Origin of the sequence: Marinobacter sp. S6332 (assembly GCF_023016045.1) — a bacterium.
Lineage (GTDB): Bacteria > Pseudomonadota > Gammaproteobacteria > Pseudomonadales > Oleiphilaceae > Marinobacter.
This window is the reverse complement of record NZ_JALKAP010000003.1, coordinates 57,672-169,918: the sequence shown is the minus strand read 5'-3', so window position 1 is coordinate 169,918 and position 112,247 is coordinate 57,672. Positions and strand designations below refer to the sequence as shown.

Below are 112,247 nucleotides of genomic sequence, written 5' to 3'. Positions count from 1 at the left end.
GGCCAGAAATGGCTGAGAACAGACGTTGATGTGGCGCTGGTTCACGGGGTGTCAGCCCCTATGGTACAAGCACCTCGGCACCCGCTTTATTGGCGCTGGAAAGATGGCCAGTGGCAGGAGCGTTTGTTTGATCGTTGGCAGCCGTTGAATCCGAATGCCCCAGTAACCCATGTTAGTTATTGGGAGGCAGAAGCCTACTGTCGGTGGGCGGGGCGGCGCCTGCCTACCGAGCAAGAATGGGAGGCCGCAGCGCTTGGGAATTGCGAAGGTGAGCCATTCAGTAAGTACCCTTGGGGCAATAAGCATCCTGATGCCATGCATGCAGATATGAATGCCAGTGGAATGGCGCAGAACCCGGTAACAGACTATCCCGAGGGCGACAGCCCTTTTGGTTGCCGCCAAATGATCGGCACAGTGTGGGAGTGGACCAGTAGCCAGTTTTTGCCTTATGACGGCTTTTGCATCGACATGTATCCGTTCATGTCCACACTGCAGTTCGGGGACCACAAGGTGAGCAAGGGAGGCAGTTGTGCCACTTCATCCAGCTTGATTCGTGGCACCTACCGTCAGGCATACCTGCCCGAGAGAAACGACGTGTACACGGGCTTTCGTACCTGTGCTCTGCCCTGAGGCAGAGCTCAGCTTGCCTGATCTGAAACCGGTGTTTGCGAGGTAACCGGGGCTCTCTCAAGAAGGTGACTAGCCAGAGCTACGCCCGTTTCGCTCATGGTGAGATAGGCGTCGTCTGCACCGGCTTCACGAATGCTCTTTGCCTCGTCTTCGAACATGGTGTGCGCAACAATATAGCCGGTATATCCATGCTTGCGCAGCTTTTGCGCTGCGATAAGTTTCGCCTCTATGTCGCTCATCGCAAGAATGACAGCTTCCAGAGCGGGCATGTGCAGTGCCTCCCAAAAGGTTTTGTCTTCAGCATCGGCGTAAACCACGTTTCGCCCCTGCTTTTGGTGTCGCTCTACCTTTGCGAGGTCTGAATCCAGAGCCATCAATCTTGCTTCAGTGGTTTGTAGCCAATCATAGGCGGCGGTCCCGGTGCGCCCCATGCCCATAACCAGAACCCGTGTGTCACCCAGAGAAACGGGTAGCTCGTCTGGGTGCCGCTTTTGGCTCTCGAAGCCCACAAGGCGATTACCCAAACGGTCGTATAGTGGGTGGGCCAGCCGGTTCAGAGGCGCGGAAATCAGGAACGACAAAGCTACCGTTATTGCCAGAGGCACCAACCATTCCGGCAGTGCAATGCTAGCGACGATAAGCCCAAACTCACTGTAGTTGGTAAGCGCCAGCGCTGTGAGGAAGCCACTACGGGCGCGCAGGCGGAACAACAACATGAGGAAGAAAAAGAGAATGCCCTTGATGGGCAGCACCAGCGCCGCCACCACAGCAAATATAATGGCGTTGGTGTCTGGCTGGCCGCCGATACCGATTTGCAGGAAGAAGCCCACAAGAAATATTTCTTTCACGCTCCACAGAGATTTTGCCAGTTCTTGACTGCGCGGGTGGTTCGCGAGAATAGCACCAAATACTAAGGCGCCTAGCTCTGAACTGAGGCCAACGGCTTCAAAGCCCAGTCCTCCGAGAACCAGCGCCAACAGCATGCCCAAAAGAACCAAAAGCTCATCGTGGCCACTGACATCCAGCAGTTTGTATAACAACGGCCTCAGCAGCGGCAGGCCGAAAACGATCAAGGCCCACTCCGAAGGCGCCTTGCCTGCCGCGAGACTCATAACAAGCAGAGCAATCAAATCCTGCATAATTAGAATGCCAATGGACACCCTGCCATGAAATGCTCGAAGTTCGCGCTTGTTCTCCAGTACCTTTGCCGCCAGCACTGTCGAGGAGAAGGACAGCGCAACGGCTAGCATGAACGCCACGTACCAACTTATATCCATCAGCAGGTAGATACCTGGCGTGAATACAAAGCAAGTGATGGAGAAATGCAGTAGGCTGCCACCAATTACCTCTGGGCTGATAACAGACTTGAACTTTAGCTTGAGCCCTACTGTAAACAGCATTAACAGAACGCCCAGATGTGCTATGTGGGCAAGCACTGCCGTAGGCTCGGCGGAAATATTGGTATGCGGACTGGCGGAAAGGCCGCTCAGTACAAAGCCTGCTGCCAGATAACCTACCAGCGGAGGCAAACCGACGGCTTTGATCAGAAGGCCAAGGCCGAATGCAAAAGAAATCCAGATAGCTTCAGGCATGAGAGGTTCTTTAAGGGGAAAAATTAGCTTCTATGTAAGGCTACCTTGTTTTCCCCGACCGTTGAAGACAATAACGGCAGAACCTCTCGCGCAATTGATTTACCCGGCTGGTGATAGGAGGGGTTTGGCGAACTCAAGGAACAGGCGCGCAGACTCTTCCGGTGCCTCGATCATCGGTGCATGGCCAATGCCTTCCAGTATTTCCAGCTGTGAGCCGGGAATAGTCTGCTGAAACACGGCGCCGTTGCGGTAGTCGAGAATACGGTCTTCTTTGCCCCAGACAATGAGAACGGGGTCTTCTATCTTTGCAATCGCGTTACGGAAATCCGATGTGAAGCCAACTTCCTTGATGGCGGCGAAGATCACTTTGTTCACCTCCTCATTGGCGATGGCCTTTTCTTCCAGAACACCTGGAATCGGCCAGGGAATAAAAGGCTGGTCTGCCATAGCAAAATCCATCAAGCGATCGAAGTCTCCTGGCTTGCTGGGTATGAGTGGATTGTCGCCTGCGAGCACCATGCTGACCATCTCGTTTTCATAATCCAGAATGCCAGCGGGATCGAACAGTACGGCGGTTTTAACTTGCTCCGGGTAGGTCGCGGTGTAAAGTGCTGTAATACCGCCGCCCATGGAGTTGCCCATCATGTGCATCTCGTTGATGCCCAAGGCCTCCAGAATGCTGGCAAGGTGGGCAACCTGTTGCTCAAAACGGTATCCCAGATCCAGTGGCTTGCTGCTTTCGCCGTGGCCGGGAAGGTCGATGGCGTAAACGTTGAAATTGTCTGTGAGCTCTCGGGCCATGCGAGTCCAGTTATCTTTGTTCGCCCCAAAACCGTGCACTAGAACAATGGTGTCGCCATTGTTTGCTTCGGCGTTTCGCAGGTACGCGATCTCTAAATCGCCCACAGTAATATTATCTGCTTCAAGGCCGGCGGCGGAGCGTTCAAAGCCAATGGCAGTTTCATAGATGCTATGGCGCGAGCAAGCACTTACAAGCAACATGGAAAGAAGTAGAAAAATGACAGTGTAGGGAGATTTTTTCTGCATTTGGGCGATTCCAGTTTGTTTGTGTTTTACACCCTTTGGGCGAACTCGTTTACATTAACCCATAAAAAAGCCCGGTCATTGGCCGGGCTTTAGCAGACTGAGCGTCGTTACGATTTTTCTCTGGCAATGGCGCGATACGCAATGTCGCTGCGATAAAACGCACCATCCCAGCTGATGGCTTTAGCGAGAGTGTAAGCTCGGCTCTGGGCTTCTGTTACCGTATTGCCCAATGCCGTTGCGCACAGTACCCGGCCGCCACTAGTTACCACCTGACCATCTTTCAGGGCTGTTCCTGCGTGGAATGCCTTCTCGCCTTCGGTTTCTGTTTCCGGTAGGCCCGAAATAGCATCGCCTTTATTGTAGCTGCCGGGGTAGCCTCCGGCTGCTAGAACAATACCTACGGCGGCGCGTTCATCCCAATCAGAGCTGCACTGGTCCAGCTTACCGTCGATGGCTGCCTGACAGAGCGCGACGATATCCGACTTCATGCGCAGCAGAATGGGCTGGGTTTCCGGGTCGCCAAAGCGGCAGTTGAACTCGATGACTTTCGGCGCGCCCTTGGGGTCGATCATCAGGCCAGCGTAAAGAAAGCCCTTGTAAGGGTGACCTTCGGCTGCCATTCCGCGCACGGTAGGGTAGATTACCTCGTCCATAATACGCTGATGTACGTCAGGGGTTACGACAGGAGCTGGGGAGTAGGCGCCCATGCCGCCGGTATTCGGGCCGGTATCGCCATCGCCAACGCGTTTGTGATCCTGTGAGGTGGCCATAGGCAGAACATTCTCGCCATCCACCATTACAATAAAACTGGCTTCTTCGCCGTCGAGGAATTCCTCAACCACAACACGGCTGCCTGCTTCGCCAAAGGCGTTGCCTGCCAGCATATCGCGGATAGCGTTTTCGGCTTCTTCCAGAGTCATAGCGACGATGACGCCTTTGCCTGCCGCGAGGCCGTCGGCCTTGACCACGATAGGGGCGCCCTGTTCACGCACGTAGGCCAGAGCCTCGTCTACGTCGGTGAAGTTGCCGTAGCCAGCGGTAGGGATGTTCTGGCGTGCGAGGAAATCCTTGGTAAATGCTTTTGAGCCTTCGAGTTGTGCTGCATCGGCACTTGGGCCAAATATGCGTAAACCGCGCTCTTCAAAGAGATCTACAACGCCCGCCACTAAAGGTGCTTCTGGACCAACGATGGTAAGGCCAACGCTGTTCTCGACCGCAAATTTTGCAAGGCCTTCAATATCCAGAACGTCGATGTTGACGTTCTCTACGCCCGGTTCGTGGGCGGTGCCCGCATTCCCGGGTGTTACGAAAACCGTGTTCACGCCCGGAGACTGGGCCGCCTTCCAGGCGAGGGCATGTTCCCGTCCGCCACTGCCGATTACCAGAATATTCATATGTTATTGCCCCGAATGTTTAAAAAGAGCTTTTACAAAGCGCTGTCGTCAGTGCCGGAAATGGCGCATGCCTGTGAAGACCATAGCGATGCCGTGTTCGTTGGCGGCGTCGATGACTTCCTGATCCCGCATGGAACCACCGGGTTGAATCACGGCAGTAATACCGGCTTCGGCGGCGGCATCAATGCCATCCCGGAATGGGAAGAACGCATCAGATGCCATAACCGAGCCTTTCACTTCCAGATTTTCATCGGCGGCTTTGATGCCGGCAATGCGGGCGCTGTACACGCGGCTCATCTGGCCTGCGCCCACACCAATGGTGCGGCCCGAGCGGGCATACACGATGGCATTGGACTTAACGTACTTAGCCACTTCCCAGGCAAATAGCAGGTCGTTTAGTTCGTGTTCGGTTGGCTGGCGGGTAGTTACGACTTTTACGTCGGCCATAGCCACCATGCCCAGGTCACGATCCTGTACCAGAAGGCCACCGGTTACCCGCTTGTAGTCCATAGACTGGGCGCGTTCACCGTTGAGTTCGCCACAGGCCAGCAGCCGGACGTTCTTCTTGGCGGCAACCAGTTCGACTGCTTCCGGTGCGATAGTTGGCGCAATAATCACTTCAACAAACTGGCGATCAATAATCGCCTTGGCGGTGTCTGCATCCAGTTCCCGGTTAAAGGCGATGATGCCGCCGAACGCCGAGGTAGGGTCTGTAGCAAAGGCCAGGTCATAGGCCTGGAGAATATCCGCACCGATTGCAACGCCGCAGGGGTTGGCGTGTTTGACGATCACACAGGCCGGGTCTGCGAACGGTTTTACGCATTCCAGAGCCGCGTCTGTATCAGCAACGTTGTTGTAGGACAGCTCTTTACCTTGAAGCTGTTTTGCAGTGGCAACACTGGCTTCCTTCGGGTTGCGTTCGGCATAGAAGGCCGCTCGCTGGTGTGGGTTTTCGCCGTAGCGCATGTCCTGCACTTTTACATACTGGGCATTAAACGTGCGGGGGAAGTCAGCATTGTCGTTGTCTGCGGTGCGGCCGCCCAAGTAGTTGGCGATGGCGCCGTCGTAGCCTGCAGTGTGTTCGAAGGCTTTAACGGCCAGATCAAAGCGCGTGGTGTGGGTGAGCTGACCATCGTTCTCATCCAGTTCTTTAACGACGCGGCTGTAATCCGATGCATTGACCACAATAGCGACATCGTTATGGTTCTTGGCAGCAGCGCGAACCATGGTTGGGCCACCGATGTCGATGTTTTCAATGGCGGTCGCAAGGTCGCAATCCGGATCGGCAACGGTGGACTCGAAGGGGTAAAGATTTACCACAACCATATCAATCGGATTGATACCGTGCTCGCCCATGATGGCGTCGTCTGTGCCCCGACGACCAAGAATGCCACCGTGGATTTTCGGATGCAGGGTTTTTACCCGGCCGTCCATCATCTCGGGAAACCCGGTGTAGTCAGAGACCTCGGTAACGGGAACCTTATTTTCCTTCAGGAGGCGGAAGGTGCCTCCGGTGGAAAGTAGTTCGATACCGCGGTCGGTGAGGGCGCGTCCGAACTCGACGATGCCGGATTTATCACTAACGCTGATCAGTGCGCGACGGACGGGGGTATTAGCCTGGTTTGCCATGGGGTCACATTCTTCACTTGGGGTGAACGAACAAGGGCCTCGCGAAGGGTATCCGGGAGGCCCTCTTCAAGTCAGGGTTTCTCGATTATAGCAGCCCGTACTGCTTGAGCTTTTTACGCAAGGTTCCGCGGTTCAGGCCGAGCATGGTTGATGCCTTGGTCTGGTTGTTGCGGGTGTACTTCATCACCTGCTCCAGCAAAGGTGCTTCCACTTCAGAGAGTACCAGTTGGTACACCTCTGTAACGGGGGCTCCATCAAGCTGGGCGAAGTAGTTTTTCAGGGCCACTTCAACGTTATCACGCAGGGTAACGGTGTTGCCGCTGCTGTTCACCGTTTGCAGTTGGTGAATATCATCGTTGGCCGGGGCGTTCAGGGTGTTATTTGCCAAAGTCTCAGCGGTCATGCTGCGAATACCTCTCCATTTCGTAAGCCTGAAAAATACTGTTGAATACTGTTTTTTTGCTCTAGTGCATCGTCGAGTGCATTGAAGCAGTTTCGAAACTGTTTGCCGGGGTCGTGTGACTGCAAGTACCAGCCCACGTGTTTTCTGGCAATACGCACGCCCATGAGCTCGCCATAGAAGCTGTGTAGGGCGTTTAGGTGTTCGCTTAAAATCTGTTCCACTTCGCTCAGTGGCGGTGCCGGAAGGTGTTGCCCGGTTTCAAGGAAATGCAGTATTTCCCGGAAGATCCATGGGCTGCCTTGAGCGGCGCGGCCAATGAGCAGGCCGTCTGCGCCGGTATACTCCAAAACGGTGCGGGCTTTCTCCGGCGATGTAATGTCGCCATTGGCAAACACCGGAATGCCAACTCTGGCTTTGATTTCGGCAATGGTGTCGTACTCAGCATCGCCGTTGTATTTATCGGCTCGGGTGCGGCCATGTACGGCCAGCGCCTGAATACCGATGTCTTCAGCCATGCGGGCGATGGTTGGAGCGTTACGGTCGTTTTGATCCCAGCCGGTACGCATTTTCAACGTGACGGGGATATCCACTGCGCTGACGACCGCTTCCAAAATGTCCCGCACCAGTCGCTCGTCTTTCATCAGCGCTGAACCAGCCGCTTTGTTGCAGACTTTTTTGGCCGGGCAACCCATATTAATGTCAATAATTTGGGCGCCTGATTCGGCATTAAGCCGGGCCGCATTCGCGAGCATGTCAGGGTCACCCCCGGCGATCTGCACCGATCTTGGTTCCGGCTCACCGGCATGATCCATGCGGGTTCGGGATTTGCGCGTATGCCAAAGCTTGCTGTCTGCTATAACCATTTCCGAGACAGCCAGACCCGCACCCATTCTGCGGCAGAGCAGCCGAAAAGGGCGATCTGTTACACCTGCCATGGGTGCAACAATCAGCGGATTGGGCAGGGTGTACGGCCCGATTTTTGCCGTCGGCAACATGGTTTGAATCCGTATCACAGCAGAGTAAGCAAAAGTCGGAGCTGTTCGATTGATTAATAAATAACCGATGGCAGTTCCGAAGGGCGCTAATGATACCGCTGGGGGCACTATGATTGAAGGGGCAAGGGCGCGAAAAAACTGATTATTTTTCGCTCTTTCTGGTTGACTTTTGTTCTACGAGATGGGGGCTGGGGTGTCGGGGTGGTTGTCTCCGGTAGGAAGATTTAAGGCGTGTAAGGTTGGAATATTATGTTGTAGTTAACTGCGTCCCGACCAGGGTCGCGAATACTAATGGCGATGCGCACAGGGGTTTCCACGGGCATACTTTTGAGCGTTTCGGCTTCGCCAGTAAGATATTCGTCAGGTGTGAAAATACTCTGGGCGACAACATCTCCGTTCAGATTGGAGAAAGTAAGCGCGATGGCCGGAAAAGGTTGCTGGAAATCCGCACGGTTGATGATGACGGCATCCACCACTAACTGATTGCGGTTTTCTGGATCGGTACGAACCACAAGTTTGCGGCTTTGAATGGCGTCGACGTTGATTAAAGGCTTCAACTCACAGCCTGCTAGTTCGCAGCCCCTTTCATAAAACGGTCGCAATTCGGGTATCGCGGACAGTCGGTCAAACTGGAACCAGGTGATTTGCGCGATCAAAACACCGATAAGGCCAAGCACAATGACCGACCAAACCGCAGTGCGCAGCCAACCTCTGTTGTTGCTGCCTAGGGATACCGGTTCGTGTCTAAGGTCGCCGAAAGGTGCTCCAGCTGATAAGCGCTCATCTTTGACTGGGCGCTCTAGCTCTGTGTCCTGTTGTTGGTCAAAAGACTCAAGTGCTAGGCTGGATTGATCATCATCGAAAAAGTCCGATGTGTTTTTTTGCTCTTTGCTATCCGGGCTTTGCGCGGGTGTCTCTGGGACCGGCGCAGGTTCAGGAGATGGCTGCAACTCAAATTCCAGCTCCCGATCTGCTTGCTCCTCCGATACTGCCTTTACCGGCGGTTTGTCCGAATCTGGAGTTTCATCCGCAGTTTTTTCCGGTGCATTGTCCTCTCGAAGAATGGCTTCAGCCCAGCTCTCATCGACACCTTCTGAGATATCGTCGTCGACGCTATCATCTTGTGTGGAGGGAGCACGGTCGTCGAAGCTCCGAAAACTGTCACTCAGTTCGTCATCCGAAAATGTTAGCTTGGTGCCTGCATAGCGACCTTCTTCGGCATCTTCTTCGGGGTTGTCTGCGAAGACGAAGTTGTCTTCGGTTGTGTCGCTGGCAAAGCCGCTGGTAGGCTGACTCGGTTGCGTGCCCTCTGAGGGCTTTTTGCTGCTTGTATCAGAGGGAGCTTTCGGAGTGGCAACGGTTGCGCTTGTTACCTTGTGCTCAATCGCATTAAAGACATCCATGCAGTGGCCACAACGCACCTTACCCTTGGCAATGCCAAGCTGCTCATCGGTCACCCTAAAACGGGTAAGACATTTTGGGCACTGGGTTTGCAGGCTACTTTGGGTCATGCTTCGTTCCTGAAAGCGACTGGGCTACGAACTGAACTAAGAGCTGGGAGTTTAGTCTTTAAGACGGCCTTCGTCACCTGTCGTTGCGCCGTCCGGTTAGGCGTACCCATTCTTCGCGCTGCGCCGGTTCGTCCATAATGAACCAGGGCTCATAGGCCGCCATGACTTCGCGAGCCTGATTCGAGAGTATTCCCGAAAGCACTAGATCGCCTCCTTGCTTGGTTAACGCGGCCAGATGCGGCGCCAGACCTATCAATGGTTGTGCGAGTATGTTCGCTAACATGACATCCGCTTTGGTGTCCGGCTCATTTTCCGGCAGGTAGAGGTCCAGTTTGGGTTCGTCTACGCGGTTGCGACGAGCGTTCTCGCGGCTTGCTTCCAGCGCCTGAGGGTCGGTATCCACGCCCACAACGTGGTGTGCACCCAAAAGCAGTGCCGCTAGGCCAAGTATGCCGGAGCCGCAGCCGTAATCAGTAACCTGTTTGCCACTCACATCCATGCCATCTAGCCATTCCAGACAGAGTGCGGTGGTGGGGTGCGTGCCTGTGCCAAAGGCCAACCCGGGGTCCAGCATTAGATTAGCGGCATCCGGGTCTGGTGCCTCATGCCAGCTTGGTACTATCCAGAGGCGCTCGCCAAACTGTAGTGGATGAAAATCATCCATCCAGGCTCGCTCCCAGTCTTTGTCTTCGACCAGAGTAACATCGATTTCTGAGAGGGATTGCTGGGTTTGCTGGTGCCAAGCGTTGCGCACGTCTGCACATAATTGGTCTATGTCACGGTCAGACTGGAAAAGCCCGGTTACCGTTGTTTGGCTCCACAAGGGCGTGGTGCCTGGGTCGGGCTCGTATAGGGGTTGGTCTGCAGCATCTTCCATGGAGACGGCGTCAGCGCCCATCTCCATAAGCAGATCTTCAAGCTGATCCGCGGTATCGGGATCAGCAGGGATCTGAAGTTGTATCCAGGGCATAAGTCTTCCCGCATTGAGATGCAGGAGGTTAGTCCCGCATCAGTTTTTCAAGGTAATGAATGGTGAAGTCTACCGTTTTAAAGCCACCATCGCGTATCAGTTTTCTGTGCAGCGGCTGATTGGTTTTAATGCCTTCAACCAAAAGCTCGTCCAGAGCGTTCTTCATTCGTCTCCGGGCGATCTGTCGGTCGTCGCCCCAAGTAATCAGCTTGGCAATCAACGAATCGTAAAACGGAGGTACGGTATAGCCGCTATAAAGGTGTGAGTCTACCCGCACACCATAACCACCGGGGGCATGGAAGTGCTTCACTGTACCCGGGCTGGGCACAAAGGTGGCCGGATCTTCCGCGTTAATGCGGCACTCCATTGCGTGGCCTCTGATGTGAATTTCTTCCTGTTTGTATTGCAGTGGCAAGCCGCTGGCAATCCGCAGCTGTTCACGAACAATATCGACACCCGTTACCATTTCCGAGACTGGATGTTCTACCTGAACACGCGTGTTCATCTCAATAAAGAAAAATTCGCCGTCTTGGTACAGAAATTCAAAAGTGCCAGCGCCGACATAGCCGATTTCCTTGCAGGCTTCCACGCAAGCCTTGAGGGTGCGCTCGCGGGCTTCGGGCTCGATATTCGGGGCTGGAGCCTCTTCGATAACCTTCTGGTTCCGGCGCTGCATGGAGCAGTCCCGATCACCCAGATGAATGCAGTTGCCGTGCATGTCGGCCAGCACTTGAATTTCGACGTGGCGAGGGGCTTCCAGAAACTTTTCCAGATAAACCGTAGGGTCGCCGAAGGCGTTCCGGGCTTCAGACTGGGTGATTTGTACCGCCTTGAGCAGTGCTGCTTCGGAATGCACCACCTGCATGCCGCGACCGCCGCCGCCGGAGGCCGCTTTGATCATTACGGGGTAGCCGATTTTGCGTGCAATCTGCAGGGTGCGGTCGTCGTCATCGGTTAGCGGGCCGTCTGAACCCGGCACCGTAGGAACGCCGGCGCGAATCATCGCGTTGATGGCGGAAACCTTGTTGCCCATAAGGCGAATGGTTTCTGCTCTGGGGCCGATAAAGCGGAAGCCGCTTTTCTCAACCTGCTCGGCAAAGTCGGCGTTCTCCGCCATGAAACCGTAACCCGGGTGTATACCCACAGAATCTGTTACTTCTGCAGCACTGATGATGGCAGGTATGTTGAGGTAACTTTCCAGAGGGCTATTGGGGCCGATACAGACGGATTCATCCGCCAGACGCACGTGCATCAAGTCGCGGTCAACTTGTGAGTGAACCGCTACGGTTTTGATGCCGAGCTCTTTACAGGCACGCAAGATCCGGAGGGCTATTTCACCTCGGTTTGCGATCAGAACTTTTTCTAACATGGCCATGAGTAGCTATCACCGGGTTCAGGAAATGATTAACAGCGGCTGGTCAAACTCTACGGGCTGACCGTTATCAACCAGAATTTCAGTGATTGTGCCGCTCTTGTCGGCTTCAATCTGGTTCATCATTTTCATGGCTTCTACAATGCAGACAACATCGCCAGCTTTAACCTGCTGGCCGATTTCTGCAAAAGAATCCGCAGTGGGAGACGGTGCCCGGTAAAAGGTTCCCACCATCGGGGAGCGCAGGGCATGCCCGTTGTGTACGGTTTGTTGTGAGTTGTCTTCCTGAACAGGGCCCGGAGTTTCCGGAGCAGGAGCGTACTGGGGCTGCTGTGGCGGTGCGTAGTGGCTGATGTACTGGGCGCCTGAGGCCTGCTCACCACGGCGGGAAATGCGAACAGAGTCATCTCCTTCGTGAATCTCAAGCTCTTCTACGTCAGACTCCTCGAGCAGTTCGATCAGTTTCTTGATTTTGCGAATATCCATAGTCAATCCAGTCCCGTGTTATCAGTTCTATCGGTGAATTTGTTGTATGGCTGCCTGGAGCGCTAGCTCGTATCCTTGGCTGCCTAATCCGCAGATAACGCCTTGGGCGATATCAGAAAAATACGAGTGATGGCGAAAAGCTTCTCGCGCATGCACGTTAGAAAGATGTACTTCTATAAACGGAATGCCTGACGCCAATATGGCATCCCGCAGGGCAACACTGGTGTGCGTAAAGGCAGCAGGATTAATAATGATGAAATCTACACCTTCTGCCCGAGCTTCATGGATTCTATCAATCAATTCATATTCAGCGTTTGACTGTAGGTGTAACAAGTGATGGCCGTGCTCTGCAGCTTGTTCGCTTAGTCGCGCATCAATATCTGCCAGTGTTTCGTGGCCATAGACCTCTGGCTCGCGGGTGCCGAGCATGTTCAGGTTGGGGCCGTGGAGCACGAGAATTGTCGACATGATAGCGTTTGCCTTTATGACTGTAATAACAGGATCGCCGAATTTATTGGCATTTTCCACCTATCGTGTGTGCTTTTATCCCTCAGATCAACACTATTTGACAATGTTGTATGTTGCACACAAGTGGCAACAGAGGGCAGAAGAATAGAAATGGGGCCTGCTGATAGCAATCATTGTCGTGAACGGTGGGGGTGACTTCTATACGACGATGGTTTCATATGGCAGCCCGCGCGGGCTGCCGGTCGATTTACTGCTTAGTTATCTGCCAGAGTAACGCAATTCCGGCCGTGCTCCTTGGAGGTATAAAGAGCGCGATCGGCACGCTCGCAAAGAGTTTGCGAGGGCTCGTTGTTCCAAGACGCCACGCCACAGCTGAAGGTAACGTTAAACTCTCGGTCTCCGGCTGGCTGCTGAAGCTCGGAAAAGCGTTCACGGATTTCATTGAGAACGTTGCGGGCGTCACTTGGACGTGTGTTGGGAAGAATAATAGCGAACTCTTCGCCACCGTAGCGGCCAATGTGGTCGGTTTTACGCAGGCGCTGTTTCAAAAACATTGAAAGGCTGCGGAGAACCCGGTCGCCAATTGGGTGCCCGAAGGTATCGTTCACCTTCTTGAAGTAGTCAATATCAATCATCGCAAAGCACAGGGGTTGGTCTTTCTGCTGTGCCCGCACGATCTCCTGATCCAGCAAATACAGTGTATGGGTGTGATTATAGAGGCCGGTTAGGCTATCGCGAATCATTAACGCCAGTAGCGAACGAGCGCGTCGGCCACGATTATGAAGCGTTGCGATAAGGTGTTTCGGGTCAATTGGCTTGGTTAGGAAGTCGTCACCACCCAGGCTCATAGCATGCAGTTGCTTGGTGACGTCATCTTCTGCCGAAAGGTAGATGATGGGAACGCTGTGGAAACGGTCCTGCTGCCGGATTACTCGCGCAACCTCCATTCCGGTGCAGCCGGGCATGTACATATCGAGAATGATGATTTCCGGCGAAAATATATCCAGTGCGTGGATTATCTCCATGGGGTCGGTAATGATGTGGGCTGTCATGCCCGCCTTTCTTAGAACCGTCTCCATGAATTTTGCCTGTGCTCTGGAGTCGTCCAGAACAAGCACCCGGTATGGCTCAACGGTGTTGCCGTGCGTATAGGTTTCTATCTTCTCAATCAGCTGACCAGGATCAACGGCTGGGTAGAAAAATTCTTCGCCGCCACACCGGGACGCCCTAAGGCGGGTTTGAATGGTTCCGTCTTCATCGCTCATAAAGATAATCGGAACCGGCGTGTCGTGTCGTTCCTGAAGACGCTCGATGGTGGCGATGCCCGCATTCTTGCTGCCGCCGAAGTTCACATCCATCAGGATAGTTTCTGGCTTGTGCAGGGCGCAGGCTTCGGCGAGTTCCTCTGCAGAATCAAAAGCCGCAGCACGAAAGCCAAAAAACTCAAGCTGGCGGATCAGCCGAGAGGCCATCTCAACGTTTGCGAGTGCGATGTATACAGGCGTGCGCCGGAACTGGTGGGGAGCTTCTGTATTGGTTTGGTCTGTTCGCCTGAGAGTGCTTCGGGCGAGTGCATCAAAGGCATCTTGAAGTTGCCGTTCGGTGGCATCGTTCAGAGGCGTATCGTCCGGCCAGTTGCGGACAATATCGAGAACTTTATTGCCAGCATCGGCATGGCCCGCCATTTCGAAGCGCTTCGCATAACGTACCAGCTTATCGGAAGCCGACAGCAGTTCTTCGCGGTGCGCGGAAAAGGGTTCGTTATTGGCGTGGACTTTTTGCCAGATGTCTAGAACAACCCGTGCTTGAGTTGTAACGCGGCGTGCAAAGTGCTGCCTGAGTTTTTCTTTCTGGCTTGCGTCGCTCATTATTCTTCGGGCTGCCTCTTCTCATTTTGGGCCGTCCTTTTATTGCTTGGACGTTTTTCCCAACTCTAGTCTGTTTTGGGAGTCTATAGTGTTTAGAGTTGTCGGGGTAAGTTGCACTGTGTAATTGTTTGTGAATTCTGCGGTGTGTATATAGGACGCCCCATAGGTTAGGATCTGTAAGACCGTTTGCACAGTCAATTAACAGACAAGGGGCTCAACGTAATATGCCAGGCAAAATCAAACAGTATTTCAGAGACAAAAAAGAAGACGCTCAGGATTATGCTGGTAACAACGGTATGATCGGCAAGTTTTTAGCCGTTGTCTTGTTCGTATACCTGCTGGTAACAGTGGTGCTGGGCATATACTGGAGTAGTGAGCCGGAGGCCTTCTCCGTACGTGAACATACCCGGGCGGTTGCGAATGAAATGCAGCGAGAGCCCATAACCGGTTTTGCCACAACGGTAACCATGATCCGTATAGCGGAAACGCTTTTAGACAAGCCTGGCGGGTACATTTCAAATGATATCTTCCCCCCGGGGCTTTGGTTGGACAATCAGCCAAACTGGGAGTACGGCGTGCTCGTGCAGTTGCGTGATCTTTCACGGGCCATGCGTAAAGACATTAGCCGGTCACAGAGCCAGTCTGCGGAAGACCCCGATTTGATCATCGCCGAGCCGCAGTTCCACTTTGATAGCGCTAGCTGGGCGATTCCTTCTACAGAGGCTGAGTATCGCCGGGGTATTACCGCATTGAAGCGCTACCTCAACCGTCTTTCGAGCCCCGAGCAGGCCAATGCCCAGTTCTTCGCGCGGGCCGATAACCTGAGTAACTGGCTTGGCGATCTGGAAACCCGCCTGGGTAGTCTTTCCCGTACTTTGGGTGAGAGCGTGGGTAAGGCATCCGTTTCAGAAGCTGTAGCCAATGTGGACTCAGATAATCCGTTGAATGAAGAAACTGGCGGCGGTGATATTAAAACCGATTGGACCAAGATTGACGATGTGTTCTATGAGGCTCGTGGCAGCTCTTGGGCGTTGCTGCACATTTTTCGCGCGATTGAAGTGGACTTCCGCAAGGTGTTGCAGGATAAAAATGCGGTTTCCAGCGTTAAACAGGTGATTATTGAGCTTGAGGGCGCTCAAGGCGAAATGTGGAGCCCGGTTATCCTTAATGGCAGCGGGTTTGGTGTTTTGGCAAATCATTCACTGACCATGGCGGCGTATCTTTCCCGCGCTAATGCGGCGATCAGCGATATGCGGGATCTACTGTCACGGGGCTAATGAGTTTTGTTCAGGCATAAAAAAACCGGGCGTTGCCCGGTTTTTTTATGCCTGAAGATCAGCCTTGGTAAGCTTTGATCGAATCCACAATGGCTTGTTTGGCCGCAGCGGCGTTGTCCCAACCTTTTACTTTGACCCACTTGCCTGGCTCAAGTGTTTTGTAGTTTTCAAAGAAGTGGCGAATCTGATCGCGCAGCAGAACAGGCAGATCGTCGATTTCCTGTACGTCCTGATAGGAGTTGGTCAGCTTGCTGTGTGGCACGGCTACTAGTTTGGCATCGCCACCAGCTTCGTCGTCCATGTTCAGAACGCCTACCGGGCGGCAGCGGATCACTGAGCCAGCCTGAAGTGCGTAAGGGGTAACAACCAGAACGTCCAGCGGGTCGCCGTCTTCACCCAGAGTGTGAGGGATAAAGCCGTAGTTGGCTGGGTAGAACATAGGCGTTGCCATGAAGCGATCGACCAGCAGGGCACCCATGTCTTTGTCGAGTTCGTACTTGACCGGTGAGCTGTTAGCCGGGATTTCAATGGCTACGTAGATGTCTTCTGGTGGGTTTTTGCCCGCTGGGATGTTGTCGAATTGCATGAGAGTTCCTTCCTGATACGTTAGGTTCGTTTAACTGTGCTTGAAAAGTGAGCGCAATTATACGGGACTCTACTGTCATTCGAAACTAAACCTTGGTGGGTGATATCCTCCGCCTTGGTTACTGGTTGCCCTCTGGCGGTGCTGTCTGAAAACGTGGAGCGCCAAGGATGGCGCGACCGAGCCCTACAGGGATGTATTTACGGGCGTTTTTCAGACAGCACCGCCAGAGGGCGAACCCGACTCCGAAGTAGGCGGTGTTGAAAGAATGCATCAAACTTAAAGTTTAATCTGCTTCGCAATCAGTTCTTTCATGATTTCGGTAGTTCCGCCGCCAATCGACAGGATTTTTGCATCCCGGTACAAGCGATCAACCACCGATTCCCTCATGTATCCCATGCCCCCAAACAGTTGCACGGCTTCGCGGGTGACTTTTTCGCAAACATCCACAGAAAAGTTCTTAGCCATGGCCACTTGCTTGATCGGGTTTTTGCCAGCCTGCATCAGTGCTGCGCAACGGTAGGTGTATTCGCGGGCCACGTCGATTTGGGTGGCCATATCTACCAGTTTGTGGCGAGTAACTTGAAAGCCCGAAACCGGGCGGCCGAAGGCCTGACGTTGTTTTGTGTATTCCAAGGCTGCTTCATAGGCCAGCTGGGCGGTCATGTAGGCCATGATGGATAGGCTGAGACGTTCCGCCAGAAAGTTGCTCATGATGGCAATAAAGCCCGCGTTCTCTGCGCCAATCAGGCGGTCAGCGGGCACTCGGCAGTCTTCGAAGAACAGTTCAGCGGTATCGCTGGCCCACCAGCCCATCTTCCGAAGCTTTTTACCATTAGAGAAACCGGGAGTGCCGCGGTCGATTAATAGCAGGCTGATGCCTGCGTGGCCCTCGCCGCCGGTTCTTACGGCTACAGTGTAGTGATCGGCTCGAGTGCCGCTGGTGATGAAGGTTTTGCTGCCGTTTACGATGTAGTGATCGCCGTCTTTCACCGCGCGTGTTTTTAAGTTGGCAACGTCTGAACCACCGCCTGGCTCTGTGACTGCAAGGGCAGCGATTTTTTCACCGCGTAGCACGGGCGGCACGACTTCTTCACGGATGTCTTTTTTAGCCCATTTGGCAACGGGCGGTAGGCCGATATCCAGAGAGCCGATGCTGGCGACAAATCCGCCCGAAGTGGAGCGCATGAGCTCTTCAGAAACCGCTACTTTCATGAAGATATCGCCTTCGCCCACGCCACCGAGAGCTTCGGGAAAACCAATGCCGAGAAGACCTGCATCGCCAGCTTTCTTGTATATCTCCCGAGGGAACTCACCAGCTTCTTCCCAATCATCAATATGGGGGGTGACGTGAGTCTCAATGAATTTGCGGGCGGTTAGTCGCACCTGCTCGTGGGTTTCGTTGAAGAAATCGGACACGATAACAAACCTCTATTCGGAATTGATAAGAGCTAGTGTCGCGCAATTTCGAACACCAAGCAAGCGCTTGGTTTGGGTGTGGGTTAGCGTAAAAAAACTGGCTTGAGGTGCCAGTTTTTTATAGATCAATCTAGATTAGGTGTCTTACCGAGCGATGCTCTCGACTCCGCGACTGGTTCCGAGGAGCAGCAGGTCCGCTGGGCGGCGAGCGAACAGACCATTGGTAACAACGCCCACAATGTTGTTCAGCCTTTCTTCGATCTGGATCGGACGGGAAATATCCATGTTGTAGATGTCTAGAATGATATTGCCATTGTCGGTTGTGAAGCCGTCTCGATATACGGGGTCGCCGCCTAGCTTGACGATCTCACGACCAACATGACTGCGTGCCATGGGGATAACCTCTACCGGCAAGGGGAATTCGCCCAATACGCCGACTTTTTTGGATTCGTCTGCTATGCAGATGAACGTCTTGGCAACCTCTGCAACGATTTTCTCGCGAGTCAGTGCTCCACCGCCGCCTTTGATCAGTTCAAGGCGCTCATTGGTTTCGTCGGCACCGTCTACATAAAACTCCAGCTCGCCAGCACTGTTCAGATCATAAACCGGAATGCCGTGGCTTTTTAGTCGCTCGGCGGTTGCTTCCGAGCTGGCCACAGCGCCGTCGAACTCGTTTTTAAGCTCAGCTAGCATGTCGATGAAGAAGTTCGCTGTGCTGCCGGTGCCAACGCCAACAACGCTATCGCGTTCCAAGCGCGGAGCAATGTAGTCCACTGCAGCTTTGGCAACGGCTTTTTTGAGTTCGTCCTGAGTCATTGAGCGCTCCGAGTTCAAATCTTGTGGGTTCAGCGGCCATTATAGCGCTTATGAGTGGCCAGCTTATAGACGGCAGCCGTGCAAAGTTTCTACACTGTAGGTTTTCCCCGACCACTCACCAACAACCGGAACCATCATGCCGCAACGCTACATCAAAAAGATCCTCGATGCGCGCGTCTATGACGTGGCCATCGAAACACCCCTCACTGAAGCCCGCAGCCTATCCAAGCGCTTTGGCAATAATATTATGCTCAAGCGGGAAGACCTTCAGCCGGTGTTTTCTTTTAAGATTCGCGGCGCGTACAACCGGCTTGTCCAGTTGTCGGAAGAGCAGAAATCCAAAGGGGTTATCTGTGCTTCTGCGGGCAATCATGCTCAAGGTGTGGCACTCGCAGCGAAGGAATTGGGTATCAAAGCCGTTATCGTGATGCCGCAAACCACGCCTGAGATCAAAGTGCGCTCAGTGCGGGCTCATGGTGCGCGTGTAGTACTCAAGGGCGATGCCTTTGACGAGGCCGCCGCTCAAGCTAAGGAACTGGTGGAGAAGCACGGGTATACCTACATCCCCCCTTATGACGACCCGGATGTCATCGCAGGGCAGGGCACGGTTGCCATGGAAATGCTGTGGCAGTTCAGCAAACCCATTCACGCAGTGTTTATTTGCGTGGGTGGTGGTGGCTTGATTGCCGGTATGGCTGCCTACATCAAATACCTACGCCCTGAAATCAAGGTGATTGGCGTTGAGCCCGACGATTCCAACTGTCTGCAAGCTGCCATGAAAGCGGGCAAGCGAGTAGTGCTGGACGAAGTGGGCATCTTTGCAGATGGCGTAGCGGTGAAGCAGATCGGTGAATACCCGTGGGAAATCTGCAAAGACCATGTGGATGAGGTGATCACTGTCTCCACCGATGAGATCTGTGCGGCAATTAAAGACATCTTTGAAGACACGCGCTCAATCGCCGAGCCAGCTGGGGCGCTGGGTGTTGCCGGTATCAAAAAGTATATTGAGCGGGAAAACATCGAGAATGAAAACTTGGTGGCTACTTTGAGTGGCGCCAATATGAATTTTGACCGCTTGCGTTACATTTCCGAGCGCACAGAAATCGGTGAGAAGCGAGAGGCGATCCTTGCGGTTACCATTCCAGAAAAGCCCGGTGCCTTTAAGACCTTTATCAACGCTCTGCATAAGCGCAACATCACCGAGTTTAACTATCGCTATGCCGATGCAAGCAAGGCGACCATTTTTGTGGGCGTTCAGGTTCAGGCTGGCGGTTTGGGTAGGGACGAGTTGGTGCAGGATCTTCGCGAAAACGGCTACTCTGTTCTCGATCTCACGGAAAGTGACATGGCCAAGCAGCACATTCGTCACATGGTTGGCGGCCACGCGCCTACAATCGCCAATGAGAAGGTGTTCCAGTTCGAGTTCCCGGAGCGCCCGGGAGCTTTGCTGAAGCTGCTGATGTCGCTAGGCACACGCTGGAATATCTCTATGTTCCATTACCGCAATCACGGTGCCGCATACAGCCGCGTGCTACTAGGCGCACAAGTATATAATGATGAAGTGAAAGACTTCGAAACCATGCTGGGAAAAGTAGGCTTCCGCTATGAAAACATGACGGATAACGAGGCTTACCAGCTGTTTTTAGGTGCTGGCAACGGCAAGGCATCCTAAGCCGCTCAGTTGATCAGCCCGGGCAATAGCGCTGGGCTGGTTCTTCGCAGTTATGACCTTCAGGTATTCCCCGTTAGCCATTGTTTTTCTTACTGAACTTTAATCTGTTAAAAATTGTAAAATTCAAGATGCGTGTTAGTCTTTCGTCTAATTCTTGAAAACAAGAATAGCTAACTGATTTTCCGCAGATTTAATCTTATTTTTGAACAGGGATACGCGTCATGGGTGGCAAGCCAGATATTATCCGGGCTGTTGTGCTGATTTTTGCTGTCGGCCTCGTAATTACCGGATTTACCTCGCTTCAGGCCTCGGAAGAGCGTTCCTCGTCCACCACAAAAAACTCTATCTCAGCCGACTCCGAGTACATGGCCAAAGCGCCGTTAAATCGGTAACAGCGACCTCGCTATTTAACTCGATATACCTGTTTGTCTGTCACCACGCTATGGAGTGGCACATCCCAAGGCTCAACCGGTAACCTTTCCACTTTTTGAAAGTCATGAGCCAAGCCGATCAGCTTTGGTGCCAACCTAGGTCGTAAGCGGCTGAAGGCAAACGTGCGATCATAAAAGCCGCCACCCATTCCCAGCCTTCCACCTTGCTCGTCAAACCCCACCAACGGAAACAGCACGGCGTCTAGCGCCCAAGCAGGCCGCTTAAGCCCTTTGCTAAAGGCCGGTTCGGGTATGCCAAAGCGATTGGCGGTTAGTTCAACGCCATCGTAATAGGGGCTGAAGACCAATCTGCCGGGATGGATGGGGTGCAGAACTGGTAGGTAGAAGTGAATTCCTTTGAGTCGGGCCATGGACATATAGGGGTGTGGATCAATCTCGCCATCGTTAGGCAGGTAGATGGCTATGTGTCTGGCTCTGTACAAATCCGGATTCATGGCCAGATTTAACGCCAGAGAAATTGAGGCTTTTTCCTGCTCTTGGGGCGATAACGAACGTCTCTGCTGACGCAGTTGTTGGCGTAGTTCGCGTCGGGACAAAGCAGAAAAATTTGATTCAGAAAGGTGTGAGTCGGTCGTCTGGCTCAAAATAAAGCTTCCCGAGCTGCCGTTATCGGATGTGGCCCTTGAACCCAAAGTTCAAGGTCGGTGGCCGCTGTGACATATTAGGCTTTCCCCCTGCGGGGACATGCTCACAATGCCCTAGAGTAGCCACCTGGGTAAAGCGCATCGGCTCGAGGACGAATCCGACTTGCGAACAGCCCAGGAAGTGTTCCTATTATAGGGCCAGATCCGGGGCCGATTGCAACACCTATCGGGGAATCCCTAAAAATTCAGTGGTTTGACTGTTCTCCGAGAGCGTTTTCCAGCTTGCTGTCCATGGCTTTAAGCAGAGTGCTGGTAGCATCGGACATGGTGTCCCGCTCTAGCAATTCATGGGTCATATTCAGCGCGGCCATAACGGCGATTCGCTCAGTTCCGAATACTTTGCCACCAGTGCGAATTTCACGCATTTTAGTGTCCAGATGTCTGGCCGCACGTATGAGGGCTTCCTGCTCTTCTTCAGGGCAAGCGACCAGATACTCTTTGTCGAGAATTTTCACCTCAACGGTGGTGGATGGCTTAGACATCAATGGTGCTCCAGCGCTCGAAGGCGGCCGATCATGGCTTCGATCTTGTTTTTGGCAAGATCATTTTTTTGAATAAGCTGGCTCCGTTCCCGGTTCCAGTCATCCTGCAACTGCCTCAAATTAGCATTGTCCCGCTCAAGTTTTTGGCAGTGTTCGATCAGCTTGTCCAGCTTGTCCGCTAATGCTTGTACTTCGGACTGTTCCATGACGTGCCCAGCATAGGTTGAAGTTATTGCGACTAACTATAAGTGTGTGTGCCATACCGGTCAATTTACAGGCATGTCATAAGTTGTGAATTGCTGTTCTTCGTGTTCCGTACAGCAACCTGCAGGTGTCTTGAAAGCGCCTGAATGCTAGGATGGGGCCTTAACTCCACAACACAGGATTGTCTTGGTTCATGTCAGAAACCGACACTGCCAATGCGGCTCATGCCGCTGAGTTTGAGCGCTGGGCGAATGTTTTTACTGCTCATAAGGCGTTTAGTCACCCTTCCGAACTTCATGGCGCGCTTTGCGGCCGGTTAGCTGCTGGCTCCCGCATCGAGGAAGATGAGTGGTTGGCCATGGTATGTGAGCACATGGGGCTTCCGGAAACTGCAGTCGAAGAGAACGAGGACCTGTCAGTCTTCATGAACGAGGCCTACGAACAGGCGCTGGCGTTTTTAAAGTCGGCTGATATGAGCTTTCACCCTTTGCTGCCTGATGATGACTATGCGATCGACCAGCGCCTCGAGGCTCTAGTGGCGTGGGTGCGTGGCTTTCTCGAGGGCATGGCCCTCTCTGCCGGAGAGTCTTTGGGCGAGGCCCCAGAGGAAATTCGCGAGCTTATCGGAGACATGGTCGCGATCAGTCAGGTTTCTGAAGACCAAGAGTCTGATCAAGAAAGCGAGCAGCAATTGGTAGAAATTACGGAGTACATCCGGCTCGGGGCTCTGGCCGTATTCACCGAGTTCAATCCGCCGGAAAAGCCGGCATCACAAGCGCCTACACTGCACTGATTATGCCACACACTGCGGGAGACCCTATGCCGTCCATTATACCCGTCAAGGAATTCGCTGAGCGCCGCCGTAAGTTGATGGAGCGGATGGCGCCAGACAGCATTGCCATTATTCCGGCTGCACCGGAGCGTGTTCGCAACCGCGACGTGTTGCACCCGTTTCGTCAAGACAGCGACTTCCAGTACCTCACTGGTTTCGGGGAGCCTGAGGCGGTTTTGGCGCTGATCCCCGGCCGTGAGCACGGCGAGTCCGTTCTGTTTTGTAAAGAGCGAAATCCTGAGAAAGAGCTATGGGATGGCTTTCTTGTGGGTCCAGAAGGTGCGATAGAGCGCTACGGCTTGGACGATGCTTTCCCGATTTCAGATATCGACGACATTTTGCCCGGTATGATCGAAGGCCGCAGCCGCGTGTATTACCCGTTAGGTAAAGATCAGGGCTTTGATACTCGGGTAATGGATTGGGTTAAGGTGCTTCGCAGCAAGGTTAAAAGTGGTGCGCACCCGCCGGGTGAGTTTGTGTCTCTGGAGCATCTTCTGCACGACCTCCGGCTTTACAAAAGCGCCGCCGAAATCAAGGCCATGGCCAAAGCTGGGCAGATCAGCGCTGAAGCCCATTGCCGTGCTATGAAGCGCGCCCGCAAGGGTGGTTACGAGTACAACCTTGAGGCTGAGCTGATTCATACCTTTATGAATCATGGTGCCCGTTCCACGGCCTACCCTTCTATTGTTGGCGGTGGTGCAAATGGCTGCATTCTGCATTACATCGAAAACACAGCACCTCTTAAAGAAGGCGATCTAGTGCTTATCGATGCAGGTTGTGAGGTGGAGTGTTATGCCTCTGACATTACCCGCACCTTCCCGGTCAGTGGCAAGTTCAGCCCCGAGCAGCGGGCAGTTTACGATGTTGTGCTGGAAGCTCAGTACGCGGCTATTGATGCCGTTCGCCCGGGCAATCACTGGAACCATCCCCATGAAGCAGCGTTGAAAGTGCTCACTAGTGGGTTGATTGAGCTGGGTATATTAGCTGGCTCAGTCGATGATGCCATAGCCAGTGAAGCCTTCAAGCCCTTCTTCATGCATCGCACCGGCCATTGGCTGGGGTTGGATGTACACGATGTGGGCGACTACAAAGTAGGGGATGCATGGCGGCTACTTGAGCCGGGCATGGCCCTTACCGTGGAGCCGGGTTTGTATATCGCACCGGACAATACCGACGTTGATGAAAAATGGCGCGGTATTGGTATTCGTATCGAAGACGACGTGGTGGTTACGAAAGAGGGTTGCCGGGTGTTGACACACGGTGTGCCCAAGACCGTGGACGATATTGAAGCCCTGATGGCGGATTAAGCCTGTGAAACATTCCGATACCGATGTGATCATTGCCGGTGGTGGGCTGGCGGGTGCGACCTTAGCTCTGGCACTTGCCAGAGTTGCACCTGCGTTGAGAGTCACCGTGGTTGAGGCTTTTCCGCTCTCGACGGATGCTTTGCCGGATTCCTATCAGCCCAGTTACGATGCCCGCTCCACCGCATTGGCGTGGGGCTCCCGGCTGATCTTTGAAGAGCTGGGGCTTTGGCATCGGATATCGGAGCACGCGACGCCTATCCAGCACATACACGTATCGGATAGAGGCCGTTTCGGCGCCACTCGTTTAAATGCCAAAGAGTATGAACAGCAAGCTCTGGGCTACGTGGTGGATAACCGCTGGATGGGGCTTTGTTTGATGCGGGAGTTGCTCGAAACAAAGGTTCAATGGCAAGCGCCAGCAGAAGTCACCGACATGACACCCTGCGAGCAAGGTGTGAGCGTTAGCTTGAAAAGTGGCAACGAAACCAGCCGCTTAAAGGCGCAATGTTTGATTGTGGCTGATGGCGGCCGTTCCGGGTTACGAGAAAAGCTAGGCTTCCAGCCAAGCCATCACGGCTACAATCAGAATGCACTCATTGCCAACGTATCCACCAGCGACAGCCATGAATTCACGGCATTTGAGCGTTTTACCGAAGCGGGCCCCATGGCCATGTTGCCCCATGGGTCGCCATCCAGAGCGGGACATGAGTCTGCGCTGGTATGGACCTTGAACGATCAAGAACTCGAGCAGGTTCTGGCGATGTCCGATAGCGACAAATGTTTGCGGCTCCAAGAGCGCTTTGGCTGGCGCTTAGGCCGGTTTACCCGAATAGGTGAGTGCAACCATTACCCGCTGACACTCACGACTGTAGCCGAGCCTGTAAGGCCCGGAGTGGCGCTTGTGGGCAATGCCGCCCACGCTTTGCATCCGGTTGCAGGGCAGGGCTTCAATCTGGCTTTGCGGGGTTTGATGACTCTGGTGGAGCAGTTCCGGTTGGCGGCAGAGCAGGGTCGGTCAGCGGGCGATTTTCAGATATTGCGCCGCTATCACGAGTTGCACAATCCGGATTGGCAGCAAACCGTGCAGTTCTCGGATTCACTGATTCGTATTTTTGGCCACTCACTGGCACCGGTTGCGGCAGCCAGAGATGCCGGGTTAGTGGGCCTAGACTTGTTGCCCGGCGCCAAGCGCCTGTTTGCGCGCAAAGCCATGGGAATAGGCGGGCGCAGAGCGGTTATCAATGGGCCAGCGGCGAGTGATAAACAATGAGTGATGCCAAGGTGTTCGACATCCTCGTGGTTGGCGGTGGTATGACGGGTACCGCGATGGCTCTTGGCTTATCGAAGCAAGGTTGGACGGTTGGCTTGGTGGAGGGCAGTGATCGTGCCGCGCTGCTGAAAACTCCCCAACCCGTTGAAGGCGTAATGGATTTTGAACCTCGTGTTAGCGCCATTTCTGTGGCCAGCCAACAGCTGCTCGAATCTCTGGGCGCTTGGCGCGGTGTAGCGACCGGGCGTCACTGCCCCTATCAAGGTATGACTGTATGGGACGGCGACGGAACCGGCCGAATTCATTTTGACGCTGCCGAATTACAAGCCCGAGCCCTGGGGACGATTGTCGAAAACCGCAGTTTGGTCAGGGCTCTGTTCGAGATTGTAGAAACCAGCGATGTTGACCTGATTGATGGTGTGCAGGTTACCGGTTGCACTCAAGACGGCGACCTGCGCTGCATTGAGCTTGCCGATGGCCGTAAACTCGGCGCACAACTCGTGATTGCGGCTGATGGTGCCAACTCCAGATTACGGCAGTGGGTTGGCTTGCCTACCCGAGAATGGGATTACGACCAGCAGGCGATTGTATGCACCGTGCGCACAGCCCAGAGCCATAGATACACAGCTTGGCAAAGGTTTTCGCAAACCGGACCTCTGGCTTTTTTGCCGCTGGCAGCCGAAAACGGCGATGAGCATTATTGCTCCATCGTTTGGTCACAAGATACCGAAGAAGCCCGCCGCCTTATGGCGCTAGATGATGCAACCTTCACTGCGGAGCTAGAGCGCGCGATCGAAAGAGAACTTGGTACGATTGAATCGGTTTCCAAGCGCTTTGCATTCCCGCTGCGTCAGCGCCACGCTAAAGATTACATTGCGCCCGGCTTCGCCTTAATCGGTGACGCAGGCCACACCATTCACCCCTTAGCTGGTCAGGGTGCCAACCTCGGATACGGTGATGTTCGGGTGATGCTGGAAGAGTTATCCAGCGCCAAAAGGTCTGGTTTAAGCCCGGCGAACGAGCTGGTTCTTGCGCGCTACCAGCGACGTCGAAAAGGCGAGAACCTAACCATGATGATGGCAATGGAAGGTTTCAAGCAGCTATTTGGTCGCGATGAGTTACCTTTCAGGCTTCTCAGAAATACCGGTATGCGCTGGCTTGATGGGCTAGGGCCGGTAAAAAACCGTATTGCAGCAGAGGCCATGGGCCTTAATCTTTAAACCGCCACCACCACACAGGATACTCACTGATGGCAGGAGCCAGTCTACTCACACTTCTTGATGACATTGCAGCCTTGCTCGACGACGTTTCTTTGATGACAAAAGCCGCAACAAAGAAAACAGCGGGTGTGCTGGGGGACGACCTTGCCCTGAACGCACAACAGGTCACCGGTGTAAGACCTGCCCGGGAGCTCCCGGTAGTTTGGGCGGTTGCCAAGGGGTCGATGGTGAACAAGGTGATACTTGTTCCGGCTGCGGTCGCTATCAGCTTCTTTATGCCTTGGCTGGTGACGCCTTTGTTGATGCTTGGCGGTGGCTTCCTATGCTTTGAAGGCGTTGAAAAGCTGGCCCATAAATTTTTGCATGCCAAGGAAGACGAACAGCACAAAAAGGAACGTCGTGAGGCTCTCAAGCAACCGGACGTGGATTTGAGGGTGTTGGAGAGGCAAAAGATAAAAGGTGCCATTCGGACAGACTTCATTCTCTCGGCAGAGATCATAGCAATCACGCTAGGCGTGGTAGCCAGTGTGAGCATCGGTATGCAGTTTGCCGTTCTGTCTGTGGTGGCCGTGGGTGTTACTGTAGTGGTTTACGGGTTGGTGGCAGGGATTGTGAAACTGGACGATGTTGGCCTCTACCTAAGCCAGAGAGACAGTGAGCTGGCGCAAAAGGTCGGTGACGGCATTCTCTGGCTTGCGCCTTACCTTATGAAAACCTTATCGATTGTTGGCACTCTCGCTATGTTTTTGGTGGGAGGTGGCATTCTTGTGCACGGCGTACCGCCCGTTTATAACGCTATTGAACTCTTCGCTGCGGATTATAGCGGTTTGTGGGCCATGCTGATTCCTGTGCTAGCCAATGGCTTGGTCGGAGTTATCGCGGGGGCTGTGCTGGTAGCTGTGATTACCCCCCTTATACGGCTGTGGGAAGCGAGATCAGAGACAACTTGAGATTACAGACAGGCGTCAAATAGCCGGCTGGTAAGAACCGGAACGGCGGTTTCAACTCGTAATATGCGCGGCCCCAAATGAACGCTTTCGCACCCTGCTTCTTCTAGCTTGCCCACTTCATAGGGGGTGAACCCGCCCTCCGGCCCGATACACAGCGCAGCTGGCCTGTTTAAGTGTGTAGGGCAGGGCGTGGGTGTGCCCGGGTGTGCAACTAGTGCTTCTTTGCCTTCTAGCAGGGCGGGTAGTTCATCTTCCACAAAAGGTTTGAACAGCTTGCGAATATGCACGTTTGGCACAGCTGTGTCTTTTGCTTGCTCTAGCCCAAGAGTAAGGTTTTCTCGCAGGTTATCGTCTGATAGCCATGGCGTTTGCCAAAAGCTTTTTTCTACCTTGTAGCTGTTGATCAGCCAAATGTCTTTGATGCCCAGTGTGGCGCTGGTTTGCAGTATGCGACGGAACATTTTAGGCCGGGGCATGGCCAGAATCAGAGTAAGAGGCAAGGGGCGAGGCGGCTGCTGATCCAGCTTAACAACCAATTCAGCTTCGGAGTTTGTGAGCGCTATCACTTCTCCCAGCCCCATCAGACCATTCACTCGACCAACGGGCAGTCGATCACCAATAGCGGCACCGAGTATCGATTTTATATGCTCAAGCCTGCGGCCCCGAAGTACCACGCGATCGGGGGCAACAAAATCCTCGTCAAACAGTAAGGCTAGATTCATTCAGAGGGCGACTCGTCCGTTTCTGCCACTTCGCGCACGGCCAGCCTGCCAAACAAAATGCCCAGTTCGAAAAGAATCCACATGGGTACAGCCAAAAGTGTCTGGGAGATAATGTCTGGTGGCGTAAGCATCATGCCAATAACAAAGCAGCCCACCACCACGTAAGGCCGTTTTGCTGCTAAATCTGCAGGTGTTGTTACGCCGCTGAGAATCAGCAAGATGGTGGCAATGGGAATCTCGAAGGCGATTCCGAACGCAAAAAACATTTTCAGCACGAAATTGAGATAACTGCTGATATCTGGCAACTCAACAATGCCTTCTGGGCCGATGGCCGTAAAAAAGCCAAACACCAGCGGGAACACCACGAAATACGCAAAAGCGGCGCCCAGATAAAAGAGAATGACCGACGTAAAGAGCAACGGAAAAGCGAGCCGCTTTTCATGGGCATAAAGCCCTGGCGCAACAAAGCTCCAAAGCTGATAAAGAATGATTGGAATGGCGGCGAAAACCGATAAAAACAGCGCCAGCTTCAAGGGTGCGAAAAACGGCGAGGTGATGTCCGTTGCGATCATGGTCTGGCCAATCGGCAGCAATGACCGAATAGGCTCTGATAACCAAAGGTACAATTCGTTGGCAAAGGGGTAGATGGCCGCAAAACAAATAACCACCGCCAGAACCATTTTCAGCAGCCGGTTACGAAGTTCCAACAGGTGCTCAACAAGAGGCATCTCGGGCTGGTGTGCCGTGGTGCTTTGATGGCTTGGCTTTTCGCCATCTGTATTAGCATTCATGAAGGCTTATCCGACGGTTTTTGCAGAGTATCTGACGGAACCGGTTGGCTCTCTTCGGGGGCGGCTAGAGGATCGTTTTTCGGAGTCTCATCCGTCACGGCTTTTGGGTTAGCTGCTGATTTGTCTACGGGCTTGTCTGACATGATCATGTGTTCGTACTTTTTTGCTTCATCCAGAGCACCGCGTACTGTTTTCTGTACGTCGTCCAGCCCTACATCGCCCGCATCGCGCAGCTCTTTTCTCAGCTCTTCGGCTTTTAACTGGCGATCCAGTTCGGAAGTGAACTGACTAACCATGCGTCGCGCACCACCAACCCAGCGCCCGGCAGCCCGCGCAGCCGTGGGGAGCCGTTCAGGGCCAAGCACCAACAGAGCAATAACACCGCAAATCAGCAGCTCTAAAAAGCCGATATCAAACATTCTGCTTGGTCTCAGCTTTTGGTTTTGTCCTTGGGCTTATCTTCAGCAGCTTGCCGAGTTTGTCCTTCTTTTGAGCCTTCCAATGAGTCTGGATCGTCTGCTTTGCCATCTTCGTCGTTCATGGACTTCTTGAATCCGCGAATAGCGCCACCCAGATCAGTGCCAATATTGCGTAGTTTCTTGGTCCCGAACAGAAGAATTACGATGCCGAGAACAATAAGAAGTTGCCAAATACTGATGCCCATTAAGGGATCCTCGTTTTTGATGTTTCTGTTGGGCGATATTGTACGCCACCAAAGTAGGTTCGCGGAAACCCCCGTAAGGGGTATTACCGGGTTATTCGCTTCGGGAAGCCTTCTCGTCTAACCCTGAAAGGTCAAAGCGGCTAGACAACTCATCCAGAACATCCTTCTGGCTGAGGCCTAGGTTAGATAGCATAACCATGCTGTGAAACCAAAGATCTGCCGTTTCACTAATCACCGCACGGGTCTCTCCAGTGTGCTCGGCATCCTTGGCAGCCAATAAGGTCTCTGTGCACTCTTCGCCAACCTTTTCCAGAATTTTGTTCAAGCCTTTGGCGTGCAGGCTAGCGACGTAGGATTTCTCCGGGTCGGCTGATTTGCGGGCTTCCAAAACCCGGGTCAGGTTTTCCAGAACATCACTCAATGTGCGCTCTCCTTAGTTGCTGCCATAAATGGCATCAGGGTCTTTAATTACGGGTTCAACACCTACCCATTGGCCATCTTTCAGAGAGCGGTAGAAACAGCTGCGCCGGCCAGTGTGGCAGGCAATGCCACCTTTTTGTTCAACTTTCAGTAATATCACGTCCTCATCACAGTCGAGGCGGATATCTTTAACAATCTGCTGGTGCCCGGAGGTCTCGCCCTTGCGCCAGAGCTTACCCCGGGACCGTGACCAATAAACCGCCTGACCTTCTTCAGCCGTTAGGCGAAGGGATTCCCGGTTCATCCACGCCATCATCAGAATATCGCCGGTGGCGGCATCTTGGGCAATAGCAGGAACCAAACCATCAGCTGTCCAGCGGATGGCGTCGAGCCAATCAGAGCCGTTTACAGTATCGGACATATCTTTCATTAATGTGAATCCTGAGCTTCGCGCCGTGCTGCGGCGCCTCCTTGTCTGTTAGCGCCATGCTACCAGATCACCCGCCTCTATTTCGCCCGAAGCAGGTTTAAACCAAGACCTATATACACAAGCCCTGTGACTTTGCCTATAACTTGAGACAGGTGCGGGTTTGATCTGGCTGTTTTTGTAAAGCTGGCCGCGAACGCCACCAGCAAAAGGCACCATAGTGTACCCCCAAGCACAAATATTCCGCCTAAAAACAAAAATATTGAAGTGCTATTGGCGCTTTCGGGAGCGACAAACTGCGGTAAGAACGCGAGAAAGAACATTGCAATCTTGGGGTTTAGCAGGTTAGTGAGAAAGCCTTGGTAAAAAAGTAGTGACCCACGCTGGGCTGATACTCCAATAGATGCGTCCGGTTTGCGGTGGCTACGCCATGCTTGGATTCCGAGATAGATTAAGTAGGTGGCACCTAGAAGTTTGACCACCGAAAATGCCAGCGCGGAGGTAGCCAATATTGCGGAGAGCCCGATTGCGGCAAAGAGCGTGTGTGCAAGAATACCAGTGCTTACACCTAGTACAGATAACAGTCCGGCAAGGCGCCCCTGCGATATTGTTCTCGCCAAGATGTACATAGTGTCTGGCCCCGGCGTAATCCAGAGTAAAAAGCTTGCGCTAAAAAATAACCAAAATTCATGCGCTTGTAACATTCAAGACTCCAAGTCTGAATCCTTGATTTCTCAGCCAATATAACTGGTAAGACGTTCTTTTCGCCAGAGCAGTTCCGGTCGGAGTGCCTATTATTCGAGCGCAATATCAGGGGTCGAGACCTGCCAAATATGAATTAATCGCAACACGGAAAGCGTTGTTAAACAAAGTTACCTATGTGAAGGTTATTGCCGATGTCACGGATTACCGTGCACACCGCAAATGGAATATTCCTTTTACATTGGCGGCGATCAGTTTTTTTACGCTGCCCATTTAACGCGAGGAAATTGCTATGAATAACGACATCATTGAAGGTAATTGGAAACAGCTTAAAGGTAAGGTACGCGAGAATTGGGGCAAGTTAACAGACGACGATGTAGATGAAATCGCCGGCCGCCGCGACCATTTTATTGGTAAAGTTCAAGAGAAGTACGGCATGAAAAAGGATGAAGCTGAGAAAGAGTGGGAAAAACTCGCTAACTCCTAAGCTCTCTTAGCCGTTATGATTGCTAAAAGCCGGTGCCTGCATACAAACAGGTACCGGCTTTTAAGTTTTAGAGCCCGGAAGTTTCCATGTGAAAAACCAAAAGCGACGAGTAAGCGAACATGCAAAGCCTGATCGAAAAGGCCTTCATTCGAAGAATCTGCATAAATACGGCTATGACTTTGCTTCACTTGTACGAGGTTACCCGCCACTCGCGTCACACGTAACAGAAAACGATTACGGCAACCTTTCCATAGACTTCTCAGATCCGTTAGCGGTAAAAACCCTAAATGCGGCACTATTGAGTCAGGATTACAATATTGTTGGCTGGGACATTCCTGACGGTGCGCTTTGCCCGCCCATTCCCGGTAGGGCAGATTACATCCATCATATAGCCGAGCTAATCGGCGCTTCTAAGTCTGAAACCAACTTGCTTGATATAGGAACCGGCGCAAACGGAATATATCCGATTTTGGCATGCCAGATATACGGCTGGCGCTGCGTAGGCAGTGATATCAACGCTCGCTCACTTGAAAACGTTGCTGCGATTATCGATAAAAATCCTCATCTGAAAGATCGCTTCACGTTGAGCAGGCAGCACGATAAAAACCATATTTTCGAAGGCATTATTCAGGCGGGAGAATTCTTTGATGTCAGTGTATGCAACCCGCCTTTTCACACGTCGCAAGAGGAAGCCATCAAAGGTAGCCAGCTAAAGCTTAAAAATCTTGCTCGCAATCGTGGCGAGAAAGGTGCCCTGAAAGCATCACCCGTTTTAAATTTTGGTGGCCTAGAAGCGGAACTCTGGTGCAAAGGCGGTGAACGGTTATTTCTTAAAAAAATGATTAAAGAAAGTCAGGCGTTTTCAAACCAATGCCGCTGGTTTACAAGCCTAATTTCAAAAGGTGACAACGTAAAACCGGCCATCAAACTGATCCGTAAGCTAGGTGCGACGGAGGTTCGGGAAATAGAGATGAAGCAGGGGAATAAAGTTACGAGAATATTGGCTTGGACATTTACCGACTTGGGCGGATGATTTTGTACGGGCCAGCATCCCCCGCCACGTTCTGCAGTGCGCGCTATTTAAAGCTTACGGGCTTCTCTATTTCGTAAATTGTATCCACGATTTCTTCGACTTTCGTGGAAATAATGGATTGGGCATCGCGCAGCCCCTTGTTGTAAAACAACACGCCAAGCTCTTTCTCGAAAAAATCAATCAAGAATTCGGCATCAAAACCCCCGATCTCGTGATTGAGCTCTTCGGCAAAATAGGACTTCAATTTTGCGACCATGATCTCTTTTTCTGCTCTGTTGAAATCTATCTTGGACAAACCAAACTCCTCCAACGAGTGCTATATGAGATATCCACTCTGGGCTCCAAATCAAAAGGCTATGCGGTGCGCGGCCCAAACATGATGATTGCCATACCGAGCAAGGCAACACCGGAGCCAACCAAGTCCCACGCAGTTGGCTTTATGCCATCAACGGCCCACAACCAAAATATCGCCATAAAAATGTAAACGCCACCGTAGGCAGCATAAACTCTGCCAGCGGCCGTGGGGTGCAGTGAGAGCAGCCATGCAAAAGCTGCAAGGCTCAGCACACCCGGCACTAGAAGCCAAGACGTCTTGTCCTCGCGGAGCCATAGGTAAGGCAAGTAACAACCGACAATTTCGGCCAATGCGGTAACGAAAAAGAGTCCAACCGTTTTCAACTCAGGTATCAAAACTGACCCTCAATCCACGCCACTAAGGCTAAAATCATATAGCCACCTACTCCCCATAAATGGGCCTTATACATAATTGGGTTCTTATCACGCGTATAAACGGCATGCTGGCCAAGGGCGTATCCGGTTTTATGAACCATGAGGGCGTAATAGCCAGCAAAAGGCATGGAAACCGGGAAAACCCAAGCGAATATGCCTTCGAGCACGAAGTTTAACGCCAACAAAAAAAGGATTGCGAATAGGAACAAGTGTTGGGCAAATCTTACAGGTTCGGTTTCTGGGGGAAGCTTCTGCTTTGAAAACAGTGGCTGATTTTTGATTACGCTTTCTTCTTGTGCTTTGGCTTTCTGAATTGTGAGCCAGTCCGCATAGTCCTTCTCGCATTGGGCGCAGCGCCAGTTATGGCTCTCTCGATAGTCGGATGCGGCGAATCCACAAAATGGGCATGGTGCGCTCATTTAAGCCCTCTCACTGAACGAACTTGATTGACTGGTCAAATGTCGTTACGCCACTCGCTGTGCTTGCGCACCCCCTCGTACTCAAGCCATGGCTCGTGATGTGAAGCCCAAATGTGGGCCTCTGGCCGCAATTCAGGGTCATCATCCAGAGTAGCTACCCGAATGATTACATGCGGTTGCACCGGCCTTTCGGCCACCAAATGAGACCCGCAGTGTTTGCAAAAATGACGCAATTTTCCTGACGAGGACTCGAAGGTAGACATAGAGCCCGCGCCCTTGAGCCAACGGAAATTCTCGCGCTTTATGCCAGCTGTAGAGGCAAACGGCGCAGCGTGCGCTTTACGGCAAGTTTTGCAGTGGCAATGCACAATGGGCATATCCACAGAGTCTACTTCGTAGCTTATCTCGCCACACAAACAGCTTCCCTTCAGCCCCATGGGGATCTCCTTCTTTATATATGCATAGGCAACCAGCACCGGAGCGCCCTCGAAGGGAACCAATAAGCGGTATGGCTTTGTTGATTGGTTAGCCGTCTGGCTATGTATTGCTCACCAACCAGGCTGCAAAAAACAGTGCTCCACTGGTGGCGAATGTGAGTACAGCTAACCCTTTAGGTATCTTTATCTTATCTCTTGCCAATCCTCTGATGGTGCCATGCAAAAGAACTAAAATGAAAAAAGATACGATGACCCATGTGCCCAGAGAGATCAAACGATCGAAAGGGTCAGTGTTGTGTATAAAAATCGTCACCGCCATCGCGGCCATGATCAGCACAAAGCCAGTCATCACAATGGCGTCAAAAGCAGAGTATCGATTGTTCATGTCAGTGGCACATAACGAGTTTTCGGTCTCTTTCACAGCTTCCTGCTTGATGCATTAGTTAGATTCATTTTCCATGCCTTGCTGCCACCTGAATGCTGCCCCACTGAAACTGTTTGTAGATGGTATAGGGCAGAACCAATGTGTCTGCTACTGCACATGCCATTGAGTCAAGCACGTACCCACCAATTTCGAATGAGTTATAGAAGGATCCGTTCGTCCGTGATGCAAACAGAGCAAAGCATGCGTTGTGTGCCAATCCGCTGTAGACACGAGGCAGCGAGTTGCAATTTGTCTTGCTGTTCCAGTAGTTATCCGATATCGCGCCATTTTCTGCGACACTGATAGTCTTGGTGGTGGCGCACCCGCCACATGCTAATACCAGAAGGATGATTCCCGCCTTAAATTTCCTCATCAAAAGGTTCCCTCCCTGCGTTGAGCCTACGGTGCCGTAAAACCTAACCGCCAATGATGGACGATGCCCTGACAAGGGCATCCGGTGTAGGCCGCAGGCCGGAATGACCCTAATTGGTTGCAGTCTCGGTTTACGCCAGTGGCCGAAGGCTCGCTCCACACCAAAAGCAATTTCGCCGCGTTTTCTTAACTTGCCGCCCACAGTCCGGGCAATCAGCCCCTTGAACGGGGTCATATTTCCCGTCTTCCCTGCCATCCCGAAGATCTATTTGCGTCATCTTTTCTTTGAGCTGGGTTTCGGAGAAGCCGGTGGCGCGCTCCAATTCTTCGAACAACGCATGGCAGAGTAAAGACAAACGATCTACTTTTTCTTCCAACTCATTTATCGAGCGGAGTGCAGTTTTGGCGTCTATCTGAGCATCACCACTTTTTCTGCGGTTTTGCGCAATTTCGAGGTGTTGAAATGCATCCCAAAAACGAGACATCTTCGATCTCCTTATCTGTTAACGCCGCTCGCCACTCGCGGAGGCACTATGACTACCGAAACATTAGACCACCTACGCTCCCAGATTTCGACTCTCTCCGAGTCGGAGAGTGCAGCGCTGGCTCGGGAGCTAATAATGAGTCTGGACGGCCTCAGTGATGAGACGGTTGAGCAGGCTTGGAACGATGAAACTGTTCGCCGTGTATCCAAGGTCAAAAGCGGAAAAGCCACCCTGCTCAGCCGTGACGAATTCCGGTCAAAGATGCGAGCGAGGTTAAGCTAGTAAAGTCCTAGCGCTGAACGATGCGACGCATTTTTCCGTGTTCATTTTCCGTGACTGGTCATACTTCAATTACTTCCCCAGTCCAGCCCGTCGATGTCTTCTCTGCAGCTACAATGGCTGACTGGCTCTCATTGGCTAGAGCGAGCAAGCCAGATGAGGTCCAAATAGCGCTTTTCCCGCACGGTCGCCCATTGCTTGAGTGTGAGTTTTGATTAGCCACCGCTACCAAAATATTAAAGTTCCGAGCATAGCCCTTCAAAACTTCGGTATCTTTGGCGTACCCATTACGGGTTATCATCGCACCTGAAATATAGATTTTTGCGCCTTTTTCGACGCAGCCACTTACGTGTTCGATAGCATTTGTGTCTGCGCAAATGGCGTTTGCTATTGTACTGCCATCTACGGAGACTAGTTCGTAACTTGTACCATGTGAAAAATACTTTTCTTCTCCAGAGTGCAGATGCATCTTTGCATAGGTGCGAACATCTCCATTTGGCATGAAAATAAAAGATCCGATCTGAGGAAGAGCATCTGTGGCAATCGGGGCTCCGGCAACAATAAACAAACCATGTTCCCGAGCGGCGAGCTGCAATGGAACAAGCCGCCGGTCGTTAACTGTCATCGCGAGATCTTGCGATAGCGCAGGCTCATAGCCTGTGAGGGAAAGCTCGGGAAACGCAAGAAAAGAGATATTGCTCCGTGCGGCGACTTCAATGGCACTTATATGGGTCTCCAAGTTTCGGTCGACCCTGCCACTTTCGGAGGAAATCTGGGCCACGCCCACCGTCAGCCCCATCACCTAGTCATCCTTGAAATATAACGCTAGCAATAAAATGCACTCCGACAAGGGCGCCCAGACCGAACTTGACCGAGTGCACGAAGGTTGGCCGTCGCACCTAAAGCAATTTGATTCGATTTCTCTTTGAGTAGAGCTTCGGAGAAACCGGTTGTTCGCTCCAATTCTTCGAATAGCGCGTGGCAGACGGAGTCTGTCAACCTTCCCTAATCGGAAAAAGGCTCTCGAGGTATTGTTACTTTTTGGCTCTACCAAGTCGCGTCATAAGAAAGCCACAAAAGGCCCCGATGAGCAGATAAATGGGCCATTCTACGAACATAATGATAGCTAGTAGGAGGTTTTCATCCTCATGTGCCTGCACCACAAGGTCATGGTAGAAGTATCTGGGAAAAGGAAACAGATTAAAAACCACAAACGAAACTATGGCCCCACACAAAGGGAACAAAAATCGTTTCACCCTTGCACCTCCCAGAACCAAACTTCCTCTGCAGCAAGGTAATCGGAAGGCCCCTGAGGAAGCGAGTGCATACCAAAGCCGCCAACACGAAGATGGAATCGTGCCCACGTCATCCGGTCAGTGAGTCGGGAGCCGTTCCAAAAGTCAATATGATCCCCTGTGGGGCTCCCCTCCCGATCTGAGGAACGCTGCCAATAGTTTTTGAAGAACACAACTCCGTTCTTGCCATCAGCCTTCTCCATAAATTCTTTCGCTGACAGTCGCTGGACCGACCCGATGCCAGGAATGGTTAGCTCTGCGAGAGCACTGGCGAGCTCCTGTGCTGCAAGGACGTGACCTGCAGACTTGTCGTGATACCAACAATGGCGTGCGCCAGGAAGCGCTCGGGTGTTGAATCCACATCGTGCTAAGGCAGCGCCTACTCTGATAGCGCATTGATTTTGAAAATTCTTCTTTCCATCCTTGACGCAGGGGTTGTCGTCCCCTTTGATGGTCGGGTGGTTTTCCCAAAGTTTACGAAACGTGATCATGGCTCTGTTTTCCCTTATTTTCCCTGAGCTTTTGTTTACCGCCGGATGTAAAAGCACTCCTGCTTACAGTTCCGATTGCGTCCGACGTAATAGAAGTCTACCACCTGTCCATACTCAGCAATCTCATGGGCCTAAACGACCGTAAAGCTGCTCTGAATTTTCACGGCTACACAATTGCTGGTGACAATCTTACCGGACAGGGCAATGCGGCGTATTAATAAGGCGGTAGAAAACCTCTAGCCCACTTTTCCGGTGACGCCCCTGCGTGAAATCTGGATGTGTTTTCGATGATGACGACCCCTGATTTTAAGAATCGGCGTTATGTTTAGGTCGTTTTTTGATTAACCCTAGTCGATTCCAGACCTCCAGTGTTCTCCCTCAGCCTCAACGCCAATACTCAGGCGGACAACTACGCTGACACATAGGGGGACTACCCCCAATAAAATAGCCACGCCATAAATACCAATGCTGCTGGCATTTTAGATCGCAGCTCTTAACATTTCGGGGTCAGAAACCCAATTAGCGTAGCCAATTCTTGCGACAGGATCTTTTTTGCTGAAGGCGGCTATGCCAGAACTTCTCAAGATCCTTTTTAGCGAGAGCAATGTCTTCTTTGGGGGCTATTTCAAGGGGCGCCTGAGCCACAGGATCCGGGGTAAGCTTTGGGTAGGACTGACGGTCCGGCCCGATCACACATTCACCGAGTACTTGAGGTCACGCGCCTCGTCACCAGTCATACCTCGAAAGCCCCAACAGTGAGCAGGTTGCTCCTTAATTGTTACTTCGACATCGACTGGTGATATACCGACCACCGTTTCGATCTTGTTGAAGAGTTCCTTGATCAAAGTTTTTTGGGTCTCTGGAGCTCGCCCCTGCATCATGTTGATCTCTATGACGGTATAAGCTGGCGTCCTGCCGCCCGGATAATAGAAGTCCTCGGCATCTAGTGGGATGAAGCGGTGTGCCCGCTTGTCTTCCGGCAGGCCGAGTACGGACTGCATGCACCCGTGAATGACCTCGGAGAGTTGAGCTTTGATCGGGTTCAGGTGTTCCTTAATGCCGTAAATGATAATCACGATGCCTCCTGCAATGTGTAAGGTTTGGGGGTTGGCTGCTCAGTCCTGAAAAGGTACCAGAAACCACCTTCCTCTAATTAGCGACTACCCCGCATAACCAGTACGCCCGCTCCAGCAAGCAGCACCCATGTCCAAATTGGCGCATTCTCTGCCCATTCACGGGCTTCTGGTTGGGTTCCGACAATGGCTGCTGCGATAAGGGCTAAGGCGGCGATACCCCGGCGCCAGCGTCGGTCGGTTCTGCGTTGCTGTTCCCGAAGCAGGGCTAGGGTGTCTTGGTTTTGTTTTTCGGTGGGGCCTGCGCCGCGTAGTTGTAGCAGTGCGTCATGAACCAGTTGCGGCATTTCTGGTGATTGTTCTAGCCAAGCGGGTAGGTGGGTCTGTAGGGATTTGATTAGGCCCGAGGGGCCAATCCGCTTGCGCATCCATTTCTCTAGAAATGGCTGGGCAGTGCTCCACAGGTCCAGTTCCGGGTACAGCTGGCGGCCTAAGCCTTCTACGTTAAGAAGGGTTTTTTGCAGCAGAACCAGTTGCGGCTGCACTTCCATATCAAACCGCCGAGCGGTCTGGAACAGGCGCAGCAGGAAGTGGCCAAAGGAAATGTCCTTTAGGGGCTTTTCAAAAATCGGTTCGCATACGGTGCGAATGGCGGCTTCGAATTCATTCACTCGTGTCTCTGGCGGAACCCAACCAGACTGGATGTGAAGCTGCGCCACTTGCCGGTAATCCCGGCGGAAGAAGGCCAGCAGGTTGCGCGCTAGGTAGCTTTGGTCATCCGGCGCTAAGGTGCCCACAATGCCAAAGTCGATGGCGATGTATTTCGGATCGGCCGGGTTGGAAACGTCTACAAAGATGTTGCCGGGGTGCATGTCAGCGTGGAAAAAGCTGTCTCGGAATACTTGAGTAAAGAAAATCTCGACGCCTTTTTCTGCCAGCACTTTGAGATCCACACCCGCAGCCTTTAGCGCTGGAACATCGGCAATGGGTATGCCGTGTATACGTTCCATCACCATGACGGTTTTGCGGGTGTAATCCCAGTCGATGAAGGGAATGTAGATCAGCGAGGAACTCTCAAAGTTACGACGCAACTGGCTCGCGTTAGCGGCTTCCCGTTGTAAATCCAGCTCGTCGTGAATGGTGGAGTCGTAATCCGCTACCACTTCGACCGGGTGCAGGCGCTTGCCTTCTGCCCAGTACTTCTCCAGCAGGTTGGCCATGAGGTACATCAGGGCAAGGTCTTGTCGAATCACTTTTTCGATACCGGGGCGTAGCACTTTCACCACAACTTCTTGGCCATTCATCAGCGTGGCAGCATGCACTTGTGCCACTGAAGCCGAGGCTAGCGGGTCTGCGCTGAACTCTTTAAATAGTTCCTCTACCGGGGCCTCGAGAGAGGTTTCAATAATGTTGCGGGCCACGTCGCTGGGGAACGGCGGCACGCGGTCCTGAAGGGTTTTAAGCGATTCTGCCATGTCGTCTGGCAACAGATCACGGCGGGTCGACAGTATTTGGCCGAACTTTACGAATACCGGCCCAAGTTCTTCCAGCGCCAAGCGCAGGCGATCACCACGGCTAAGCTTAGGTTGCGGGAATAGATGCCATGGGGCCAGTAAAAAAAACACTTTCAGTGGTGCGGGAAGCTCCGACATGGGCAAAAATGTGTCTAGCCGGTAGCGGCAGAATACCCAGGAAATGCGAATCAGGCGTTGCAGGCGGGTCACGGAGTCTCCGGTTTGTCAGTATGGCTACGGCTTTCAATCTGGCTTATGCGTGCTTCAAGGCGCTCAAGGTGTAGGCTGAGGGAGTCGATGTCCTCAAAGGTAGCCTCCAATTCGCGGCGGCCGGGCAGGGCTCGGCTTTCTTCGTGCACGTATTCCTCGATGTTGGCGTTCAGTGTCGTGAATGCCTGACGGCTCCAGACCACTGCGTTGCGAATACGTTTGCCGATAAAATGGGCCGGTACATCACCGATGTGCTTCGCCATGGCCGCTTCCCAGTCTGGGTTAAGCTGGTCCAGAGCGCGTTGAAACTGGTGCGCCAGTGCGGTATCGCCGGTGACATGGAGGCGATTATCCGTGAATACATGGTTGTCGCCTATGGCCAGTGCCGCGAAAGCCAGTGGTTTGCCGCTGATTTCAAGAGCCGGGCTATCCGCTGGCTGGCTGCGTACCTGCACTCGATTGCCAACTCTGTGCAGCGAGCAGGTTAGAGCAATTGGGTCGGTGATGCGGAACTGTACCGGCCCTTCAAGGGCATCCAATAGCGATTTCTGGCCGGCGGGGTCCAGTTCAAGCGCGTGGTTCAGTGCCCGCTCGATTATGGCGGTTATCGCCGTAAGCAGGGTCGGGCCGGGGAACATCAGGGTTTAATCCCCACATGCAGGGCAACAATGCCGCCGGTCATGTTGTAGTACTTGCAGTTCACCAAGCCGGCGTCTTCCATCATGCTTTTTAGGGTGTCTTGATCCGGATGCATGCGGATGGACTCGGCCAGATACTTGTAGCTTTCACTGTCGCCGGCAATAAGCTGGCCCATTAGGGGCAGAGCGGTAAACGAGTATGTATCGTAGGCTTTACTGAGCAGCGGATTGGTGGGTTTGGAGAACTCCAACACCATCAGTTTTCCGCCGGGCTTGAGCACGCGGGTCATATCCCGCAGAGCCTGATCCTTATCAGTTACATTGCGCAGGCCAAAGGCAATGGATACGGCGTTGAAGTTGTTGTCCGGAAAGGGCAGGTGTTCCGCATCGGCTTGTACATACTCAATGTTGCCAGCGTAACCTCGGTCGGTTAAGCGGCTGCGCCCAACTTGCAGCATGGAGGCGTTAATGTCGGCAAGCACCACTTTGCCGTCGCGACCTACCAAGTCAGAGAACTTCATGGTCAGATCACCGGTGCCGCCTGCAATATCCAGCACTTGATGGCCGGGACGCACGCCGGAAAGCTCAATGGTAAAGCGCTTCCATAGCCGGTGTACGCCCATAGACATTAGGTCGTTCATCAGGTCGTATTTGCCCGCGACGCTGTGGAACACTTCGGCTACCTGGCTGGCTTTTTGGCTTTTGGCCACATTGCTGAAACCAAAGTGGGTAACGTCGTCTTGGCCATTACCGGGAGTGGTCGGCGTTTGTTGCTCGCTCATTGGGCATGTCCTGTCAGAAACTGAATCTCGTATTCTAACGCTTGGCGGGGTTGCTACAAGGGTGGCTACAGGTTAAATACCGCCTTACACTGTAAAACCGTTCAATTTTGAAGAGAAAACTGATTCATGTCCGTAATCGATGTACATCGCGCCCACACTCTTGATAAAGAACATGCCCGCGAGGCAGCCGAGTCGCTTGCTGAGGATCTCTCCAGCAAGTTCGAGCTTAATTACCAGTGGGAAGGGGACCAGCTCAAGTTTAAACGCTCGGGCGTTAAAGGCCATCTAAATATTACCAACGACGACCTACACGTACATTTAGAGCTGGGCATGCTGCTGCGGCCCTTCAAATCACGAATTGAGCAAGAGATTCATAGCCAGTTGGATCAGATTTTAAAAGCCTAAAGCGCCTGCTGTTGTTCTATAGGTCGCCCGGAAGTGTAAAGGGCTGCGGGTGACCGTTCAGAATGTTGTTCATAACCCGCTGCTCTCGGGTTACCAGTCGATCAATCAGTACGTCCACTTTATCCATTTTCCGGAATGCTGAATAACCCCGGTGAAGGAAGTTGTGCAGGTCACTTAGGTCGGCCATTTCCGCTGGTGTTCGGCTTATTGAAAGAAGCCAGCCCAGCGTTCGGTTACGTACGTAGCGGTCAAGCTTTTGCCCCACCTCACCGACCAGCATCACTTGTTTTTTGCGCTGTTCCAGCTTTTGGCTGGCGCGGTATGCCTCGCAGTAGTGTTCTGTAGTGACAGATCTTGCGGGGATATTGCGTTCTTCAAACAATTCCGCCAATTCGAGATCCAGCTGCTGGGTAATTAAGTTAAGTTCTACCAGCCCGGCAAGCACTTCGAGCTGTTGGTCTGGCAGCCACTTGACCATTTTTGGGAACACCCGGTCTATATTGTCGTCACGGCGGGTCATGCTAGCGGGTGCGTATAGGTCGGTGAGCAGAAACTCCAGGCCTTCGTGGTAGCCGGGGTGCTGATACAAATCCAGATGGGTCGATTTCAAGCGCTCGGCTTGCCAAGCAGCAATCACGAAGGTGTTGTCGAGCAACCGGTGGTTTACTTTATGTTGCCGGAAATCGTGATAGTCCAATAAAAGTTGCTGCAGGCGATGGGCGCTTTCTGAGCGCACATCTGTGCCAACAAGGCGCTCACGATACATGGTGCCAACTCCGGTTGTTCTGCGTAAAGGCGGATAGTTTACCGGAGGCAGTGAGGGTGTGCAGCAGCCCGGTCATTGCCGGGCGCTGATTTTGGAGGCTTGCTTGGTTTTAGCCTTGAGCGGCAGCGGGCAAGGACTCAAAACCCGGTAACCATTCTTTGCTGTCGAGGGTTACAAAATGGCTAGGTGCCTGTGTTTCGATAATGCGCATAGTGGTTGGGCTTTGCCGTGCACTGGCGAGCATGGCCGGCCGATCCAGAATCCGATCTACGCCTGGTATCAAAAAGGTACCGTGACGCACATGCTTGTATACGTCGGTATCGGTGCGCTGCATCCAATCAAGTATATTCTCAATGTTGCGCACAATCGTAAGATGGTCGCGAGTTGAATAAAACAGCTTGCCCAGTAGCTGTCTTTTGCGCGGATTCATTTTTCCGAAGAAAGTTTGGCCGTAAGCAGACGAAGGTGCACTGTTGATCAGGCGAATCAACCAAGGCCACATGCCGTGGCTTACAGGTTCTAGAAGTGCTGATACCAGCGGGTGAATTTTGCCCTGAGGTAGGGCGGGTGCTTCAAGAACTACTTCTACGTCTTCGTAAAGTTCAGGGCGCTGTTTTATCGCTTCAATAATCACGGCACCGCCTCGCGAATGGCCGTGAATACGCACGTTTTGAGTACTAGGAAGGTTGGTCAGGGCCTGATTAAGAATGCAGGCATCGTACTCAATGGTGCCTTCCAGACGCTTGATCGGCACTTCCCATTCGGGTGTTTCCGGCGTCACACCATTTACCGGGATATGGTAGTTGCTACAAGTGAGCAGGATTAGCTCGGTTGTTGGTGCGTCGTAGGTTTGGGTGAAGTAGCAATGATTTTCCAGAAAGCCATGCACGCCAATAACAGTATGCTTCGCTTCGCCGCTATGATTGCGAACAGAAACTGCACCTTCACCAACACGGTAAACGCGCCCTGAAAACATCTCTGAATAGGCACTATCGATCGGTCTGATCAGCTTGCGAATATGGCTTGCTTTCATACTGCATCTCCTCCCAGCACGGCGGTTGCCTGTTTTTAGAGTTAGGTCTTTCGACCTTGGTTGTGCTGGCGATCTAAGTTGTACCCTCATTCGGCCCGATCGTTATTGGCACTGGCAACGCAGTGTTTACTGTTCCATGGCCAACCGGGAACTGCTTGGGTCATGTAATAACTATTACATCAAGTCTTATAACCAGTATAGGGTGTAGTCACGTCTAAGTGTAAAATTTTGTAATCTTGCGGTGGGTGTAGGTTTGTGGAGCCGTTAAGGTATGTCTGGCACAATGCTTAGTTCTGCATTTTTCACTTCACCACTTCCGGGGATGTTTGGGTTTGAGTCACGAGCAAACGCACCTCATGCTTCCTACGGATTCAGCCTGGCTGGCGCTGGAAAACCCTCGGAACCCCATGACTATTACGGTCATGATGCGGGCCGATGGTCTGACCGCGCCACGGATGCGAGAGTTTTTACGGGTTTACTGGGTGGCCTGGGAGCGTTTTCGGTACATGCCGGTTAAACGGTCGCCTAGTTGGTGGTGGGAGCAAGATCCGGTTTTTGATCTGGGGCATCATCTTGATGTAGTGCTTGACCGCTTCACAGAATCCGAACTGCAGGACTGGGTTTCTGCCAGAATAAACCAGCCTTTACCTGCTTATCGCCCCCTTTGGAAATTCTGGTTGGCGCCCAATGCGGAGGGCGGCTCTGCACTCTTGCTTCGAATACACCACTGCTATGCCGACGGAGTGTCATTAACAGGCATTTTTGACAGCCTTTGCCCAGCATCGCCGCAACAGCACCCAGCCCTATACGGAGCGCATCAAACTGAGGAATTTGCCCCTTGGGTGGCAGCAGCAAAAGACCGACTCGAAGGCATGGTAACGGCCGATACGAGCCCAGGCTCTGTCGCCGAAGAGCCGACTGGCGCAGAGGTTAAGCGTCAGGCGCACACTGGTAGTTGGTTTGATCAGCTGACTCGCACCGGTTTGAAGCTGGTTAACGAGTTCACGGATTTTTTAGCGGAACCCGAGGATACGCCATCCGACCTCAAGCGCCCGTTATTGGGCCAGCGTCATTGCCGGTGGTCAGTGCCGGTTCCACTCGATCGGTTTCGGTCCATCGCCAAAGCGATGAATGTCACTATCAACGATGTGCTCCTCAGTTGTGTGGCGGCTGCTGTGCGGCTTCGGCTTGGGGTTTCCGGTAAAACACTGGATGATGCTGTGATGCACGCCGCAGTTCCCATCGATATTCGCAGCCGCTTACCCGATGACCTGCAGCCAGAGCCCGGCGCTCTTGGTAATTATTTCGGCACGGTGTTTGTGCCTCTGCCGGTGGATGGCGAAAGTGCTCCGGAACGGGTTTATCGCATTAAGCAGGAAACCCGTCGGCTAAAGAAAAGTTGGCAGCCCGGGATAGCCTGGGGCGTTGCCGCTTGTGCCTCGTTGATTCCCGAACCCCTGCGCCAGCCGTTATCTGATGTTTTCTACCGCAAGGCCAGTGCCGTGGTGTCTAACGTTCCCGGCACGCCTGAAGCACGCTATATAGCCGGTTGTCGCATTAAAGAGCAGATGTTCTGGGTGCCACAAGCTGGTGATATCGGGCTGGGGGTCAGCATTGTGAGCTATGCCGGGCAGGTTCAGTTTGGCGTTGTGGCAGATGAAGCAGTTCTGGACGACGCGCAAGAATTTCTAAAAGACTGCCTGCAAGAGCTAACAGACCTCTCAGGGCGCCCCTAAATTTTCGTCACCTTCTCTTAACACCCAAACGATTCACCTTTTACTATTTCAAGTCTACAGTGAATGGGCAAACGCGCATGGCCGCGTAGTCATTCACAAGCAAAACAAAAGGTGACGATCATGATTTATGCACAACCTGGCAAGGACGGCTCCGTTGTTTCTTTCAAATCCCGTTATGGAAACTACATTGGCGGTGAATGGGTTGCCCCGGTTAAAGGGGAGTATTTCGATAACATAACGCCAGTAACTGGCGCTACCATTTGTGAAATTCCTCGCTCCTCCGCCGAAGATATCGATCTGGCACTCGATGCTGCGCACAAAGCTGCGCCGGCTTGGGGTAGAACCTCTCCGGCAGAGCGCTCAAATATTCTGCTTAAAATTGCTGACCGAATTGAAGCGAATCTCGAAAAGTTGGCAGTTGCGGAAACTTGGGATAACGGCAAGGCAGTTCGTGAAACCCTAAATGCGGATATACCTTTGGCGGCAGACCACTTCCGCTACTTTGCCGGTTGTATCCGGGCGCAAGAAGGGCATATGGGTGAGATTGACCACAATACGGTGGCTTATCATTTCCATGAACCCCTTGGTGTGGTTGGCCAAATTATTCCGTGGAACTTCCCCATATTGATGGCGGCGTGGAAGCTTGGCCCTTGTTTGGCGGCCGGTAACTGCACCGTACTCAAACCAGCAGAGCAGACGCCAGCCAGTATTTTGGTATTGATGGAGATCATTGGTGACCTGTTGCCACCGGGCGTTATCAATATTGTTAACGGTTACGGTATCGAGGCGGGTGAGGCGCTAGCGACTAGCAAGCGTATAGCCAAGATTGCCTTCACGGGCTCTACTCCGGTTGGTTCGCACATTCTCAAGTGCGCTGCAGAAAACATCATTCCTTCAACAGTCGAGTTGGGTGGCAAGTCCCCCAATATCTATTTCTCGGATGTTATGAAGGCCGAGCCCGAATTTGTGAATAAGTGTGTAGAAGGTCTTGTTCTGGCGTTTTTCAACCAGGGCGAAGTGTGCACCTGCCCTTCTCGCGCGCTGGTGCAGGAGGATATGTTCGAAGAGTTTATGCAGAAGGTGGTTGAACGCACTAAGACTATCAAACGCGGTAACCCGCTGGATACCGATGTGCAGGTGGGTGCTCAGGCCAGTAAGGAACAGTACGACAAGATCATGTCTTACCTTGAAATTGGCAAGCAGGAGGGTGCTGTTGTACTTACCGGTGGGGCCAAGGAAGACATGAGTGCAGAGTTCAAAGACGGCTTCTACATCCAGCCCACCCTGTTTAAGGGTGATAACAAGATGCGTGTATTCCAAGAAGAAATTTTTGGCCCAGTGGTCGGTGTAACCACGTTTAAAACCGAAGAAGAAGCCGTGGCCATTGCCAACGACACAGACTTCGGTTTGGGTGCCGGTGTTTGGACCCGCGATACCAACCGCGCCTATCGCGTGGGCCGCAACATTCAGGCTGGCCGCGTATGGATGAACTGCTACCACGCCTACCCGGCACACGCGGCCTTTGGTGGTTACAAGAAGTCCGGTGTGGGTCGTGAAACCCACAAGATGGCGCTGGACCACTACCAGCAAACCAAGTGCATGCTAACCAGTTACGACATCAACCCGCTCGGGTTCTTCTGATCCAGAAGCAGTGTCAGGCCCTGAGCAAAAGGGGCCCGGCGCTGGTCCCTTTATAACGCCTCTTCTGAGGCGTTTTCTCTTTTTAGTAGACGCTCGGTCATAAATATGCATAATTAATTAGACGATTGGTCTAATTAAAGGGCGATGTGTGGAAAGTACACCAGTTAAACGCAAGCGTGGCCGGCCGCCCAAAAGCCAGAATGCCGGCTATCAGGACACCCGCCAGACGCTGATCCGGGTGGGTTTGGCGGCATTGACCGAGAAGGGGTACTCCTATACCGGGCTTGACGAAATTCTGCGCCAGGCCAGCGTGCCAAAGGGCTCCTTCTACCATTATTTCGAGAACAAAGAGGCTTTCGGGAAAGCGTTGATCGAAGCCTACGGGCATTTTTTTGCCGTAAAGCTGGAGCGTTCACTTTCTGACACTTCCCTTCGGCCACTGGAACGGATTCAGGCTTTCGTTGATGACGCGAAAGCCGGCATGCAGAAGTTTGATTATCGGCGCGGATGCCTGATCGGCAACCTGGGGCAGGAAATGGCGGCCTTGCCTGAGAGCTTTCGCGATCTGTTGCGTGAAACCTTCCAGGATTGGGGGGCGCGGATCGCTCGGGTGCTGGGGGAAGCTCAGCACGTCGGTGAGATGTCGGGCAAGGTGTCGCCAGGCTCGATGGCACAATTCTTCTGGATAGGCTGGGAAGGCGCGGTACTTCACGCAAAACTCGAAAAAAGTTCACAACCGCTGGATCAGTTTGCCGAAGGTTTTATGGCACTGGTGCGCAGCTCCTGATGCAAACACATGAGTTCAACTCATAAGGCGAAATCATTGGAGGCAATATGTTCAAAGGTATTTTGATTGAGGGCAGCCGGAGCGACCAACAGGTGTCCTTGAAAGCGATTGACGAGGCCCAGTTGCCAGAAGGCGATGTCACTGTAGATGTCGCCTACACCACACTTAACTACAAGGATGCGCTTGCCATTACCGGGCGCGCTCCCATCGCGAAAAGTTACCCAATGGTTCCGGGGATCGACCTGGCAGGAGTGGTAACCGAATCTTCAAATTCAGAGTTTAAAGCCGGAGACGAAGTTGTCCTGAATGGCTGGGGTGTCGGCGAAAAACACTGGGGCGGCCTTGCGCAGAAAGCGCGGCTGTCTGGTGACTGGCTGATCCCATTGCAGGCACCTTTCACCGCTCGCCAGGCTATGGCTATTGGCACCGCAGGTTATACCGCGATGCTTTGCGTGATGGCACTGGAGACGCACGGCGTAACTCCGGATTCGGGCGACATTCTGGTGACTGGCGCAACAGGCGGCGTTGGTAGCGTTGCGGTCGCGGTGCTGGCCAAACTGGGTTATTCGGTGATCGCTGTCACGGGCAGGCCCGAAGAAGAAGGCTATCTGAAGTCTTTGGGCGCAAAGCACATTCTGGACAGGGGAGAATTGACTGAGCCGGGCAAGCCGTTGGCACGGGAAACCTGGGCCGGGGCAATTGACGTGGCCGGGGGCCAGGTTCTGGCGAACGTATGTGCTGGCATGAAGTATCGGGGTGTTGTCGCGGCATGTGGCCTGGCAGCCGGAATGGATTTCCCTTCTACGGTTGCGCCCTTCATTCTGCGGGGCGTAACCCTGTGTGGCGTGGACAGCGTCATGGCACCGAAAGAAGACCGGGTGCACGCATGGAAACGGCTGGCGCAGGACCTTTCGCCGGAACTGCTGGACAGCATGATTACCGAAGTGCCCTTTGATGAGGCAATCGATGCCGCGGGCCGGCTCATGGACGGCAAAATCCGGGGTCGTGTGGTGATTTCCGTAGCCGACTAATTCGGGCGTTTACTAAGCTGAATAACAAAACAGAGGACATGAAATGACGGTACAAACAGAAAAAGCCATCAGCCGTTTCCCGGTGCCAGAACTGGACGCCATGCCTGAGGATATCCGTAACCGGATTCTGGCAGTGCAGGAAAAATCAGGCTTTATCCCCAATGTGTTTCTGGTACTTGCTCACCGGCCAGCCGAGTTCCGGGCTTTCTTCGATTATCACGATGCCCTGATGGAAAAAGACAGCAATCTCACCAAGGGTGAGCGCGAAATGATCGTGGTGGCCACAAGCAATCTGAACCAGTGCCAATATTGCGTGGTGGCTCATGGTGCGATTCTGCGGATTCGGGAGAAGAACCCGTTGATTGCGGATCAGGTGGCGGTTAACTACCGCAAGGCGGATATAAGTGACCGCCAGAAAGCGATGCTGGATTTTGCCGTCAAGGTCTCCCGGCGAGCCGAGGAAGTCGGTGATGAGGACTTCGCAGTACTGCATCACCATGGCTTTACCGACGAAGACATATGGGATATTTCGGGGGTTGCGTCGTTTTTCGGGCTATCCAACCGAATGGCGAATGTGACAAGCATGCGCCCGAATGCGGAGTTTTACGCATTGGGTCGCTAAGCCTGACCTGAGAGCCTCCTGACGAGCTACACTTATCCTGAACTGTTTGGTGATGATAATGCAGAGCAGGAGGCAGCAGTAAGTGATTATCGAATAGAAACCGACAGCCTGGGCGACGTACAAGTGCCTGTCGGCGCGCTTTGGGGTGCCCAGACTCAGCGCGCAATCAACAACTTCCCGGTCAGTGGCCAGCCCATGCCGCCCTATGGAGCATAAGTTTGTAGAGTTGAGCGCACAAGACCAGCAAACCAAGTGCATGCTAACCAGTTACGACATCAACCCTCTGGGCTTTTTCTGAACTTACCCTAGCAAACAGGCCCATGCAGGTGCGTGGGCCTTTCATTGATTTGACCCCCCTTTTTTGAAGCCCTCCGCGTAAGACATTCTTACAGACAATAATGCCCCTCCCCGGAATACTGCTTTCAATCGGTTCTAAAACCGGTCTGGTTTCAAGCATCTGCGGGAGTAACGGATGAAAACAAAAATCAATGTGTATGGCAGTGGCAGCAAAACAGTCAAGCTTGGGGCGCTAGCCATGCTGTTGCCGTTTTTTGCTGGGTGTGGTGGTGATGGTTCCACAGAGGTGTCCGATCCTGCAGATTTAGAGGCTCCGAGAGAGTCTGTGAATTTAGGGGGAGAGGGTGATCTGTACGCGCCGAACCGGCTGCTGGAGGTCAGTGTTTCCATGGATGCAAGCGAGTTCAACCAGCTTCGCTCGGAAGGTAGAACGCTGGCCAGCACCGCGCGCGAGTGCTTAACAGACTACGAGTACACGGAGTTTACAGCCAGCGTTACCATTGATGGCGTTGCCATGGAGGACGTAGTTGTTCGCAAGAAAGGCTATATAGGCTCGCTGAGCCCTAGCATTCCGTCTCTTAAGTTGGATTTTAACGACCTTTGGGATGGCAGGACCTACCAAAACAGTACTCGGATGACCCTGAACAACAATCGTCAGGATCCGTCTAACGCACGCCAATGTTTGGCTTATGAGCAGTTTCGGCAAGCAGGCATTGCCGCTCCCCGATGTAACTACGCGAGAGTTCGCGTGAATGGCGAGGATCTTGGCGTCTTCACCAATGTAGAGCCCATCAAAAAGCCATTTCTTGCACGTGCATTCGGTGATGATGAAGGCAATCAATACGAAGCACAAACAGCGGACTTTGGAACTTGGTTAAGCCAGAGATTCGAGAAAAAAACCAACGAGAGGGAAAACGACCGCAGTGATTTGCAATCGGTTACCGATGCTCTGGCATTGCCTGATGATCAATTGATGAATGTGCTCCCACAACTTGTAGATGTAGACGAGTTCATTCGGTTTTGGGCTGTTGAGACCTTAATTGGCGCTTGGGATTCTGCTACTGGCAACGCTAATAACTTCCACATTTATCGTGCTCCTGATGACGGTCGCTTCCATTTTATTCCCTGGGGAGCTGATACGGCTTTTCGCGGAGAGCATCCGCTCAAACCAGATACGGGCGTGTTATACCGAAACTTTTCTCTAGCCGATCGTCTGTTCAATCTTCCGCAATACCGAGCCCAATACCAAGCTGAGCTAGAGAGCCTGCTGGCCACTCAATGGAGCGAAAACCAACTGCTGCAGGATCTTGAGCAGATTCGAGAACTGACGGATACCTCTGAAGCCAGTATGGCCAGCCTCAAAGCTTTTATTGAAGGCAAGGGCGGGCCCACTGACTCGGACTACCGCTTGTCGCGCAGAGCCGCTATAGAGCAAGCGTTGGCAGAAGAGACATCCCCTGGCTCGGGATACCGCCTCGCAGATGTCGAGCCAGATTGCAGCGCACCTGTTACTACTCCATTAACAGGTAGTGTGTCTGCCGTGAACGGGGCCGACAGCGGGGCATTCAGATTCACCTTGCCTGATGGGCGGCCGGTGGTTGCCAGCCTAACGTTCGCAGCTTTTGAGGTGGATAGTCTCGTGTACTCGATTGACGCCGAGTCGTCTCCAGAAGTAGTCAGTCTGCTGATGATTGGTGTGGATGCGAGCAACAACTTTAAGCCTTATGTTCTGCAGCTGTTCATTGAATCGTCGGACTATGTGCCGGGCACCCATGAGCTTCATGGTTTTGCCACCAATGCGCTGTTGTTTGAGGTGGATGAAAGCCTGCCGGGTGATGTGCGTACGTTGGCACTTGGTGCGACCGGCAGCGTGATCCTTACCAGTGTAGGCACAGGATCCAGCGCGGGCGATGTGGAGCTGACTCTGGATGCCATTCTCGAATACGGGCCTGATTTGCAATGAACATGGCCGTTCTTAGCCCCTTGGCCAGCTTTTGTGGGCACGGCTTGACTGATCAGATGCGGGTTGCCTTGATGAATCGAGTCGACTCCAAGTTTGTGGTGCGGCCCGAACTGTTGAATGCTTGTCTGTCTACTCTTGGCGATGCGTACACGGTTCTGGATATGGGCGGGTGTCGGCACTTTGGCTACGACACCCTGTACTTTGACAGTCCCGATCGGCGTCTGTTTTTGGATCACCATAACGGCAAACTTAACCGGTTCAAGATTCGGTTACGGCACTACCGACATAGTGAAATCATGTTTTTTGAGGTCAAGAAAAAAACCAACCGGCAGCGCACTGTGAAAACCCGGATGCCGGTAACGTTTGAATCCTTTGCGGATGGTTCCACCGCAAAGTTTCTAAAAGAGCAATCAGGCCTGCCGGCAGCAGGGATGCAGCCGGCTCTTTTTGTCTCCTATCAACGGACAACGCTGATTGACCCTCAGGGCGCCGAGCGCATCACTCTGGATACCCGGCTTGCTTTTCATTCTCCCGACCGGAGCCGCTCTGTAGCGCTGCCGGACGTGGCGATTGTAGAAGTAAAGCATGAGCGCCACTCGGGTTTTTCACCCATGTTGCAAGCATTGGCCAGACTGGGCGCACGACCCGTGCCCTTTAGTAAATACTGTGTGGGCAGCAGCCTACTCTTTGAGCCTTACCTGAAAACCAATCGTTTTAAACCGTTGTTAAGGAGTCTGTATGGAATCCGCAGTTGATCTCCATTTTCTTATTCGGCTAATCATAAATACCGCTTCTGTTTTTATTCTTATTCGCTGCTATTACGCGTTTTCTCGCCATAGGGAGAATGCAGCCTCGTTCATTCTCTTCGGAGTTGGTGTCTTTTTAGTAACGTCATTGCTGCACTCGGTCACTGTCACTATGGGGTTCGCGTTCGGCCTGTTCGCAGTGTTTTCTATGTTGCGTTACCGGACCGAAGCTCTTGGTATCAAAGAGATGACATACCTATTTCTGGTGATTGCGATGGCACTGCTGGCCGCAGTGGGTAGCATGCAACACTACGAACTCGCAGGCTTGAATCTGCTAGTCATTGCTTTGGCTTTGGTTCTTGAAACCCGGGTGATACTGCCTCGACATGGAGAAAAAGAGGTCGAGTACGAACTCATCGAGAACGTACACGCCCGGCAGCAGGATGTGTTGATTGAAGATCTGCGCCAACGAACCGGCCTAGATGTGTTTCGAGTTGATGTGGTGTCTATCAGTTACTTGCGTGATACCGCCATGCTTCGGATGCACTTCCGTTTGGACGGACACCATGCGTGATCAAGTTCGTTGGGCTGGTTTGGTCGCGTGGCTGACGTTACTTTTTCTGCTGCAACCGCTGATGCTGCAGGCTGAACCACTTGAGCTGGACCTTGGCGGATATATTGCGGCGGGTGTTGATCACTATGGTGCTTTCTACGATGAGAAGGGCGAACCCAACACCACTCGGGGCGTGCTGCGGAATGCCAAACTGGAGCTTGAGCTGGACTGGGGACGGTCTTGGTCGGCGGAAATCGATGGCAGCTATGAAGTTCGTGATGACAAACGCGAAGTCGAGCTGGGTGACGCCTATGTGCAGTATGAGACTAGCGATCGCTACAGAATTACTCTCGGGCGATTCAAAGAGCCCTTCGGTTTTGAACGCTTAAGCAGCTACTCCACCATTAATACAAGTGAGCGCTCGCTCGTGACTTCGGCTTTTGCGCCGGGCCGCTCGCAAGGTTTGACGGTAGGACGGTTTAGAAAATCCACTACCTGGGTTTTGGGCGTATTTACGACCGAACCAGAGGGCGAATCAACCCGGTCTGTGACAGGGCGCTATACCCTCGCCCCTATTCGAGGTGATGGGCGCGTACTGCATCTTGGCATTGCGGCATCCTGGCGTGATTTGGGAGATGAACGATTTCAGATTAAAGATCGAGGCGAGGTATTCAGTGCCGACAACGTTATTCGTAGCCCGCGCTTCGATGCTCAGGAAAGCAGCCTGCTTGGTCTGGAAGGCGCATGGTCATCAGGCCGGTTATCGTTGGTAGCTGAGGCTATGGGGCAGCAGGTGACGCGTGTGAATGGAGAGCATTGGTGGTTCACAGGGGCTTACATTCAAGCAGGCGTTTTTCTCACGGATGACCACCGGCGTTATAGCCGCGGCGAATTCAAGCGGCCTGAGCCGACAAACCAGGCGGGTGCCATTGAGTTGGTAACCCGCTATAGCGCTATCGATCTGCAGGACCAAAATCTGGGTGCACAGGCAGAAGTTGCTCTGGTTGGTGTGAACTATTATTGGAATGACAGGTTACAGCTTCGTCTGAACTGGCTAATGCCTAGAATAGAAGGTAATGTTTTGACGCCAGAGCCAGAGGGTAACGCGCTCACATTTCGAGCGCTCTTTCGGTATTAGGTCTTAGGTGCGGGCAGCTTAAGAACAACCTGAGTCCACTCACCCGGCTCGCTACGAATTTCCATATGGCCTTGGTGATGGCGGATAATGGTCTGACAAATGCTGAGCCCGAGGCCTAAATTATCTGGGGTTTTGCTGGTGGAGTAAAAGGGGTCGGTCAGCCGTTTAATGTCCTCCGGAGCTATGCCATGACCATTGTCTTGAACAGATACCTCTAAGCTGCCGTTTTCGGGAATAGCTCGAATATCAATACGCTTTGATGTTTGGCTTTTGTCTTTCCCCAGTGCCGATGCAGCATTCAATAGAAGGTTAACAAAAACCTGAGTCAGCGCGGATGGATAGCACGCCACGGAAACGTTGGCCGGAATAGAGAGCTGCACTTCCGTGCCGCGGAGCTGGTGTTTGCAGAAGCGCAATGCTGTTTCAACGAGGGAGCTTAAATCGGCTTGATCTATGCTGTGATCCGGTTCCGGACGTGAGAAATCGATTAGATCCGATACTATGTCTGCGATGCGTTTTTGGTGAAGCGTCGCGTCATCCAATGCTTCTGCCAGCTCACTGTCGCGATTTATGGCTCTGGCGTAGTCTACTGCCTGGCTAGCGCAATTTAGAGGGTTCATTATTTCATGCAGAAGGCCTTTAGCCATGTGGCTTAGGGCTTGATGTTTCTGCTCTAGGGCTAGGCGGTCTTCTGTGATCTCCAAAGTGTATAAAGTTCGTGATAATGCGCGGTTTCGATCTTTCAGTAAAAATTGCAGCGCCAGCAAATTTCGTAAAAACATACGAAAAAAATAGGCGGATATGGGCGCAATGAGTATGCACATGAGAACCAGCCAGTTGGTTAGAGTGGCGGTTAGCGTGCTTCCGAAGTTAGCAGCTGGAACGGCCAATGATGTAGCGGTGGCCAGCAGGATGAGATTAATGCCTAGTATGGTGATTGTATGAGCCATCGAGAGGGTGATGATTCCGACAGAACTCATGAATAGAAGCAAACCTACAATCGGTGCCAGCGTTGCTCCCGTGAGGATATAGCCCAGATAGCTGAACAGCGCCATGTGAAAAAAAACCAGATACACAATGAGAGGCGACATCCGCCTTAGCCGGGTAAAGCGATGGGCGGCAATCAATGCTGCAAGAACGGCGGTGTAGAATAGGTGGGTGCCGGTGACTCCCGGTTCTGCAGGAGACAATGCGAGCCCTAACAAAAAGATGAGGGTTCCGATAAAGGTAATGCCCAGAGACACATCAGCAAAGACCGGCAACACTCGGAATCGCGACTGACTGCGGTAGAAGCGTTCGTAGCCTTGTTGTTGATCGACCGACAACTGACGAACCTGATCTATGCCAGAGAGCAGCGTCATGCGGCGGCTCCGTTATGGTGACGCTTCATGAACAAGATTAGCTCCGGCAATCGTTCGAACCCGAGTTTGATGAAAATTCTATCTTTGTAGGAGTGAACTGTCTTGCAAGAGACACCTAACTGCGCGGCGATTTCTTTAATAGGCGTGCGGTTGGCTATCATCTCTGCGACTTCCCGTTCCCGGCCAGACAACGCATGATAAGCATTGATCAATCCTTGCGAGGGTGTGTCTGGTTTGTTCCAAGCGCCCACATAAACTTGCCCGTTGCGGATGTAGAACAGAGTTTTAACGAGATCTTGAATGGGCTGGTGCTTCGATACGACCGCCTTGATACCTGACTCCAGATAAATCGCTAGCCGGCTTGCGCTAACAGGGGTATCAGAAATGAGCAGAATTGAGAGAGTAGGGTGCATGCTGAGAGCGTTTTCGGCAATGGTTAAACCATCGTTATCCAACAAGTTTTCTTCAATGATTAAGACCCCGGGCTTGGCTGATTCAAGTCTGTTCAGTGTGTCTATTCCGGATTCAGATTCGCCTACCAGGTCAATATCGCTGTGCAGTAGTAGCTGGAACAATAGGCTGTCCCGGAACAGGCGTTGGCCAATGGTCACATAGAGTCGCAGTTTGCGATTGCCCTGCGACATCAGGCCTCCGGCGAGTTAGCCAGCGGTAATGCCAGCACCAGATTGTAGGACTGTGCCGCGCCGCGTATCTGTAGCTCACCTCCCAACCGGTACGTAGATACGAAAAGCAAAAGAAGAGCTACCTGTTGGTCCAAAAACGGACGGGAAAGCCTAGTGAGTGGCGCTAACAGGTGAGCGTACAGCTTCAACGGAGCTTCGCAGGATAGAATCAGACTGTGTTCGGAGGTTTGGTTCAAATTCAGGCTGCGCCAGCTCAGCCCGGAAGCCGTGAGAAGAGTCGTGAGCGCCTCACAGAGCATGAGCAGTATCGAGGAGGCTGGTGCGTTGTTGCCATGTTCATACTCGGGCTCTTCAGAACGCTGCAATGCCGCACGAATAGCCGCCTCATCAACCTCGGTGTGCCTAGATGCGGCTGCCTGCAAGCGCGTTAGTTGCCGGTGCACCTGTTCGCCAAACTGTTGGATAAGATCGTTTTCAAGGCTGGTCTCCAAGCTTGCTCTAAGGTGTGATGTGTTGGCAAACAAGCATGGAATGGTGTCCAGAGCTTGTAAAAAAAGAGTCATTACCGATGCACCAGCGGCTGTGTCTACAGCTTCTGAAAGGTTCTTCAAAAGCAATTCCCGGCGTTGGTCGCGCAACCCGTTGAACTGGTGTTCCAGCTGAGAGAGCCTGCTTTCACGTGCAGACGCCAGAGCACAGTGTCGAGCGATGGCCTCTTGAAAGAGTGACATCAGCTCCGCCGCTCGCCAAGGCTTTTTCTGATATCGAAAAATCCCGCCCTCGTTAACGGCGTTGATCGCAACATTTACCTCGCCGTAGGCTGAGGTCAGGATGCGAACGGTTGCCGGGTGGGACTGTTTAAGTTCATCGAGAAGCTCTTTACCCTGCATGCCCGGCATGCGCTGGTCCGTCATTATCACGGCGAGCGTTCCGGGCATTGATTGAATGATCTCGAGGGCCTGCTCAGCGCTGTCGGCGCACAGCACACGAAAGTTATTCTGCATTCGCTCCAGCTGGCGGGCGAGATACTTGGTGGCTGCGGGCTCATCATCGACTATTAAAACCGTAGGCACGTCGGAGACATCTTTAGACATAGCCTCTGGCATAACGTATTCATTGCTCTTGCGGGCTAGTGCTGATGTTAGAACATGCGAGCGCACTAGGTCGGGGTCCAATGGCTGTTCGAAACAGCGATCGATCAACCGTTTCTCCAGCAAAGAAACCAATACGTCCAACGGAACCGAGTCGCTAATGAGAATCTTCAGTAGGCCCGGGTGTGTATCGCGTGCGTGAGTTAATAGTGAGGAGTTGCTTTGGCTCGACGGTTGGTTTGTTAGGATGAACAGAGCATGCGGCGGCACGGAGCGCTCTTTAAGGGCTGCTATAGCGGCTTGATCGGATTCGAATGCGTCAATTTTGAGGTTGTTGTCAAACTCTTCTTCAAACGCAGTGAGTGCCCGCTTGTTGTCGTAGCGAAGGAAAATCTGTGGTTCTTCCGTAATGGCCATGCTGGGTGCAGTCCTGATAATCCACTTAATAAGAAGGTTAGCAACCTGCGCGAAATCTGTTGTAGGAAATTCCTACAAATGTGCCGAAAGTCCGAAATACGGTTGGGTTGTGTGAGCCTATTAGCGCTCTCGCCCTAAGAAAATGTCCAGAACTCTGGTTGATACACAGTCTATGTCGTGTCATACAGATGGATGGCTTGATGTATAAACGGATGAACAGGAGGGAATATGAGCGAATTCAGAACAGAAACCGACAGCCTAGGCGACGTACAGGTGCCTGCTGGCGCGCTCTGGGGCGCCCAAACCCAACGCGCCGTTGATAACTTTCCGGTAAGTGGTTTACCCATGCCGCCAGCGTTTATCTCATCTGTCGCCCGAGTTAAGCAGGCCGCTGCAGAGGCGAACGCTAGCTTGGGGCTTTTGGATAACCGCTTGTGTGACGCCATTACTGATGCCTGTCAGGCGCTTATTCGTGGAGAGCATGCAGATCAATTTCCTATTGATCGCTACCAGACTGGTTCGGGCACTAGCACCAATATGAACGTCAATGAGGTGGTTTCGGCCATAGCCGCCAGCAATGGGGTGCAAGTGCATCCTAATGATGACGTGAATATGAGCCAGAGCTCCAATGATGTGATCCCCACCGCTATTCATGTGAGTTCTGTGATCGGCGTGAGAGCACGACTGCTTCCAGCGTTGACGCATTTACGGGGAGTTATATACGAGCGTGAGGCCCTATTCTCTGAGCAGGTCAAAACCGGACGTACCCATCTTATGGACGCTATGCCAATTACTCTTGGCCAAGAGCTGCGCACCTGGCGCGAACAGATACTTGCAGTGGAGAAGCGTCTAGATACTGTTGTAGAGGAATTACTCGCAGTACCTCAGGGCGGCACTGCTGTAGGCACCGGCGTAAATGCGCTACCGGAGTTTTCTGGTCAGTTTGTGAAGTTCCTGAAGGCCAATACCGGTTACCCATTCCGCCCTATGGAGCATAAGTTTGTAGGGCTGAGCGCACAAGATGGGCCTGTCGCGCTCTCGTCTCAATTGCGTGGGCTTGGCATTGTGCTTACAAAAATAGCCAATGATCTGCGCTGGATGAACAGTGGTCCGATTCATGGGCTTGCGGAGATCAGTCTGCCAGCCTTGCAGCCGGGCAGCAGTATTATGCCGGGCAAGGTAAACCCTGTTGTTCCCGAGTCAGTCGCGATGGTAGGTGCTCAGGTTATGGGGCTCGACAGTGCCAATGCTATTGCTGGGCAATCGGGCAACTTTCAGCTAAACGTAATGCTGCCACTCATTGGCGGCAACCTGCTGGATATGATCGACTTGCTCAGTAATGCAACCAGTATGCTTGCGGACAAGGCCATCCGGGAATTTACCGTTCACACCGACACTTTGGATGCGAGCGTTGGCCGTAACCCGGTGCTGGTGACGGCACTGAACCCTGAAATTGGTTATAGCCTGGCCGCGGAGATTGCCAAAGAAGCCTATAAAACCGGCCGTCCGGTTATTGATGTTGCAGAAGAACGGAGCGGTCTTAGCCGCGGGCGTCTGGAAGAACTAATGGACCCGCTAAAGTTGACTCGAGGCGGCGACTCCTGATGGGCGTCTGCCGATTGGAAAACTGATCTGTTTGCGCTCACAATCTGTAGATTGTAGACATTCAACTCACAGAAGAGGTCACTATGACATCATCTTGCAGCATACCCGGCTTGAACGTTCCCCGGAGTCGCTTTCCGCAGCCGCAGCAGGATTTACCGATGGAAGAAGGTGAGCAACGGGTGGTGCTCGCTGGCGGCTGTTTCTGGTGTGTGGAGGCAGTGATTCTTGCAATGGATGGTGTAACCCGTGTGGAGTCTGGTTACGCAGGGGGCGCGCCGGAAACTGCTAATTACGAAGCTGTCTGCACAGGCACGACAGGCCATGCCGAAGTGATCGACGTGCACTATGACCCCACCAAGGTGAGCTTCGGTGAGCTACTGCGTGTCTTTTTCTCTGTAGCACACGATCCAACCCAATTGAATCGACAGGGTAATGATCGGGGTACTCAGTATCGTTCCGCCGTGTTTTATGAAACCCCGGAGCAGAAGCAGGTTGTGGAATCCTATATCCGTCAACTTGGTGAAGCCGGGGTATATCCTGATCCTATAGTCACTACGCTAGAGCCGCTGGAAGCCTTTTATCCAGCCGAAGCTCACCACCAGAATTTTGCAGCGCGGAACCCGTACCAGCCGTACATCATGGCCGTCGCTGCCCCGAAAATGGAAAAACTGATAGACGGGTTCAGTGACCGGCTAAAGCCGGAATACACTGACTCCAACGACAATTTAGCCTGAGGAGAGATAGTGTATGACCCAATCTGCTGCAGGTTACGACCTGACACCCCTAACCGAAGCCCAGATTCAAGAGAAGGCGGCCAGCCTGACTCCAGAAGAGCGCGAAGTGCTTTTGGATCATGGAACGGAGCACCCGTTCTGTGGCACCTTGTTGGATAACAAGTTGTCGGGTGCTTACCATTGCAGGCTTTGCGACCTACCGCTGTTTAGTTCAAACGCAAAGTTTGACTCTGGCACCGGGTGGCCAAGCTTTTTTCAGCCGTTCGATAAAGACCATATCCGCTACATTGAAGATACGAGCTTGGGGATGGCCCGCACAGAAATACGCTGTATTCGCTGCGACAGCCATCTGGGGCATGTATTTCCAGACGGCCCACCTCCAACCGGGCAGCGCTATTGCCTGAACTCCATTGCCATGGAATTTCAGGAAAACAGTTAAAACTACCAGCAGGGTTAAATAGAGGAGTTAATTAGAGAGTGAAAGCGTCGCTGTCAGCTAGTGCTGGCAGCGACCACTGTTGAAAGCAAATAACCGGTATAGGCTACGTAAACCAACAGCAAAATAGAGCCATCGAACCGGCTTATCACTTTTCGCCAGCCAGTCAGCCCAAAGCCCATCACCAGCAAACCAACGGTCAGCGCCAGCATGAGCGTCCAGTCACGGTAAAGTACCTCTGCATCCACCGTTAGCGGCTGGATTACCGCCGCCAACCCGACCACCGCCAGCGTGTTGAAAATGCCAGAGCCAAGGATGTTGCCGAGAATCAAGTCGTGCTCGTTCTTTCGAACGGCGGCCAAGGCTGAGGCCAACTCTGGCAGAGACGTACCGATTGCTACGATAGTCAGGCCGATGACCAAATCACTGACTCCAAGACTCTGGGCAATAGTTACTGCCCCCCACACTAAGAGCCGGGAGCTCACAACCAGAAGAACAAGGCCGACAACCAGCCACATTATGGCCGTTTTCATCGGCATAAGATCCGGACCCAACTGAGAGTCGGTTTCACCTGCTAGAGAGTCGCCTTTCCCGCGCATCCCCTGAAAAATCGACCAGCCCATCACTGCCGTAAACACACCCAGTAGCACCCAGCCGTCTAGCCGCGTTAACTCGCCATCCAGTAATTGCGCTCCGGCAATTAGGGTAAGAATAACTAATAGGGGGAGCTCTTTGCGGATAACCTGAGAATGTACAGCAATGGGCGCTATCACCGCAGTAAGGCCCACAATGAGCGCGATGTTGGTGATGTTGGAGCCATAGCCATTGCCCAGTGCAAGCCCGGGGTTGCCATCGGCAGCGGCCATAGCGGAAACAGCCAGTTCCGGTGCGGATGTGCCGAATCCTATGATGACCATGCCAATCAACAGCGTGGGCATACCCAGATGTTTGGCGGTCGCAGCTGCGCCTTCCACGAACTTGTCTGCACTCCAGACCAGTAATATAAGGCCGGCGATGATAGCGCCAATAGCCATTCCCATAAATTAGCCCCAGTCATGTTGCATCTGCCCGGTGCAGGAAAACCCCGAGATACAAGCACCGAAAGGTGTGCAAGATACCGCATAAGGGCAGCTGAGGTCAGCCCCTTTCGAATCAAGTGGTGTTCTTGCGGTTTTACCAAAGCGTGAGACTAAAGTTGCGGTGATATTCTGTGCCAAAGAAGAGAGAATTTGTAAAAGTGCGTACTGTGCGTATCAGGATTATTACCTATAACTCCGTGCAAGCCACTGTTCGTATGCTAACGAAACAACCGCTAGACTTAGATGCAGATCATGCTCAGATGCGTCTCCATTGATAATCGCAATGTATATTTCTGCGAAAATCCGGATAATTGCTCTCATATTCAGAACGGACGCAAAAGGCAGCGCCATTTACCATGCGACTTGCCCGCATCCGATACACCTCTTCGCTGATCGTGGAGGGGAGACAGGCTCAAAACTAGCTAGGATGAAAACCAATGGCCGTTAAACAGGCAGATGTAGTATTGGTCGGTGGTGGCGTCATGAGCGCTACCCTCGGCGTGATGCTAAGGCAGCTGGACCCGTCGATGAACATTGTCATGCTGGAGCGTTTAGACCACGTTGCCCATGAAAGTACGGATGGCTGGAACAACGCAGGAACCGGCCACGCTGGCTACTGTGAGCTTAACTACACGCCCGAAACTGACGATGGCGATGTTGCTATCGAGCGTGCGCTTCAGATCAATGCGCAATATGAGGTGTCGTTGCAGCTCTGGTCACATTTGGTAGAGCAGGGCATGCTGCCCGAGCCTTCAAAGTTTATAAACCGCACGCCGCACCAGAGCTTCGTATGGGGCGAAAAAGACGTGGCGTTTCTCAAGCGTCGATTCGAGCGCCTGAGTGCCCATCACCTGTTTAGCGAAATGGAATACACCGAATCCCCTCGGGAGCTGGAAAGCTGGATGCCTCTGGTTGTTGAGGGGCGCGACCCGATGCAGCGCGTTGCAGCAACCCGAATTAGCCATGGCTCGGATGTAGATTTTGGTTCTTTGACCCGCAGTATGGTTGAGTACCTGCAAAGCCAGCCCAATTTCGAGCTAATGCTGGGTTGCCCGGTACACTACATAGACCAGCGCGACAACGGCCGTTGGAAAGTTCGGGTTAAAAATCAGCATACCGGCGAGTTGACCAAGCTGGAAACAGGGTTTGTATTCCTCGGCGCTGGAGGCGGTGCTTTGCCTCTGCTGCAAAAATCCGGAATTGCAGAAGCTCGTGGTTATGGTGGCTTTCCCGTTAGCGGGCAATGGCTGGTATGCCGAAAGCCTGATGTTGTAAAACAACACCATGCCAAAGTTTACGGTAAGGCGCCAATTGGGGCTCCGCCAATGTCGGTACCGCACTTGGACACCCGAATTATTAATGGCGAGCCCGCCTTGCTGTTTGGCCCGTTTGCGGGCTTTACGACTCGCTTCCTCAAACAAGGCTCAATCTTCGATCTGTTTGGCTCGGTACGCACCTCTAATCTCAAGCCCATGTTGTCTGTGAGTAAGAGCAATATGGACCTTACCCGCTACCTGATCGGGGAAGTATTCCAGTCACACAGCGATCGCGTGGAAGCGTTGCGCAATTTCTTCCCGGAAGCTGAAGAAGATAACTGGGAACTGCGTAATGCAGGCCAGCGCGTACAGATCATCAAGCAAGCTGAAGGTGGCGGTGGCAAGCTGGAGTTCGGGACAGAAATTGTGGCTTCAAAAGACGGTACTTTGGCCGCCCTGTTAGGGGCATCGCCAGGCGCGTCTACAGCCGCAAATGCGATGATCAATGTGATCGAGCGCTGCTTCCCGACCAAGATCCAGACGCCGGAATGGCAGGAACGCATGAAGGTGATGGTGCCTTCCTACGGCCAGTCGCTGGTTAACGATGAAGCGTTGTTGAGGAAAATACGGGAAAGAACTCTAGCTACCCTTAAATTGGGTTAATATTTGCGATTCTCACATATCGGCGTAGGGTAAAAGGACATTCGAAAGTAAGGAGAGAGCCGATGGGAGAGCACAAATACAACCCGGATAAGGGCTATGTCGCACTGCTTGGCTGGAGTCTCAATGCGGTAGAAGCGGCGGATAAGTTTGACCGTCGTTATGTGGTAGTGGCGCCTGACTGGGCAGAGCCTTACTGCAAAGAGCACAATATTCCTTACGTTCCTTGGAATTTTGAGCGTCTTAACGATCGATCTGTAGAAATAGCTCAAACCCTTAAGGAAATGGGTGTAGACGTTGCCATCCCTTTGTTTGAAGAAACAGTTGAATGGGCGGGTGCGATTAACTCGGTGCTGATGGACAAACCGCGTTTGTTTGGCCAAGCCATGCTGTTGCGTGACAAAGCACTGATGAAGCGCCGCGCCCAGCTTGGTGGCATCCGTGTCGGTATTTTTGAAGAAGCTCACGATAAGGGCGACGTCATCCGCTTTCTCAAGCGGGTCAACCAGACATTGCTCAAGCTCGATGGTGACCCCAACGACCCGATTCACCTGAAAGCTTTCGATAAGGCTGGCTGCCTTGGACACCGAGTCATTCGTACTCCGGACGAAGTGGACTCAATCCCAGACGAAGAATTTCCCGTGCTTATGGAATCTCATCTCGACGGCTGGGAGTTTGCCGTAGAAGCGTGGATTCATAATGGCAAGATTGCCTTCCTGAACATCTCCGAGTACGTCACGCTGGGTTACTCGGTATTTGTACCCGCCACACCAGACCTTGAAAAGTACCGCGACCAGATTCGTAGCGAAATCGAAAAGCTGATCAAAACGTTTGATATCGATTTCGGCTTTGTGCACCCGGAATACTTCGTGACCAGCGACAGCACCATGTACTTCGGCGAAGTCGCCTATCGTCCGCCCGGGTTCAAAGTGTTCGAGTTACTTGAGACAGCCTACGGCTTCAATGCTTATCAGGGTCTTATACTGTCTTTTGACCCCAAGACTACGGAAGAAGAAATCAAAGCCTTCTTCCCGAAAGAAGTTGTGGACGCCAAAGGCTACGCTGGGTGCTTTGGCGTATACCCGCGCCGCCGGGTTGTCAGCAAGCTCGAAATTCCCGAAGAAACCGAGAACCACGAGTATTTCGAATCCCACGAATTGACGCCACCACTTGAAGAAACCGTTACCAAACGTACGGCATTCGGTACCCACTGGGGCTTGGTGTATTTCTTTGGTGAAGACCCTTATGTAATGCGGGACTTGCTGAAGCATCAGGAAGACCTGGATTTCTATGTATAATCGGGCGATGCATTAACAACTATAGGGCCTGATGCAGGTCCTGAGGAACATCGTTTGAACGATCATAAATCGGGCAATGTGGTTCCGGCTGTGAACATGGAAAAGCTGGCGCAAAGACTGGATGAGGCAACTCGCGTTCTGGACGAAAGCCGGGCTTTTGCCAAACTTGGCAAACTGCCGAGAGTTTTTGATCTAGCTCGCCGGCTCCTGATGCAGCCGGAAGGCTGCGCAGTAATTGAGGCGCGTGCAGAGCAGTTAGAAAAAGCAGGTGTGTTTGAAGGTACAGATTGGGCGGAGCCTGCCACCCTGCTCCCCTCCCTAACAACGCACTCGCTGCAAAGCCCTAATGCAGATACGGTCGTTATCGAAGTACTCAGTGAGCTCCGCCTGCTGTCGGTTGCTCGCGGTACGTATTTGCACCCCTCAGTGTCCACCGAGCAAGCCCACCACTACCTGACTCAAGTGCTAGCAATCAATCTCGGGCTACTGTTCGGCATGACGGGTGAAGCCGAGCGGGAGCAGGGCAAGCTGGCTCTTATCAGTCAGCATGTTGTGCAGCATGTAGCTCAGCATATTGGCTACGAGCATGTAATCGACAGCCTTATTGAAGAGATTTGGCGAATTTTGCAGCAGCGCCCGATTCAAGTGGGCGATGTGCGCAAAATGATTACCCAGATCGCCATTTGCCGGGCTGAGCCGAATGCTGATCTTGGCAGTGCAGGGCGCGGTGCGGATCGGCTGATTTCGAGCTTATACGGCCCAACTCGCGGGTGCAGTGAAGATCCGGGCACGGTTGTATACCAGCAACGGCTCGAATCGATGGATGCCCAGACGCTACAAAATGAAGCCACCGGTTTTGCGCGTTCCATGCACGACACCGGGTTGGTCTCTCCCTATCACGCGTGTTTCGTGCGGTACATTTTGGAAGGTCAGGATAACTTGCTCAGCGAAGCCTTGGGGCTATCAAGCACCGGCCGGGATTGCCTTATGTGCTATCGGGAGCTGGTGCATATTCTGGTCACTGAAGGTGTTTTCCCTGAGACAGCGCAGGGCCTCTATGGCCTAGCACTTATGCTTGAGCGGGGTATTCTTTACCAGCCACCTGTAGCGCCAGCACTCTGGCGCCAAGCTAGGCTCAACCTATGCCCACAAGCCCGTGAGCGCCTTCAACTGGCTTATGGCTACCAGCCGCAGGCGGGTGCTTGGTTGATTCAAGGTGTATTGAACATGCTGGGGCAGCCTTTAGGTGTTGGTCAGGGGAATAACCCTACCTGTCAGTCTGCGCGAGCGTTGTCTATGTGGGCCTACAACGATCCTGACTACCTATTGCAGATGGTTGCATGGGCAGCCAGAGACAACGAAATTGTTATGCATTTCGAGGGGCAACCGGTCTCCTCGGCGCAAAGTCTTGGTGGCGTTGCATCGGAGGTTACTCTGGACCTTGATCCGGTTTCGCTGGTTGTAGTCCCTCATCTGGATAGAATTTATGGTGAAATGGGCCGCATGTGCATAGGCCGCGAAGGCGATCCTCACCGTTGGGTGAACCCGGAATTTCACGGCTGGTCTGCCGGGAGGGGGTTTGCAATCAACGTGGATGTAGCCACAGGTAACCTGGAAGATTTAGAGGGATTTATTCGCCACTTCTATGCCAGCTATCATCCTTATTACAACGGCAACCAACCACTGATACACCCCCAGCCCGCAGGCATCGCGGTAACCGACAGGGCTGCTCGATTCATTGGCTGGCATGCGATTACCATATTGCGGGTGGCTTTGGACCCTGAAGGTGAGATGCGCGCGTATTTCTACAACCCGAACAACGACAGCGGTCAAAGTTGGGGAGATGACGTAAACGTGAGCACGGAAGGCAAAGGTGAAAGATTTGGCGAAGCATCGCTGCCCTTTGAGCAGTTTGCGTCCAGATTGTACATCTTCCACTTCGATCCGCTTGAACGAGGTGAGCCCGCAGATGTGGGTGAGGAAGAACTCCAGCGGGTAGTGGCGCGGGTGTATCGAAGCTGGGGCGAAAACCGCGTGCCAGCTAAAGAGTTACAGGCCGAATCGCCACAGGCTGATTAGCCCCCTCGTTCTACCGTGCCTATTGCTCAGAGTGGCGGGTACCTCTGAGCATGGCGTGTAACAATTCATCTGCATCAAACTTTGTAAGAGCCTCGTTTGCACCCACTTGATTGGCGTAGCTAAGGCTCATTTCGCTGTTCAGGGAAGTGTGCAGGATGATGTAAGGTTGCTTCAGAGCGCCATTGTCGCGTACGTTGAAGGCCAGCTCGTAGCCATCTAGGCCTGGCATTTCAATATCGCTCACTAGAATGTCAATCGGCTTCCCAAGTTCATTGCTATTAAGCAGGATCTGTTGGGCATCATCGCCGTTGGAGGTCACTTGATATGAGATATCCTTGGCATCCAACACATCGCATAGCTGTTTGCGAGCAACCCTTGAGTCATCCACCAAAAGGATATTTAAGGCTTTTAGGGCTTCGCTCTGTACGTCGGTAAGCACCACATCCCGGGTATCTAATGAGTCTGGGTATACGTTAGCCAGCAGCAGTTCTACATCCAGTAGCTGAATAAGCTCGCCTTCCATATCCAGCAAGCCGGTTATAAACGCTTTCTCTCCTAGAGCTGGGGGTGGCGACTTGACCTTTTTCCAGTCTGTTTCGATGATTTTTTGTACACCGCGCACCAGAAATCCCGTTTCCTGACGTTGAACATCGGTAATGATAATAGACGCTGTTTTTCGCTCCTCCGCAGTCAAGGGCGGATAGCCAACAGCCGCGGCCATATCAATAACCGGCACTGCGGAGCCTCGGAAATTAAATGTGCCAATAACCGCATAATGGCTATGGGGCATTTTAATGAGGGGCTTGAACGGCAGTATTTCGCGGATTTTCAGCGTGCCAATCCCGAATAGGCGGGAGCCTGACAGGCTGAACAATAATAGCTTCTGAGTTTGCTTGGCTTTGTTGCTCATAACACCGAATCCTTACAAGTAGCCCCCCATCATACTGCTAGATAGCTTACAGGGGGCAAATCAAACTAGATACGGGTTAACGATAGCAAGCTTATGGGTTGTTGCCAGCAAACAATTCAAAGCCTTGGTGTAAATGAGTTTTTTCGGTTCAAGGAACAACCGCATAGGCGAGGATTTCTACCAGCATTTCCTCTCTGGCAAATCCGGACACAATAATGGCTGCGCGGTTGGGAAAAGGCTCAGATACGAAATCGGCATACACCCGGTTAACGGTGGCAAGGTGCTCCCGGTCGGTCACGTAGATCACAACCTGTGTAAGATCGGATACACGGCTGCCCGCACTTTCCAGTGTGTGTTTTAGGTTGGCCAGAGTCTGGATAATTTGAGGCTCGATACCACCATCTACAACTTTTCCGTCTGCATCGATGGGGATTTGCGCCGTAAACAGCATGCCATTGCCTACGGTTGCCCAAGCCAAAGGTGATTTTGAGGCAGGCAAGTCTGTTTTAACCGGGTATGGGTTCATCAGTGACTCCTTGGTATCAATCGTTGTCGGTTGTTCCGGCGCCAGCGCCTTGGCGTGAATCGTCGGAAGCTTCTACCAGCATTTTTGTTGCCAGTACTTTGAGTCGCTCCCAAAGCGCAGTGTCTACTTCGATGCCATCAACGAGTGATCGCTCATGCCAGTCCAGCATCGCAGCGCGATTTTGCAAAATCAGATCATTTGCCGGCGCTTCGGGTTTTAGGTTTGGTAGAAGGTCTACGTGGTTCACCATCACCAGTGTTATGCCATCGTTGGGTTCGGTATCGTCTGGCGTGGCGGGCAAGCCGTACATACATATGTCCGGCTCTGCCTCGCCTGATTTAAAGCTCACCAGAATTTCTGTCAACGGCTCGTGAGAGTCGCGCCAGAATGCGGTAACGCTCATGTCACGGCGGGCGATGCGGGAAAGATATCCCACAATCAGCATTCGATTATGGCAGTGGCGGATTTTGGTAACCGAGAGGCCTCTGGCTCGACATTTTGCATAGCCCAGCTCAATTGCCAGGCTGGCGTGGCCCAGAATCGTTTTGTTCTGGGCGTCTACAACGCACAAATCCGCATCCTGGTAGATCAGCTTGGGCGGCTGGGATTTGTCTTCGTTGAGCAGAAAGTCCAGACCTTTCCCCAGAGCCGCTAAGCCCTTAAGACCATGGGCTTCCATCCAGGCCACCATGTCGGCGGCATCGCTGGCGTCACCGTCGTCAAAGCCTATTCCGATGAACGCCTTTCGAGAGAGCACTTGCAGCTCGTTGTATGACACTTTCATAGCTTGTCACCTCGGGCTTTCTGGCCGTTCTCTATACCTTCGAGGTCAGGTTCCAGAGGAAAGCCCCAGTCATCCAATTGGTGTAACGGGAGATTAGGATCGTTCAGTTCACGAGGCAGTGGTGCCCCCTGAAACAAGGTAATACGCACCCAACGGTCAGACTTTGGATCAAACCGGCTGGCACCAAAAAACGACAGTTTGGTTCTTAACAGGTGCATAGGTTTCATGCCCCTGTGCCAGAGGTTTGCGCGGATCTCCCCGTACGGTGTGTCTCCCAGAGTTTGGATGCGGCGCACGCATTCCTTCTGACCCGGATTAGCCATGAGAAACTCCACCACTATGGCATTTGGGATGCTTTCCAGAAATTCATCCAGCTTTGTAAGGCAGCGGCTAATCCGTGGGCCAACCGCGAGGGCCAACTCCTTCTCTGCGCCAGATTCCGTCCCGCGAATGCCCAACCTGGGTTCCTCTTTTTCGACGGAGCGGTACCAGAACCAGTAGTTGTCATCGGGGCAGTCCTCGCGGTAACTCAGAGCCCAATCAAATTTTTCGTGAATCAGGTCGCGCAGTTTCGAGGCTTTCATGTCTGGCTTCAGGTCCATGGATTCCTGACAGCCCAGTTCATCATCAATAGGCTCAACCAGTTCCGGGTACAGCTCTATCAGCATGGTGTTGATGAGTTCCTGAGCCTCAAGTGAGCAGTGATTCCCGGCCCAGCTTATTAGCTCTTCATAAAGCCCCTGGTGTGCTGGCGTGCTATCGAGCCATTCAATAACTTCAATAACCGACTTGGCTGTTTCCCGATTGCGCAGGGTCTGTTCCTCATCTTCAGTGATGGTCTGCTGCAGGTGCTTTAAGGCACGAGCCATCAGAGATCGCAATGCCTTGTGGGTTTGTTCATTTGCAGGCTCTGCACGGGCAAAGGCCAGAGCGCGCTCTCTACCGTAAACCCACTGCTGAATCAGTTGTGGGTGATTGATAAGGAACGGCGCCATGCCAAGCCCTGTGGAGTTGCCAATGCCCAAATAGCGTTGTAGCTCAGGGTGCAAAGGTACCGCCTGATCGGGGGACTGTGTTTTTGCCAGATAATTCAGCTGTTCCACTGAGAACTGCCGCAGCACGTAAACGGCCAGCATCTGGGCTGCAAATGGACGATTGAAGTCCGGATTGCGTTCAAGGCGGGCAAAGTCAGCAATGCCAAACTTGCCGTTGCCATAAACTGCAGTGGTTCTATAGAGATATCCAACGGCCGTTAGCCACGCAGGATCAGGTTGTTTTCCTTCAGAAAGAGCTGCTAAAAACTGGCTGAAATTGCGCAGGCTTTTGTTGGCCCGCGAGAGCACAAGCACCCTCGGGTGCTGGCGGCCGGCTTCCTGCAAGGGCACGTTGGCCGCCATTTGTTCCAGCAGCGAGCTTTCTGCTTCACCTTCAACCAGAGCAAAGGTGACATCCCATGCTTCCGCTATTACCCGGTCAGACCGCATTTCCGGAGCCAGGTCTCTGGAAAAAATCACACACTCGTAGTAGTTACCCGGTGTTGCAATCCGGTAGATCGCCAGACCGTGGCCCTTTGAATCCAGATCAAACACCGTATTGGTAATCTGCCAGCTTTCGGCGATCATTTTTCGCATTAGCGATCTAACAAAGCTGAGCCTGCTAGCAAACATACTGCCTAGTCGTTCCAGCTTCATAACCTCGCTTGCAGGGCGTAGGTTGTCTTGTGGTGCGGATGCTGAGGTTGCTGAAATCATGATCTCACCCTTGCCCTTACAGGCATATCTACAGGCTAGTGTTCAAAGTTATCAGGAAATGAGTTTCTGCTCTCGTGCCATAGCATAGGCAGCTTTGGGCCCAAGCCACAGAGAGGGCAGCAGAATGAATGACACCGGGATAGCGGTGATCACAATGAACTGCTGCAACACCCCGATCTGGCCCGCACCCATGTACAGAAGGATAGCGGCCATACCGGCCATCGCCATGCCCCAGAAGGCACGAACAAAGGTGTTCGGCTGATCGTGACCAGTGCTGGTGACAGCAATGGAATAGCTCATGGAATCACCGGTGGTGGCCACAAACACGGTGGTCAGTACCAGAATTGCCAGCGCCATAAAGCTACCGCCCGGCAGTGCTTGTGCTACGGTGAGCGTGGCCACATCAAAGCGGAAGTTGTTCAGGGCTTCAGTCAGATCAATCTCGCCTGTCATCTGGTAGTAGATACCCGAACCACCCAGCAGGGTGAACCAGACAGTGGTGGCAATCGGTGCCATCACTGCGACGGCCAGAATCATGTCGCGAATGGTTCTGCCCCGGGAAATGCGGGCAACGAAGATAGCCATCAGAGGCGCGTAGCCGATAAACCAGGCAAAAAAGAACACCGTCCACCACTGCATCCACCAGTCAGGAGCAGTGTCTGCGGTCATAGTCGCCATGGCCATGAACGAAGACACATACTCACCCATGCTCTGAACGTAGGTGTTGGTGAAGTACAGCGTTGGGCCGAAGATGAAAATAATGGCACCAATAGCCAGAGCCAGAAACACGTTCATACGGCTCAGGAACTGAATGCCCCGGTGTACACCGGTAACCGCCGAGGTTACGTAGATCAGCGCCAGTGCAACCAAAATCACCATTTGTGTGGTAATACCGTCGGTCAAACCAAACAGTTCACTCAAGCCAAAGCTCATCTGGGTCGCCAGAAAGCCGATAGGGCCAACCGTGCCAGCCACAATGGCGATAACACAGCATGCGTCTACAACACTGCCTAACCAGCCACTCATGATGCGCTCACCAAACACCGGGTAAAGCAGTGTGCGTGGTTGCAGAGGTTTACCCTTCACATAGTGTGCATGAGCCAGAATAATCGCCGCCAGAGTGCCCAGTACCGCCCAAGCCAGGAAGCCCCAGTGCATAAAAGACTGTGCCAGCGCTTTGGATACTGCTTCTGCGGTTCCCGGTTCTGTGGAGAATGCCGGAGGGGTAACCACAAAGTGATAAATGGGTTCGCCAGCGGCAAAAAAGACGCCGCCACCGGCCAGCAGGGTACACATAATGATGGACAGCCAGCGGAAGGTGCTCATCTCCGGCTTGTCGAGGTTGCCGATTTTGGCTTTGGCTGCGGGAGTGCATGCTAGGCCGATGGCAATAAAGAAAGTTGCCAACAGTAGCAACTGGAAGTAAGTGCCAAATACTTTGGCTGTCCAGGCGAAGCCGTTGCCGATGAGCTCGGCCACGCCTTCGATATCGAACAAGGAAAAGCCCACAAACAGGGCGATAAAGCCCACACTGAGGGTAAGGACTACCGGGTCGCCAAGCTGTGCTATGGAATAGTCTCCACCTGGCTTGATGTTATTGTTTTTCATGATGCCTACCTTTGTTGTTTTTGCACCTTGTCCTATCTGTGCTGTGTGGCCATCCGTGCTTGCTGGCATTTCAAAGTCATTGCAAAGGCTTGGTACCGATTTTGAGTTGGTTCAGCCAGTTGAGACCCATGATTTTTTCTATCTCTGCTTCGTTAAATCCTTTTTGTCGCAAACCCTCGATAATGGCAGGGAAGTCGCGGTTATCCTTGAACCAAGACAGAGGCCTAGGCCAGCCAGCATTGGCTTTATTGCCCTCGCCAAAATCCATTTCCTTTGACCAGCGCCCGTTGCGCATCCAGTCCAGAACTGACTGCGGCTGCCCTTGGCACAAATCCGTGCCAATGCCGATGTGGTCTATACCCATCAAATCCGCAGTATCGGCCACCATGTTGCAGAAGCTTTCAAGAGTGCAGTCCGGGCCATCTTTGAGGTGGAACGGATACACCGAGAAACCCAACAGCCCCTCGCTTTGTGCGATGGCTTTCAGCACGGTATTTGATTTATTTCGCTTGGCCGGGTGGAAGAATGTCGGGTTAGCATGGGAGATAATCACTGGCCGGCTGGATAGCTCAATGGCATCCAAAGTAGACCGCTCCGAACTGTGGGACATATCAATGATCATGCCCACACGGTTCATTTCCGCGATGGCCTGGCGGCCAAACCGGCTCACGCCGCTGTCTTCAGCTTCATAACAACCTGCGGCCAGCAGGCTCTGGTTGTTGTAGGTGAGCTGCATGATCATCAAGCCGAGGCGACGCATCACCTCGATCATGTCGATATCATCTTCAATAGGCGAGCAGTTCTGGGCGCCAAAGAAGATGCCGATTCGGCCAGCTTCCTGTGCTAGCTGAATATCCTCTGCTTCATAGACCGGCATGATCAGGTCGCTGTGTTGCTCGAAGCGCCGGTTCCAGTCGCCAAAGCGAGACAGGGTCTCCCGTGTGTTCTCGTGGTACACCAGAGTGGCGTGCACGGCGGAAACACCGCCAGCACGCATCTGCTCGAATATCTCCCGGGACCAGTTGGAGTATTGAAGTCCATCAATGGTGAGCATGGAATTCGTCCTCTTATCAGGCCCGCACGTAGCAGGTCTTCACAACGGTGTAGAATTCGCGGGCGTACTGACCTTGCTCACGGGGACCGAAACTGGAGTTTTTACGGCCTCCAAACGGAACATGGTAGTCGGTGCCTGCGGTTGGCAGATTCACCATTACACAGCCGGTTTGTGCCCGAGCTTTGAAGTCCGAAGCGATCTTCAGCGAGTTGGTGATGATGCCTGCGGTCAGCCCGTATTGGGTGTCGTTCAGAGTAGTCAGCGCGGTTTCGTAATCGGGCACCTTTATAACGCATGCAATGGGGCCGAATACTTCATCTCGGTTGATTGCCATGTCATTAGTGGTGTTGGTGAACAGCGCAGGCTGCATGTAATAACCAGCGGCTTTGGCATCTACCCTGGAGCCACCAAACGCGAGTGTTGCACCGTCGGCCTTGGCGCGCTCAATCCACGCCATGTTGGATTCCAGTTGGCGCTTGTCGGCGATGGGGCCAATCTGTACACCTTCTTCAAGCGCGTGTCCGACCTTGGCTTGCTCCAGCCGTGCCTTCAGCTTTGCCACAAACTCATCATGAACAGCCTCGGTAACGATTAAACGTGAGGATGCGGTGCACTTTTGACCGCTACCTGAAAAGGCACCGTTGAACGCAGCTTCTACGGCAAGGTCGAGATCTGCATCATCAAGCACGATCAAAGCGTTCTTTGAGCCCATCTCAAGCTGGCACTTAACCAGATTGCCCACGGTAGCTGCTGCAACCCTACGGCCGACTTCTAGGGAGCCGGTGAAGGTAATGGCCTGGACATCCGGGCTGTTGATCAGTGTTTCGCCGGTTTCGCCACCGGAACCCATTACCAGATTAAATGTGCCCGCTGGCAAATCCTGCCTGCTGATGATTTCTGTCAGCGCCCAAGCGCTGGCTGGAACCAGATTGGCGGGCTTGAATACCACGGCGTTGCCAAAGGCCAGTGCCGGGGCAATTTTCCAAACGGCGGTTGCCATCGGGAAGTTCCATGGGCTGATAACGCCCACTACACCAAGCGGCTCGCGCCGAACGTCGATTTCTACGCCAGGGCGTACAGACTCTGCGCGCTCATCAATCTGGCGCAACACCTCAGCAGCGTAGTAATGGAAAAACTGGCCAGAGCGATACACTTCGCCTTTGCCTTCCGCTAGAGGTTTGCCCTCTTCTCTGGAAAGCAACTCGCCCAGCTCGTCCTTTCGTGCAATCAGCTCGTTACCGATTGCCATCAGAATATTGTAGCGCTGCTCAAGGCCACTTTGGCTCCACTGGGCAAAACCGCCTTGGGCGGCACTGATGGCCTCTTTGGTTTGCTCGTTGGTAGCCTGATCATACTGACCGATAACATCGCTGAGATCAGACGGGCTGGTGTTGGTGATGCTGCTAGCCCCGGTTACCCATTGGCCATTGATATAAAGCGGATGAGAAGTGGACATTACGACCTCCTTATTTACGATGCATGCATACTAGTCAAGATGTAATAATAAGAATAATCAATTATAAAGATTGAGTGATAAGGAGTGCTTATCAGGTGAGTGCAATATTGCCAGAGCTGAAAATTCAGCAGTTACGTTATGTGATCACGGTTGTGGAAGAGGGAAGTTTTCACGGGGCGTCCCGTCGGCTACACCGTACCCAGCCAGCCATATCAATGGCGGTGCGTGAGCTGGAAAGCCGACTTGGGCAAAACCTTTTTGAGCGCGGAGCACAAAACAAGCTAACGCCGTTTGGTGAGTACTGCTTGCCAAGGTTCCGTGACCTGATTGGGCAGCATGATCGCACTGCAAAAGAAGTGGTGAGCGAGGCAGGTGGGCAGCAAGGCCATATACACATCGCTACCGTACCCTCAGTGGCGAGCCGAATTATGCCCTCTTTTCTGGCGGAGTTTATCGAGCAGTTTTCCGGCCTCAATATCAGCTTGCATGATGAAAATGCCCACTATGTGTGTCAGATGGTTGCGCACGGCGAGGTTGATCTGGGAATAACCAGTCTTTGGCAAAATACGGATGAACTGGAATACACCCACCTGTTCGAGGACAAGGTTGGTGTGGTCTGTCGTAAGGACCATGCCTTTGCTGCGGAAACGTCGCTGGATTGGCGTAGCTTGCGGGGCGAAAAGCTGATCCGAAACGGAACATCCCGGCTATTGATGGGCACAGCCGCAACTGAGTTGGTTGAGAACAGCGCCTTTTACATCTCCAATATGATTTCACTGATTGCCATGCTGGAAGCGGGTGCTGGCATAACAACCCTGCCGAGATTAGCCTTCCCGGAACACAGCGTTAACCTGTGCTTTATTCCGTTAAGTGATCCGGATGTGGTTCGAAGAATTGGATTGGTGCAGGCGGCAAATCGCACGCTCAGCCCAGCGGCTCAAGCTATGCATTCTTTTGTACTGGCGAAGCTGCAGTATGACGTGGTGTGATGGGGCAAGAACATCAGCAGCCTGAGAGCGACACTCCCGAGGCTGCTGATTAGTATTGTTTACTCAGGAATCAGCTTCTGTTCCCGTGCCATGGCATAAGCCGCTTTGGGGCCGAGCCACAGAGAAGGCAGCAGGATCAGCGACACCGGAATAGCGGTGATCACAATGAACTGTTGAAGCACACTGATCTGGCCCGCACCCATGTACAGCAGAATGCCTGCCATACCTGCCATTGCCAAGCCCCAGAATGCGCGCACAAAGGTATTCGGCTGATCGTGTCCTGTGCTCACAACGGCAATGGAATAGCTCATGGAGTCACCAGTGGTGGCAACAAAAACCGTGGTCAGTACCAGAATGGCCAGAGCCATGAAGCCGCCGCCTGGCAGAGCCTGGGCAACCGTCAGAGTTGCTATATCAAAGCGGAAGCTGTTTAGCGCTTCAGCCAGATCAATCACGCCGGTCATCTGGTAGTAGATGCCTGAACCGCCCAGCAGGGTAAACCAGATGGTGGTGGCAACGGGTGCCATAACAGCAACCGCCAAAATCATTTCACGAATGGTTCTGCCGCGAGAGATGCGAGCCACAAAAATGGCCATCAGCGGTGCATAGCCAATAAACCAGGCGAAGAAGAACACGGTCCACCACTGCATCCACCAGCCCGGGGCTGTATCTGCAGTCATGGTCGCCATAGCCATGAAGGATGACACGTATTGGCCCATGCTCTGGAAGTAGGTGTTGGTCAGGAACAAAGTAGGGCCGAAGACAAAAATAATGGCCCCGATTGCCAACGCCAAGAATACGTTCATCCGGCTCAAAAACTGAATGCCACGGTGAACACCGGTTGCCGCAGAGGTCACGTAGATCATAGCCAAGGCAATCAGGATAGCCATTTGTGTTACCAGACCATCAGTCAGGCCAAACAGTTCGCTCAGACCAAAACTCATCTGGGTTGCAAGAAACCCGATGGGGCCAACAGTCCCGGCCACAATAGCAATGACGCAGCATGCATCTACAACACTGCCTAACCAGCCGCTCATGATGCGTTCACCGAATACCGGGTAAAGCAGGGTACGTGGTTGCAGTGGCTTGCCCTGTACATAGTGGGCGTGGGCCAGAATGATGGCGGCCAAGGTGCCCAGAACAGCCCAAGCCAGGAAGCCCCAGTGCATGAACGATTGCGCCATGGCATTGGAGACGGCAGCAGCGGTGCCGGGTTCCGATGTAAATGCGGGTGGCGTCACAACAAAGTGATAGATGGGCTCACCAGCGGCAAAGAACACGCCGCCTCCGGCCAGTAATGTACACATAATGATAGATAGCCAACGGAAGGTGCTCATCTCCGGTTTGGCCAGATTACCAATTTTAGCTTTGGCTGCCGGTGTGCAAGCCAAACCAATAGCGATAAAGAATGTAGCCAACAACAACATCTGGAAGTAGGTGCCAAACACCTTTGCCGTCCAGGCAAAACCGTTACCAATCAGCTCGGCTACGCCTTTGAGATCAAACAAAGAGAAACCAACAAACAACGCAATAAAGCCAACGCTGAGAGTAAGAACTACCGGGTCGCCAAGCTGAGCTATAGAATAGTCTCCGCCTGATTTGTCGTTACCCTTAATCATAAACTAAACCTTTTTTAATAATTTCCGGCGCGCGACAGTGCCACAAAGTGCCTGTTAATACCAATGTATAAGGGGTTTTTCCGACATCTGAAGTGAGCGTCAGTGCTTGCAGCTTGTTTTGTTCAACCGGCACAAACTCAGCCTGAGGTGGGATGAATCACCAGAGCGACCCTATGGATTCCTGCCTGCTGGCGCGACTCGTAGTGCCAGCCAGTAGATAGGTCATTTCTCCGGCCAGTTCACGAATAAGCTCGGAAAGATCCACCTTTTCTGCCCGAATCGGAATGTCTGGCTCGTGATTTAGCCAAAGTAGTGTTTCGGTAAGGTGTTTCATGGCTAGACTGGCGCGGTCAATGGAAACCATTGAGTAGGCAGCCATCAGAACGAGCCCGAGGGCGTTTTCGATATGCTGTTGCTGTTTACCGAGGCTTGACTCCTGACCGATTGCATCTTCGACTTCCTGAACGGTGTCGGCCTGAGCGAGATAATCCGTCGTTATCGAAATACATGCCAGACGCCCAATCTGTTAGTTGTTACTGAGAGAATGATGGCTCAGATTTCCACAACCCACTTGCCAATGGCCTGGCGACTGCTGGAGCAGTCGGGTCTTAGTGTCCGGTGGGTTGCCTTACCGCACTGAGATATCTGAGTGTTGCAGCTGTTCCGTTTGCCAGGTCGATCGCTGCTTGCGGCGTTGGCGAAAGAATTCCCTGATCATTGCATTTCACCCAGCCTTTCCCGATGAGCTTGGCAACTTTTCTGCGCACGGTTTCGCGGGGAATGTCTGCGTACATTGCAAGCGAGAGCGCGTTGATGCCGGGCGCATGGTTCGCGCGAGCGTAGTGGCGCTCTGAAATGACTGCCATGATCAGAACCAGATCAAGATCGTTACCGAGCTCAGCGCGAAGCGTGATCAACAAGTCCGAGAACGCCGGAATATGCGCCGACATCTTGTCTTCTTCGATATTCATGAGTGATCCGTAAGTTATCGAAATGAAAGGTTGGATGGGTATCAACCCCGCATGCTTACCCAAAATGGGGAACACCGCCATTGCTATCAATCAGTCGTACCTGTTTATATGAAAACAGTAATCGAGTTGGCCAGGCCATACCAGTCAACCTTTGGCAGCCCTCGCAAATTCCAAAGACTCACTCACGCTTCCGGGAGACCTCAGCATGTATAACCCCTCAGATTTCACACTTAATGATCAAGTGGCCGTCGTTACCGGCGCAGGGGCTGGAATAGGGCGTGCCATTGCTGAGACATTTGCAGCAGCGGGAGCCGCTGTGATGGTCAGCGACCTTGACTCAGACACGTCCAACGCGGTCGCAGACGGCATCAATAAGAGTGGCGGCAGGGCCGCAGGCATGGCGTGCGACGTGACCAGAGAAGACGATCTGGCTGCGCTGGTTAGCCAGACAGTGCAAACATTTGGCAAACTCAATATTCTTGTCAGCAACGCCGGTGGTGGTGGCCCTAAGCCCTTTGACATGTCGATGGAGGAATTTCGACGGGCTTATGATTTGAACGTATTCTCGCTGTTTCGCCTGGCGCAACTGGCCGCTCCGGAAATGGAAAAGGCGGGTACGGGTTCGATTCTTGCGATTACTTCCATGTCGGCCGAGAACAAGAACAAGCGCATGGCGGCTTATGGTTCATCCAAAGCGGCTACCAGCCATCTTTTGCGTAATATCGCGTTTGATCTGGGGCCGATGGGCATTCGGGTGAACGGTGTCGCCCCCGGTGCTACCCGCACCGATGCGCTGAAATCTGTGCTTAACAATGATATCGAAAAGGCCATGCTGGCACACACGCCTATTAACCGTCTGGGAGAGCCAGATGACATGGCCAACGCAGCGCTGTTCCTGTGCTCACCGGCTGCAAGCTGGATCAGTGGCCAGATTCTGACCGTTTCCGGCGGCGGTGTGCAGGAGTTGGATTGATCCCGAGCGTTTGCGTCATTGCGAATGATCGAAACCATACCGTAGCTGTATGAAGGATAAACAATGAAAACTACGATAAGCGTCTTTCTATCTGCATGGTTGTTTCTGGGAGGTAGCGCTATGGCCGCGGACAAATCTCCCCTCCCGGCAGACGAGTCGACACCTGATGCACTCGGCTGGATGCAGGGTTTCCCGCCGCCTGCGGACAAAACGATACGGTTCAGTGACCCAGATTACTTTGCGTTTCCCAAACTACGCTGGACGGTCTGCCATTTCAGGGAGTTAATGCCCACCGCTGCCGTTCGCAATGGCAACGACGGTGCCAGCGAACTGATCGTTGACCTTGATGCTGGGCTGGACGCGGTGGAATTTACGCCGCTGGATGGTGACGCGCCAATGACCTGGCGGGAAGCTTTCGATGCAAACTATACAGACGGCATTCTGGTCCTTCACAAAGGCCGCATTGTTTACGAACGCTATGACGGCTGCCTGAATAAACAGACCCTTCATGGTGCCATGTCCGTCACTAAAAGCCTGACCGGCCTGATGGCCGAGGTTCTGGTGGCAGAGGGCAAACTGGATGAATCCGCGCCGGTTAGCGATGTTATTCCGGAACTGGAACAAAGCGCCTTTGGTGATGCTACCGTGCGTCAGGTTCTGGATATGACCACAGCGTTGGATTATTCGGAGGATTATTCCGATCCGAAAGCTGAAGTCTGGACTTACGCTGCGGCTGGCAGCCCATTACCCAAGCCGGCTGGTTTCGAAGGGCCGCGCAGCTATTTTGAGTACTTGCAGACCGTAAAGAAAAAAAGCGAACACGGTGAAGCATTTGGCTACAAAACAGTAAATGCGGATGCTGCCGGCTGGCTGGTAGCGAAAACCACGGGTACCTCCGTTGCGGATTACCTTTCAAGCCGCATCTGGACAAAAATTGGAGCCTCACGTGAAGCTTTCTACACGGTTGACTCCATTGGAACACCGTTTGCGGGCGGAGGCTTCAATGCAACCCTGAGAGATCTGGCCCGTTTTGGCCAGCTTGTATTAAACGAAGGGCAGTGGAACGGCGAGCAGGTCATACCCGCGAAAGCAATTGACCGGATCCGTGAGGGTGGTAGCAAAGAGGCCTTTGCCAAGGCCGGATACGGTCTATTAGAAGGCTGGAGTTATCGCGGCATGTGGTGGGTCAGTCATGACGGTCATGGATCATTTTCCGCGCGCGGAGTGCATGGGCAAACTGTCTGGATTAATCCGGCTGCCAGCATGGTGATCGTGCGCTTTGCCTCGAACCCGGTTGCAGGCAACGCAGCAAACGATCCCACGTCGCTACCCGCTTATCGAGCGGTAGCTGACTACCTGATGTCTCGGGAATAAACGCCAACGATCGTTTGCGGGCTCGCTCAACTGCGGTCCTTACCCGATCCTGTGAATAACGAGCTGGATTTCAAGTGGGATTACATAATGAACGAGAGTGATCAGCAAAATCAGTCGCAAGATGACAGCGATGACCTTATGCACAAGGCGGGCAAGGAGCTGTCGAATAGTGAAGCCAGTACAGTAGAAAAACGGAACCCGGCCAAGGCAGTTTCAGCGGCGGTTGCGGCCCTTCTGGCGTTACTCGTTCTGGGCTATGCCCTGATGGATCGTATGGCACCATCCTCTTCGCGGGGTATCGTTTCGGCAAATGTGGTTCAAATTGCGCCTCGCGTTTCCGGGCAGGTAACGGACGTATGGGTTGCGGACAATGCGGTTGTCGGGTCGGGGGAACCGCTGTTTTCTATAGAGCGACGACCCTTCGAGCTCGCAGTGCGACAGGCAGAGGCCAATCTTAAGACTGCCCTGCAGAATGTTAGCGCATCCGGCGCGTCACTGGTCGCTGCGCAAGCCAGCGTAACCCAGGCGCGGGTCGCACTGGATAATGCCCGGACGGAAGCAGATCGCCTGCTGCGGCTGGAACAGCGGGGTGTGATTTCCGCCAGTGATGCCGACCAGGCCCGCACAGGGTGGCCGACGCAGAGGCTCAATTGCAGAGTGCGCAAGCCAATCTGCGCAGCGCTCGCGCGCAGTTAGGGCCCAAGGGAGAGGATAATCCGCAGGTTCTTGCTGCGGAGGCTCAACTTGCCCAGACGCAATACGACCTCGCTTCGACCCGGGTCACGGCACCTCACTTCGGTGTAGTGACCAACGTTACGCTTTCAGACGGGCAGTTCATTGGTGCAGGTAAACCCGCACTGACCTTCATTGACGCAGAGGCCGCGTGGGTGACCGTTGATCTCAGAGAAAACCAGTTGCAGAACATTGAGCCTGGCGACCCGGCACGCCTGCTGTTCGATGCCGTGCCCGGCAGGATTTTCGAGGGCCGTGTGCAGAGTGTTGCCTGGGGGATCAACCCCGGCCGGAACGTGGAAGGTGGGCTTGTGGTCAATCAACCCAATAATCGTTGGTTTGAGCCTGCCCGCCGCATACCTGTTCGCATCGAACTTGCGCAAGGAATGGAATCCTGGCCCAGCAAGACTCGGATCGGGGGTAAAGTGAACGTCGTAGTGCTGGCATCCGGCACTGGCAATCCGACTGCCTGGGTCGCCAGCGCACTTCAGCGCCTGCAATCCTGGTTCAGCTTCCTGCACTGAGGGGCCGCCATGTACGTTACTCCGCGCCCCGAGGCAAATGACGATCCGCTTTACGCTGTGCGTTTGGCTTTTGTGGGTATGATGTCCTATCTGGCGGTGGTTTTGATCAACCCGGCGCTGCCTCCCATCGTTGCGGCACTGCCCGTTGGTTTGATTGGCGCACAACGCAAAGCGTTCAGCGCCGGCAAAGCGATTGGCGGGCCCCTGGCAATGATCGTCCTGACGTTCGTGATGGCCTGGCTGGTGCAACAACTGCGACCAATGCCGGCGGTTTACGTTCTCGTGATGTGGCTGCTTTATTTCCTCGGATTCCGCGCCATTCTGAAAACCGGTGCACCGGGCGGCATGCTTATTGTGATTGTCACAGTCCTGATGTCGGTGATGGGCATGCATGGTGCGGCAACCGTTGAATCAATGCGTGACGGATTTTTTCAGGCGGCTTTGGTGGCGCTGCTGCTGGCACCACTGGCGTATGCCTTGTTCCCGCCCCACACCACTGAGCAACACGTAGATAATCCCAGGCCGGGGCAGGGAAAAGCGAACATTGGTGCCGCCATTCGTGCCACGGTCCTGCTGGGGCTCAGTTTCTGGCTATATGCCGTGATGGAGCCGTCGGACATGATGATGGCCGTCATTGCCGCCATGGTTCTGGTGTTCCCAACGCGCGGCACGGTCTTCTCGGAGGCAGGTCAGCGAATACGTGCAACCGTTTATGGTGGCGCCCTTGCGCTTGGAGTGTTGGCGCTGTTTACGGTGTCGTCTCATCTGCCAGTTCTGATGGGCTTGATATTTCTGGGCTGCTTGTTGCTGGGGAACAAGATGCTTGAGGGACGGCATCCAAGCAACGTTTATCAGTACGCTATGTCAGTTGCGCTCTCTCTGATTGCCGGTGCGCTGTCGACTCAGGACGCCGACTACGCCACTTTTACGCGCATTATACTCACCGTAACAGGGGCGTTTATGGCAGCATTTGCGGTTGCCGCTTTGGATACGCTGACTCAGTGGCGTGAATCAACTCTCCAGCAAACGCAGCGGGTGCATACCCTCGACCATGCCCATGAACGGCGGATAGATTGAGTAGCCAACCAGAGCCTGCAGCTCAGGACACATGGAGCGCACGGTCTCCTTGGACAGCTCAAGCAGATAATTCTCCTGCTGCCGCATATAGGCTTCGCAGTATTGATGAGTAACGGCGAAGCGCGCATGTGATGAGGTATTTTTGCCGCCGCCATGCCAGGTGGTTCCCAGAAAGAACACCACGGAACCGGCCGGCATGACGGCGGGTATGGCGTCGGCTCGTTTTGCGTGCCGATCGCTTCCCCACAGGTGACTCTCAGGCACGATGACGGTAGCGCCATTGTCTTCGGTGAAGTCATCAATCGCCCACACGGTTGCGGCGCCCAGTGGCTGACGGGGGCGGGGCAGGCGATAGAAGGCATCATCGTGATGCAGCCCCTGTGGAGCCTCGCCGGGAAGAATGTTGATGATTTGGCTTTGGGACAACAAAAAGCTGGGCTCGAACAGCCGATCCATTAGCCCTAGAATTCTTGGATGCACCGCGAGCTGATCAGTTGCTCTGGTTTTGGATAACACGTTGTAGACCCGTTGTGTCTGGTGCCCCTCGAATGGGTTTCGTCCGGTCTGGCCGAGCAGGGCAAGGCCTTCTTCTTTGATCGTGGCGCAGGTTTCAAGGGGGATCAGATTTTCGATGATGACATAGCCGTCACGCATCAGCTTCTCGAAGTCTTGCCCCACTTCCAAGGTGTTACGCTCGGCCCCCGGTTTCAGTCGCCGGTGGGTTTTTGCGTGATCGCCTTTTTTGTAGCGCTGCGCATCGAATGATTCAGACATTGGGCATTCCTCGTTATTGGTCATTAAAGTGGTTTTCCACCGGCCATGTGAAGAGGTAAACCTTTATTCTAAAATACTCTTGTGTTTTTTCGGGTGATTTCGAATACAGATTGGGAAAGCTTGGAACCGTCTAAACTTAAGGTGCTCATAGGTGGCTCCTATGTAGGGGGCGCTGTAAGCGCATGTAGCCAGTGATATGCAGGTGTTTTTGTTAACGCTTCGCCTAAAAGTATTGCTTTAGAAACGAAAAAAGCTCCTGAAGTCAGGAGCTTTTTTCGGTTAATTTGGTGGAGACGGCGGGAATTGAACCCGCGTCCGCCAGCACTATGCCTTGAGATCTACATGTTTATGTCCTTCAATTGATTTAACCTCAAGCGACCCGAAGGCCAGGGTGCAAGAGGCGAGTTCTTTAAATCTTAGCCGTTAGCCAGTGAACTCTGGATAACGGAGCATCCCGTAAGCGATGACGTCCTGAGATGTAGCTCTGGGCTACGGGCGACCCAGTCAGGACGACTAGCAGCTTACGCTGCTAGTGCGTAGTTTTCGTCGTTTGCGACTATTGCATTGCAGCTTTGGATTAACGAGATTCGCTGCCATCTCGACATGCACCCAAGGGTTCGCCACCAGCGTCGAAGCCATGTCGTCCCCTTACTCACAGTATATGTGGGCGCCTTGCCTGACTTCAAGGCCTCTTTGTTGTTGTTTTGCACAGGCGGCATTCATGCCCTTCTAATTTCCGCTTTAACGCCTACGAGGCCTGGCGCGTATTGCTTTGCTGGCGGCCTGCCAGAGCAGCGTAGCTCAGTGCTTTGAAGCTTTCGTGGAAGTAGTTCATTACGGCGTTAGGGTCTGCGTGAATGGCTTTGTCTACTGTAATGCCGAACTGTACGGTACCCGCGTAGCTGAAAATACTCATGCCAATTCCGATATTGCCGCTTTGTGGTACCCAGAACATGGGTTGCACCAACTTGCTGCCTGCCAGATAAACCGGCTCTCTGGGGCCGGGCACGTTGGTAAGCACTGCGGAGGCCTTGTTGCTGAGCAAGTCCAACGCACGTCGCTCCAGAATGTCCGGGCCCCGCCCGAATAGATCCAGCAAGCTGTAAGTAACTTGTGCTTGATAGGACTGTTTGAGGCGGTTCATGTTTTCCTGCACCTGCCGAAAGCACATGATCGGATCCGCGATTTCAACCGGTAGGCAAACCAGCACCAGACCAAACTGGTTTCCAAGTGTTTCGATCGGTTGATTGAGTGGCCGCAGATTAAAAGGCACCGCCACACGAATGCCGCAATCCGGAATAACTTCTTTGCTCGCTTTAAAATGCCTGTGCAGAGCGCCCGTGGTTGCGCACAACAATATATCGTTGACGGTGCCGCCCAGCGCTTTAGCGCAGGCTTTCACTTCCGCCAGATCTAGTGGTTCGGCCCAAGCAACTTTTTTTCGCCCAGAAAGCGGGCTTTTAAGGCAGGTTTTGGGCTCGAAGGGCGAAAGACCCAGTTTGAGCAAGTCCGCTGCAACGCCGGTAGCGGCAGTGGCGAGTTTCAGCGGGTAGTTTGGTTCTGCGCGAACCGATTGCATGAATAAGCGGGCCTGATCTGTTGCCGCTTCGGTTGTGTCGAGGGTGCGGTGCAGAAGGCGGCTCACTATTGAGGATACCGGTTTCTCTCTTGCCTTAAGCGGAGCAACCCGTCTACCTGTGGGCTCCGGCGTTTTGTCAGTAAGTGAAAGCAGTACCCTCACCAGAGAAATGCCATCGGCAATACAATGATGGATGCGTATTAGAAGTGCGCAGCCGCCTTGGTAGTTGTCTATATAGTGAATTTGCCAGAGGGGGTGGCGCAGATCCAGAGAGGTGCTGTTCAGGTCACTGGTGAGTGCTTGGAGTTCGGCTTTGCCCGCCTTTCCCGGTAACGCTATCCGGTGTAGGTGGTTGTCGATATCGAACAGCGGGTCGTCTTGCCAATATACCTTGTCACCTTCATCAACAATGCGCTGGCGGAACCTCTGAAAACGCAAAAAGCGTTCATTGAGGATGAGCTTTAGACGGTTGATGGCGATCGGCTTGTCAAATACCAGAACGGCCGAGATCATCATTGGATTGCTTGGTGTGTCCATGCGCAACCAAGAGCGATCAACCGAGGTCATTTGAGTTCGTTTTGGTGACATAAGCCCTCCCTCTGCGATGCACCGATCCTGCAGTATAGGCAGGATAAAAAACGGTGCATAGGGGGCGGTCAGGCGTTGCCGTCACGCAAAATGCGCTGTTTCTGGCGATTCCAGTCCCGCTCTTTCTCTGTGGCGCGCTTGTCGAATAGTTTTTTGCCTTTCACCAAAGCAATTTCACACTTCACTTTGTTCTTTTTCCAATACAAAGCCAGAGGCACACAGGTTTGGCCCGCCTGGCTCGTTTCCCCAATCAGCTTGGCCAGCTCTTTGGCGTGAAGCAGTAGCTTGCGAGTGCGAGTGGGGTCGGCAATTACGTGAGTGGAGGCAGCCGTAAGTGGCTGGAAGTGGCTTCCAAAAAGGAACGCCTCGCCATCTTTTAGCAACACGTAGGCATCAGTAATCTGGGCCTTGCCAGCTCTTAGTGATTTCACTTCCCAGCCGAGTAGTACAAGCCCCGCCTCAAAGCGTTCTTCTATGTGGTATTCGTGTTTCGCCTTTTTGTTAAGGGCGATGGTACTGCTCGGCGTACCGGGTTTTTTCTTGCTCATGAATCAATTATCCGGATGCGGACGAATGAACGGGCCGATCTTACGCAGACCGGCAAAACGGGCATTGTAGCTCAGGAGTGCCAGACTGGTCACGAAATGGCCTTCAAAGGTGCTGGCAGGTCGTGCCTAAAGGAGCCCTTCGGCTACAATAGGGTGACCAATACTTTCTGAGGCGAAAATGCCGACGCCATACCAGACACATATCGGGTCGTTTACCCGAAAAACAACCTTCTTCTGGGCTGCAGTGGGTGCAACTGTGGGTCTGGCCAATCTTTGGCAGTTTCCCTATTTGGCCAGCCTGCACGGCGGCGGACTGTTTATTTTGTTGTATCTCGGTTGTCTGTTGCTGGTCACCTTGCCTCTGATGGTGACTGAAGCCGCCATAGGCCGTCACGCCCGGCATGGCATTGTACTGGCGATGGACGGCCTGATTCGCAGTGCAAAACGCTCGCGACTTTGGATGGCCGTGGGTAGGCTCAGCGTGTTGAGTGCCTTTTTGGTTCTATCGTTCACTGCAGTGTTTGGCGCTATTGCGTTGGCCTATGTCTTTTTTGGTGCCACAAGTAAGTTTTCCGGGGTAGACCAAGTAAGTGCCACCGGCATCCTTTCGGGGTTAGTGTCCGATCCGCGAGAGTTTCGTGTGTTCATGGGTTGGCATGCATTCTTCTTAATTATGGTGCTGTGGGTGTCTGGCCAAGGGGTCGTCGGAGGGCTTGAACGCGCCTATAGAATCGTAGTGCCAGCCACCTTGGTGCTGTTACTGGTACTGTTCGGGCTTGCTGTGTGGTACGGAAGAATTGATGCTGCAGTCAGTCAAATTATTGAAATGCACCCGCAGGACCTTACCTGGGGAAGCCTGAGTGCTGCGCTGTTTCATGCGTTCTACACCTTGGGGTTAGGCATGGGGGTGTGGGCGATTTTGGGCGCGTACACCACGCCGCACACCCAGCTTAAACGTTCCATTTTAGCCGTTGTTTTGATGGATACCTTGGTTGCGATTTTGGCTGGGTTGATGATTTTTGCGATGGCTTCGCAAAGCAATGTGTTTGACGGAGAGCGCGGTTTTAGCCTTTTATTTATTTCGCTTCCGGTAACGCTGTCTGAATTGCCCTCAAGCCAGTTCATTATTACTGCTGTGTTCCTGATGGTTGTGATGATTGTGTGGTCAACCTCTTTGGCTTTGCTTGAGCCGGTAGTTGGTTGGTTTCGTGAGTGGACGGCGGCACCCCGGGGCCTGTCAGTCTTTTTGGTGGGGATTGTCGTCTGGCTTGCGGGGCTGGCGTCCCTGTTTTCGTTCAACCTTTGGGCGGAGTACCGGGTAGGTGGAGCGACGGTTTTTCGTTGGTTGGAGCTGTTAACCGGCGGTTTGATGATTCCGCTGGTGGCCGTACTTATCGCGCTGTTTACCGGCTGGGGGCTAACACGCAATCTATCTAAAACCATGCTGGGGAAAACGCCCGGAATTTTTGGCGCAATCTGGTTTTGGGTGATGCGCTTGGTTTTGCCTCTGGTTGTTATCTATATCGGCATTCATTACACCGCGAGTTCACTCGGTAGCCTATGCGACAATGGCAGTGAAGCGTTTTGGTGCGAACTGACGCCAAATATGGTTGAGCTGGAAGGTGGTGGAGAAGCTTCTGAACCGGTGGGTGCGGGCGAGAGTAGTGTAGGCGCTGATAGATCGGCTGACGGGGTGGGAGAACTGCTCCCGGCAGAGCAAGCACCTGAAAATAAGCCCACTGAGCCGCAGCCGGGCACTGAAAGTGCCCCTAAAGACGACGATATCCTTTATCATAGCGTTTGATTGCAGCTATCTTTTTGTTTTTTAGCGGCTGCGGTCGGTCTTAATGTGTATTTGTAAGCAGGACAACCGGTTCCGATGCCCCATCAGATTGATAAAACAGCTCTGGTTATGCACTCTGCTGAGCGCATGTTTCACTTGGTAAATGATATTGCCCGTTATCCCGAGTTTTTGCCGTGGTGCTCAGGTGCCGAAATTCACCAGCAAAACTCGGATCAGATTATGGCGTCGCTGGAAATTGCCAAAGGCGGAGTGCGGCACAAGCTCACTACGCGCAACCAGCTGCTGATGCCGGAGGCCATTGAAATGAATCTTGTGGATGGCCCGTTTCGCAATCTCTCAGGGCGCTGGCACTTCAAAGCATTGGATGACAATGCGTGCAAAGTGATTTTGACGCTGGAGTTTGAGTTTTCCGGCTCCCTATCGCGAATGACCTTTGGGCCTGTGTTTAATCAGGCAGCGACAACTATGGTGGATGCATTCTGCCGTCGTGCTGATGACATCTACAAAGGGGGCGCATGATGCCGCAGGTTGAAGTGGCTTACGCCCGGCCAGACAAGCAGGAAATCTTGAAGGTTCAGGTGCCTGAAGGTACATCGGCGATTGAAGCCGTAAAATTATCTGGCATTGTCGCAATTTTCCCCGAAATCGACGCGGATTCGATCGATATGGGAATTTTTGGCAAGGTAATCAAAAAGCCGGCGGAGCATGAGTTGAGGGATGGAGACCGGGTAGAGCTGTACCGTCCGCTCAAGATCGACCCGAAGCAGGCGCGCCTGAATCGGGCCAAAAAGAAGTCTTGATCGGCTCAGTAAGCAGGCGTTTCGTCTAATAATTGTGCTTCGTAATGGGAGTAACGGTCAGCGTCGTAATAGACGATGATGCGCTGCTCTTGGATATCGCCGCCGCGACGTTGGAAGGTGTAAACGTAGTACTCCCGTGATCTATCGACGGGGTTGAGCATTAAAGGGCTCCCGAGCAACGCCTGAACCTGATTGCGCGGCATGCCTTCGTTGAGTTTGGACAGCTCTTCAGCAGTTACAATGTTGCCTTGTTGGACGTTGATCTTATAAACGCCCGGAAAAGCGCAACCGGATAGAATCAGAGTGAGAACGAGAGCTGTGAGCTTTTGCATCGCCGGAGGAAATCCTCTATCTTGAAATCGCCTGCCAAGGGCAGGTGTGGCACGGGTTAACCGTTAAATGGCGGCTTCATCATACCGGAAGCCGTGAGGCACACCAAAGAGTGAATAGTAACATGTCATCTGAAAACGCCGAACTACGAAAAGTCGGTCTTAAAGTAACTCTACCGAGAGTGAAGATATTCAACATTCTGGAAAACGCCAAGGATCACCACCTCAGCGCCGAGGATGTGTATAAACGGCTTCTGGATCAGGGTGACGATGTGGGTCTGGCCACTGTGTACCGCGTACTTACCCAGTTTGAGACCGCAGGGCTGGTGCTACGCCACAACTTTGAAGGCGGCCATGCAGTATTCGAGATGGCTGGAGAAGACCATCACGACCACATGGTTTGTACTCAAACAGGGCAAGTGATTGAGTTTGTTGATGATGTAATTGAAGAGCGTCAACAAAAGATAGCGAAAGAACATGGCTATGAAATTGTCGAGCACAGCCTGATCCTTTACGTTAAGCCCCTAAAGTAAGCTCCAGTTCTAAGAACATAAAAAAGGGGCAGGCCGTTAAGCCTGCCCCAACAGCTCTCAAAGTTGAGAGGGGGAATGGAGAAGGGATTTCGTCTGTGCCACCTGATCAGTGATGGGTGGCCTGTCCCTTAGAAAACATTTCTGTCGCGTGGGCAAGAGTGTGTTCGGTCATATCCACACCGCCTAGCATTCTTGCAACTTCACTAATTCTTCCCTGATCGTCCAGAGATTCGATTTTCGAGAAAGTCGCGTCTTGCTGAGTGAATTTGCTAACAAATAAGTGTTGGTGGCACTGGGCTGCAACCTGTGGCAAGTGGGTCACGCAGATTACTTGGCCGTTGGCTCCCAATGAGCGCAATAGCTTGCCAACCACCTCTGCTGTGCCGCCACCAATGCCGACATCCACTTCGTCAAAGATCAAGGTTGGTGTTGTCGAAGTTTGAGCAACAACTACCTGAATCGCGAGGCTGATGCGTGACAGTTCGCCGCCGGAAGCAACTTTGGCGAGAGGTCTTGCGGGTTGCCCCGGGTTGGCACTCACCAAGAACTCTATTTCTTCCAGTCCGTGCGGTGCTGGTTCATCCTGATTGTTGCGGCTTAGGTGAGTAACAAACTGAACTGACGGCATGCTTAGCTGAGCCAGTTCGCCAGCAATTCGCTGGTCCAGCTCGCCCGCTGCCTTGGCTCGCATTTCTGAAAGCTTGTCCGCCAGCTGATTAAAGCGGTCTCGATGGCTTTCCAGCTCCTCTTCCAGCTTCTCTAGGCTACCTTCGCCACCGTCCAGTTCGGCAAGCTCCGCGCTTTGTCGTTTATGGAACTCGGGAAGCTCCTCGGGGTTGATGCGATGCTTACGGGCCATTTGATATATCGCGCTGAGCCTGTCATCAACTTCGCTCAGACGCGCGGGGTCTGCCTCGTAGTCATCCACAAAGTGGCGGAGGTTGTCGCCCGCTTCGCTGATCTGTATTTGAGCTTCGTTGAGCATTTGAATGGTGTCGGCTAACGCGGGCACCTCAACCGGTAACTGCTCCAGCTGCTGCAGCGCCTGACGAACCAAACCTGCTGCGCTGGTTTCATCTTCGGTGCACAGTAGGGCTGCCTGGTGACTGTTGTGAAGAATGGCGTCAGCTTGGTTCAGGTGTGCCTGTTCCTGCTCTAGCTGCTCCTGCTCGCCGCTTTCTAGTGCGAGCCGGTCAAGTTCTTCCACTTGATAGCGCAGAAGTTGCAGCTTGGCTTCAGACTCTTCTGCATTTTGCTGCCGTTCGGTCAACTTTGTGCGGATTTGGCTCCAGACTTTCCAGGCTTCGCGAGTCTGGCTGGCAAGCGTTTCCGCGCCAGAGAACTCGTCAATCAGCTTGCGGTGTGTTTCTTTGCGCAGGAGTGATTGATGTTGGTGTTGGCTATGAATGTCCATCAGTAGCCCGCCCAGATCTTTCAGATGCGCAAGCGGGCAGGGTTGGCCGTTAATGTAAGCCCTTGAGCGCCCATCTTTACTGATTACCCGCCGTAGAATGCAGTCGCTGTCATCATCCAGTTCATGGCGTTCAAGCCATTGGAAAGCCTCGGGAATGCCCGCAACGTCAAATGTGGCGGTAATATCTGCACGCTTTGCGCCATGCCTCACTGCTCCTGCGTCAGCACGGCCCCCCATAGCTAGGCCAAGAGCGTCCAGAACAATGGACTTGCCGGCGCCAGTTTCGCCTGTGAGGGCTGTCATTCCTTTATTGAATTGCAGTTCGACTCGCTCTGCAATCGCGTAGTTGGAAACGGTGAGCTGTGTGAGCATGCAGATAACCTCCGCTCTTCGAAATATACTGTTGTTTCATACAGTGACTGTGAATATATACAGGTGATTTCGTGTTTGCAAACTCATCAGTGAGATTTTCTTCAGGAATGCGACCTGTGGTGGTTGAAACCTGCACGGCAAACCCCATATTCGTTCGCAATAACATTCTTCCGGCTCTGCGAGGCCGGAGCCTATGTTCAATGGGCCGCGTTTAAACCGGCCACCGAAGATCTGGCAGGAGTAGTCATGAACAGCGACGAAAACCGCAACGAGCAAGTTGAAGAATTGAATGAGGCCGCAGAGGCGGCGGCAGAAGAAATGCAAGCAGAAGGAGAAGTTCAGCAGGATGAGGTTTCTGAGCTGGATGCGCTAAAAGAGCAGCTTCAAGATTCTCAGGAGCAGATGCTGCGGTTGCAGGCTGAAATGCAGAACGTGCGTCGTCGGGCTGAGATGGACGTCCAGAAAGCGCATAAGTTTGCGCTGGAGAAGTTCGTTAAAGAGCTGCTTCCTGTAGCGGACAGTCTTGAGAAAGCGGTAGAGAGTACCGAGGGTCAGGAAACTGCCGGTGAGTTGGTGGCCTCTATCCGTCAAGGTGTGGAGATGACGCTCAATTTGTTTGTTTCGAGTTTGAAGAAGTTCAACGTTGAGCCGCTGAACCCCGTTGGCGAACCGTTCGATCCCCAGCAGCACGAAGCTATGTCAATGGTGCCAGCACCGGATGCCGAGCCGAACAGCGTGGTAGCTGTTGTGCAGAAAGGCTATCTACTTAACGGTCGTGTGGTTCGTCCTGCAATGGTGATGGTGGCCAAGGCTCAAGACGCACCAAAAATTGATGAGCAGGCTTGAAAAACCAGCTAAAGCGCCAATATAGCCATTAAACAGAATCAGCCGGAATTAATGTTTCCGGGCAACCATTAAGTACAGCATTCAGAAGAACTGGAGTGAATCAATGAGCAAGATTATCGGTATCGACCTTGGAACCACCAACTCGTGTGTGGCCATCATGGATGGCGACAAAGTCCGGGTTATTGAAAACGCTGAAGGTGATCGCACCACCCCGTCTATCATCGCGTACACCGATGACAATGAAATTCTGGTGGGTCAGTCAGCCAAGCGTCAGGCAGTTACGAATCCCCAAAACACCATTTATGCCATCAAGCGTCTGATTGGTCGTCGGTTTAAAGACGACGTTGTTCAGAAAGATATTAAGATGGTGCCTTACAAGATCTCCGAGGCAGACAACGGTGATGCCTGGGTAGAAGTTAAAGGCCAGAAAATGGCACCGCCTCAGGTGTCTGCAGAAATTCTTAAAAAGATGAAGAAAACTGCAGAAGATTATCTGGGTGAGAAAGTAACCGAAGCGGTTATCACTGTTCCGGCCTACTTTAACGACAGCCAGCGTCAGGCCACTAAAGACGCTGGCCGCATTGCCGGTCTGGAAGTGAAGCGTATTATCAACGAGCCGACTGCAGCTGCGCTGGCTTATGGTCTGGACAAGAAAAGCGGCGATCGCACTGTGGCGGTTTACGACTTGGGCGGCGGTACCTTCGACCTCTCCATCATCGAAATCGCAGATGTGGATGGCGAGCACCAGTTTGAGGTGTTAGCAACCAACGGTGACACCTTCTTGGGTGGTGAAGACTTCGATATGAAGATCATCGAATTCCTCGCCGACCAGTTCAAGAAAGACAGTGGTATCGACCTACGTGGCGACTCTCTGGCCATGCAGCGCCTGAAAGAAGCCGGTGAGAAAGCCAAGATCGAGCTTTCCAGTAGCCAGCAGACCGACGTAAATCTGCCATATATTACTGCAGATGCCAGCGGTCCCAAGCACATGAATGTGAAGCTGACCCGAGCCAAGCTTGAATCGCTGGTTGAAGATCTGGTCCAGCGCAGCCTCGAGCCCTGTAAGGTTGCTTTGAAAGACTCCGGCCTGAGCGTCGGCGAAGTAGACGAAGTGATTCTGGTTGGTGGCCAAACACGTATGCCACTGGTTCAGGAAAAGGTGAAAGAGTTCTTTGGCAAAGAAGCCCGTAAGGACGTAAACCCGGACGAAGCTGTTGCCATGGGTGCTGCAATTCAGGCAGCGGTACTTTCCGGAGATGTAAAAGACGTTCTGCTACTGGACGTAACGCCACTAACCTTGGGCATTGAAACCATGGGGGGTGTGGCCACACCGGTAATAGACAAGAACACAACGATTCCGACCAAGAAGTCGCAAACCTTCTCTACGGCAGAAGATAACCAAACAGCAGTGACCATTCACGTTGTTCAGGGTGAGCGCAAACAGGCGACTCAGAACAAGTCCTTGGGTCGATTCGATCTGGCCGACATTCCGCCAGCCTCGCGTGGTGTCCCACAGATCGAAGTAACCTTCGATATCGATGCCAACGGTATTCTGAACGTGTCTGCGAAAGATAAGGCGACTGGCAAAGAACAGTCCATCGTGATCAAGGCCTCTTCTGGTCTTAACGATGATGAAATCGAAAAGATGGTGCAGGATGCCGAGGCGAACGCTGAGGAAGATCGCAAGTTTGAAGAGTTGGTTCAGGCTCGTAACCAAGGCGATGCCATGGTTCACGCTGTACGCAAGACCCTGACTGATGCAGCTGACAAAGTTAGCGACAGCGAGAAAGAGTCTATCGAAACCGCGATCAAGGAGCTTGAAGAAGCGCTGACCGGTTCCGACAAGGATGATATTGAAGCCAAGACGCAGAAGTTGACCGAGGTTTCAGGTGAGCTGGCTCAGAAGATGTACGCAGATCAGGATGGTCAGGCGCAGCAGGCAGGCGGGCAGGAAGAAGCTCAGCCAGCTGACGATGCGGTGGACGCCGAGTTCGAAGAAGTCAAAGACGACGAAAAGAAGTAATTCTGACGTACATCAGGTAGTTGGAAAACGCGGAGTTAATCCGCGTTTTCCGCGTTTAAAAAACAGGGTTTTAAAGCATGGCCAAGCGCGATTATTACGACATTCTCGGAGTTTCCCGGGATGCGGACGAGAAAGACATCAAGCGGGCGTATAGAAAGCTCGCGATGAAATATCATCCCGACCGTAATCCTGAAGATAAAGACGCCGAGAATAAGTTCAAGGAGGCCAGCGAAGCCTACGAAATACTGGCAGATCAATCCAAGCGCGCGGCATACGATCAGTACGGTCATGCTGGTGTGGATGGTCAGGCTGGTGGCGGATTTGGTGGCGGCGGCGGCAATTTCTCCGACATCTTTGGTGATGTGTTTGGTGACATCTTTGGTGGCGGTGGCCGAGGCGGCCGTAACACCCGTGGTTCGGATTTGCGCTATACCTTAGAGCTGGACCTTGAAGAGGCGGTAAAAGGTAAAACCGTCAAGATTACAATCCCCGGGCACCGCGAATGCGACACCTGTGAGGGCAGTGGCGCGGAGAAAGGCTCCCGCCCTGAAACCTGTGGAACCTGTAAAGGTATGGGCCAAGTGCGTATGCAGCAAGGCTTCTTTGCAGTGCAGCAGGCTTGCCCCACGTGCCGTGGCTCTGGTCAGATTATTAAGAATCCTTGTAAGTCTTGCCATGGTCAGGGCAGGGTGCGTGAGGAGAAGACACTCTCCGTTAAAGTTCCACCTGGCGTAGATACCGGTGACCGTATACGGCTTTCTGGTGAAGGCGAAATGGGTATCGATGGCGGCCCCTCAGGCGATCTGTATGTACAGATGTCCGTTAGGGAGCATTCCATTTTCACCCGCGACGGCCGCAACCTATATTGCGAAGTGCCCATCAGCATTATCGACGCCACACTCGGTGGTGAGTTGGAAGTGCCGACGCTAGACGGTCGCGTGAAACTAAGAATCCCGGCAGAAACCCAAACGGGTAAACTCTTCCGCCTGCGTAACAAAGGCGTTAGCCCGGTTCGAGGAGGTCCGTCTGGTGACCTGCTGTGCCGAGTGATTGTCGAAACACCGGTTAACCTGACCAAGCGGCAGAAAGAATTGCTTGAAGAGTTTCAGGTAACCCTCGACGGAAGCAACAACGGAACAAACCACGCGCCCAAGAAAACTTCGTGGTTTGAGGGTGTTAAGAGCTTCTTCGACGAAATGAAATTCTGATCCGCTGCATATAAGGATAAAATCATGAGGGTAGCAATCATCGGCGCCGCCGGGCGCATGGGAAAAGTGCTAATTGAAGCGGTTGACGGCACGGAAGGGCTGGAACTTGGTGCGGCCATCGTAGAGCCGGGCAGCAGTCTCATCGGAGCCGATGCCGGCGAAATGAGCAGTATTGGCAAAACCGGCGTAAAGATGGCAGGTACCCTTGCTGACGTAAAAGATGATTTCGACGTGCTCGTCGATTTCACCTTTCCGGATCTTACTCTGGAAAATGCGGAGTTCTGCAAAGCCAACGGCAAAATGCTGATTATCGGAACCACCGGCCTGACCGATGCCGAAAAACAGCAGTTGGCCTTGGCTGCAGAATCTACCCCGATTGTATTCGCGCCCAACATGAGTGTGGGGGTAAACGTAGTGCTCAACCTCCTGCGCACGGCGGCAGCCACGCTGGGGGATGACTACGACGTCGAAATCATCGAAGCCCACCACCGCCACAAAAAAGACGCACCTTCCGGTACAGCCCTGCGCATGGGCGAAGTAGTTGCTGATGCACTCGATCGCGACCTCAAAGAATGTGCAGTCTATGGCCGTGAAGGCTTCACTGGCGAACGCACTCGCAAGGAAATCGGTTTCGAAACCATTCGCGCCGGTGACGTAGTGGGCGACCACACAGTACTCTTCGCCACCGAAGGCGAACGCATCGAAATCACTCACAAGGCAAGCAGTCGGATGACCTTCGCAAAAGGTGCCATGCGAGCGGCTTTGTGGCTGAAAGATAAGCCTGCAGGCTTGTATGACATGCAGGATGTTTTGAGCTTGAGGTAAGTCAAAGGCAGCTCTGAGGTGGCGGGCTGGGATCATCGTCCGGGAATGTCGGAGGCCATGGACGGCCGGAGACAAGCGCACAGGGAAGTGCTTGTAGCGTTTCCCGGACGATGATCCCAGTGCGCCACCGGTGCAGGAGTCATGTGACATTTTACATGGACACAAAACCGCAATTTTTATATAATAAGGCGGTTTAACTGCAGCAAGCGTAGGCTTTTAAAAGCCCAAGGGACAAATAAAGTCCCCGGATAACAAAAAAGCGGGACGGAGTTTTTACTCCCTCTCGCTTTTTTGCGACCTGAATTTGCGCTTGCGTTCCTGCACGTGACGAACCGAAACGCCACCCGATGAGGATACAAGCCTTGAGCACACCCGCAATCCTTGCACTCGCAGACGGAAGCCTGTTTTACGGCACCGCTATTGGCGCTGACGGCGAAACCAGCGGCGAAGTGGTGTTTAACACCGCCATGACCGGCTACCAAGAAATATTGACCGATCCGTCCTACGCCCGCCAGCTCGTTACCCTGACCTATCCTCACATCGGCAACACCGGCGTGAACGAAGTAGATGTAGAGTCAGATCGCATTCAAGCCGCTGGCCTGATCATCCGAGATCTGCCCCTAGTGGCTAGTAACTGGCGCAGCACCGAATCGCTGGACGAATACCTGCGAAGCAACAACATTGTCGGGATCGCCGATATTGATACCCGTCGCCTTACGCGTATCCTCCGCGATAAAGGCTCACAGAGTGGTGCTATTGTAGCCGGAGCAAATGCCACGGCAGAACGCGCACTGGAGCTTGCCAACGCGTTTCCCGGGCTCGAAGGCATGGATCTGGCCAAAGTCGTTACCTGCGAAAAGCCCTACAAATGGACTCAAGGCGAATGGACACTCGGTGAAGGCTACGCAGAAAATAGCCAACAAAAGTTCAAAGTTGTAGCTTGGGATTACGGCGTGAAGTTCAACATATTGCGTATGCTCGCAGCTCGCGGTTGCGAAGTAACCGTTGTGCCTGCTCAAACACCAGCATCAGAAGTATTGGCTATGAACCCTGATGGCATCTTCCTGTCCAATGGCCCTGGCGACCCAGAACCTTGTGACTACGCAATCAAGGCCATTCAAAACGTGCTCGAAACTGAAATTCCCGTATTTGGCATCTGTTTGGGACACCAGCTTCTGGCCATTGCCAGTGGTGCGAAAAGCATGAAGATGAAGCATGGCCATCACGGCGCCAACCATCCGGTGCAGCGCCTCGAAAACAACACCGTCATGATTACCAGCCAGAACCACGGGTTTGCGGTGGACGAAGCTTCATTACCCTCCGTGCTGGAAGTAACCCACAAATCGCTGTTCGACGGCACTTTGCAAGGCGTTCGCCGCACCGACAAGCCAGCATTCAGTTTTCAGGGACACCCAGAGGCGAGCCCGGGGCCCGGTGATGTGGCGCCTTTATTTGACGAGTTCATTCGGCTGATGGAGGCCCGTTCGGCTTAACGCCGGACCAAAGACAAAAACGTCACCCAGACACGCGCCGCGTTTTTGCGCTGCAAGAATTTAAATGTTGCTGACAGGTTTACCAAGACATGCCAAAACGGACCGATATTAAAAGCATCCTGATTCTGGGCGCAGGCCCGATTGTAATCGGGCAGGCGTGCGAATTTGACTACTCCGGAGCTCAGGCCTGTAAAGCCCTGCGTGAGGAAGGCTACCGCGTCATTCTGGTTAACTCGAACCCGGCCACCATCATGACCGACCCGGTGATGGCAGATGCCACCTACATCGAGCCGATCACCTGGCAAACTGTTGCCAAAATCATTGAAAAAGAGAAACCCGATGCCGTACTGCCTACAATGGGCGGCCAGACTGCGCTGAATTGCGCGCTGGAATTAGAAAAGCACGGGGTTCTGGCTGAGCACGGCGTTGAAATGATTGGCGCCAACGCCGATACCATCGACAAGGCCGAAGACCGGAGTCGTTTCGATAAGGCCATGAAGGCCATCGGTCTGGAGTGCCCGCGTGCCTCCATTGCACACACCATGGAAGAAGCCTGGAAAGTTGCTGAAGATATCGGCTTCCCGTGCATTATTCGTCCGTCGTTCACTATGGGCGGCTCTGGTGGTGGTATCGCATACAACCGGGACGAGTTTGAAGAAATTTGTACCCGCGGCCTCGACCTTTCCCCCACCAACGAACTACTTATCGATGAGTCGTTGATTGGTTGGAAAGAGTACGAAATGGAGGTTGTGCGCGACAAAGCGGACAACTGCATTATCGTGTGCTCCATTGAGAACTTTGACGCCATGGGCGTCCACACCGGCGATTCCATCACTGTTGCGCCAGCCCAGACGCTGACCGACAAGGAATACCAGATCATGCGCGATGCCTCGCTGGCTGTGTTGCGCGAAATTGGTGTGGAAACCGGCGGCTCCAACGTACAGTTTGGTATCCATCCGGACACCGGCCGTATGGTCGTTATCGAGATGAACCCTAGGGTATCCCGGTCGTCGGCTCTCGCCTCCAAAGCAACGGGCTTCCCGATTGCTAAAGTTGCCGCCAAGCTCGCAATAGGCTACACGCTGGACGAGCTACGCAACGAGATAACCGGCGGCATAACACCGGCATCTTTCGAGCCTAGTATTGATTACGTGGTTACGAAAATCCCCCGGTTTACCTTTGAAAAATTCCCGCAGGCCGATGCACGTCTAACCACCCAGATGAAGTCTGTTGGCGAAGTTATGGCCATTGGCCGCACCTTCCAAGAGTCTCTGCAGAAAGCCCTGCGAGGGCTAGAAGTAGGCTCTGACGGGTTTGATGAGAAGCTTGAAGAGTTCACCTCCGAAAGCTCCCGCGAAACCCTAACTCGCGAACTTAGCGTTCCCGGCGCTGATCGTATTTGGTACATCGGTGATGCTTTCCGCGCCGGGCTGAGCGTGGAAGATGTGTTCGAGTTCACCAAAGTGGACCCCTGGTATCTGGTGCAGATCGAAGATCTTATCCGCGAAGAGCAGGCCCTGAAGTCTGCCGGTAAAGCCGATATCGATCATGCCACTTTGTTCCGACTCAAGCGCAAAGGCTTCTCTGACGCCCGCTTGGCCAAGTTGCTGGGTATCACAGATGTGAGTCTTCGCAAGTTGCGGCACGATTTAGACATCCGCCCGGTATACAAGCGTGTGGACAGCTGTGCCGCCGAGTTTGCTTCGGCTACAGCCTACATGTACTCCACCTACGAGGAGGAGTGCGAAGCGGCGCCCAGTGATCGTGAGAAAATTGTTGTTATTGGCGGTGGTCCTAACCGCATTGGACAGGGCATCGAGTTTGATTATTGCTGCGTGCACGCAGCCTTTGCCATGCGCGAAGATGGCTACGAAACCATCATGATCAACTGCAACCCGGAAACCGTCTCCACCGATTACGACACCTCTGACCGGCTGTATTTTGAGCCGATTACGCTGGAAGATGTGCTGGAAATCATCAACATCGAGAAGCCCAAGGGTGTGATCGTCCAGTACGGTGGCCAGACTCCGCTGAAGCTGGCACGAGGTCTGGAAGCTGCAGGTGTGCCCATCATCGGCACCAGCCCGGACGCCATTGACCGCGCGGAAGATCGTGAGCGGTTCCAGCAGATGATTCAGCGTTTGGGTCTCAAGCAGCCGGAAAACGCTACTGTGCGCAGCCTTGAAGAAGGCATAGTTGCGGCCAGTGAGATTGGCTACCCGCTGGTGGTGCGTCCATCCTACGTGCTGGGCGGCCGTGCTATGGAAATCGTATACGGCGAAGATGAGCTGGTACGCTACATGCGCAGTGCTGTTCTTGTATCCAACGACAGCCCGGTATTGCTGGACCACTTCCTGAATGCTGCCATTGAGGTTGATATAGACGCCATTTGTGACGGCAAGGATGTGGTTATTGGCGGCATCATGCAGCATATTGAGCAGGCGGGCATTCACTCCGGTGATTCTGCTTGCTCCTTGCCGCCCTACACGCTGCCTGCCGATGTTCAAGACGCAATGCGTGAGGCGGTCAGAAAAATGGCCATCGAATTAGAAGTGATCGGCTTGATGAATGTGCAGTTGGCTTGGCAGGATGACGAGATCTACGTGATCGAAGTTAACCCCCGTGCCTCAAGAACCGTGCCGTTTGTATCAAAGGCCATTGGTGTGTCTCTGGCGAAAGTGGCGGCGCGAGTAATGGCTGGCACCTCCCTTGCGGAACAAGGCTTTACTAAAGAAGTTGTGCCTAGCTATTACGCGGTAAAAGAGTCAGTGTTCCCATTCAACAAGTTCCCCTCGGTGGATCCGATTCTTGGGCCCGAAATGAAATCAACGGGCGAAGTAATGGGGCTGGGCGACAGCTTCGATGAGGCCTTTGCTAAGGCGTCGCTAGCCATTGGAGAGCGCTTGCCTTCCAGTGGTACGGTGTTCATGTCGGTTCGTGATGTGGACAAGGCAGGCGCCATTCAGCTTGCCCGGGATTTGGTTGATATTGGCTTCCAGCTTGTCGCTACTACTGGTACGGCGAAAGCACTCCGTGAGCAAGGCATTGAGGTAGCTCGAGTTAATAAGGTGGGAGAAGGGCGGCCGCACATTGTCGACGCCATTAAGAACGGTCAGGTCCAGCTCATTATTAACACCACTGAGGGCCGCAAGGCTGTGTCTGACTCGGCGCAGATTCGTCAGTCAGCTCTGCAGACCAAAGTAGCTTATACAACAACACTGGCTGGCGGCGAAGCCTTCTGTCGGGCTATCAAGTTCGGCCCGGAGCGCACAGTACGCCGCCTGCAAGACCTTCACGCAGGGAAGTAAGATTATGAGTGAAAGAGTACCTATGACCAAAGCGGGCGAAGCCCGCCTACGTGAGGAGCTTCAGCAGCTGAAATCCAAGGATCGTCCGCGAGTTATTGCGGCGATTTCGGATGCCCGTGAGCACGGTGACCTCAAAGAAAACGCCGAGTACCACGCTGCCCGTGAACAGCAAAGCTTTATTGAGGGCCGGATTCAGGAAATAGAAGGCAAGCTTTCTGCCGCGCAGGTGATTGATGTTACGGAAATGGAAAATACCGGCAGGGTCATTTTCGGCACCACAGTGCATTTGCTGAATGTGGATACAGACGAGGAAGTTGTCTACAAAATCGTCGGTGAGGATGAGGCGGATATCAAGGAAGGCAAATTGTCGATATCTTCGCCCATTGCCCGTGCGCTAGTTGGCAAAAATGAAGACGACGTTGTCGCTATTCGCGTGCCGTCGGGCACAGTGGAATACGAAATCGGAAAGGTGGAATACATCTGATTCGATGGGCGCCGGTTTAGTTACCCTGCGCCCGAGAAAGCAAAAAACCGGCTGTATTTATGCAGCCGGTTTTTTGTTTTTACAGCTTTCGCAAGCGTCAGTTTTTGTGGCGTAGCAGGTTGGAAAGCTTCGGGTTGGGCTTTTTGGCTCTGCGCATCAGAACGGCAATTTTCCCGATAGTCTGCACCACTTCGGCACCGCTGGCTTCGCATAGGGCGTTGATTGCTTCCTGACGAGCTTCTCGATCCTGACTTGCCACTTTTATCTTGATGAGTTCGTGGTCGTTCAGAGCGCGATCCAGCTCTTCCTGAAGGTTCTCGGTGAGGCCCTTGTCGCCCACAATAATGACGGGCTTCAGGTTGTGGGCGATGGCCCGGTATTCCCGGCGCTGTTCCGCTGAAAGGCTCATGATGTAATCTCTTTATCGGTGCAATTAACAAAAGGTCAGCGGTATATTCGCTGGCAACGTCGTATAATTGGCGGATTGTAACAGACAACCTTGTATACAGATCACCCTGCAGGCGTTGTAATTTCCGAGATGAAACCCACATATAACGTATATGGGGATTTATCCGGCGCATCGAGTGCATTCAGGTTGATCCGCAGCTGCGTTTTTCTGGGGCCGTTACGGATGGGCCGTTTCTGGTGGATAGACGTACAATTGGTGTAAGGTGTCGGTAAAGAGTGGTTCCTTCGACGGCCCGCTCTTCAATTCACAGGTGATGATCCTTGAGCGATATGGCAAAAAATCTGGTTCTTTGGCTAATCATAGCCGCTGTTCTGTTGATGGTGTTTCAGAATTTTTCTCCCACCACCAGCGGGCAGCAAGTCAATTATTCCCAATTCGTTGAAATGGTTCAGCAGGGCCAAGTCAACAGAGTCACCATTGATGGTCTGGAAATTCAGGGCACCCGTGGCGATGGATCCCAGTTTGAGACGATTCGCCCTCAGGTGGCGGATAACAAGCTGATGGACGATCTGCTTGCAAATCAGGTTGAAGTGATCGGCAAACAGCCCGAACGCCAGAGCCTGTGGACGCAGCTTTTAGTCGCGGCATTCCCGATACTGATTATTATTGCGCTGTTTGTGTTCTTCATGCGCCAGATGCAAGGCGGCGGAGGCGGCAAAGGCCCCATGTCGTTTGGTAAAAGTAAAGCGCGCTTGATGAGCGAAGATCAGATCAAGACCACGTTCGCAGACGTGGCTGGTGTGGATGAAGCCAAGGAAGACGTAAAAGAGCTGGTGGACTTCCTTCGGGATCCCAGCAAATTTCAGCGTCTAGGTGGCAGCATCCCTAAAGGTGTTTTGATGGTCGGGCAGCCGGGTACCGGTAAAACCCTTCTTGCCAAGGCAATCGCGGGCGAGGCTAAAGTTCCTTTTTTCTCGATTTCCGGTTCCGACTTCGTCGAAATGTTTGTAGGTGTTGGCGCATCCCGGGTGCGGGATATGTTCGAGCAAGCCAAGAAGCAGAGCCCCTGCATCATCTTTATTGATGAAATCGACGCCGTCGGTCGTCACCGTGGCGCTGGTATGGGTGGAGGCCACGACGAGCGTGAGCAAACCCTAAACCAGCTTCTTGTCGAAATGGACGGCTTTGAGGGCAACGAGGGCGTTATCGTTATCGCCGCTACTAACCGTCCAGATGTTCTGGACCCTGCGCTTCTGCGTCCAGGTCGTTTCGACCGTCAGGTGGTTGTCGGTTTGCCAGATATTATTGGTCGTGAACAGATTCTCAAGGTTCACATGAAAAAAGTGCCATTAGATGAGAACGTTGAGCCCGCATTCATCGCGCGCGGTACTCCCGGCTTCTCCGGTGCTGACCTTGCCAACCTAGTTAACGAGGCTGCGCTTTTTGCTGCTCGCAGAAACCAGCGTTTGGTCTCCATGGAAGAGTTTGAGCTCGCGAAAGATAAAATCATGATGGGCGCCGAGCGCAAGTCCATGGTGATGAGCGAAAAGGAAAAGCTGAATACGGCCTACCACGAAGCCGGGCACGCTATTGTCGGCCGCCTGATGCCGGAGCACGACCCGGTATACAAGGTGAGTATTATTCCTCGAGGTCGCGCTTTGGGTGTCACTATGTTCCTCCCGGAAGAGGATAAGTACAGCCATAGCAAGCGCTTCCTGATTAGTTCTATCTGCAGTTTGTTTGGCGGGCGTATCGCTGAAGAATTGACCCTAGGCTTCGACGGGGTCACCACCGGTGCGTCTAATGACATCGAGCGGGCTACGAGTCTGGCGCGTAACATGGTTACTCGCTGGGGGTTGTCAGAGAAGCTCGGGCCTCTGCAGTACGACACAGATAGCGAAGAGCCGTTCCTTGGCCGCTCTGCTGGGCAGTCACAGACGGTCTACTCTCCGGAGACCGCGCAGCGGATTGATGAAGAAGTGCGTAACATCATTGATACATGTTACGAGAAGGCGACTCAGATCCTGGTTGATAACCGTGAAAAGCTCGACGCCATGGCTCAGGCTTTGATGAAGTACGAAACCATCGACCGTCACCAGATTGATGACATCATGGAAGGTCGTACTCCTCGCCCGCCGAAGGGTTGGGACGATCGGGGCTCGGCAGGTGGCGTCAAAGCTGACGATGCGGGCAAGGCTCCAGAGGCCAAGCCTGCTGATGACAGTCAGAGGCCAGATGTCGGTCGCCCGGCTGGAGAGCACTGAGGCTCAGGGTTACATCAAGCTTGAGATTACTTACGCCGCCCTGTTGAAGGGCGGCGTTTGTTTTTTACGGCAACTGTTTATCGGTTCTGGAACCTATTCTTAAAAGGTTTTCTATGGAAATAGATTTCGCCGGGCGAGTTCTGGATATGTCCCGCTGCCATGTGATGGGCGTACTCAATGTAACGCCAGATTCTTTCTCTGACGGTGGTCGGTTCAGCCAGCTGGATGTGGCCTTGGCAAGGGCGCGACAAATGGCGTCTGATGGTGCCGCGTTTATTGACGTAGGAGGCGAGTCTACTAGGCCCGGTGCTGCTAGCGTATCGGTTCAAGAAGAGCTTGATCGAGTTTGCCCAGTGGTTGAAGCTATTTCACGGGACTTAGATGTTATCGTTTCGGTGGATACCAGCACTCCCGAGGTGATGTCTCAGGCAACAAAGCTTGGAGCTGGGCTGATTAATGATGTGCGTGCACTGCAGAGAGAGGGAGCTTTAACCGCGGCAGCTAAGGCCCGCGTACCGGTTTGTGTTATGCATATACAGGGTGAGCCGGAAACCATGCAGGAGCGCCCCGAATACCGTAACGTGCTACGGGAGGTAGGGGATTTTTTGGCCCAACGTGTTAGGGCTGCTGCACAAGCTGGTATTGCGGCAAATAATATAATATTGGACCCGGGTTTCGGTTTTGGGAAAAACCTAGAGCATAATCTTCGTTTATTGGCTGCGCTGGAGCGGCTTCAGGCTTTGGGACATCCGGTGCTGGTGGGTATGTCCAGAAAATCCATGCTAGGGCAGATCACCGGCCGTGAAGTTGACGAAAGGTTGTCAGCCAGTATCGCGGCCGCGACAATATCGGCAATGAAGGGTGCGAGTATAATCCGCGTGCATGATGTCAGGGAAACCATAGATGCCGTCAAGGTTGCGACGGCCGTGAAGGGGGTAGTTTGATGTCCGGAAGAAGGTATTTTGGTACCGATGGCATACGTGGAAAGGTCGGTGAGCATCCGATTACACCTGAGTTTATGTTGCATCTGGGTTGGGCTGCCGGGCAAGCGTTCAAGAGAGCGGGTCAGCGCAACAGCGTGTTAATCGGCAAGGACACCAGGTTGTCCGGCTATATGTTCGAGTCAGCTTTGGAGGCCGGATTGTCAGCTGCAGGGGTGGATGTAAAATTATTAGGCCCCATGCCGACGCCCGCCATTGCCTATTTAACCCGTACTTTCCGCGCGTCGGCGGGTATCGTTATTAGTGCCTCCCATAACCCCCATCATGATAACGGCATCAAATTTTTCTCCGCGGACGGCACCAAGCTCGACGATGCTTTGGAAACTGAAATCGAACGTTGGCTGGATAAGCCGATTGAGGTTTGCGAGCCCGGCGAGTTAGGTAAAGCGTCGCGAATAGAAGATGCGCCGGGGCGTTATGTGGAGTTCTGCAAAAGCACCGTGCCTAACGAGTTCACACTGGATAACTTGAAGATAGTGCTGGACTGCGCTCATGGGGCTACTTATCACGTTGCGCCAAAAGTATTTCGTGAACTGGGTGCGAGGGTTTCTGTTATTGGTGCGGAGCCAGACGGGCTCAACATCAATTTGGATGTAGGCTCCACCCACCTTGATGCGCTGAAACGGGCTGTTATTGATAAAGGCGCAGACTTGGGTATCGCCTTCGACGGTGATGGCGACCGGGTGCTTATGGTTGATCGCGATGGCTCTGAGGTTGACGGTGATGAGCTGCTTTATGTGATTGCTTCTCAGAGGTTTGCAGAGGATCGCCTGAAAGGCGGTGTGGTCGGCACGCTGATGACCAATCTGGGTGTGGAGTTGGCGTTGACGGAGATGGGTATTTCTTTCGAGCGCGCCAATGTTGGTGACCGGTATGTGATGGAACGCCTGATTGCCAACAACTGGGTGCTCGGTGGCGAAGGCTCGGGACACATGGTCATACGTGATTGCACGAGCACCGGTGATGGTATTATCTCAGCGCTTCAGGTGCTTTTGGCTATTGGTAAGTCAGGAAGGACGTTGGCTGAGCTGCGTCGAGAGATGAGCAAGTTACCTCAAACAATGATTAATGTTCGGGTTGCAGCTCGCTTTGACCCGTTCAGTCGCGATGATATCGTAGCTGCGGTACAGAGGGCCGAAGAGGAGCTTGGAGGTTCGGGTAGAATTCTGCTGCGAGCGTCTGGAACTGAGCCTTTGATCCGCGTAATGGCGGAAGGTCAAAATGCCGACGAAATAAGTCGTGTTGTGAAAAAGCTGGCCGCGGTGGTGGAAAATTCAACGCCCTGATTTTGTTGATTTCAAGCTGTTGTCTGTTCTGAGGGACTGCTGTATAGTGCGCCCTCCCTAACATTCGGGAAGTGTTATGCGTCGCAAGATTGTAGCCGGAAACTGGAAGATGAACGGGTCGAAAGGCCTTTCGGAAAAGCTGGTGGGTTATGTTCAGGCAGAGGCTGGCTCTCTTGATAATGGCGTGGAGGTTGTTATTATTCCACCCGCAATCTATATCAGGGACGTACTGGATCAGGCCGATGGCGCTATTTCAGTTGGTGTTCAGAATGTAGGGCAGTGGCAGTCTGGGGCATATACGGGCGAAATTTCCTCGGAGATGGCCAAAGACTCAGGCTGCAAATACGTACTTGTTGGCCACTCAGAGCGCAGGCAGATTTTCGGGGAAACCGATGAGTTGGTTGCCGAAAAAGTGGCGCTGATAGTTGCTAGTGGTTTAGCAGCCATAGTGTGTGTAGGCGAGACTCTCGAAGAGCGCGAGTCGGGTTTGGCTGAATCGGTAGTCGCGAGTCAGGTACGGCTGGGTTTGTCTGCTGTGTCAGGTGAGTGGAAGAGCATCGTGGTAGCCTACGAGCCTGTTTGGGCAATTGGTACCGGTAAAACGGCTACCGCCGAAGACGCTCAGGCCATGCACGCCTCAATACGTTCTGTATTGAAAGGCATGGGTGCGCCAGCCGAAGAGATTTCTCTACTTTACGGCGGCAGCGTAAAAGCGGATAATGCAGCGGCTCTTTTTTCAGAGCCGGATATAGACGGCGGTTTAATCGGCGGTGCATCGCTGGTCGCAGAAGAATTTATCAGTATTTGCCGTTATTTTCCGGCAAGTTCTTAAAGCTAAAGGCTCGCGAGAATTGATATGGATTGGATGGAGACACTAGTAGTCGTTGTGCACGTGGTAATCGCGGTGGCACTGGTGGGTCTGGTGTTAATCCAGCAGGGTAAGGGTGCGGATGCGGGAGCGGCCTTTGGTGGCGGTGCTTCGCAAACTGTATTCGGCAGTCAGGGTAGTGGGAGTTTTTTGACTCGCGTTACTACCATGCTTGCAATTGTATTTTTTGTAACAAGTTTTTCGCTGGCAGTGTTTGCCAAGCAGCGCGCAGAAGTAGCAGGTGAGGCGGGGATTCCAACCGTTCAGGAGTCTAGTCAGGTGCCTGTAGAGAGTGCTGTTGAAGGTGGCGCTGGTGAAGGCGAAGTCGAGAGCGGGGAGTCTGGACTCCCTGAGCTCGAGTGAGGTGTTGCCCAAGTGGTGGAACTGGTAGACACGCTATCTTGAGGGGGTAGTGGCGAAAGCCGTGCCGGTTCGAGTCCGGCCTTGGGCACCAATTAGTAAGAAAAACGGCTTGGTTTATCCAGGCCGTTTTTTTGAGCAGTCCTTGACCAGTTCGCTCGGCGTCTCTATACTCCGGCGAATATTGGAGTCCGGCATCTTTTGTTGTCGGGTTTCTGGCAGGCCAGGTGTCTGTCAGCAGGAAGCGGTTTACCGGTTTGCTTCCTGCGAGTTCTTGCAACAAAAGGCCCCAGTTATCGGGGCTTTTTGATTAAGGGGCCTGGCGCAACGGGCCCTGGTGCGTTAAAAGGGCTGGCTAACAGCCCTTTTTTTGTTTTTGGGGCCGGTAAATTACATAACGGAGACCGCCTAACTTGTCAGGCAAGCTTAAACAACTGGAAGACATACTTCGCCCTGTGGTGGAAGGTTTGGGTTACGAGTTCTGGGGTATTGAGTATCGCTCGAAGGGCTACCAATCCATGCTGCGGGTCTTTATAGACGATGCCGAGAAGGGTATAGGCATCGACGATTGCGAAAAAGTCAGCCGCCAAATCAGTGGTGTAATGGATGTGGAAGATCCCATCCAAACAGAATATACGCTTGAAGTTTCGTCCCCTGGAATGGATAGGCCGCTATTCCGGCTTGAGCAATATCAGGCGTTTGTGGGGCATCAAGTGCAAATTCGCTTGCGTATGGCGTTTGAAGGCCGCCGCAAGTTTCAGGGGCTAATTAAGGGTGTGGAGGGAGATGATGTAGTCGTGGTTGTTGATGATCACGAGTATCTACTACCTTTTGACAGCATAGAAAAAGCCCAAATCATTCCGGTATTCGAGTGAGCTATTTGAACAACTCAGTAGATGCACAGTTTATTTTCAGGGCAGGGCAATCCAATGAGTAAAGAGATCTTGCTGGTGGTTGAAGCCGTCTCGAACGAAAAAGGCGTCGAGAAGGATGTTATTTTCGAGGCAATCGAGTTGGCCCTCGCCACCGCTGCGAAAAAACGTTACGAAGACGAAGAGTCGGATGTGCGCGTGTCCATTGACCGTCGCACCGGTGAGTATGAAACCTTCCGCCGTTGGCTGGTGGTCGACAATGATGCGGTGCCAGCACTAGGTACCGAGCTCACATTACAGGAAGCCGAAGAAATCGACCCTGCATTGAAGCCTGGTGATACCTATGAGGAGAAGGCGGAATCTGTTGCCTTCGGCCGCATCGGAGCCCAAGCTGCAAAGCAGATCATTTTCCAAAAGGTTCGTGAGGCTGAGCGCAGTAAAATCGTTGACAGCTATCGCGACCGTGTGGGTGAACTGGTTTCAGGTACCGTTAAGAAGGTCACACGCGATAACGTTATCGTTGATCTTGGTGCCAACGCTGAAGCTCTGCTGCCTAGAGAGCACCTGATTCCGCGGGAAACTTTCCGTATGGGCGACAGGGTTCGTTCTTTGCTGTTGGAGATCCGCACAGACCACCGTGGCCCGCAACTCATCCTGAGCCGCTCTGCGCCGCAAATGTTGGTAGAACTGTTCCGTATTGAAGTTCCGGAAATTGCCGAAGAGTTGATCGAGATCCGAGGCGCTGCCCGGGATCCAGGTTCCCGCGCTAAAATCGCGGTTAAAACCAACGACCGTCGCATTGACCCGGTTGGTGCCTGTGTAGGCATGCGAGGGTCTCGTGTTCAGGCTGTTTCCAATGAATTGGGCGGCGAACGCGTCGATATAGTGCTTTGGGATGACAACCCTGCGCAGCTGGTTATTAACGCTATGGCGCCAGCAGAAGTTGCCTCGATCGTGATGGACGAAGACCGCCACACAATGGAAGTTGCTGTTGCCGAAGACAATTTGGCACAGGCCATTGGCCGAAATGGGCAAAACGTTCGTTTGGCTACAGATTTGACGGGCTGGACTCTTAACGTAATGACGGAAGAGGAGGCCGGTGAGCGTCAGGAACAAGAGTACAATACGCTGGTTGAGCACTTTACCGCCCACCTTGATGTGGACGAAGAGTTTGCTGGCGTGATGATTGACGAAGGCTTTACCTCCATTGAAGAGGTTGCCTACGTACCTATGGAAGAGATGCTGGCGATTGACGGTTTCGACGAAGACACAGTCACAGAACTACGTCGTCGCGCTAAGGATGCCCTGCTAAATAAGGCCCTGGCTAGCGAGGAGGCCCTTGATGGCGCAGAGCCTGCAGAGGATCTTCTAGGTATGGACGAGATGGATCGTGGTCTGGCGTTTAAGCTCGCCGGCATGGGTGTACGTACCATGGAAGATCTGGCGGAGCAGTCGGTTGACGATTTGCTCGAAATCGAAGGTATGGATGAAGAGCGTGCAGGAAAGCTGATTATGATCGCACGCGCCCCCTGGTTTGAAGACCAGGCTTAATTCGGGAGGAGACCAGTATGGCTGAAGTAACGGTAAAACAACTGGCCGATGATGTAGGCGCTCCCGTGGATCGTTTACTGAAGCAGATCGTGGAGGCAGGCCTGAAAGCCCGCTCTGAAAACGACGCTGTTTCCAGTGATGAGAAGCAGCAGTTGCTGGCTTATCTGAGAAAGACCCACGGTGAAGCAGGCGCTGAGCCGAACAAGATTACGCTTAAGCGCAAAACCACAACTACGCTCAAGGCGGGTAAAGCCAAGACCGTGAACGTGGAGGTGCGTAAGCGCCGCACTTATGTTAAGCGTGCGGAATTGCAGCCGGAGCCGGAAGCGGCAACGCCGGCAGCTGAAGAGTTGCCGGAAGAGCAGAAGTTGGAGCAACCGCAGGCTGAGCAGGTTGAGAATGTAACAGCTCCGCAGGCAGAGGCAGAGGCTCCTGCTGAAGTATCTAAAGAAGAGGCGCCTGTTGTTGAAGAGCAGGCACCTGCTGCCAAGGCTGAGCCTGAAAAAGCGGCAGAACCAGAACCTGTAATTGCTCCGGAAGATATGCCTATGCCGCCGCCAGAGGGTGAAGGCAAGGACCGCAAGCCCAAGAAGAAGAAAGACAAAGTCCGTGAGCGTGGTGACGAAACCGAAGAAGGTAAGCCGAAAAAGAAACAGGCTGGCCATCGCGGACCACGTAATCGCCCTGCAGACGCTCCAGTGGTAATCTCGGATGACGATGATGACACCACATTGCGCAAGCCGTTGCGGGCCAAAAAGAAACCCAAAGAGAAGCGTCATGGCTTCGAGAGGCCGACCAAACCAATGGTCAGAGAAGTAGAAGTTCCTGAAGTTATTACCGTAGGCGATCTTGCCCAACGTATGGCCGTTAAATCCGGTGATGTTATCAAGGTGTTGATGGGCATGGGCGTGATGGCCACCATTAATCAGCCTCTGGACCAAGAGACATCAACACTGGTTGTTGAGGAATTGGGCCATAAAGCTAAGCCTATTAGTGATGACGCGTTTGAGCATGACGTGCTCAGCGAATTCAAAGTGGAAGGCAAGGAAAAGGCCAAGCGTGCTCCGGTTGTGAGTGTGATGGGCCACGTTGACC

The 112,247-nt window shown here is 53.0% G+C and carries 112 protein-coding genes, 1 tRNA gene and 2 other RNA genes (2 of these 115 cut by a window edge); 54 read left to right on the top strand and 61 right to left on the bottom strand.

Annotated features, from left to right (window positions below; translation table 11 throughout):
• Positions 1-630, top strand: the 3' portion of a protein-coding gene (gene senA / locus MWU62_RS05530; protein WP_247113924.1) for a selenoneine synthase SenA. 759 nt of this gene lie to the left of the window's left edge; the window shows 630 of its 1,389 coding nt (coding positions 760-1,389); its start codon lies off the left edge, out of view; it ends in the stop codon at positions 628-630.
• Positions 631-638: 8 nt separating this feature from the next.
• Here senA and MWU62_RS05525 read toward each other — a convergent pair whose 3' ends face one another.
• From MWU62_RS05525 to MWU62_RS05470, 12 genes are all read right to left on the bottom strand, one after another.
• Complete coding sequence (locus MWU62_RS05525; protein ID WP_247113923.1) at positions 639-2,222, bottom strand: cation:proton antiporter family protein; 1,584 nt, start codon at positions 2,220-2,222, stop codon at positions 639-641.
• 99 nt (positions 2,223-2,321) lie between these two features.
• Positions 2,322-3,269 (bottom strand): alpha/beta hydrolase, encoded by a 948-nt coding sequence (locus MWU62_RS05520; protein WP_247113922.1) that lies wholly within the window; start codon positions 3,267-3,269, stop codon positions 2,322-2,324.
• Positions 3,270-3,376: 107 nt separating this feature from the next.
• Positions 3,377-4,663 (bottom strand): phosphoribosylamine--glycine ligase, encoded by a 1,287-nt coding sequence (gene purD, locus MWU62_RS05515; RefSeq protein WP_247113921.1) that lies wholly within the window; start codon positions 4,661-4,663, stop codon positions 3,377-3,379.
• 48 nt (positions 4,664-4,711) lie between these two features.
• Positions 4,712-6,292 (bottom strand): bifunctional phosphoribosylaminoimidazolecarboxamide formyltransferase/IMP cyclohydrolase, encoded by a 1,581-nt coding sequence (gene purH / locus MWU62_RS05510; protein WP_247113920.1) that lies wholly within the window; start codon positions 6,290-6,292, stop codon positions 4,712-4,714.
• Positions 6,293-6,377: 85 nt separating this feature from the next.
• Entirely contained in the window at positions 6,378-6,695 is a 318-nt protein-coding gene (gene fis / locus MWU62_RS05505; RefSeq protein ID WP_200362137.1) for a DNA-binding transcriptional regulator Fis, read from the bottom strand.
• A complete protein-coding gene (gene dusB / locus MWU62_RS05500) occupies positions 6,692-7,687 on the bottom strand; it encodes a tRNA dihydrouridine synthase DusB (protein ID WP_247114123.1) in 996 nt (331 codons plus the stop codon). Before dusB ends, fis begins: the two co-directional genes overlap by 4 nt.
• A gap of 227 nt (positions 7,688-7,914) precedes the next feature.
• Complete coding sequence (locus tag MWU62_RS05495) at positions 7,915-9,201, bottom strand: DUF3426 domain-containing protein (RefSeq protein WP_247113919.1); 1,287 nt, start codon at positions 9,199-9,201, stop codon at positions 7,915-7,917.
• Between the two features lie 73 nt (positions 9,202-9,274).
• A complete protein-coding gene (prmA, locus tag MWU62_RS05490) occupies positions 9,275-10,171 on the bottom strand; it encodes a 50S ribosomal protein L11 methyltransferase (protein WP_247113918.1) in 897 nt (298 codons plus the stop codon).
• 28 nt (positions 10,172-10,199) lie between these two features.
• Positions 10,200-11,546 (bottom strand): acetyl-CoA carboxylase biotin carboxylase subunit, encoded by a 1,347-nt coding sequence (accC, locus tag MWU62_RS05485; RefSeq protein WP_247113917.1) that lies wholly within the window; start codon positions 11,544-11,546, stop codon positions 10,200-10,202.
• Positions 11,547-11,564: 18 nt separating this feature from the next.
• Positions 11,565-12,029 carry an acetyl-CoA carboxylase biotin carboxyl carrier protein gene (gene accB, locus MWU62_RS05480; RefSeq protein WP_247113916.1) on the bottom strand — a complete coding sequence of 155 codons (465 nt, stop codon included), beginning with the start codon at positions 12,027-12,029 and terminating at the stop codon, positions 11,565-11,567.
• A gap of 27 nt (positions 12,030-12,056) precedes the next feature.
• Positions 12,057-12,497, bottom strand: coding sequence for a type II 3-dehydroquinate dehydratase (gene aroQ, locus MWU62_RS05475; protein WP_200362131.1), 441 nt, complete (start codon positions 12,495-12,497; stop codon positions 12,057-12,059).
• 254 nt (positions 12,498-12,751) lie between these two features.
• Positions 12,752-14,365 (bottom strand): diguanylate cyclase, encoded by a 1,614-nt coding sequence (locus tag MWU62_RS05470; protein ID WP_247113915.1) that lies wholly within the window; start codon positions 14,363-14,365, stop codon positions 12,752-12,754.
• 224 nt (positions 14,366-14,589) lie between these two features.
• Between MWU62_RS05470 and MWU62_RS05465 the strand changes: the two genes are divergently transcribed.
• Positions 14,590-15,642, top strand: coding sequence for a DUF2333 family protein (locus tag MWU62_RS05465; RefSeq protein WP_247113914.1), 1,053 nt, complete (start codon positions 14,590-14,592; stop codon positions 15,640-15,642).
• Between the two features lie 58 nt (positions 15,643-15,700).
• On the opposite strand, the gene ppa is transcribed toward MWU62_RS05465, so the two are convergent.
• The 3 genes from ppa to rpiA all read right to left on the bottom strand — a co-directional run bounded on the left by ppa (position 15,701) and on the right by rpiA (position 18,460).
• Positions 15,701-16,228 carry an inorganic diphosphatase gene (ppa, locus tag MWU62_RS05460; RefSeq protein ID WP_247113913.1) on the bottom strand — a complete coding sequence of 176 codons (528 nt, stop codon included), beginning with the start codon at positions 16,226-16,228 and terminating at the stop codon, positions 15,701-15,703.
• Positions 16,229-16,504: 276 nt separating this feature from the next.
• Positions 16,505-17,644 carry an acyl-CoA dehydrogenase family protein gene (locus tag MWU62_RS05455; protein ID WP_247113912.1) on the bottom strand — a complete coding sequence of 380 codons (1,140 nt, stop codon included), beginning with the start codon at positions 17,642-17,644 and terminating at the stop codon, positions 16,505-16,507.
• Positions 17,645-17,788: 144 nt separating this feature from the next.
• The gene (gene rpiA / locus MWU62_RS05450) at positions 17,789-18,460 is read right to left on the bottom strand and encodes a ribose-5-phosphate isomerase RpiA (protein WP_247113911.1); all 672 of its coding nucleotides are present in this window, start codon (positions 18,458-18,460) and stop codon (positions 17,789-17,791) included.
• A gap of 136 nt (positions 18,461-18,596) precedes the next feature.
• Here rpiA and ilvA point away from each other — a divergent pair, with 136 nt between their 5' ends.
• Positions 18,597-20,132, top strand: coding sequence for a threonine ammonia-lyase, biosynthetic (ilvA, locus tag MWU62_RS05445; RefSeq protein ID WP_247113910.1), 1,536 nt, complete (start codon positions 18,597-18,599; stop codon positions 20,130-20,132).
• A gap of 221 nt (positions 20,133-20,353) precedes the next feature.
• Complete coding sequence (locus MWU62_RS05440) at positions 20,354-20,524, top strand: hypothetical protein (protein ID WP_247113909.1); 171 nt, start codon at positions 20,354-20,356, stop codon at positions 20,522-20,524.
• An 11-nt stretch (positions 20,525-20,535) separates the two neighbouring features.
• Here MWU62_RS05440 and MWU62_RS05435 read toward each other — a convergent pair whose 3' ends face one another.
• From MWU62_RS05435 to MWU62_RS05420, 4 genes are all read right to left on the bottom strand, one after another.
• The gene (locus MWU62_RS05435) at positions 20,536-21,168 is read right to left on the bottom strand and encodes a 5-formyltetrahydrofolate cyclo-ligase (RefSeq protein WP_247113908.1); all 633 of its coding nucleotides are present in this window, start codon (positions 21,166-21,168) and stop codon (positions 20,536-20,538) included.
• Positions 21,169-21,172: 4 nt separating this feature from the next.
• Positions 21,173-21,352: non-coding RNA, 6S RNA (gene ssrS / locus MWU62_RS05430), on the bottom strand.
• A gap of 61 nt (positions 21,353-21,413) precedes the next feature.
• Entirely contained in the window at positions 21,414-21,710 is a 297-nt protein-coding gene (locus tag MWU62_RS05425; protein ID WP_247113907.1) for a cell division protein ZapA, read from the bottom strand.
• A complete protein-coding gene (locus MWU62_RS05420) occupies positions 21,710-21,916 on the bottom strand; it encodes a TIGR02449 family protein (RefSeq protein ID WP_200362121.1) in 207 nt (68 codons plus the stop codon). The genes MWU62_RS05425 and MWU62_RS05420 overlap by 1 nt, the downstream gene beginning before the upstream one ends.
• Before the next feature lie 191 nt (positions 21,917-22,107).
• Here MWU62_RS05420 and MWU62_RS05415 point away from each other — a divergent pair, with 191 nt between their 5' ends.
• The 5 genes from MWU62_RS05415 to MWU62_RS05395 are packed head-to-tail and all read left to right on the top strand — an operon-like array spanning position 22,108 to position 27,493.
• Positions 22,108-22,707 (top strand): UPF0149 family protein, encoded by a 600-nt coding sequence (locus tag MWU62_RS05415; RefSeq protein WP_247113906.1) that lies wholly within the window; start codon positions 22,108-22,110, stop codon positions 22,705-22,707.
• A 26-nt stretch (positions 22,708-22,733) separates the two neighbouring features.
• On the top strand, positions 22,734-24,053 hold the full coding sequence (gene pepP, locus MWU62_RS05410; RefSeq protein ID WP_247113905.1) for a Xaa-Pro aminopeptidase: 1,320 nt from the start codon (positions 22,734-22,736) through the stop codon (positions 24,051-24,053).
• A gap of 4 nt (positions 24,054-24,057) precedes the next feature.
• Complete coding sequence (gene ubiH, locus MWU62_RS05405; RefSeq protein ID WP_247113904.1) at positions 24,058-25,323, top strand: 2-octaprenyl-6-methoxyphenyl hydroxylase; 1,266 nt, start codon at positions 24,058-24,060, stop codon at positions 25,321-25,323.
• Positions 25,320-26,543 carry an FAD-dependent monooxygenase gene (locus tag MWU62_RS05400; protein WP_247113903.1) on the top strand — a complete coding sequence of 408 codons (1,224 nt, stop codon included), beginning with the start codon at positions 25,320-25,322 and terminating at the stop codon, positions 26,541-26,543. The genes ubiH and MWU62_RS05400 overlap by 4 nt, the downstream gene beginning before the upstream one ends.
• 29 nt (positions 26,544-26,572) lie before the next feature.
• Entirely contained in the window at positions 26,573-27,493 is a 921-nt protein-coding gene (locus MWU62_RS05395; RefSeq protein ID WP_247113902.1) for a DUF808 domain-containing protein, read from the top strand.
• 2 nt (positions 27,494-27,495) lie between these two features.
• On the opposite strand, the gene MWU62_RS05390 is transcribed toward MWU62_RS05395, so the two are convergent.
• The 7 genes from MWU62_RS05390 to MWU62_RS05360 all read right to left on the bottom strand — a co-directional run bounded on the left by MWU62_RS05390 (position 27,496) and on the right by MWU62_RS05360 (position 31,221).
• Positions 27,496-28,215: a 16S rRNA (uracil(1498)-N(3))-methyltransferase gene (locus MWU62_RS05390; RefSeq protein ID WP_247113901.1), complete on the bottom strand. Its 720-nt coding sequence runs from the start codon at positions 28,213-28,215 to the stop codon at positions 27,496-27,498.
• Positions 28,212-29,006, bottom strand: coding sequence for a twin-arginine translocase subunit TatC (gene tatC / locus MWU62_RS05385; protein ID WP_247113900.1), 795 nt, complete (start codon positions 29,004-29,006; stop codon positions 28,212-28,214). The genes MWU62_RS05390 and tatC overlap by 4 nt, the downstream gene beginning before the upstream one ends.
• On the bottom strand, positions 29,003-29,425 hold the full coding sequence (gene tatB / locus MWU62_RS05380) for a Sec-independent protein translocase protein TatB (RefSeq protein ID WP_247113899.1): 423 nt from the start codon (positions 29,423-29,425) through the stop codon (positions 29,003-29,005). Before tatB ends, tatC begins: the two co-directional genes overlap by 4 nt.
• 11 nt (positions 29,426-29,436) lie before the next feature.
• On the bottom strand, positions 29,437-29,670 hold the full coding sequence (gene tatA / locus MWU62_RS05375) for a twin-arginine translocase TatA/TatE family subunit (protein WP_247113898.1): 234 nt from the start codon (positions 29,668-29,670) through the stop codon (positions 29,437-29,439).
• Positions 29,671-29,761: 91 nt separating this feature from the next.
• Complete coding sequence (locus MWU62_RS05370; RefSeq protein ID WP_247113897.1) at positions 29,762-30,091, bottom strand: phosphoribosyl-ATP diphosphatase; 330 nt, start codon at positions 30,089-30,091, stop codon at positions 29,762-29,764.
• 12 nt (positions 30,092-30,103) lie between these two features.
• Positions 30,104-30,520 (bottom strand): phosphoribosyl-AMP cyclohydrolase, encoded by a 417-nt coding sequence (hisI, locus tag MWU62_RS05365; RefSeq protein ID WP_247113896.1) that lies wholly within the window; start codon positions 30,518-30,520, stop codon positions 30,104-30,106.
• Positions 30,521-30,597: 77 nt separating this feature from the next.
• Positions 30,598-31,221, bottom strand: a complete 624-nt coding sequence (locus MWU62_RS05360; RefSeq protein WP_247113895.1) for a LysE family translocator — start codon at positions 31,219-31,221, stop codon at positions 30,598-30,600.
• 290 nt (positions 31,222-31,511) lie between these two features.
• Here MWU62_RS05360 and MWU62_RS05355 point away from each other — a divergent pair, with 290 nt between their 5' ends.
• Both MWU62_RS05355 and rlmF read left to right on the top strand, forming a co-directional pair.
• Entirely contained in the window at positions 31,512-31,706 is a 195-nt protein-coding gene (locus MWU62_RS05355) for a CsbD family protein (RefSeq protein ID WP_247113894.1), read from the top strand.
• An 88-nt stretch (positions 31,707-31,794) separates the two neighbouring features.
• Positions 31,795-32,739 (top strand): 23S rRNA (adenine(1618)-N(6))-methyltransferase RlmF, encoded by a 945-nt coding sequence (rlmF, locus tag MWU62_RS05350; protein WP_247113893.1) that lies wholly within the window; start codon positions 31,795-31,797, stop codon positions 32,737-32,739.
• Positions 32,740-32,782: 43 nt separating this feature from the next.
• On the opposite strand, the gene MWU62_RS05345 is transcribed toward rlmF, so the two are convergent.
• The 6 genes from MWU62_RS05345 to MWU62_RS05320 all read right to left on the bottom strand — a co-directional run bounded on the left by MWU62_RS05345 (position 32,783) and on the right by MWU62_RS05320 (position 35,605).
• On the bottom strand, positions 32,783-33,034 hold the full coding sequence (locus tag MWU62_RS05345; protein ID WP_247113892.1) for a DUF2164 domain-containing protein: 252 nt from the start codon (positions 33,032-33,034) through the stop codon (positions 32,783-32,785).
• 59 nt (positions 33,035-33,093) lie between these two features.
• Entirely contained in the window at positions 33,094-33,426 is a 333-nt protein-coding gene (locus MWU62_RS05340) for a YnfA family protein (protein WP_247114122.1), read from the bottom strand.
• The gene (locus MWU62_RS05335; RefSeq protein WP_247113891.1) at positions 33,426-33,887 is read right to left on the bottom strand and encodes a hypothetical protein; all 462 of its coding nucleotides are present in this window, start codon (positions 33,885-33,887) and stop codon (positions 33,426-33,428) included. Before MWU62_RS05335 ends, MWU62_RS05340 begins: the two co-directional genes overlap by 1 nt.
• A gap of 35 nt (positions 33,888-33,922) precedes the next feature.
• Positions 33,923-34,324, bottom strand: coding sequence for a GFA family protein (locus MWU62_RS05330; RefSeq protein ID WP_247113890.1), 402 nt, complete (start codon positions 34,322-34,324; stop codon positions 33,923-33,925).
• Between the two features lie 100 nt (positions 34,325-34,424).
• Complete coding sequence (locus tag MWU62_RS05325; RefSeq protein ID WP_247113889.1) at positions 34,425-34,745, bottom strand: hypothetical protein; 321 nt, start codon at positions 34,743-34,745, stop codon at positions 34,425-34,427.
• 506 nt (positions 34,746-35,251) lie between these two features.
• A complete protein-coding gene (locus MWU62_RS05320; protein WP_247113888.1) occupies positions 35,252-35,605 on the bottom strand; it encodes a zinc ribbon domain-containing protein in 354 nt (117 codons plus the stop codon).
• 48 nt (positions 35,606-35,653) lie between these two features.
• On the opposite strand from MWU62_RS05320, the gene MWU62_RS05315 reads away from it, so the two are divergent.
• Positions 35,654-35,887, top strand: coding sequence for an addiction module protein (locus MWU62_RS05315; RefSeq protein ID WP_247113887.1), 234 nt, complete (start codon positions 35,654-35,656; stop codon positions 35,885-35,887).
• Between the two features lie 58 nt (positions 35,888-35,945).
• Here the strand turns inward: MWU62_RS05315 and MWU62_RS05310 are convergent, their stop codons facing one another.
• The 6 genes from MWU62_RS05310 to ubiE form a co-directional block, all read right to left on the bottom strand.
• The gene (locus tag MWU62_RS05310) at positions 35,946-36,683 is read right to left on the bottom strand and encodes a carbon-nitrogen hydrolase family protein (RefSeq protein WP_247113886.1); all 738 of its coding nucleotides are present in this window, start codon (positions 36,681-36,683) and stop codon (positions 35,946-35,948) included.
• 453 nt (positions 36,684-37,136) lie between these two features.
• Complete coding sequence (locus tag MWU62_RS05305) at positions 37,137-37,670, bottom strand: T6SS effector amidase Tae4 family protein (protein ID WP_247113885.1); 534 nt, start codon at positions 37,668-37,670, stop codon at positions 37,137-37,139.
• 689 nt (positions 37,671-38,359) lie between these two features.
• Positions 38,360-38,746, bottom strand: coding sequence for a tautomerase family protein (locus MWU62_RS05300; protein WP_247113884.1), 387 nt, complete (start codon positions 38,744-38,746; stop codon positions 38,360-38,362).
• Between the two features lie 77 nt (positions 38,747-38,823).
• Positions 38,824-40,467: a ubiquinone biosynthesis regulatory protein kinase UbiB gene (ubiB, locus tag MWU62_RS05295; protein WP_247113883.1), complete on the bottom strand. Its 1,644-nt coding sequence runs from the start codon at positions 40,465-40,467 to the stop codon at positions 38,824-38,826.
• Positions 40,464-41,105, bottom strand: coding sequence for an SCP2 sterol-binding domain-containing protein (locus tag MWU62_RS05290; protein WP_247113882.1), 642 nt, complete (start codon positions 41,103-41,105; stop codon positions 40,464-40,466). Before MWU62_RS05290 ends, ubiB begins: the two co-directional genes overlap by 4 nt.
• Entirely contained in the window at positions 41,105-41,887 is a 783-nt protein-coding gene (gene ubiE / locus MWU62_RS05285; protein WP_247113881.1) for a bifunctional demethylmenaquinone methyltransferase/2-methoxy-6-polyprenyl-1,4-benzoquinol methylase UbiE, read from the bottom strand. The genes MWU62_RS05290 and ubiE overlap by 1 nt, the downstream gene beginning before the upstream one ends.
• 126 nt (positions 41,888-42,013) lie before the next feature.
• On the opposite strand from ubiE, the gene MWU62_RS05280 reads away from it, so the two are divergent.
• Positions 42,014-42,292, top strand: coding sequence for a polyhydroxyalkanoic acid system family protein (locus MWU62_RS05280; RefSeq protein WP_200362098.1), 279 nt, complete (start codon positions 42,014-42,016; stop codon positions 42,290-42,292).
• A 16-nt stretch (positions 42,293-42,308) separates the two neighbouring features.
• Here MWU62_RS05280 and MWU62_RS05275 read toward each other — a convergent pair whose 3' ends face one another.
• Together MWU62_RS05275 and MWU62_RS05270 are read right to left on the bottom strand one after the other, a co-directional pair.
• Positions 42,309-43,058, bottom strand: a complete 750-nt coding sequence (locus MWU62_RS05275) for a hypothetical protein (RefSeq protein WP_247113880.1) — start codon at positions 43,056-43,058, stop codon at positions 42,309-42,311.
• Positions 43,059-43,167: 109 nt separating this feature from the next.
• A complete protein-coding gene (locus tag MWU62_RS05270) occupies positions 43,168-44,091 on the bottom strand; it encodes an alpha/beta hydrolase (protein WP_247113879.1) in 924 nt (307 codons plus the stop codon).
• A 332-nt stretch (positions 44,092-44,423) separates the two neighbouring features.
• Here MWU62_RS05270 and MWU62_RS05265 point away from each other — a divergent pair, with 332 nt between their 5' ends.
• From MWU62_RS05265 to MWU62_RS05225, 9 genes are all read left to right on the top strand, one after another.
• Positions 44,424-45,827: a WS/DGAT domain-containing protein gene (locus tag MWU62_RS05265; RefSeq protein ID WP_247113878.1), complete on the top strand. Its 1,404-nt coding sequence runs from the start codon at positions 44,424-44,426 to the stop codon at positions 45,825-45,827.
• Positions 45,828-45,947: 120 nt separating this feature from the next.
• A complete protein-coding gene (locus MWU62_RS05260) occupies positions 45,948-47,468 on the top strand; it encodes an aldehyde dehydrogenase family protein (protein ID WP_247113877.1) in 1,521 nt (506 codons plus the stop codon).
• Between the two features lie 148 nt (positions 47,469-47,616).
• A complete protein-coding gene (locus tag MWU62_RS05255; protein ID WP_247113876.1) occupies positions 47,617-48,255 on the top strand; it encodes a TetR/AcrR family transcriptional regulator in 639 nt (212 codons plus the stop codon).
• Between the two features lie 47 nt (positions 48,256-48,302).
• The gene (locus MWU62_RS05250; protein WP_247113875.1) at positions 48,303-49,286 is read left to right on the top strand and encodes an MDR family oxidoreductase; all 984 of its coding nucleotides are present in this window, start codon (positions 48,303-48,305) and stop codon (positions 49,284-49,286) included.
• A gap of 43 nt (positions 49,287-49,329) precedes the next feature.
• A complete protein-coding gene (locus MWU62_RS05245; RefSeq protein WP_247113874.1) occupies positions 49,330-49,908 on the top strand; it encodes a peroxidase-related enzyme in 579 nt (192 codons plus the stop codon).
• A gap of 472 nt (positions 49,909-50,380) precedes the next feature.
• Positions 50,381-52,168 carry a CotH kinase family protein gene (locus MWU62_RS05240; protein WP_247113873.1) on the top strand — a complete coding sequence of 596 codons (1,788 nt, stop codon included), beginning with the start codon at positions 50,381-50,383 and terminating at the stop codon, positions 52,166-52,168.
• Positions 52,165-52,923: a polyphosphate polymerase domain-containing protein gene (locus MWU62_RS05235; RefSeq protein ID WP_247113872.1), complete on the top strand. Its 759-nt coding sequence runs from the start codon at positions 52,165-52,167 to the stop codon at positions 52,921-52,923. Before MWU62_RS05240 ends, MWU62_RS05235 begins: the two co-directional genes overlap by 4 nt.
• The gene (locus tag MWU62_RS05230; protein WP_247113871.1) at positions 52,907-53,488 is read left to right on the top strand and encodes a DUF4956 domain-containing protein; all 582 of its coding nucleotides are present in this window, start codon (positions 52,907-52,909) and stop codon (positions 53,486-53,488) included. Before MWU62_RS05235 ends, MWU62_RS05230 begins: the two co-directional genes overlap by 17 nt.
• Positions 53,481-54,605, top strand: coding sequence for a porin (locus tag MWU62_RS05225; protein ID WP_247113870.1), 1,125 nt, complete (start codon positions 53,481-53,483; stop codon positions 54,603-54,605). The genes MWU62_RS05230 and MWU62_RS05225 overlap by 8 nt, the downstream gene beginning before the upstream one ends.
• Here the strand turns inward: MWU62_RS05225 and MWU62_RS05220 are convergent.
• The 3 genes from MWU62_RS05220 to MWU62_RS05210 are packed head-to-tail and all read right to left on the bottom strand — an operon-like array spanning position 54,602 to position 58,118.
• Complete coding sequence (locus MWU62_RS05220; RefSeq protein WP_247113869.1) at positions 54,602-55,966, bottom strand: HAMP domain-containing sensor histidine kinase; 1,365 nt, start codon at positions 55,964-55,966, stop codon at positions 54,602-54,604. The two genes, MWU62_RS05225 and MWU62_RS05220, sit on opposite strands and share 4 nt — an antisense overlap.
• On the bottom strand, positions 55,963-56,610 hold the full coding sequence (locus MWU62_RS05215; protein WP_247113868.1) for a response regulator transcription factor: 648 nt from the start codon (positions 56,608-56,610) through the stop codon (positions 55,963-55,965). The genes MWU62_RS05220 and MWU62_RS05215 overlap by 4 nt, the downstream gene beginning before the upstream one ends.
• Positions 56,610-58,118, bottom strand: coding sequence for a response regulator (locus tag MWU62_RS05210; RefSeq protein ID WP_247113867.1), 1,509 nt, complete (start codon positions 58,116-58,118; stop codon positions 56,610-56,612). The genes MWU62_RS05215 and MWU62_RS05210 overlap by 1 nt, the downstream gene beginning before the upstream one ends.
• Positions 58,119-58,346: 228 nt before the next feature.
• On the opposite strand from MWU62_RS05210, the gene MWU62_RS05205 reads away from it, so the two are divergent.
• From MWU62_RS05205 to msrB, 3 genes are all read left to right on the top strand, one after another.
• Positions 58,347-59,723 carry a class II fumarate hydratase gene (locus tag MWU62_RS05205; RefSeq protein ID WP_247113866.1) on the top strand — a complete coding sequence of 459 codons (1,377 nt, stop codon included), beginning with the start codon at positions 58,347-58,349 and terminating at the stop codon, positions 59,721-59,723.
• A gap of 83 nt (positions 59,724-59,806) precedes the next feature.
• Complete coding sequence (gene msrA, locus MWU62_RS05200; protein ID WP_247113865.1) at positions 59,807-60,457, top strand: peptide-methionine (S)-S-oxide reductase MsrA; 651 nt, start codon at positions 59,807-59,809, stop codon at positions 60,455-60,457.
• Between the two features lie 13 nt (positions 60,458-60,470).
• Positions 60,471-60,896 (top strand): peptide-methionine (R)-S-oxide reductase MsrB, encoded by a 426-nt coding sequence (msrB, locus tag MWU62_RS05195; RefSeq protein WP_247113864.1) that lies wholly within the window; start codon positions 60,471-60,473, stop codon positions 60,894-60,896.
• A 53-nt stretch (positions 60,897-60,949) separates the two neighbouring features.
• Here the strand turns inward: msrB and MWU62_RS05190 are convergent, their stop codons facing one another.
• Positions 60,950-61,933 carry a calcium/sodium antiporter gene (locus MWU62_RS05190; protein ID WP_247113863.1) on the bottom strand — a complete coding sequence of 328 codons (984 nt, stop codon included), beginning with the start codon at positions 61,931-61,933 and terminating at the stop codon, positions 60,950-60,952.
• A 476-nt stretch (positions 61,934-62,409) separates the two neighbouring features.
• Between MWU62_RS05190 and mqo the strand changes: the two genes are divergently transcribed.
• The 3 genes from mqo to MWU62_RS05175 all read left to right on the top strand — a co-directional run bounded on the left by mqo (position 62,410) and on the right by MWU62_RS05175 (position 67,265).
• The gene (mqo, locus tag MWU62_RS05185) at positions 62,410-63,891 is read left to right on the top strand and encodes a malate dehydrogenase (quinone) (RefSeq protein WP_247113862.1); all 1,482 of its coding nucleotides are present in this window, start codon (positions 62,410-62,412) and stop codon (positions 63,889-63,891) included.
• Positions 63,892-63,953: 62 nt separating this feature from the next.
• Positions 63,954-65,186, top strand: coding sequence for a carboxylate--amine ligase (locus tag MWU62_RS05180; RefSeq protein ID WP_247113861.1), 1,233 nt, complete (start codon positions 63,954-63,956; stop codon positions 65,184-65,186).
• A 54-nt stretch (positions 65,187-65,240) separates the two neighbouring features.
• Positions 65,241-67,265: a hypothetical protein gene (locus MWU62_RS05175; RefSeq protein WP_247113860.1), complete on the top strand. Its 2,025-nt coding sequence runs from the start codon at positions 65,241-65,243 to the stop codon at positions 67,263-67,265.
• A 19-nt stretch (positions 67,266-67,284) separates the two neighbouring features.
• On the opposite strand, the gene MWU62_RS05170 is transcribed toward MWU62_RS05175, so the two are convergent.
• From MWU62_RS05170 to MWU62_RS05140, 7 genes are all read right to left on the bottom strand, one after another.
• Positions 67,285-68,175: a chemotaxis protein gene (locus MWU62_RS05170; RefSeq protein ID WP_247113859.1), complete on the bottom strand. Its 891-nt coding sequence runs from the start codon at positions 68,173-68,175 to the stop codon at positions 67,285-67,287.
• 148 nt (positions 68,176-68,323) lie between these two features.
• Positions 68,324-68,701 carry a RidA family protein gene (locus MWU62_RS05165; RefSeq protein ID WP_247113858.1) on the bottom strand — a complete coding sequence of 126 codons (378 nt, stop codon included), beginning with the start codon at positions 68,699-68,701 and terminating at the stop codon, positions 68,324-68,326.
• A 16-nt stretch (positions 68,702-68,717) separates the two neighbouring features.
• Complete coding sequence (locus MWU62_RS05160; protein WP_247113857.1) at positions 68,718-69,485, bottom strand: DUF3726 domain-containing protein; 768 nt, start codon at positions 69,483-69,485, stop codon at positions 68,718-68,720.
• The gene (locus MWU62_RS05155) at positions 69,482-71,236 is read right to left on the bottom strand and encodes a hypothetical protein (RefSeq protein ID WP_247113856.1); all 1,755 of its coding nucleotides are present in this window, start codon (positions 71,234-71,236) and stop codon (positions 69,482-69,484) included. The genes MWU62_RS05160 and MWU62_RS05155 overlap by 4 nt, the downstream gene beginning before the upstream one ends.
• A gap of 51 nt (positions 71,237-71,287) precedes the next feature.
• Positions 71,288-72,844, bottom strand: a complete 1,557-nt coding sequence (locus MWU62_RS05150) for a BCCT family transporter (RefSeq protein ID WP_247113855.1) — start codon at positions 72,842-72,844, stop codon at positions 71,288-71,290.
• A 76-nt stretch (positions 72,845-72,920) separates the two neighbouring features.
• Positions 72,921-73,898, bottom strand: coding sequence for a membrane dipeptidase (locus MWU62_RS05145; protein WP_247113854.1), 978 nt, complete (start codon positions 73,896-73,898; stop codon positions 72,921-72,923).
• A gap of 16 nt (positions 73,899-73,914) precedes the next feature.
• A complete protein-coding gene (locus MWU62_RS05140; protein WP_247113853.1) occupies positions 73,915-75,354 on the bottom strand; it encodes an aldehyde dehydrogenase family protein in 1,440 nt (479 codons plus the stop codon).
• A gap of 104 nt (positions 75,355-75,458) precedes the next feature.
• Here MWU62_RS05140 and MWU62_RS05135 point away from each other — a divergent pair, with 104 nt between their 5' ends.
• The gene (locus MWU62_RS05135; RefSeq protein ID WP_247114121.1) at positions 75,459-76,343 is read left to right on the top strand and encodes a LysR family transcriptional regulator; all 885 of its coding nucleotides are present in this window, start codon (positions 75,459-75,461) and stop codon (positions 76,341-76,343) included.
• Positions 76,344-76,402: 59 nt separating this feature from the next.
• Here the strand turns inward: MWU62_RS05135 and MWU62_RS05130 are convergent, their stop codons facing one another.
• The 3 genes from MWU62_RS05130 to MWU62_RS05120 form a co-directional block, all read right to left on the bottom strand.
• A complete protein-coding gene (locus tag MWU62_RS05130) occupies positions 76,403-77,962 on the bottom strand; it encodes a BCCT family transporter (RefSeq protein ID WP_247113852.1) in 1,560 nt (519 codons plus the stop codon).
• A gap of 157 nt (positions 77,963-78,119) precedes the next feature.
• Complete coding sequence (locus MWU62_RS05125) at positions 78,120-78,341, bottom strand: hypothetical protein (RefSeq protein WP_247113851.1); 222 nt, start codon at positions 78,339-78,341, stop codon at positions 78,120-78,122.
• Between the two features lie 229 nt (positions 78,342-78,570).
• Positions 78,571-78,933, bottom strand: coding sequence for a hypothetical protein (locus MWU62_RS05120; RefSeq protein ID WP_247113850.1), 363 nt, complete (start codon positions 78,931-78,933; stop codon positions 78,571-78,573).
• Positions 78,934-79,138: 205 nt separating this feature from the next.
• Here MWU62_RS05120 and hdhA point away from each other — a divergent pair, with 205 nt between their 5' ends.
• From hdhA to MWU62_RS05095, 5 genes are all read left to right on the top strand, one after another.
• Complete coding sequence (hdhA, locus tag MWU62_RS05115) at positions 79,139-79,906, top strand: 7-alpha-hydroxysteroid dehydrogenase (RefSeq protein WP_247113849.1); 768 nt, start codon at positions 79,139-79,141, stop codon at positions 79,904-79,906.
• 63 nt (positions 79,907-79,969) lie between these two features.
• Positions 79,970-81,280 (top strand): serine hydrolase, encoded by a 1,311-nt coding sequence (locus tag MWU62_RS05110; RefSeq protein ID WP_247113848.1) that lies wholly within the window; start codon positions 79,970-79,972, stop codon positions 81,278-81,280.
• 87 nt (positions 81,281-81,367) lie between these two features.
• A complete protein-coding gene (locus MWU62_RS05105; protein WP_247113847.1) occupies positions 81,368-81,976 on the top strand; it encodes a biotin/lipoyl-binding protein in 609 nt (202 codons plus the stop codon).
• Positions 81,931-82,536 carry an efflux RND transporter periplasmic adaptor subunit gene (locus tag MWU62_RS05100; RefSeq protein WP_247113846.1) on the top strand — a complete coding sequence of 202 codons (606 nt, stop codon included), beginning with the start codon at positions 81,931-81,933 and terminating at the stop codon, positions 82,534-82,536. Before MWU62_RS05105 ends, MWU62_RS05100 begins: the two co-directional genes overlap by 46 nt.
• A 9-nt stretch (positions 82,537-82,545) precedes the next feature.
• Positions 82,546-83,613 carry an FUSC family protein gene (locus MWU62_RS05095; protein WP_247113845.1) on the top strand — a complete coding sequence of 356 codons (1,068 nt, stop codon included), beginning with the start codon at positions 82,546-82,548 and terminating at the stop codon, positions 83,611-83,613.
• Here MWU62_RS05095 and MWU62_RS05090 read toward each other — a convergent pair.
• From MWU62_RS05090 to smpB, 4 genes are all read right to left on the bottom strand, one after another.
• A complete protein-coding gene (locus tag MWU62_RS05090) occupies positions 83,548-84,387 on the bottom strand; it encodes a phytanoyl-CoA dioxygenase family protein (RefSeq protein ID WP_247113844.1) in 840 nt (279 codons plus the stop codon). The genes MWU62_RS05095 and MWU62_RS05090 overlap by 66 nt on opposite strands.
• Before the next feature lie 285 nt (positions 84,388-84,672).
• Positions 84,673-85,035: a transfer-messenger RNA gene (ssrA, locus tag MWU62_RS05085) on the bottom strand.
• Between the two features lie 100 nt (positions 85,036-85,135).
• Positions 85,136-86,554: a wax ester/triacylglycerol synthase family O-acyltransferase gene (locus tag MWU62_RS05080; protein ID WP_247113843.1), complete on the bottom strand. Its 1,419-nt coding sequence runs from the start codon at positions 86,552-86,554 to the stop codon at positions 85,136-85,138.
• 68 nt (positions 86,555-86,622) lie between these two features.
• Entirely contained in the window at positions 86,623-87,102 is a 480-nt protein-coding gene (gene smpB, locus MWU62_RS05075) for an SsrA-binding protein SmpB (protein WP_200362072.1), read from the bottom strand.
• A gap of 178 nt (positions 87,103-87,280) precedes the next feature.
• Between smpB and MWU62_RS05070 the strand changes: the two genes are divergently transcribed.
• From MWU62_RS05070 to MWU62_RS05060, 3 genes are all read left to right on the top strand, one after another.
• Complete coding sequence (locus MWU62_RS05070) at positions 87,281-88,906, top strand: sodium-dependent transporter (RefSeq protein WP_247113842.1); 1,626 nt, start codon at positions 87,281-87,283, stop codon at positions 88,904-88,906.
• 75 nt (positions 88,907-88,981) lie between these two features.
• On the top strand, positions 88,982-89,425 hold the full coding sequence (locus tag MWU62_RS05065) for a type II toxin-antitoxin system RatA family toxin (protein WP_247113841.1): 444 nt from the start codon (positions 88,982-88,984) through the stop codon (positions 89,423-89,425).
• Positions 89,425-89,706: an RnfH family protein gene (locus MWU62_RS05060; protein ID WP_247114120.1), complete on the top strand. Its 282-nt coding sequence runs from the start codon at positions 89,425-89,427 to the stop codon at positions 89,704-89,706. Before MWU62_RS05065 ends, MWU62_RS05060 begins: the two co-directional genes overlap by 1 nt.
• Before the next feature lie 5 nt (positions 89,707-89,711).
• Here the strand turns inward: MWU62_RS05060 and MWU62_RS05055 are convergent, their stop codons facing one another.
• Complete coding sequence (locus MWU62_RS05055; protein ID WP_247113840.1) at positions 89,712-90,038, bottom strand: outer membrane protein assembly factor BamE; 327 nt, start codon at positions 90,036-90,038, stop codon at positions 89,712-89,714.
• Positions 90,039-90,160: 122 nt separating this feature from the next.
• Between MWU62_RS05055 and fur the strand changes: the two genes are divergently transcribed.
• Positions 90,161-90,568 (top strand): ferric iron uptake transcriptional regulator, encoded by a 408-nt coding sequence (gene fur, locus MWU62_RS05050; protein ID WP_247113839.1) that lies wholly within the window; start codon positions 90,161-90,163, stop codon positions 90,566-90,568.
• 106 nt (positions 90,569-90,674) lie between these two features.
• On the opposite strand, the gene recN is transcribed toward fur, so the two are convergent.
• Positions 90,675-92,354 (bottom strand): DNA repair protein RecN, encoded by a 1,680-nt coding sequence (recN, locus tag MWU62_RS05045; RefSeq protein ID WP_247113838.1) that lies wholly within the window; start codon positions 92,352-92,354, stop codon positions 90,675-90,677.
• A 246-nt stretch (positions 92,355-92,600) separates the two neighbouring features.
• Here recN and grpE point away from each other — a divergent pair, with 246 nt between their 5' ends.
• The 7 genes from grpE (at position 92,601) to greA (ending at position 102,541) form a co-directional block, all read left to right on the top strand.
• Positions 92,601-93,200 carry a nucleotide exchange factor GrpE gene (gene grpE / locus MWU62_RS05040; RefSeq protein WP_247113837.1) on the top strand — a complete coding sequence of 200 codons (600 nt, stop codon included), beginning with the start codon at positions 92,601-92,603 and terminating at the stop codon, positions 93,198-93,200.
• A gap of 103 nt (positions 93,201-93,303) precedes the next feature.
• Positions 93,304-95,223: a molecular chaperone DnaK gene (dnaK, locus tag MWU62_RS05035; RefSeq protein WP_247113836.1), complete on the top strand. Its 1,920-nt coding sequence runs from the start codon at positions 93,304-93,306 to the stop codon at positions 95,221-95,223.
• Positions 95,224-95,300: 77 nt separating this feature from the next.
• A complete protein-coding gene (dnaJ, locus tag MWU62_RS05030) occupies positions 95,301-96,431 on the top strand; it encodes a molecular chaperone DnaJ (RefSeq protein WP_247113835.1) in 1,131 nt (376 codons plus the stop codon).
• A gap of 24 nt (positions 96,432-96,455) precedes the next feature.
• Positions 96,456-97,256: a 4-hydroxy-tetrahydrodipicolinate reductase gene (gene dapB, locus MWU62_RS05025; protein WP_247113834.1), complete on the top strand. Its 801-nt coding sequence runs from the start codon at positions 96,456-96,458 to the stop codon at positions 97,254-97,256.
• Positions 97,257-97,618: 362 nt separating this feature from the next.
• Positions 97,619-98,749 carry a glutamine-hydrolyzing carbamoyl-phosphate synthase small subunit gene (gene carA, locus MWU62_RS05020; RefSeq protein ID WP_247113833.1) on the top strand — a complete coding sequence of 377 codons (1,131 nt, stop codon included), beginning with the start codon at positions 97,619-97,621 and terminating at the stop codon, positions 98,747-98,749.
• 89 nt (positions 98,750-98,838) lie between these two features.
• Positions 98,839-102,057 (top strand): carbamoyl-phosphate synthase large subunit, encoded by a 3,219-nt coding sequence (gene carB, locus MWU62_RS05015; RefSeq protein WP_247113832.1) that lies wholly within the window; start codon positions 98,839-98,841, stop codon positions 102,055-102,057.
• 4 nt (positions 102,058-102,061) lie between these two features.
• Positions 102,062-102,541 carry a transcription elongation factor GreA gene (gene greA, locus MWU62_RS05010; RefSeq protein ID WP_247113831.1) on the top strand — a complete coding sequence of 160 codons (480 nt, stop codon included), beginning with the start codon at positions 102,062-102,064 and terminating at the stop codon, positions 102,539-102,541.
• 97 nt (positions 102,542-102,638) lie between these two features.
• Here the strand turns inward: greA and yhbY are convergent, their stop codons facing one another.
• The gene (gene yhbY / locus MWU62_RS05005) at positions 102,639-102,950 is read right to left on the bottom strand and encodes a ribosome assembly RNA-binding protein YhbY (protein WP_200362058.1); all 312 of its coding nucleotides are present in this window, start codon (positions 102,948-102,950) and stop codon (positions 102,639-102,641) included.
• A 320-nt stretch (positions 102,951-103,270) separates the two neighbouring features.
• Between yhbY and ftsH the strand changes: the two genes are divergently transcribed.
• From ftsH to infB, 9 genes are all read left to right on the top strand, one after another.
• Complete coding sequence (ftsH, locus tag MWU62_RS05000) at positions 103,271-105,214, top strand: ATP-dependent zinc metalloprotease FtsH (protein WP_247113830.1); 1,944 nt, start codon at positions 103,271-103,273, stop codon at positions 105,212-105,214.
• A gap of 113 nt (positions 105,215-105,327) precedes the next feature.
• Positions 105,328-106,158, top strand: a complete 831-nt coding sequence (folP, locus tag MWU62_RS04995; protein WP_247113829.1) for a dihydropteroate synthase — start codon at positions 105,328-105,330, stop codon at positions 106,156-106,158.
• Positions 106,158-107,501, top strand: coding sequence for a phosphoglucosamine mutase (gene glmM / locus MWU62_RS04990; RefSeq protein WP_247113828.1), 1,344 nt, complete (start codon positions 106,158-106,160; stop codon positions 107,499-107,501). The genes folP and glmM overlap by 1 nt, the downstream gene beginning before the upstream one ends.
• A gap of 76 nt (positions 107,502-107,577) precedes the next feature.
• A complete protein-coding gene (tpiA, locus tag MWU62_RS04985; protein WP_247113827.1) occupies positions 107,578-108,333 on the top strand; it encodes a triose-phosphate isomerase in 756 nt (251 codons plus the stop codon).
• 24 nt (positions 108,334-108,357) lie between these two features.
• Positions 108,358-108,732 (top strand): preprotein translocase subunit SecG, encoded by a 375-nt coding sequence (gene secG / locus MWU62_RS04980; protein ID WP_247113826.1) that lies wholly within the window; start codon positions 108,358-108,360, stop codon positions 108,730-108,732.
• Between the two features lie 6 nt (positions 108,733-108,738).
• Positions 108,739-108,823, top strand: a tRNA-Leu gene (locus MWU62_RS04975).
• A gap of 319 nt (positions 108,824-109,142) precedes the next feature.
• Positions 109,143-109,604 carry a ribosome maturation factor RimP gene (gene rimP, locus MWU62_RS04970; RefSeq protein WP_247113825.1) on the top strand — a complete coding sequence of 154 codons (462 nt, stop codon included), beginning with the start codon at positions 109,143-109,145 and terminating at the stop codon, positions 109,602-109,604.
• A gap of 54 nt (positions 109,605-109,658) precedes the next feature.
• Complete coding sequence (nusA, locus tag MWU62_RS04965) at positions 109,659-111,152, top strand: transcription termination factor NusA (protein WP_247113824.1); 1,494 nt, start codon at positions 109,659-109,661, stop codon at positions 111,150-111,152.
• A 17-nt stretch (positions 111,153-111,169) separates the two neighbouring features.
• On the top strand, positions 111,170-112,247 hold the start of the coding sequence (gene infB, locus MWU62_RS04960; protein WP_247113823.1) for a translation initiation factor IF-2. Its footprint extends 1,478 nt past the window's final position; only the first 1,078 of its 2,556 coding nucleotides appear in the window; it begins with the start codon at positions 111,170-111,172; the stop codon falls past the right edge of the window.

What these genes read in the sequence shown, in the direction of transcription:
- MWU62_RS05360 (WP_247113895.1), bottom strand. Translation starts at nt 31,221, where the DNA reads ATGTTACAAGCGCATGAATTTTGGTTATTTTTTAGCGCAAGCTTTTTA.
- MWU62_RS05060 (WP_247114120.1), top strand. Translation starts at nt 89,425, where the DNA reads ATGCCGCAGGTTGAAGTGGCTTACGCCCGGCCAGACAAGCAGGAAATC.
- MWU62_RS05400 (WP_247113903.1), top strand. Translation starts at nt 25,320, where the DNA reads ATGAGTGATGCCAAGGTGTTCGACATCCTCGTGGTTGGCGGTGGTATG.
- folP (WP_247113829.1), top strand. Translation starts at nt 105,328, where the DNA reads ATGGAAATAGATTTCGCCGGGCGAGTTCTGGATATGTCCCGCTGCCAT.
- secG (WP_247113826.1), top strand. Translation starts at nt 108,358, where the DNA reads ATGGATTGGATGGAGACACTAGTAGTCGTTGTGCACGTGGTAATCGCG.
- MWU62_RS05130 (WP_247113852.1), bottom strand. Translation starts at nt 77,962, where the DNA reads ATGATTAAGGGTAACGACAAATCAGGCGGAGACTATTCTATAGCTCAG.
- hisI (WP_247113896.1), bottom strand. Translation starts at nt 30,520, where the DNA reads ATGAAAGATATGTCCGATACTGTAAACGGCTCTGATTGGCTCGACGCC.
- tpiA (WP_247113827.1), top strand. Translation starts at nt 107,578, where the DNA reads ATGCGTCGCAAGATTGTAGCCGGAAACTGGAAGATGAACGGGTCGAAA.
- MWU62_RS05395 (WP_247113902.1), top strand. Translation starts at nt 26,573, where the DNA reads ATGGCAGGAGCCAGTCTACTCACACTTCTTGATGACATTGCAGCCTTG.
- MWU62_RS05170 (WP_247113859.1), bottom strand. Translation starts at nt 68,175, where the DNA reads ATGAGCAACAAAGCCAAGCAAACTCAGAAGCTATTATTGTTCAGCCTG.
- rpiA (WP_247113911.1), bottom strand. Translation starts at nt 18,460, where the DNA reads ATGACTCAGGACGAACTCAAAAAAGCCGTTGCCAAAGCTGCAGTGGAC.
- MWU62_RS05140 (WP_247113853.1), bottom strand. Translation starts at nt 75,354, where the DNA reads ATGTCCACTTCTCATCCGCTTTATATCAATGGCCAATGGGTAACCGGG.
- smpB (WP_200362072.1), bottom strand. Translation starts at nt 87,102, where the DNA reads ATGAGCAAGAAAAAACCCGGTACGCCGAGCAGTACCATCGCCCTTAAC.
- ilvA (WP_247113910.1), top strand. Translation starts at nt 18,597, where the DNA reads ATGCCGCAACGCTACATCAAAAAGATCCTCGATGCGCGCGTCTATGAC.
- MWU62_RS05055 (WP_247113840.1), bottom strand. Translation starts at nt 90,038, where the DNA reads ATGCAAAAGCTCACAGCTCTCGTTCTCACTCTGATTCTATCCGGTTGC.
- MWU62_RS05155 (WP_247113856.1), bottom strand. Translation starts at nt 71,236, where the DNA reads ATGATTTCAGCAACCTCAGCATCCGCACCACAAGACAACCTACGCCCT.
- MWU62_RS05215 (WP_247113868.1), bottom strand. Translation starts at nt 56,610, where the DNA reads ATGTCGCAGGGCAATCGCAAACTGCGACTCTATGTGACCATTGGCCAA.
- MWU62_RS05235 (WP_247113872.1), top strand. Translation starts at nt 52,165, where the DNA reads ATGAACATGGCCGTTCTTAGCCCCTTGGCCAGCTTTTGTGGGCACGGC.
- tatB (WP_247113899.1), bottom strand. Translation starts at nt 29,425, where the DNA reads ATGTTTGATATCGGCTTTTTAGAGCTGCTGATTTGCGGTGTTATTGCT.
- MWU62_RS05425 (WP_247113907.1), bottom strand. Translation starts at nt 21,710, where the DNA reads ATGTCTAAGCCATCCACCACCGTTGAGGTGAAAATTCTCGACAAAGAG.
- greA (WP_247113831.1), top strand. Translation starts at nt 102,062, where the DNA reads ATGAGTGAAAGAGTACCTATGACCAAAGCGGGCGAAGCCCGCCTACGT.
- MWU62_RS05275 (WP_247113880.1), bottom strand. Translation starts at nt 43,058, where the DNA reads ATGTATCGTGAGCGCCTTGTTGGCACAGATGTGCGCTCAGAAAGCGCC.
- accB (WP_247113916.1), bottom strand. Translation starts at nt 12,029, where the DNA reads ATGGATATTCGCAAAATCAAGAAACTGATCGAACTGCTCGAGGAGTCT.
- pepP (WP_247113905.1), top strand. Translation starts at nt 22,734, where the DNA reads ATGCCGTCCATTATACCCGTCAAGGAATTCGCTGAGCGCCGCCGTAAG.
- MWU62_RS05145 (WP_247113854.1), bottom strand. Translation starts at nt 73,898, where the DNA reads ATGCTCACCATTGATGGACTTCAATACTCCAACTGGTCCCGGGAGATA.
- MWU62_RS05080 (WP_247113843.1), bottom strand. Translation starts at nt 86,554, where the DNA reads ATGTCACCAAAACGAACTCAAATGACCTCGGTTGATCGCTCTTGGTTG.
- MWU62_RS05320 (WP_247113888.1), bottom strand. Translation starts at nt 35,605, where the DNA reads ATGTCTCGTTTTTGGGATGCATTTCAACACCTCGAAATTGCGCAAAAC.
- MWU62_RS05165 (WP_247113858.1), bottom strand. Translation starts at nt 68,701, where the DNA reads ATGAACCCATACCCGGTTAAAACAGACTTGCCTGCCTCAAAATCACCT.
- hdhA (WP_247113849.1), top strand. Translation starts at nt 79,139, where the DNA reads ATGTATAACCCCTCAGATTTCACACTTAATGATCAAGTGGCCGTCGTT.
- MWU62_RS05290 (WP_247113882.1), bottom strand. Translation starts at nt 41,105, where the DNA reads ATGTTCCCCGGCCCGACCCTGCTTACGGCGATAACCGCCATAATCGAG.
- MWU62_RS05095 (WP_247113845.1), top strand. Translation starts at nt 82,546, where the DNA reads ATGTACGTTACTCCGCGCCCCGAGGCAAATGACGATCCGCTTTACGCT.
- MWU62_RS05260 (WP_247113877.1), top strand. Translation starts at nt 45,948, where the DNA reads ATGATTTATGCACAACCTGGCAAGGACGGCTCCGTTGTTTCTTTCAAA.
- accC (WP_247113917.1), bottom strand. Translation starts at nt 11,546, where the DNA reads ATGGCCATGTTAGAAAAAGTTCTGATCGCAAACCGAGGTGAAATAGCC.
- mqo (WP_247113862.1), top strand. Translation starts at nt 62,410, where the DNA reads ATGGCCGTTAAACAGGCAGATGTAGTATTGGTCGGTGGTGGCGTCATG.
- MWU62_RS05305 (WP_247113885.1), bottom strand. Translation starts at nt 37,670, where the DNA reads ATGATCACGTTTCGTAAACTTTGGGAAAACCACCCGACCATCAAAGGG.
- MWU62_RS05180 (WP_247113861.1), top strand. Translation starts at nt 63,954, where the DNA reads ATGGGAGAGCACAAATACAACCCGGATAAGGGCTATGTCGCACTGCTT.
- purD (WP_247113921.1), bottom strand. Translation starts at nt 4,663, where the DNA reads ATGAATATTCTGGTAATCGGCAGTGGCGGACGGGAACATGCCCTCGCC.
- glmM (WP_247113828.1), top strand. Translation starts at nt 106,158, where the DNA reads ATGTCCGGAAGAAGGTATTTTGGTACCGATGGCATACGTGGAAAGGTC.
- MWU62_RS05150 (WP_247113855.1), bottom strand. Translation starts at nt 72,844, where the DNA reads ATGAAAAACAATAACATCAAGCCAGGTGGAGACTATTCCATAGCACAG.
- fis (WP_200362137.1), bottom strand. Translation starts at nt 6,695, where the DNA reads ATGACCGCTGAGACTTTGGCAAATAACACCCTGAACGCCCCGGCCAAC.
- MWU62_RS05210 (WP_247113867.1), bottom strand. Translation starts at nt 58,118, where the DNA reads ATGGCCATTACGGAAGAACCACAGATTTTCCTTCGCTACGACAACAAG.
- prmA (WP_247113918.1), bottom strand. Translation starts at nt 10,171, where the DNA reads ATGCCCTGGATACAACTTCAGATCCCTGCTGATCCCGATACCGCGGAT.
- tatA (WP_247113898.1), bottom strand. Translation starts at nt 29,670, where the DNA reads ATGGGCATCAGTATTTGGCAACTTCTTATTGTTCTCGGCATCGTAATT.
- fur (WP_247113839.1), top strand. Translation starts at nt 90,161, where the DNA reads ATGTCATCTGAAAACGCCGAACTACGAAAAGTCGGTCTTAAAGTAACT.
- MWU62_RS05520 (WP_247113922.1), bottom strand. Translation starts at nt 3,269, where the DNA reads ATGCAGAAAAAATCTCCCTACACTGTCATTTTTCTACTTCTTTCCATG.
- MWU62_RS05390 (WP_247113901.1), bottom strand. Translation starts at nt 28,215, where the DNA reads ATGAATCTAGCCTTACTGTTTGACGAGGATTTTGTTGCCCCCGATCGC.
- MWU62_RS05160 (WP_247113857.1), bottom strand. Translation starts at nt 69,485, where the DNA reads ATGAAAGTGTCATACAACGAGCTGCAAGTGCTCTCTCGAAAGGCGTTC.
- tatC (WP_247113900.1), bottom strand. Translation starts at nt 29,006, where the DNA reads ATGAATGCTAATACAGATGGCGAAAAGCCAAGCCATCAAAGCACCACG.
- MWU62_RS05230 (WP_247113871.1), top strand. Translation starts at nt 52,907, where the DNA reads ATGGAATCCGCAGTTGATCTCCATTTTCTTATTCGGCTAATCATAAAT.
- grpE (WP_247113837.1), top strand. Translation starts at nt 92,601, where the DNA reads ATGAACAGCGACGAAAACCGCAACGAGCAAGTTGAAGAATTGAATGAG.
- MWU62_RS05440 (WP_247113909.1), top strand. Translation starts at nt 20,354, where the DNA reads ATGGGTGGCAAGCCAGATATTATCCGGGCTGTTGTGCTGATTTTTGCT.
- msrB (WP_247113864.1), top strand. Translation starts at nt 60,471, where the DNA reads ATGACCCAATCTGCTGCAGGTTACGACCTGACACCCCTAACCGAAGCC.
- carB (WP_247113832.1), top strand. Translation starts at nt 98,839, where the DNA reads ATGCCAAAACGGACCGATATTAAAAGCATCCTGATTCTGGGCGCAGGC.
- MWU62_RS05310 (WP_247113886.1), bottom strand. Translation starts at nt 36,683, where the DNA reads ATGGGGCTGACGGTGGGCGTGGCCCAGATTTCCTCCGAAAGTGGCAGG.
- MWU62_RS05525 (WP_247113923.1), bottom strand. Translation starts at nt 2,222, where the DNA reads ATGCCTGAAGCTATCTGGATTTCTTTTGCATTCGGCCTTGGCCTTCTG.
- MWU62_RS05330 (WP_247113890.1), bottom strand. Translation starts at nt 34,324, where the DNA reads ATGGGGCTGAAGGGAAGCTGTTTGTGTGGCGAGATAAGCTACGAAGTA.
- MWU62_RS05220 (WP_247113869.1), bottom strand. Translation starts at nt 55,966, where the DNA reads ATGACGCTGCTCTCTGGCATAGATCAGGTTCGTCAGTTGTCGGTCGAT.
- ppa (WP_247113913.1), bottom strand. Translation starts at nt 16,228, where the DNA reads ATGCAATTCGACAACATCCCAGCGGGCAAAAACCCACCAGAAGACATC.
- aroQ (WP_200362131.1), bottom strand. Translation starts at nt 12,497, where the DNA reads ATGTCGACAATTCTCGTGCTCCACGGCCCCAACCTGAACATGCTCGGC.
- dapB (WP_247113834.1), top strand. Translation starts at nt 96,456, where the DNA reads ATGAGGGTAGCAATCATCGGCGCCGCCGGGCGCATGGGAAAAGTGCTA.
- MWU62_RS05420 (WP_200362121.1), bottom strand. Translation starts at nt 21,916, where the DNA reads ATGGAACAGTCCGAAGTACAAGCATTAGCGGACAAGCTGGACAAGCTG.
- MWU62_RS05070 (WP_247113842.1), top strand. Translation starts at nt 87,281, where the DNA reads ATGCCGACGCCATACCAGACACATATCGGGTCGTTTACCCGAAAAACA.
- MWU62_RS05120 (WP_247113850.1), bottom strand. Translation starts at nt 78,933, where the DNA reads ATGAATATCGAAGAAGACAAGATGTCGGCGCATATTCCGGCGTTCTCG.
- MWU62_RS05495 (WP_247113919.1), bottom strand. Translation starts at nt 9,201, where the DNA reads ATGACCCAAAGTAGCCTGCAAACCCAGTGCCCAAAATGTCTTACCCGT.
- MWU62_RS05415 (WP_247113906.1), top strand. Translation starts at nt 22,108, where the DNA reads ATGTCAGAAACCGACACTGCCAATGCGGCTCATGCCGCTGAGTTTGAG.
- MWU62_RS05240 (WP_247113873.1), top strand. Translation starts at nt 50,381, where the DNA reads ATGAAAACAAAAATCAATGTGTATGGCAGTGGCAGCAAAACAGTCAAG.
- MWU62_RS05270 (WP_247113879.1), bottom strand. Translation starts at nt 44,091, where the DNA reads ATGAAAGCAAGCCATATTCGCAAGCTGATCAGACCGATCGATAGTGCC.
- MWU62_RS05125 (WP_247113851.1), bottom strand. Translation starts at nt 78,341, where the DNA reads ATGGCTGCCTACTCAATGGTTTCCATTGACCGCGCCAGTCTAGCCATG.
- MWU62_RS05465 (WP_247113914.1), top strand. Translation starts at nt 14,590, where the DNA reads ATGCCAGGCAAAATCAAACAGTATTTCAGAGACAAAAAAGAAGACGCT.
- MWU62_RS05065 (WP_247113841.1), top strand. Translation starts at nt 88,982, where the DNA reads ATGCCCCATCAGATTGATAAAACAGCTCTGGTTATGCACTCTGCTGAG.
- MWU62_RS05190 (WP_247113863.1), bottom strand. Translation starts at nt 61,933, where the DNA reads ATGGGAATGGCTATTGGCGCTATCATCGCCGGCCTTATATTACTGGTC.
- MWU62_RS05110 (WP_247113848.1), top strand. Translation starts at nt 79,970, where the DNA reads ATGAAAACTACGATAAGCGTCTTTCTATCTGCATGGTTGTTTCTGGGA.
- purH (WP_247113920.1), bottom strand. Translation starts at nt 6,292, where the DNA reads ATGGCAAACCAGGCTAATACCCCCGTCCGTCGCGCACTGATCAGCGTT.
- nusA (WP_247113824.1), top strand. Translation starts at nt 109,659, where the DNA reads ATGAGTAAAGAGATCTTGCTGGTGGTTGAAGCCGTCTCGAACGAAAAA.
- MWU62_RS05105 (WP_247113847.1), top strand. Translation starts at nt 81,368, where the DNA reads ATGAACGAGAGTGATCAGCAAAATCAGTCGCAAGATGACAGCGATGAC.
- recN (WP_247113838.1), bottom strand. Translation starts at nt 92,354, where the DNA reads ATGCTCACACAGCTCACCGTTTCCAACTACGCGATTGCAGAGCGAGTC.
- MWU62_RS05090 (WP_247113844.1), bottom strand. Translation starts at nt 84,387, where the DNA reads ATGTCTGAATCATTCGATGCGCAGCGCTACAAAAAAGGCGATCACGCA.
- MWU62_RS05205 (WP_247113866.1), top strand. Translation starts at nt 58,347, where the DNA reads ATGAGCGAATTCAGAACAGAAACCGACAGCCTAGGCGACGTACAGGTG.
- MWU62_RS05470 (WP_247113915.1), bottom strand. Translation starts at nt 14,365, where the DNA reads ATGAGCGACGCAAGCCAGAAAGAAAAACTCAGGCAGCACTTTGCACGC.
- yhbY (WP_200362058.1), bottom strand. Translation starts at nt 102,950, where the DNA reads ATGAGCCTTTCAGCGGAACAGCGCCGGGAATACCGGGCCATCGCCCAC.
- msrA (WP_247113865.1), top strand. Translation starts at nt 59,807, where the DNA reads ATGACATCATCTTGCAGCATACCCGGCTTGAACGTTCCCCGGAGTCGC.
- dnaJ (WP_247113835.1), top strand. Translation starts at nt 95,301, where the DNA reads ATGGCCAAGCGCGATTATTACGACATTCTCGGAGTTTCCCGGGATGCG.
- MWU62_RS05355 (WP_247113894.1), top strand. Translation starts at nt 31,512, where the DNA reads ATGAATAACGACATCATTGAAGGTAATTGGAAACAGCTTAAAGGTAAG.
- ubiE (WP_247113881.1), bottom strand. Translation starts at nt 41,887, where the DNA reads ATGAGCGAGCAACAAACGCCGACCACTCCCGGTAATGGCCAAGACGAC.
- MWU62_RS05250 (WP_247113875.1), top strand. Translation starts at nt 48,303, where the DNA reads ATGTTCAAAGGTATTTTGATTGAGGGCAGCCGGAGCGACCAACAGGTG.
- MWU62_RS05245 (WP_247113874.1), top strand. Translation starts at nt 49,330, where the DNA reads ATGACGGTACAAACAGAAAAAGCCATCAGCCGTTTCCCGGTGCCAGAA.
- MWU62_RS05280 (WP_200362098.1), top strand. Translation starts at nt 42,014, where the DNA reads ATGTCCGTAATCGATGTACATCGCGCCCACACTCTTGATAAAGAACAT.
- MWU62_RS05315 (WP_247113887.1), top strand. Translation starts at nt 35,654, where the DNA reads ATGACTACCGAAACATTAGACCACCTACGCTCCCAGATTTCGACTCTC.
- dnaK (WP_247113836.1), top strand. Translation starts at nt 93,304, where the DNA reads ATGAGCAAGATTATCGGTATCGACCTTGGAACCACCAACTCGTGTGTG.
- MWU62_RS05225 (WP_247113870.1), top strand. Translation starts at nt 53,481, where the DNA reads ATGCGTGATCAAGTTCGTTGGGCTGGTTTGGTCGCGTGGCTGACGTTA.
- MWU62_RS05335 (WP_247113891.1), bottom strand. Translation starts at nt 33,887, where the DNA reads ATGAGCGCACCATGCCCATTTTGTGGATTCGCCGCATCCGACTATCGA.